The 113,151-nt window shown below is 74.8% G+C and carries 98 protein-coding genes and 1 pseudogene (2 of these 99 running past the window's edge); 48 read left to right on the top strand and 51 right to left on the bottom strand.

Annotation, left to right across the window (positions count from 1 at the left end; genetic code table 11):
• Together ACH4F6_RS02760 and ACH4F6_RS02755 are read left to right on the top strand one after the other, a co-directional pair.
• Positions 1 to 513: the 3' portion of a GlxA family transcriptional regulator gene (locus ACH4F6_RS02760; protein WP_397958028.1), read on the top strand. It extends 450 nt beyond the left edge of the window; 513 of the gene's 963 nt are visible here — the last part of the coding sequence; its start codon lies off the left edge, out of view; it ends in the stop codon at positions 511 to 513.
• 61 nt (positions 514 to 574) lie between these two features.
• On the top strand, positions 575 to 1,429 hold the full coding sequence (locus tag ACH4F6_RS02755) for a hypothetical protein (RefSeq protein WP_397958027.1): 855 nt from the start codon (positions 575 to 577) through the stop codon (positions 1,427 to 1,429).
• A gap of 4 nt (positions 1,430 to 1,433) precedes the next feature.
• Here ACH4F6_RS02755 and ACH4F6_RS02750 read toward each other — a convergent pair whose 3' ends face one another.
• Both ACH4F6_RS02750 and ACH4F6_RS02745 read right to left on the bottom strand, forming a co-directional pair.
• Positions 1,434 to 1,997, bottom strand: coding sequence for a TetR/AcrR family transcriptional regulator (locus tag ACH4F6_RS02750; protein ID WP_397958026.1), 564 nt, complete (start codon positions 1,995 to 1,997; stop codon positions 1,434 to 1,436).
• Positions 1,994 to 2,356, bottom strand: a complete 363-nt coding sequence (locus ACH4F6_RS02745) for a DUF1304 domain-containing protein (protein WP_397958025.1) — start codon at positions 2,354 to 2,356, stop codon at positions 1,994 to 1,996. The genes ACH4F6_RS02750 and ACH4F6_RS02745 overlap by 4 nt, the downstream gene beginning before the upstream one ends.
• A gap of 169 nt (positions 2,357 to 2,525) precedes the next feature.
• Between ACH4F6_RS02745 and ACH4F6_RS02740 the strand changes: the two genes are divergently transcribed.
• Both ACH4F6_RS02740 and ACH4F6_RS02735 read left to right on the top strand, forming a co-directional pair.
• The gene (locus ACH4F6_RS02740) at positions 2,526 to 2,990 is read left to right on the top strand and encodes a pyridoxamine 5'-phosphate oxidase family protein (protein ID WP_397958024.1); all 465 of its coding nucleotides are present in this window, start codon (positions 2,526 to 2,528) and stop codon (positions 2,988 to 2,990) included.
• Between the two features lie 70 nt (positions 2,991 to 3,060).
• Entirely contained in the window at positions 3,061 to 3,453 is a 393-nt protein-coding gene (locus ACH4F6_RS02735; protein ID WP_397958022.1) for a VOC family protein, read from the top strand.
• A 145-nt stretch (positions 3,454 to 3,598) separates the two neighbouring features.
• On the opposite strand, the gene ACH4F6_RS02730 is transcribed toward ACH4F6_RS02735, so the two are convergent.
• Complete coding sequence (locus ACH4F6_RS02730) at positions 3,599 to 3,895, bottom strand: DUF4235 domain-containing protein (RefSeq protein ID WP_397958021.1); 297 nt, start codon at positions 3,893 to 3,895, stop codon at positions 3,599 to 3,601.
• Positions 3,896 to 3,945: 50 nt separating this feature from the next.
• On the bottom strand, positions 3,946 to 4,965 hold the full coding sequence (locus ACH4F6_RS02725; RefSeq protein WP_397958020.1) for a glutathione S-transferase family protein: 1,020 nt from the start codon (positions 4,963 to 4,965) through the stop codon (positions 3,946 to 3,948).
• Positions 4,966 to 5,190: 225 nt separating this feature from the next.
• Between ACH4F6_RS02725 and ACH4F6_RS02720 the strand changes: the two genes are divergently transcribed.
• Positions 5,191 to 6,108 (top strand): cation diffusion facilitator family transporter, encoded by a 918-nt coding sequence (locus ACH4F6_RS02720; protein ID WP_397958211.1) that lies wholly within the window; start codon positions 5,191 to 5,193, stop codon positions 6,106 to 6,108.
• A gap of 98 nt (positions 6,109 to 6,206) precedes the next feature.
• Here ACH4F6_RS02720 and ACH4F6_RS02715 read toward each other — a convergent pair whose 3' ends face one another.
• On the bottom strand, positions 6,207 to 6,653 hold the full coding sequence (locus tag ACH4F6_RS02715) for a nitroreductase family deazaflavin-dependent oxidoreductase (RefSeq protein WP_397958019.1): 447 nt from the start codon (positions 6,651 to 6,653) through the stop codon (positions 6,207 to 6,209).
• A gap of 145 nt (positions 6,654 to 6,798) precedes the next feature.
• Entirely contained in the window at positions 6,799 to 7,422 is a 624-nt protein-coding gene (locus tag ACH4F6_RS02710) for a LysE family transporter (RefSeq protein WP_397958018.1), read from the bottom strand.
• Positions 7,423 to 7,825: 403 nt separating this feature from the next.
• On the opposite strand from ACH4F6_RS02710, the gene ACH4F6_RS02705 reads away from it, so the two are divergent.
• The 3 genes from ACH4F6_RS02705 to ACH4F6_RS02695 all read left to right on the top strand — a co-directional run bounded on the left by ACH4F6_RS02705 (position 7,826) and on the right by ACH4F6_RS02695 (position 9,915).
• A complete protein-coding gene (locus ACH4F6_RS02705; RefSeq protein WP_397958017.1) occupies positions 7,826 to 8,065 on the top strand; it encodes a ferredoxin in 240 nt (79 codons plus the stop codon).
• A gap of 269 nt (positions 8,066 to 8,334) precedes the next feature.
• Complete coding sequence (locus ACH4F6_RS02700; protein WP_397958016.1) at positions 8,335 to 8,850, top strand: flavoprotein; 516 nt, start codon at positions 8,335 to 8,337, stop codon at positions 8,848 to 8,850.
• Positions 8,851 to 8,946: 96 nt separating this feature from the next.
• Complete coding sequence (locus tag ACH4F6_RS02695; RefSeq protein WP_397958015.1) at positions 8,947 to 9,915, top strand: aldo/keto reductase; 969 nt, start codon at positions 8,947 to 8,949, stop codon at positions 9,913 to 9,915.
• Between the two features lie 55 nt (positions 9,916 to 9,970).
• Here ACH4F6_RS02695 and ACH4F6_RS02690 read toward each other — a convergent pair whose 3' ends face one another.
• Positions 9,971 to 10,792: a phytanoyl-CoA dioxygenase family protein gene (locus ACH4F6_RS02690; protein WP_397958014.1), complete on the bottom strand. Its 822-nt coding sequence runs from the start codon at positions 10,790 to 10,792 to the stop codon at positions 9,971 to 9,973.
• Positions 10,793 to 10,857: 65 nt separating this feature from the next.
• Between ACH4F6_RS02690 and ACH4F6_RS02685 the strand changes: the two genes are divergently transcribed.
• Together ACH4F6_RS02685 and ACH4F6_RS02680 are read left to right on the top strand one after the other, a co-directional pair.
• Positions 10,858 to 11,874, top strand: a complete 1,017-nt coding sequence (locus ACH4F6_RS02685) for a helix-turn-helix domain-containing protein (protein ID WP_397958013.1) — start codon at positions 10,858 to 10,860, stop codon at positions 11,872 to 11,874.
• 287 nt (positions 11,875 to 12,161) lie between these two features.
• Positions 12,162 to 14,147, top strand: coding sequence for an RICIN domain-containing protein (locus ACH4F6_RS02680; RefSeq protein ID WP_397958012.1), 1,986 nt, complete (start codon positions 12,162 to 12,164; stop codon positions 14,145 to 14,147).
• A 379-nt stretch (positions 14,148 to 14,526) separates the two neighbouring features.
• Here the strand turns inward: ACH4F6_RS02680 and ACH4F6_RS02675 are convergent, their stop codons facing one another.
• Positions 14,527 to 16,908, bottom strand: a complete 2,382-nt coding sequence (locus ACH4F6_RS02675) for a SpoIIE family protein phosphatase (RefSeq protein ID WP_397958011.1) — start codon at positions 16,906 to 16,908, stop codon at positions 14,527 to 14,529.
• Between the two features lie 334 nt (positions 16,909 to 17,242).
• Here ACH4F6_RS02675 and ACH4F6_RS02670 point away from each other — a divergent pair, with 334 nt between their 5' ends.
• The 4 genes and pseudogenes from ACH4F6_RS02670 (at position 17,243) to ACH4F6_RS02655 (ending at position 22,195) form a co-directional block, all read left to right on the top strand.
• On the top strand, positions 17,243 to 19,483 hold the full coding sequence (locus ACH4F6_RS02670; RefSeq protein WP_397958010.1) for a glycoside hydrolase family 9 protein: 2,241 nt from the start codon (positions 17,243 to 17,245) through the stop codon (positions 19,481 to 19,483).
• Positions 19,484 to 19,630: 147 nt separating this feature from the next.
• Complete coding sequence (locus ACH4F6_RS02665) at positions 19,631 to 19,876, top strand: hypothetical protein (protein ID WP_189940465.1); 246 nt, start codon at positions 19,631 to 19,633, stop codon at positions 19,874 to 19,876.
• 3 nt (positions 19,877 to 19,879) lie between these two features.
• Positions 19,880 to 20,257, top strand: a complete 378-nt coding sequence (locus tag ACH4F6_RS02660; protein ID WP_397958009.1) for a toxin Doc — start codon at positions 19,880 to 19,882, stop codon at positions 20,255 to 20,257.
• 377 nt (positions 20,258 to 20,634) lie between these two features.
• Positions 20,635 to 22,195, top strand: a pseudogene (locus tag ACH4F6_RS02655) (RICIN domain-containing protein).
• Between the two features lie 395 nt (positions 22,196 to 22,590).
• On the opposite strand, the gene ACH4F6_RS02650 reads toward ACH4F6_RS02655, so the two are convergent.
• From ACH4F6_RS02650 to ACH4F6_RS02640, 3 genes are all read right to left on the bottom strand, one after another.
• Complete coding sequence (locus ACH4F6_RS02650) at positions 22,591 to 23,760, bottom strand: lactate 2-monooxygenase (protein WP_397958210.1); 1,170 nt, start codon at positions 23,758 to 23,760, stop codon at positions 22,591 to 22,593.
• Positions 23,761 to 23,859: 99 nt separating this feature from the next.
• The gene (locus ACH4F6_RS02645) at positions 23,860 to 24,555 is read right to left on the bottom strand and encodes an alpha/beta fold hydrolase (RefSeq protein WP_397958008.1); all 696 of its coding nucleotides are present in this window, start codon (positions 24,553 to 24,555) and stop codon (positions 23,860 to 23,862) included.
• The gene (locus ACH4F6_RS02640) at positions 24,552 to 26,150 is read right to left on the bottom strand and encodes a purine-cytosine permease family protein (RefSeq protein WP_397958007.1); all 1,599 of its coding nucleotides are present in this window, start codon (positions 26,148 to 26,150) and stop codon (positions 24,552 to 24,554) included. The genes ACH4F6_RS02645 and ACH4F6_RS02640 overlap by 4 nt, the downstream gene beginning before the upstream one ends.
• A gap of 509 nt (positions 26,151 to 26,659) precedes the next feature.
• On the opposite strand from ACH4F6_RS02640, the gene ACH4F6_RS02635 reads away from it, so the two are divergent.
• Positions 26,660 to 27,091 (top strand): protease inhibitor, encoded by a 432-nt coding sequence (locus tag ACH4F6_RS02635; RefSeq protein ID WP_397958006.1) that lies wholly within the window; start codon positions 26,660 to 26,662, stop codon positions 27,089 to 27,091.
• Positions 27,092 to 27,249: 158 nt separating this feature from the next.
• Here ACH4F6_RS02635 and ACH4F6_RS02630 read toward each other — a convergent pair whose 3' ends face one another.
• The 10 genes from ACH4F6_RS02630 to ACH4F6_RS02585 all read right to left on the bottom strand — a co-directional run bounded on the left by ACH4F6_RS02630 (position 27,250) and on the right by ACH4F6_RS02585 (position 37,846).
• On the bottom strand, positions 27,250 to 27,447 hold the full coding sequence (locus ACH4F6_RS02630) for a CDGSH iron-sulfur domain-containing protein (protein WP_397958005.1): 198 nt from the start codon (positions 27,445 to 27,447) through the stop codon (positions 27,250 to 27,252).
• Positions 27,428 to 28,090: a HemK2/MTQ2 family protein methyltransferase gene (locus tag ACH4F6_RS02625; protein WP_397958004.1), complete on the bottom strand. Its 663-nt coding sequence runs from the start codon at positions 28,088 to 28,090 to the stop codon at positions 27,428 to 27,430. Before ACH4F6_RS02625 ends, ACH4F6_RS02630 begins: the two co-directional genes overlap by 20 nt.
• A 12-nt stretch (positions 28,091 to 28,102) precedes the next feature.
• Positions 28,103 to 29,110, bottom strand: a complete 1,008-nt coding sequence (locus ACH4F6_RS02620; protein ID WP_397958003.1) for an iron-containing redox enzyme family protein — start codon at positions 29,108 to 29,110, stop codon at positions 28,103 to 28,105.
• Positions 29,111 to 29,432: 322 nt separating this feature from the next.
• Complete coding sequence (locus ACH4F6_RS02615; RefSeq protein WP_397958002.1) at positions 29,433 to 29,618, bottom strand: hypothetical protein; 186 nt, start codon at positions 29,616 to 29,618, stop codon at positions 29,433 to 29,435.
• 47 nt (positions 29,619 to 29,665) lie between these two features.
• A complete protein-coding gene (locus ACH4F6_RS02610; protein ID WP_397958001.1) occupies positions 29,666 to 30,673 on the bottom strand; it encodes a Ppx/GppA family phosphatase in 1,008 nt (335 codons plus the stop codon).
• A 140-nt stretch (positions 30,674 to 30,813) separates the two neighbouring features.
• Positions 30,814 to 33,636 carry an NHLP bacteriocin export ABC transporter permease/ATPase subunit gene (locus ACH4F6_RS02605; protein WP_397958000.1) on the bottom strand — a complete coding sequence of 941 codons (2,823 nt, stop codon included), beginning with the start codon at positions 33,634 to 33,636 and terminating at the stop codon, positions 30,814 to 30,816.
• A 5-nt stretch (positions 33,637 to 33,641) separates the two neighbouring features.
• Entirely contained in the window at positions 33,642 to 35,864 is a 2,223-nt protein-coding gene (locus ACH4F6_RS02600) for an NHLP family bacteriocin export ABC transporter peptidase/permease/ATPase subunit (RefSeq protein WP_397957999.1), read from the bottom strand.
• Positions 35,861 to 36,667 (bottom strand): HlyD family efflux transporter periplasmic adaptor subunit, encoded by an 807-nt coding sequence (locus ACH4F6_RS02595; protein WP_397957998.1) that lies wholly within the window; start codon positions 36,665 to 36,667, stop codon positions 35,861 to 35,863. Before ACH4F6_RS02595 ends, ACH4F6_RS02600 begins: the two co-directional genes overlap by 4 nt.
• Before the next feature lie 96 nt (positions 36,668 to 36,763).
• A complete protein-coding gene (locus ACH4F6_RS02590) occupies positions 36,764 to 36,979 on the bottom strand; it encodes a type A2 lantipeptide (RefSeq protein WP_397957997.1) in 216 nt (71 codons plus the stop codon).
• 453 nt (positions 36,980 to 37,432) lie between these two features.
• Complete coding sequence (locus tag ACH4F6_RS02585; RefSeq protein WP_397957996.1) at positions 37,433 to 37,846, bottom strand: PaaI family thioesterase; 414 nt, start codon at positions 37,844 to 37,846, stop codon at positions 37,433 to 37,435.
• A gap of 189 nt (positions 37,847 to 38,035) precedes the next feature.
• Between ACH4F6_RS02585 and ACH4F6_RS02580 the strand changes: the two genes are divergently transcribed.
• Positions 38,036 to 39,454 (top strand): S1 family peptidase, encoded by a 1,419-nt coding sequence (locus tag ACH4F6_RS02580; protein ID WP_397957995.1) that lies wholly within the window; start codon positions 38,036 to 38,038, stop codon positions 39,452 to 39,454.
• A gap of 244 nt (positions 39,455 to 39,698) precedes the next feature.
• On the opposite strand, the gene ACH4F6_RS02575 is transcribed toward ACH4F6_RS02580, so the two are convergent.
• Complete coding sequence (locus ACH4F6_RS02575; protein ID WP_397958209.1) at positions 39,699 to 41,852, bottom strand: SpoIIE family protein phosphatase; 2,154 nt, start codon at positions 41,850 to 41,852, stop codon at positions 39,699 to 39,701.
• Between the two features lie 217 nt (positions 41,853 to 42,069).
• Here ACH4F6_RS02575 and ACH4F6_RS02570 point away from each other — a divergent pair, with 217 nt between their 5' ends.
• The 3 genes from ACH4F6_RS02570 to ACH4F6_RS02560 all read left to right on the top strand — a co-directional run bounded on the left by ACH4F6_RS02570 (position 42,070) and on the right by ACH4F6_RS02560 (position 45,843).
• A complete protein-coding gene (locus tag ACH4F6_RS02570) occupies positions 42,070 to 44,532 on the top strand; it encodes a SpoIIE family protein phosphatase (protein ID WP_397957994.1) in 2,463 nt (820 codons plus the stop codon).
• A 46-nt stretch (positions 44,533 to 44,578) separates the two neighbouring features.
• Positions 44,579 to 44,953, top strand: coding sequence for a DUF6479 family protein (locus tag ACH4F6_RS02565; protein WP_397957993.1), 375 nt, complete (start codon positions 44,579 to 44,581; stop codon positions 44,951 to 44,953).
• Between the two features lie 389 nt (positions 44,954 to 45,342).
• Positions 45,343 to 45,843 carry a metallophosphoesterase family protein gene (locus ACH4F6_RS02560; RefSeq protein ID WP_397957992.1) on the top strand — a complete coding sequence of 167 codons (501 nt, stop codon included), beginning with the start codon at positions 45,343 to 45,345 and terminating at the stop codon, positions 45,841 to 45,843.
• Between the two features lie 301 nt (positions 45,844 to 46,144).
• On the opposite strand, the gene ACH4F6_RS02555 is transcribed toward ACH4F6_RS02560, so the two are convergent.
• From ACH4F6_RS02555 to ACH4F6_RS02540, 4 genes are all read right to left on the bottom strand, one after another.
• Positions 46,145 to 46,555 (bottom strand): hypothetical protein, encoded by a 411-nt coding sequence (locus tag ACH4F6_RS02555; RefSeq protein WP_397957991.1) that lies wholly within the window; start codon positions 46,553 to 46,555, stop codon positions 46,145 to 46,147.
• Positions 46,556 to 46,631: 76 nt separating this feature from the next.
• The gene (locus tag ACH4F6_RS02550; protein WP_397957990.1) at positions 46,632 to 47,069 is read right to left on the bottom strand and encodes an SHOCT domain-containing protein; all 438 of its coding nucleotides are present in this window, start codon (positions 47,067 to 47,069) and stop codon (positions 46,632 to 46,634) included.
• A gap of 142 nt (positions 47,070 to 47,211) precedes the next feature.
• Entirely contained in the window at positions 47,212 to 48,558 is a 1,347-nt protein-coding gene (locus ACH4F6_RS02545) for a hypothetical protein (protein WP_397957989.1), read from the bottom strand.
• A gap of 98 nt (positions 48,559 to 48,656) precedes the next feature.
• On the bottom strand, positions 48,657 to 49,319 hold the full coding sequence (locus ACH4F6_RS02540) for an HdeD family acid-resistance protein (protein ID WP_397957988.1): 663 nt from the start codon (positions 49,317 to 49,319) through the stop codon (positions 48,657 to 48,659).
• A 200-nt stretch (positions 49,320 to 49,519) separates the two neighbouring features.
• Between ACH4F6_RS02540 and ACH4F6_RS02535 the strand changes: the two genes are divergently transcribed.
• Complete coding sequence (locus tag ACH4F6_RS02535) at positions 49,520 to 50,170, top strand: potassium channel family protein (protein ID WP_397957987.1); 651 nt, start codon at positions 49,520 to 49,522, stop codon at positions 50,168 to 50,170.
• Complete coding sequence (locus tag ACH4F6_RS02530) at positions 50,167 to 51,570, top strand: DUF2252 domain-containing protein (RefSeq protein WP_397957986.1); 1,404 nt, start codon at positions 50,167 to 50,169, stop codon at positions 51,568 to 51,570. The genes ACH4F6_RS02535 and ACH4F6_RS02530 overlap by 4 nt, the downstream gene beginning before the upstream one ends.
• A 932-nt stretch (positions 51,571 to 52,502) precedes the next feature.
• Here ACH4F6_RS02530 and ACH4F6_RS02525 read toward each other — a convergent pair.
• The 4 genes from ACH4F6_RS02525 to ACH4F6_RS02510 all read right to left on the bottom strand — a co-directional run bounded on the left by ACH4F6_RS02525 (position 52,503) and on the right by ACH4F6_RS02510 (position 57,960).
• Positions 52,503 to 52,700 (bottom strand): hypothetical protein, encoded by a 198-nt coding sequence (locus ACH4F6_RS02525; protein WP_397957985.1) that lies wholly within the window; start codon positions 52,698 to 52,700, stop codon positions 52,503 to 52,505.
• A gap of 220 nt (positions 52,701 to 52,920) precedes the next feature.
• Positions 52,921 to 53,430, bottom strand: coding sequence for a hypothetical protein (locus tag ACH4F6_RS02520; RefSeq protein ID WP_397957984.1), 510 nt, complete (start codon positions 53,428 to 53,430; stop codon positions 52,921 to 52,923).
• Positions 53,430 to 55,064: an MFS transporter gene (locus ACH4F6_RS02515; protein WP_397957983.1), complete on the bottom strand. Its 1,635-nt coding sequence runs from the start codon at positions 55,062 to 55,064 to the stop codon at positions 53,430 to 53,432. Before ACH4F6_RS02515 ends, ACH4F6_RS02520 begins: the two co-directional genes overlap by 1 nt.
• Positions 55,065 to 55,284: 220 nt before the next feature.
• On the bottom strand, positions 55,285 to 57,960 hold the full coding sequence (locus tag ACH4F6_RS02510) for a LuxR C-terminal-related transcriptional regulator (RefSeq protein WP_397957982.1): 2,676 nt from the start codon (positions 57,958 to 57,960) through the stop codon (positions 55,285 to 55,287).
• A gap of 281 nt (positions 57,961 to 58,241) precedes the next feature.
• Here ACH4F6_RS02510 and ACH4F6_RS02505 point away from each other — a divergent pair, with 281 nt between their 5' ends.
• From ACH4F6_RS02505 to ACH4F6_RS02495, 3 genes are all read left to right on the top strand, one after another.
• Entirely contained in the window at positions 58,242 to 60,101 is a 1,860-nt protein-coding gene (locus ACH4F6_RS02505) for an endoglycosylceramidase (RefSeq protein WP_397957981.1), read from the top strand.
• Between the two features lie 66 nt (positions 60,102 to 60,167).
• Positions 60,168 to 60,974 carry a MerR family transcriptional regulator gene (locus ACH4F6_RS02500; protein WP_397957980.1) on the top strand — a complete coding sequence of 269 codons (807 nt, stop codon included), beginning with the start codon at positions 60,168 to 60,170 and terminating at the stop codon, positions 60,972 to 60,974.
• Positions 60,971 to 62,176: a glycosyltransferase gene (locus ACH4F6_RS02495; protein WP_397957979.1), complete on the top strand. Its 1,206-nt coding sequence runs from the start codon at positions 60,971 to 60,973 to the stop codon at positions 62,174 to 62,176. Before ACH4F6_RS02500 ends, ACH4F6_RS02495 begins: the two co-directional genes overlap by 4 nt.
• A 1-nt stretch (position 62,177) precedes the next feature.
• Here the strand turns inward: ACH4F6_RS02495 and ACH4F6_RS02490 are convergent, their stop codons facing one another.
• Positions 62,178 to 63,431, bottom strand: coding sequence for a YncE family protein (locus ACH4F6_RS02490; protein WP_397957978.1), 1,254 nt, complete (start codon positions 63,429 to 63,431; stop codon positions 62,178 to 62,180).
• A gap of 172 nt (positions 63,432 to 63,603) precedes the next feature.
• Between ACH4F6_RS02490 and ACH4F6_RS02485 the strand changes: the two genes are divergently transcribed.
• A complete protein-coding gene (locus tag ACH4F6_RS02485; protein ID WP_397957977.1) occupies positions 63,604 to 64,266 on the top strand; it encodes a TetR/AcrR family transcriptional regulator in 663 nt (220 codons plus the stop codon).
• Positions 64,267 to 64,337: 71 nt separating this feature from the next.
• Here ACH4F6_RS02485 and ACH4F6_RS02480 read toward each other — a convergent pair whose 3' ends face one another.
• Entirely contained in the window at positions 64,338 to 64,703 is a 366-nt protein-coding gene (locus ACH4F6_RS02480; RefSeq protein ID WP_397957976.1) for a nuclear transport factor 2 family protein, read from the bottom strand.
• 173 nt (positions 64,704 to 64,876) lie between these two features.
• The gene (locus tag ACH4F6_RS02475; RefSeq protein WP_397957975.1) at positions 64,877 to 66,634 is read right to left on the bottom strand and encodes an ABC transporter ATP-binding protein; all 1,758 of its coding nucleotides are present in this window, start codon (positions 66,632 to 66,634) and stop codon (positions 64,877 to 64,879) included.
• A 172-nt stretch (positions 66,635 to 66,806) separates the two neighbouring features.
• On the opposite strand from ACH4F6_RS02475, the gene ACH4F6_RS02470 reads away from it, so the two are divergent.
• The 3 genes from ACH4F6_RS02470 to ACH4F6_RS02460 all read left to right on the top strand — a co-directional run bounded on the left by ACH4F6_RS02470 (position 66,807) and on the right by ACH4F6_RS02460 (position 69,558).
• Positions 66,807 to 67,892 (top strand): S-(hydroxymethyl)mycothiol dehydrogenase, encoded by a 1,086-nt coding sequence (locus ACH4F6_RS02470; RefSeq protein ID WP_397957974.1) that lies wholly within the window; start codon positions 66,807 to 66,809, stop codon positions 67,890 to 67,892.
• The gene (locus tag ACH4F6_RS02465) at positions 67,892 to 68,521 is read left to right on the top strand and encodes an MBL fold metallo-hydrolase (RefSeq protein ID WP_397957973.1); all 630 of its coding nucleotides are present in this window, start codon (positions 67,892 to 67,894) and stop codon (positions 68,519 to 68,521) included. Before ACH4F6_RS02470 ends, ACH4F6_RS02465 begins: the two co-directional genes overlap by 1 nt.
• 122 nt (positions 68,522 to 68,643) lie before the next feature.
• Entirely contained in the window at positions 68,644 to 69,558 is a 915-nt protein-coding gene (locus ACH4F6_RS02460; RefSeq protein ID WP_397957972.1) for an SDR family oxidoreductase, read from the top strand.
• A 60-nt stretch (positions 69,559 to 69,618) separates the two neighbouring features.
• Here ACH4F6_RS02460 and ACH4F6_RS02455 read toward each other — a convergent pair whose 3' ends face one another.
• Positions 69,619 to 70,155, bottom strand: coding sequence for a hypothetical protein (locus ACH4F6_RS02455; protein WP_397957971.1), 537 nt, complete (start codon positions 70,153 to 70,155; stop codon positions 69,619 to 69,621).
• Between the two features lie 148 nt (positions 70,156 to 70,303).
• On the opposite strand from ACH4F6_RS02455, the gene ACH4F6_RS02450 reads away from it, so the two are divergent.
• Entirely contained in the window at positions 70,304 to 70,999 is a 696-nt protein-coding gene (locus tag ACH4F6_RS02450; RefSeq protein ID WP_397957970.1) for a L,D-transpeptidase family protein, read from the top strand.
• A 137-nt stretch (positions 71,000 to 71,136) separates the two neighbouring features.
• The gene (locus tag ACH4F6_RS02445) at positions 71,137 to 71,310 is read left to right on the top strand and encodes a hypothetical protein (protein WP_397957969.1); all 174 of its coding nucleotides are present in this window, start codon (positions 71,137 to 71,139) and stop codon (positions 71,308 to 71,310) included.
• A 347-nt stretch (positions 71,311 to 71,657) separates the two neighbouring features.
• Here ACH4F6_RS02445 and ACH4F6_RS02440 read toward each other — a convergent pair whose 3' ends face one another.
• Positions 71,658 to 73,058: an alpha-lytic protease prodomain-containing protein gene (locus tag ACH4F6_RS02440; protein ID WP_397957968.1), complete on the bottom strand. Its 1,401-nt coding sequence runs from the start codon at positions 73,056 to 73,058 to the stop codon at positions 71,658 to 71,660.
• 118 nt (positions 73,059 to 73,176) lie between these two features.
• Complete coding sequence (locus ACH4F6_RS02435; RefSeq protein ID WP_397957967.1) at positions 73,177 to 74,007, bottom strand: SAM-dependent methyltransferase; 831 nt, start codon at positions 74,005 to 74,007, stop codon at positions 73,177 to 73,179.
• A gap of 206 nt (positions 74,008 to 74,213) precedes the next feature.
• Here ACH4F6_RS02435 and ACH4F6_RS02430 point away from each other — a divergent pair, with 206 nt between their 5' ends.
• Together ACH4F6_RS02430 and ACH4F6_RS02425 are read left to right on the top strand one after the other, a co-directional pair.
• Positions 74,214 to 75,392, top strand: a complete 1,179-nt coding sequence (locus ACH4F6_RS02430) for a MalY/PatB family protein (RefSeq protein WP_397957966.1) — start codon at positions 74,214 to 74,216, stop codon at positions 75,390 to 75,392.
• Positions 75,393 to 75,746: 354 nt separating this feature from the next.
• Complete coding sequence (locus tag ACH4F6_RS02425; protein WP_397957965.1) at positions 75,747 to 76,127, top strand: PPOX class F420-dependent oxidoreductase; 381 nt, start codon at positions 75,747 to 75,749, stop codon at positions 76,125 to 76,127.
• 74 nt (positions 76,128 to 76,201) lie between these two features.
• Here ACH4F6_RS02425 and ACH4F6_RS02420 read toward each other — a convergent pair whose 3' ends face one another.
• From ACH4F6_RS02420 to ACH4F6_RS02405, 4 genes are all read right to left on the bottom strand, one after another.
• On the bottom strand, positions 76,202 to 78,979 hold the full coding sequence (locus ACH4F6_RS02420) for an alpha/beta hydrolase family protein (RefSeq protein ID WP_397957964.1): 2,778 nt from the start codon (positions 78,977 to 78,979) through the stop codon (positions 76,202 to 76,204).
• 671 nt (positions 78,980 to 79,650) lie between these two features.
• Complete coding sequence (locus ACH4F6_RS02415; RefSeq protein WP_397957963.1) at positions 79,651 to 80,064, bottom strand: Zn-ribbon domain-containing OB-fold protein; 414 nt, start codon at positions 80,062 to 80,064, stop codon at positions 79,651 to 79,653.
• A 171-nt stretch (positions 80,065 to 80,235) separates the two neighbouring features.
• Positions 80,236 to 80,919: a TetR family transcriptional regulator gene (locus ACH4F6_RS02410; protein WP_397958208.1), complete on the bottom strand. Its 684-nt coding sequence runs from the start codon at positions 80,917 to 80,919 to the stop codon at positions 80,236 to 80,238.
• 220 nt (positions 80,920 to 81,139) lie between these two features.
• Entirely contained in the window at positions 81,140 to 81,988 is an 849-nt protein-coding gene (locus ACH4F6_RS02405) for a bifunctional methylenetetrahydrofolate dehydrogenase/methenyltetrahydrofolate cyclohydrolase (RefSeq protein WP_397957962.1), read from the bottom strand.
• 266 nt (positions 81,989 to 82,254) lie between these two features.
• Between ACH4F6_RS02405 and ACH4F6_RS02400 the strand changes: the two genes are divergently transcribed.
• Positions 82,255 to 83,082 carry a hypothetical protein gene (locus tag ACH4F6_RS02400; RefSeq protein ID WP_397957961.1) on the top strand — a complete coding sequence of 276 codons (828 nt, stop codon included), beginning with the start codon at positions 82,255 to 82,257 and terminating at the stop codon, positions 83,080 to 83,082.
• A 59-nt stretch (positions 83,083 to 83,141) separates the two neighbouring features.
• On the top strand, positions 83,142 to 83,855 hold the full coding sequence (locus ACH4F6_RS02395; RefSeq protein WP_397957960.1) for a peptidoglycan-binding protein: 714 nt from the start codon (positions 83,142 to 83,144) through the stop codon (positions 83,853 to 83,855).
• Positions 83,856 to 83,865: 10 nt separating this feature from the next.
• Here ACH4F6_RS02395 and ACH4F6_RS02390 read toward each other — a convergent pair whose 3' ends face one another.
• The 5 genes from ACH4F6_RS02390 to ACH4F6_RS02370 form a co-directional block, all read right to left on the bottom strand.
• Complete coding sequence (locus tag ACH4F6_RS02390; protein WP_397958207.1) at positions 83,866 to 86,202, bottom strand: SpoIIE family protein phosphatase; 2,337 nt, start codon at positions 86,200 to 86,202, stop codon at positions 83,866 to 83,868.
• A gap of 160 nt (positions 86,203 to 86,362) precedes the next feature.
• Entirely contained in the window at positions 86,363 to 86,743 is a 381-nt protein-coding gene (locus ACH4F6_RS02385) for a hypothetical protein (protein WP_397957959.1), read from the bottom strand.
• Positions 86,744 to 87,093: 350 nt separating this feature from the next.
• On the bottom strand, positions 87,094 to 88,041 hold the full coding sequence (locus ACH4F6_RS02380) for a MurR/RpiR family transcriptional regulator (protein WP_397957958.1): 948 nt from the start codon (positions 88,039 to 88,041) through the stop codon (positions 87,094 to 87,096).
• Positions 88,042 to 88,339: 298 nt separating this feature from the next.
• Positions 88,340 to 90,316 (bottom strand): phosphatase PAP2 family protein, encoded by a 1,977-nt coding sequence (locus ACH4F6_RS02375; protein ID WP_397957957.1) that lies wholly within the window; start codon positions 90,314 to 90,316, stop codon positions 88,340 to 88,342.
• Between the two features lie 620 nt (positions 90,317 to 90,936).
• Positions 90,937 to 91,614, bottom strand: a complete 678-nt coding sequence (locus tag ACH4F6_RS02370; protein WP_397957956.1) for an ATPase — start codon at positions 91,612 to 91,614, stop codon at positions 90,937 to 90,939.
• 262 nt (positions 91,615 to 91,876) lie between these two features.
• Between ACH4F6_RS02370 and ACH4F6_RS02365 the strand changes: the two genes are divergently transcribed.
• The 5 genes from ACH4F6_RS02365 (at position 91,877) to ACH4F6_RS02345 (ending at position 98,346) form a co-directional block, all read left to right on the top strand.
• A complete protein-coding gene (locus ACH4F6_RS02365) occupies positions 91,877 to 92,992 on the top strand; it encodes an ROK family transcriptional regulator (RefSeq protein ID WP_397957955.1) in 1,116 nt (371 codons plus the stop codon).
• A 275-nt stretch (positions 92,993 to 93,267) separates the two neighbouring features.
• Positions 93,268 to 94,599, top strand: a complete 1,332-nt coding sequence (locus tag ACH4F6_RS02360; RefSeq protein ID WP_397957954.1) for an ABC transporter substrate-binding protein — start codon at positions 93,268 to 93,270, stop codon at positions 94,597 to 94,599.
• Between the two features lie 44 nt (positions 94,600 to 94,643).
• Positions 94,644 to 95,621 carry a carbohydrate ABC transporter permease gene (locus ACH4F6_RS02355; protein WP_397957953.1) on the top strand — a complete coding sequence of 326 codons (978 nt, stop codon included), beginning with the start codon at positions 94,644 to 94,646 and terminating at the stop codon, positions 95,619 to 95,621.
• A gap of 14 nt (positions 95,622 to 95,635) precedes the next feature.
• Complete coding sequence (locus tag ACH4F6_RS02350; protein WP_397957952.1) at positions 95,636 to 96,514, top strand: carbohydrate ABC transporter permease; 879 nt, start codon at positions 95,636 to 95,638, stop codon at positions 96,512 to 96,514.
• A 5-nt stretch (positions 96,515 to 96,519) separates the two neighbouring features.
• Positions 96,520 to 98,346, top strand: a complete 1,827-nt coding sequence (locus ACH4F6_RS02345) for a hypothetical protein (RefSeq protein WP_397957951.1) — start codon at positions 96,520 to 96,522, stop codon at positions 98,344 to 98,346.
• Between the two features lie 435 nt (positions 98,347 to 98,781).
• Here ACH4F6_RS02345 and ACH4F6_RS02340 read toward each other — a convergent pair whose 3' ends face one another.
• Positions 98,782 to 99,378, bottom strand: coding sequence for a hypothetical protein (locus tag ACH4F6_RS02340; protein ID WP_397957950.1), 597 nt, complete (start codon positions 99,376 to 99,378; stop codon positions 98,782 to 98,784).
• Positions 99,314 to 100,024, bottom strand: a complete 711-nt coding sequence (locus ACH4F6_RS02335) for a nucleoside/nucleotide kinase family protein (RefSeq protein ID WP_397957949.1) — start codon at positions 100,022 to 100,024, stop codon at positions 99,314 to 99,316. Before ACH4F6_RS02335 ends, ACH4F6_RS02340 begins: the two co-directional genes overlap by 65 nt.
• 54 nt (positions 100,025 to 100,078) lie before the next feature.
• On the opposite strand from ACH4F6_RS02335, the gene ACH4F6_RS02330 reads away from it, so the two are divergent.
• From ACH4F6_RS02330 to ACH4F6_RS02300, 7 genes are all read left to right on the top strand, one after another.
• Entirely contained in the window at positions 100,079 to 100,474 is a 396-nt protein-coding gene (locus ACH4F6_RS02330) for a YybH family protein (protein ID WP_397957948.1), read from the top strand.
• An 80-nt stretch (positions 100,475 to 100,554) separates the two neighbouring features.
• Positions 100,555 to 101,298, top strand: a complete 744-nt coding sequence (locus tag ACH4F6_RS02325) for a beta-phosphoglucomutase family hydrolase (protein ID WP_397957947.1) — start codon at positions 100,555 to 100,557, stop codon at positions 101,296 to 101,298.
• Positions 101,295 to 103,637 (top strand): glycoside hydrolase family 65 protein, encoded by a 2,343-nt coding sequence (locus tag ACH4F6_RS02320; RefSeq protein WP_397957946.1) that lies wholly within the window; start codon positions 101,295 to 101,297, stop codon positions 103,635 to 103,637. The genes ACH4F6_RS02325 and ACH4F6_RS02320 overlap by 4 nt, the downstream gene beginning before the upstream one ends.
• Before the next feature lie 114 nt (positions 103,638 to 103,751).
• Positions 103,752 to 105,248, top strand: a complete 1,497-nt coding sequence (locus ACH4F6_RS02315) for a hypothetical protein (RefSeq protein ID WP_397957945.1) — start codon at positions 103,752 to 103,754, stop codon at positions 105,246 to 105,248.
• The gene (locus tag ACH4F6_RS02310) at positions 105,245 to 106,186 is read left to right on the top strand and encodes a lysylphosphatidylglycerol synthase domain-containing protein (protein ID WP_397957944.1); all 942 of its coding nucleotides are present in this window, start codon (positions 105,245 to 105,247) and stop codon (positions 106,184 to 106,186) included. The genes ACH4F6_RS02315 and ACH4F6_RS02310 overlap by 4 nt, the downstream gene beginning before the upstream one ends.
• A 75-nt stretch (positions 106,187 to 106,261) precedes the next feature.
• On the top strand, positions 106,262 to 107,116 hold the full coding sequence (prcB, locus tag ACH4F6_RS02305) for a proteasome subunit beta (RefSeq protein ID WP_397957943.1): 855 nt from the start codon (positions 106,262 to 106,264) through the stop codon (positions 107,114 to 107,116).
• A 354-nt stretch (positions 107,117 to 107,470) separates the two neighbouring features.
• On the top strand, positions 107,471 to 107,944 hold the full coding sequence (locus tag ACH4F6_RS02300; RefSeq protein ID WP_397957942.1) for a DUF5709 domain-containing protein: 474 nt from the start codon (positions 107,471 to 107,473) through the stop codon (positions 107,942 to 107,944).
• A gap of 310 nt (positions 107,945 to 108,254) precedes the next feature.
• Here the strand turns inward: ACH4F6_RS02300 and ACH4F6_RS02295 are convergent, their stop codons facing one another.
• On the bottom strand, positions 108,255 to 108,461 hold the full coding sequence (locus ACH4F6_RS02295) for a hypothetical protein (RefSeq protein WP_397957941.1): 207 nt from the start codon (positions 108,459 to 108,461) through the stop codon (positions 108,255 to 108,257).
• 581 nt (positions 108,462 to 109,042) lie between these two features.
• Between ACH4F6_RS02295 and ACH4F6_RS02290 the strand changes: the two genes are divergently transcribed.
• Together ACH4F6_RS02290 and ACH4F6_RS02285 are read left to right on the top strand one after the other, a co-directional pair.
• Positions 109,043 to 109,930, top strand: a complete 888-nt coding sequence (locus tag ACH4F6_RS02290) for a GNAT family N-acetyltransferase (protein ID WP_397957940.1) — start codon at positions 109,043 to 109,045, stop codon at positions 109,928 to 109,930.
• Positions 109,931 to 110,402: 472 nt separating this feature from the next.
• Positions 110,403 to 110,681, top strand: a complete 279-nt coding sequence (locus tag ACH4F6_RS02285) for a GlsB/YeaQ/YmgE family stress response membrane protein (protein ID WP_397958206.1) — start codon at positions 110,403 to 110,405, stop codon at positions 110,679 to 110,681.
• A gap of 21 nt (positions 110,682 to 110,702) precedes the next feature.
• Here the strand turns inward: ACH4F6_RS02285 and ACH4F6_RS02280 are convergent, their stop codons facing one another.
• From ACH4F6_RS02280 to ACH4F6_RS02270, 3 genes are all read right to left on the bottom strand, one after another.
• On the bottom strand, positions 110,703 to 111,587 hold the full coding sequence (locus tag ACH4F6_RS02280; RefSeq protein ID WP_397957939.1) for a Gfo/Idh/MocA family protein: 885 nt from the start codon (positions 111,585 to 111,587) through the stop codon (positions 110,703 to 110,705).
• Between the two features lie 266 nt (positions 111,588 to 111,853).
• Positions 111,854 to 112,078, bottom strand: coding sequence for a hypothetical protein (locus ACH4F6_RS02275; protein ID WP_397957938.1), 225 nt, complete (start codon positions 112,076 to 112,078; stop codon positions 111,854 to 111,856).
• Between the two features lie 58 nt (positions 112,079 to 112,136).
• Positions 112,137 to 113,151 carry the 3' portion of a diaminopimelate decarboxylase gene (locus ACH4F6_RS02270; RefSeq protein WP_397957937.1) on the bottom strand. It continues 509 nt past the right edge of the window, so 1,015 of the gene's 1,524 nt are visible here — the last part of the coding sequence; its start codon lies beyond the right edge, outside the window; its stop codon occupies positions 112,137 to 112,139.

The raw sequence follows: 113,151 nt of genomic DNA, 5'->3' as shown, positions 1-113,151 counted from the left end.
TTCGTCGACGACGGACGGGTGCTGACCTCGGCCGGAGCCGCGTCCGGCGTCGACGTCTGCCTGCACCTCGTGCGCGTGGACCACGGCAGCGACCTCGCCAACAAGGTGGCCCGCTGCTGCGTCGTCCCGCCGTTCCGGGACGGCGGCCAGGCCCAGTACATCGAACAGCCCGTGCCCGAGGCCGGCGCCGCGAGCACCGCGGCCACCCGAGCCTGGGCGCTGGAGCGCCTCGGCGAACCCCTCGCCCTGGCCGACCTCGCCGCGCACGCCCGGATGAGCCTGCGCACCTTCGCCCGCCGCTTCCACGACGAGGTGGGGATCAGCCCCGGCCGCTGGCTGATCCAGCAGCGCGTGGCGCACGCCCGGCGCCTGCTGGAGGCCAGCGACCTGACGGTGGACCAGATCGCCGGGCAGGTCGGCTTCGCCACGGGCGCCTCGCTGCGCCAGCACCTGCACGCGTCGATCGGGGTCTCGCCCCAGGCCTACCGCAAGACGTTCCAGACGGCCCGCTGAACGTTCCCGGCCGCTGCCGCGTCGCAGGAGCGCAAGGTCGGCCGGTGGAACAGGGACGGGAATGCGCAAGAGATTCGTGGTGGTGACGGTGCTGGCGGCCGTGACGGCGGTGGCGTGCGGCCGGGGGAGCGGACCGGACGCCGTGGTCGAGGGGACGCCGCCGGCGACCCCGTACGGCGGACGGCTGGACGTGCCCACCGAGTTCCGGGACGAGTCCACGCAGCAGGCGCTGCGCCTCGCGTCCGGCGCCGCGGGCCGGGCGCTGGAGTGCGACGGGGAGATCTACGAGGGCGCCGGGCCCGACGGGTGGAGCCGGCGCGACGGAGGGGACAGCCCCGAGGAGGGGCTGGAGCTCTACTTCGACCTGTCCGACCCGGAGGTCCCCCGGCACGGCTACCGCGTGGAGCGCAGGAGCGAGGGCCGCGTCCTGTACTCCTACGACGTCGGCGGCCGGACGAAGGTGGCGGTGGTCGTCGCCCACGACCAGGAGGACCGCCCCGGCTGGGGCCCGGAGACCACCGCGTCCTGCGACCCGGCCGAACTCCCGGCGCGGTTCACCGACTCCTCGCGGTACGAGATCTGGACGGACGGCGACGGCAGGCGGCAGCCGGTCGCACGGATCCACACGTCGGCCGGCGCGGAGCACTGCGGCTGGCAGTCGGCGAGCTTCCTGGCGCTGGGCGGGGGCGCGGACGGCAGGACGTACGTCCGCGACCCCGACGGCGTCCTCGACCCCGGCATGCTCGACGCCCCCTACGACGGCGACGTCCGGATGCCCGCCGGCGCGCACGACACCGGATACCGCTACCGCGACCGGCAGTTGTGGCTGACGGACGACCGCGCGACGGCGTACGTCCGCACTCCCGACGGCGTCGAGGCCTGGCCCTCGGTGAAGGACGGCGTGGGCTGCATGTGAGGGCTCACCGGCTGGCGTGCAGCGCGACCAGCAACTGCCAGACCTGGTCGGCGATCTCGGCGGGCGCGGCCTGGAGCAGGCCGTGCAGCCAGTCGGCCAGCACCCCGGCGAACGTCGCGGCGACGGCCGAGGCGACCAGCGGCGCGTCCGCGGCCCCCGCCCGCTCGCGCTCCCGCAGGCTGTACGCCCGCAGGTCCCGGTGCAGCACCCGGCCCAGCGGCCCGCCGCCGCCCGGGGCCAGCAGGGCGCGGTAGAGCGCCGCGTGCGGGGCGAGCGAGGCGAAGAACTCCGCCAGCGCCGCGGGGGCGCGCACCGGGTCGGGCCGTCCCCGCCAGGCGTGCAGCGCCTCCACGGCCTCACGGACGACGTCCGCGCAGGCGTCGACCGCGAGGGCCTCCAGGTCCGCGTAGTGGACGTAGAAGGTGGCCCGGGCCACGCCCGCCCGGCGCACCAGCGCCGCCACCCCGACCTCCGCCAGCGGCCGCCGCGCGCACTCCTCGAGGAGCGCCGCCCGCAGCCGCGCCCGGGTGCGGGCCGCCCTCGGGTCCTCGTCCCCGCCGCGCGTCACCGGGCGGCGAGGACGGCGGCGAGGGCGACGGCGCCGGGCAGGGCCTGCGCGACCAGGATGCGGCGGTTCGCGGTGACCGCGCCGTAGACGCCGGCGACGACCACGCAGCTCAGGAAGAAGACCTGCGCGCGGAAGCCGGTCGGGTCGGCGGCGGTCAGCCCCCACACCAGGCCCGCGGCGAGGAACCCGTTGTACAGCCCCTGGTTGGCGGCGAGCGGGGCGGTCGCCCGCGCCAGGTCCGGGTCGAAGCCGTGCAGCGACCGGCCCGGCTTCCTCTGCCACAGGAACATCTCCAGCACCAGGATGTAGACGTGCAGCGCGGCCACCAGCCCCACCAGGACGTCGGCCACCGTTTCCATGGCTCCCTCCCCCTTCTTGGACAGGTGTCCACTATAACTGGACAGGTGTCCAAGAATTCCGGGGGTCCCCACCGCCCGGCGGTCGCGAGGCCCGGGACCGTCATCCGTCGGCGACGCCAACCGGTCGTCCGTCCATGCGCCTTGGACCGGGTGCGCCGACACTGGAGACATGACCTCAGCACCCGCACGCTCCCCGCGGCAGCGCAAGCGCGACACCCTCCACCGGCTGGAACACGACGTCGACGCCTGGGTCGCCACGGCCGCCGCGGACGGCGGCGCCCCGCACCTGGTCCCGCTCTCCTTCGTCTGGGACGGCGCCACCTTCCTCGTCGCGACCCCCGCCACCAGCCGCACCGGCCGCAACCTCAGCACCACCGGCGTCACCCGCCTCGGGATCGGCCCGACCGACGACGTCGTGATGGTCGAGGGCACCGTGACGGCGGTGCCGCCCGCCGAGCTCCCGGAGGAGGACGCCGAGATCTTCGCGGGCAAGACCGGCTTCGACCCGCGTCTCCTGGCCGCGCCCTACCTGTACTTCCGTGTCCTTCCCCGCCGGATCCAGGCCTGGCGCAGCGCCGACGAGGCCGGGGGACGGGAGCTGATGCGGGACGGGGAGTGGCTGGTGGGCGACTGAAACCGGGGTATCCGCAAGGTTCGGGGGGCGGTGCCGGTCCGTCCCCGGCCGACCGATCCGCGGAGGAGACATGGCACTGGTGAATGCGGGCGTCGTGGTGCTCGACTGCGCCGAACCCGAGAAGCTCGCCGAGTTCTACAAGGGGCTGCTGGACGCCCGGGAGACCGACGTGTCCGCCAACCGGGTGGAGATCGAGGGCGCCGGCGGGACCCGGCTGGCCTTCCGCCGCGACGTCAACGCGACCCCGCCCAGCTGGCCCCGCCCCGAGAACTCCCTCCAGGCCCACCTGGACTTCCTCGTCGAGGACCTGGACGAGGCGGAGCGCAAGGTGGTGAGCCTCGGCGGCCGCCCCCTGGAGGCCAAGGGCGCCCCCGGGCCGTACGAGGAGCGCGGCTACGCCGACCCGGCCGGCCACTCCTTCACCCTGCGGCGGGTTCCGTCCACGGCGCCGAAGCAGGGATGAGGAACCGGGGCGGGGCCCGGAGCGAAGCGGGGACGAGGACCGGGGCAGGGTGAGGCGTGTCCGCGCACGGGCGGGGGCCGCCCGTGGGACGGCCCCCGCCCGGATCCCGGGCGGGGGCCGTGTCCGTCCCCGACGGCGCCGGTCCTCAGTCCCGGCCCCCCTTCTCCTTGGTCGGCCACACCCCCGTGGACCGTTCGATCGCCTTCGCCCCGGTGCGGTCGGCCGCGCTGCGCACCACCGCGAAGATCGCGCCCTGGATCGCCGCGGCCAGCAGGACCTCACCCCAGCCGCGGTCCCGGTCGAGCGCGTCGGGCGCGTCGTCCTCGTGCCGGACCGCCTTCCACACCTTGCGGAAGGCCATCCCGGCCAGCGCTCCGCTCGCCCAGCCGACCACGAATCCGACGGGCTGGTAGACGAGGGGGAGTTTCTGTTTCTTGCTCACGTGAGCCTCTTTCCGTGTAGGGACCGAAGGGCTGCGAAAGCCCGTGGGGGTCAGGGGCGGCCCGGTGACGGGACCTCCTCACCGGCGCGCACCGGGCCCGGCGGCGTCCCCTCGCCGAACGGGCGCCCGCCGAGCTCCTCCCGGTGATGCGGGGTCAGCCAGCCGGACAGGTCGGGCCCGAGGGGGACGATCCGGGTCGGGTTGATTCCGGTGTGCACCTGGTAGTAGTGCCGCTTGACGTGGTCGAAGTCGACCGTGTCACCGAAACCGGGCGTCTGGAAGAGGTCCCTGGCGTACGCCCACAGGACCCGGTTCTCCATGATCTTCCAGCGGTTGCACTTGAAGTGACCGTGATACACGGCGTCGAAACGCACCAGTGTGGTGAACAGCCGGATGTCCGCCTCGGTGATCGTGTCGCCGACGAGGTAGCGCTGTCCGGCCAGCCGGGACGCCAGCAGCTCCAGCCGCCGGAAGACGGCCGCGCAGGCCTCCTCGTACGCGCCCTGCTCATGGGCGAACCCCGCCCGGTACACGCCGTTGTTCAGGTCCTCGTACACCTCCGCCACGACCGCGTCGATCTCGTCGCGCCGCTCCCGCGGGTACAGGTCGGGCGCGCCGGGCCGGTGCAGGGCGGTCCACTCGGTGGCGAGGTCGAGGGTGATCCGCTGGTAGTCGTTGGTGACCAGCTTCCCGGTGGGCACGTCCACGACGGCCGGCACGCTGACCCCGCCCGGGTGTCCGGCCTCCCGCTCGGCGTAGGCCTCGGCGAGGTGGCGGATGCCGAGGACCGGGTCGCGGCCGCCGGGATCCAGGGTGAAGCGCCAGCTGCGGTCGTCCTGGATCGGGTCGGCGATCGCCAGGGACAGGGCGTCCTCCAGGCCGAGCAGCCGACGGGAGATCACCGCCCGGCTCGCCCAGGGGCAGGCACGGCTGACCACCAGCCGGTAACGGCCGGCCTCCACGGGCCAGCCGTCCCGGCCGTCCGCGGTGATCCGGTCGGTGAAGTGGCTCCTGGAGCGCTTGAACGCCGTGTGCCCGTAGGAGCTGTTGCCGTGGCTCCCGCCGCTCATCGGTTCCTCCCGCTGGTGGTGCGTGACCGCCGGTTCCCCGGCCGCTCTGCACAACGCGTTCCCCGTTTTCCGCCGACGGCACGGTGTGAGGGCGACCGGCCGGGGCAGTCGGCGGAAGTGACTGGGACATCGACGGAACGCACCACGCGACGGAACGCCGGAGGGACGGCGGAGGACACCGCGAAGCACCCCGAACGGGCGGCGGACCGCAGGACACGCGTCACCGTGCTGGTGGCGCTCGCGGCCAACCTGGTCATCGCCGTCGCCAAGGCGGTCGGCGGTCTGCTCGCGGGCTCCCCGGCCCTGTTGTCGGAGGCGGCGCACTCGGTCGCCGACAGCCTCAACGAGATCTTCCTCCTCGCCGCCCTGCGCCGCAGCCGCCGCCCCGCCGACCGGCGTCACCCCTTCGGCTACGGCAAGGAACGCTTCTTCTGGTCGCTCCTCGCGGCCGTCGGCATCTTCGTCATGGGCGGCTGCTTCTCCTTCTTCCAGGGCGTCGAGGCCCTCAGGACCGGCGGCGAGGAGGAGTTCGGCGGATACGCGGCCGGTCTGACGGTGCTCGGCGTCGCCCTCCTCGCCGAGGGCGCGTCACTGGTCCGGGCCCTGTACCAGGTGCGCCGGCAGGGCGGGGTCGCCCGGCTGCGCGACCCCGCCCTGCGCACGGTCGTCGCCGAGGACGGCACCGCGGTGCTCGGGGTCCTGCTGGCCGCGGCCGGCATGGTCCTGCACATGGTCACCGGCCAGGTGGTGTGGGAGGCGTGCGCCTCGCTCGCGATCGGCGCCCTGCTCGTCTACGTCGCCTACGGCCTCGGCCGCGAGGCCCGCGACCAGCTGATCGGCGAGGCCGCCGACGTCGAGACCGACCGCCGTATCCACGCCCTGCTGGCCGCCCAGCCGGAACTCGACAGCGTGGAGGCGCTGTTCACGATGAAGACGGGCATCGACTCCGTGCTCGTGGCGGCCCGCGTCGACCTCGTGCCGGGACTGGACAGCGAGCACGTGGAGAAGGTCGCCGTCCGCATCAAGCGGTCCATCGCCGAGGCCGTGGCCGAGGCGGACCAGATCTTCCTGGACGTGACCGACCGCCTCGCCCAGGAGGCAGGAGAAAGCCCCGCCGCGACGGGGGAGCGCGGCGGGGCCTGACCTCCGGGTGCCCGGCGGGGAACCGTCCATGCAGGCCGGGTGGATTTTTCCGCGAGGTTTTTCCCCGGACGGAGCGGCCGGTCACCCGGCCGCTCCGCTCAGTCGCCGACCCGCTCCAGGACGAAGACCGGAATCTCCCGATCCGTCTTCTCCTGGTACTCGGCGTACGGCGGATACGCGGCGACGGCGCGCTCCCACCAGGCGGCCTTCTCCGCACCGGTCACCTCACGGGCCGTCATGTCCTGCTTGACCGGCCCGTCCTGGAGCTCCGCCCGGGGATCGGCCTTGAGGTTGTGGTACCAGACCGGGTGCTTGGGCGCCCCGCCCTGGGAGGCGACCACGGCGTACCGCCCCTCGTGCTCGACCCGCATCAACGGCGTCTTGCGGATCTTGCCGCTCTTCGCGCCCCGGGTCGTCAGCACGATGACGGGCAGCCCGGTGTCCTGCAGCGTGGTTCCCTCCGTACCGCCGGAGCTCTCGTACAGCTCCACCTGCTCGCGCACCCACTGGGTGGGGCTGGGTTCGTACTCGCCCTCCAGAGGCATGGCATCCGTCCCTTCGTAGGGGTCTTCGTGTCGGGGCGTCGTCCGACCGGCATCCAGTCCAACACCTGTGCGCACCCGTTTCATCCGTGACGCGCCCGACCGGCGGAGTGCGCCACGATCCCCCGGGTGACCGCTTCCGTCGGTCCTAGGCCACCATCCGCACCGCCAGCACCGTCATCACCGCGCTCGACACGAGCGCGGTGACCAGCCGCCCGCGGTGGCCGGTCAGCGCGCGGCCCAGCAGCGCGCCGCCCCCGGCCAGCAGCACCTGCCAGCTCGCCGACGCGGCGAAGGCCGCCAGCACGAACAGGCCCTGCTCCAGCGGCCGCACGGCGCCGGCCGTCCCGGTGCCGAGCACCAGGGCGGCGAAGTAGACCACGGTGGCCGGGTTGAGGAGGGTGAGGCCCAGCAGGCTCAGAAAGGCCCGGGCCGGACCGGGCGGGGGCGGTGCGGACCTCGTGGCGAGCCGGCGGGCGCGGTACCGGCGTACCGCCGTCGCCGCGCCCCGCACCGCCAGCGCGAGCAGCACCAGGGCCGACGTCCGGCGCAGCGGTCCGAGCACCGGACGCAGCGCGGCGGCGACGGCGGAGCCCCCGGCGGTGGCCACCAGGGCGTAGAGCCCGTCGGCGGCGGCCACGCCGAGCGCGGCGCACACCCCCGTGCGCAGGGACGTGCGGGCGGTGAGGGAGACGAGGTAGGTCCCGACCGCGCCGACGGGCACGGCGATGCCGTAGCCCGCGACCAGGCCGGCGACCAGCGCGGCGGTCACCGGCGCGTGCTGTCGGGCCTCCGGGGGCGCCCGGGCCGCTGTCGGCGCCGCGCCGGGGGAGCGGCGGCGGACAACGGCGGCAGCGGGGTCGCGTGAGAGAACATGGCCGGATCCTGCGGCCGGGACCCGCCCGGCGGCAACCGCATTTCCCCGGCCCCGGCGCCCCGGCCTCCGCTTTCCGCCGCGGCCCGCTCCGGCGGTCGTCCCGCCCCCGCTCGGGAGCGGCCGGTTCCGGACACGGCGCCCGATGCGTCCGTCCGGCCGAACCGCACGCCGCCGTTCCGGTGCCCGGCACGTCCCACGGCGAACGGCGCGACGCCCCGCGCCGCCCTTCGGCCGCCCGGCCCGCCCGCGCCCGCCGGCCGCGTTCCGCCGCGAACCCGGCGGCGACACGATCCGGCGGATGCTGGAGCTCCCCGTGGCCCGGTACGAGGATCACGCCATGCACATCGACATCGACACGGACGTCTGCATCGGCGCCGGCCAGTGCGCCCTGGCCGCCCCCGGCGTCTTCGCCCAGGACGACGACGGCTTCAGCACCCTCCTGCCCGGCCGGGAGGACGGCGCCGGCGACCCGATGGTCCCGGAAGCCGCACGGGCCTGCCCGGTCGGCGCGATCAAGGTGTCGGACACGGCACGGTGACCGGGGACGTCCCGCGGGACGCGCGGCCCCCTCGGCACGGAGCGATACCCGCCTCCCCGGCGGCGCGTCGGCCGTCCGCGCCCCGGCCGCCCTCCGCGCCTCTCCGGCCGGACCGGCGGAGCCGGTGATCCCCGCCGTCACCACCGCGCCCTCGGCCGGCAGGAACAGCGGCCCGGTCGGGGCGGCGGGCGGTCCCGGGTCGGCCACCGGGCCGGCGAAGCACCCCCGGAACGCCCCGGGTGAGGCTCCCGCGTGAGTAGGGTTCCCGGGTGACCTCACAGGACGACAAGCCGCCCTTCCTCTACGTCGTCGTCTGCGCCGCCGGCGTCGCCGCGGACGTCGGCGAACTGATCACCGCCGCACAGCGGCGGGACTGGCACGTCGGAGTCATCGCCACGCCCCACGCCGTGAACGGCTTCTTCGACACCGCCGCCGTCGAGGCGCGGACCGGCCGCCCGGTCCGCTCCGCCTGGCGGCGCCCCGACGACCCGCGCCCCTTCCCGGACCCCGACGCCGTCGTCGTCGCCCCGGCCACCTTCAACACCGTCAACAAGTGGGCGGCCGGCATCACCGACACCCTCGCCCTCGGCACCCTGTGCGAGGTGTCCGGTCTCGGTATCCCCGTCGGCGTCCTGCCCTGCGTGTCCGACGCGCTCGCCGCCCACCCGGCCTACCGGGAGAGCCTGGTACGGCTGCGCGGCATGGGCGTGCGGTTCGGGGATCCGCACCGGGGCCGGGAGGACGGCGCGTTCGGGTGGGAGCGGGCGCTGGACCTGATCGGGTGAGCCGCCCGGTCACCCCCGTCGCGGTGCCGCGTCCGGGCGCCGCCCGCTCGGCATACGCTTCCCCGGTACCTCACATCGACGTCAGGAGCAGCGACGATGCAGTACGTGAAGCTGGGTTCGACGGGTCTGGACGTGTCGCGGATCTGTCTGGGCTGCATGACCTACGGCCTCCCCGACCGGGGCGCGCACGAGTGGACCCTCGACGAGGAGGCGTCGCGTCCGCTCATCCGCCAGGCGCTGGAGGCGGGCATCACCTTCTTCGACACCGCCAACGTCTACTCCGACGGCACCAGTGAGGAGATCGTCGGCCGGGCGCTGCGCGACTTCGCCCGCCGCGACGAGATCGTGCTCGCCACCAAGGTGCACGGCCGGATGCGCCCCGGACCCAACGGCGGCGGCCTGTCCCGCAAGGCGATCCTCGCCGAGATCGACCACAGCCTCGGCCGCCTCGGCACCGACTACGTCGACCTCTACCAGATCCACCGCTTCGATCCGCACACCCCGGTCGAGGAGACGATGGAGGCGCTGCACGACCTGGTGAAGGCGGGCAAGGTGCGCTACATCGGGGCGAGTTCGATGTACGCCTGGCAGTTCGCCAAGATGCAGCACACCGCCGAGCGGAACGGCTGGACCCGGTTCGTGTCCATGCAGAACCACTACAACCTCCTCTACCGCGAGGAGGAGCGCGAGATGATCCCGCTCTGCGCCGACCAGGGCGTCGGGGTCCTGCCCTGGAGCCCGCTGGCCCGCGGCCGCCTCACCCGCGACTGGGGCACCGTCACCGGACGCAGCGCCCAGGACGAGTTCGGCAGCCGCCTCTACCTGGAGAGCGACCACGCGATCGTCGAGACCGTCACCCGCATCGCCGGCGACCGGGGCGTCCCCCGCGCCCAGGTGGCGCTGGCCTGGCTGCTGCGCCAGGACACGGTGGTGGCCCCGATCGTCGGCGCGTCGAAGCCGAACCACCTCGAGGACGCGGTCGCGGCGGTCGAACTGGCCCTGACCGAGGAGGAGTCGGAGGAGCTCCGGCAACCCTACACCCCCCATCCGATCGCGGGCCACTGAGGCCGCCGCACCCGGCTGCGCCCGCCTCCCGGGCTCCGGGCACGCCCGGCGGGGCTCAGTGGGGTCCGTGCGGTGTGAACTCCGTGCCGCACGGACCGGCCCCCTCGCTCTCCGGCAGGGCCACCCGCTCCCCGCTCATCGCCACCGTGCGGTAGTACGCGCCGATGCGCGCCGAGGAACGGCCCACGTAGTGGCCGATGAACGACCGCCGGAACCGCTCGCCGCTGCGGTTCGGCCGCGACCCGTGCACCAGACTGCCGTTGAAGAACAGCACGTCCCCTGGCGCCATGTCGACCGGGACCGCCGCGAGACCCGCCGGGGGCGGCACGTACTCCCGCGCGAACGACAGTCGCTCGTCCGCCTCCTGCGGGCAGAACAGGTCCATCCGGTGCGTGCCGGGAACGACCTCCAGGCCGCCGTTCTCCCGGTCGATCACGTCACAGGCCAGCCAGGCCGCCACACAGGTGCCCGGCTCCACCCGCAGGTAGAAGTTGTCCTGGTGCAGCGCCTGTCCGCGGGCGCCCGGCGGCTTGAAGTAGAACATGCTCTGGGCGGCCAGCACCTCCTCCCCGAGGAGCGCCTCCAGCACCCCCCGCAGCCGCGCGTCCAGCAGCACCCGCCGGGCGAGCGCGTTGAACTCGTGCGGCTGCATCACCCTCGGGTACGCGGCCAGCGGGTCGGCGCCGGGCCGCGGCTCGAAGTGCCCGGGCACCGGCCCGGCCGTGCGCAGCGCCGTGAACTCGGCGCGCAGCCGGTCCACTTCGCCGGGCCCGAACAGGGCGCGGACGACGGTGAAACCGTCCTCGCGGTACTCCCGCAGCCCCGTCTCCGTCAGCAGGGGCGTCCCGGCAGCGCCGGTGTCGTCCGTGACCGTCATGTGCGACCTCCCCGGTTCGTGGTCCTCGGCCCGCCGTACGCTAGGCGGACGCGAGATCCGGGAGGATGCCCGTGCGTGCTGAGGACCTGCCCCGGGCTGCCGTGCCCGGCGACCCGTCCCCGCCGCCCGGCCTGGTGGTGGCGGGCCACTTCGACCAGGGCCCGGACTACGGCGCCCACCGCCCCCGGGGGTCGGACAGCTGGCTGTTCACCTGGACGGCGGCCGGACGGGGCCGCCTGCGTCAGGGCGCCACCGAGGTCCGGGCCGCCCCCGGCGACCTGGTGGTGCTCGCGCCGGGCGTCGCGCACCGCTACGCCACCGAACCCGCCGCCGGCCGGTGGCGGTTCTGGTGGGCCCACTGCCAGGCCCGCGCCGCCTGGACACCGTGGCTGCGGCCGTACGGCGCCGGCGACGGCGTGTACGCCGTCACGCCCGTCCCGGCGGGAGTGCACGGCCGCGTCGAGGCGGCCCTCCGCAGGATGCTCGCCGACGCCCGCCGGCCCGGCGCCGGACAGCCGGACGGTGCCGCGGATCCGGACGGCACCGCGCGTCCGGACGCGGGCCGGGACATCGCCGTGGCCCACGGCGCCGTCGCCCGTGAACTCGCCCTGTGCGCCCTGGAGGAGGCGGTGCTGCTCACCACCGCCTCCGCCCGCACGCCCGCGTCCCCGCCGGGCCTGGACGACCGGGTCCGCCGGGTCCAGGACCGGATCGCCGCCGACCCGGGCGCCCCGCACACCGTCCGCTCCCTCGCCGAAGAGGTCGCGCTGTCGCCCTCGCGCCTCGCCCACCTGTTCACCGAGCAGACGGGCCGGTCCCCGATGCGGGCCCTGCGCGAGGCGCGGCTGCGGCACGCGGCGCGCCTGCTGGAGGGCACCGGGCTGACCGTGGAACGCGTCGCCGCCGCCTCGGGCTTCGTGAGCCCTTTTCACTTCGCCCGGGTGTTCCGCGCCCGGTACGGGACGCCGCCCGGCGCGTACCGGGACGGAATGCGCGCCGCAATTACCTCCCGAAAGGGACAGCAATACCGGGACCTCCCCGAAGGAGATCCGCCGCCGATAGGCACCCGGAACCTGCATTGACGTTTCGTCAAACTCCGGCGCGGGCGGTGAAAGGCGTGAAACCGCGGGATCCCTTGTTCCGTCTGCTCCGCCTGTGCGAAGGTGGGCGGTGTCGGCGCACGGACGCTCTTTTCCCGCCGTGCGCGCGAGGCGTCTCCCGTCCGCACCCCCCACGCCCGAAAGGGCTGCCCTCCGTGGACGTTCGAAACGTCGAACACTGTGCGAAAGGATTCCGGCACTGCGAAGCCGGGATCCCATACTCATTGGTATGGACTTTTATGCCGCATGTCCCCGGGAGGAATGCAGCCGTGAAAGACGCAGGCCTGTCGAATTCCCCTTCGGCGCGCCGCTTCGAGGCGACGGACGAACAGCTCGGCGTCGAGCTGAAGAACTGGACGGGAGCGTCGCCCGCCCTGCATCCCGTCGGTGAGCTGCTGGACCGGCACTGGGAAGCGGCCTTCGCCTACGCGCGGCTGTGCGCCGACGGGGAGCGGGCGGCCGGCATGCTCACCACGGCGGCCTTCACCCGGCTCTTCGGCGAGGCCCTGCGGCAGAACGGGCCGACGGCCGCCTGGCGCCCCCATCTGCTGGTCACCGTGCGCCGGATCGCCGCGGAGTGGGACTCCGACGGCCGGCGCGACCTGCTCCACCCGGAGCTGCGCTCCGCCGAGGGCGACACCGATCGCCTGGCCGCCCGGCTGCTCCCGTCCCTGCACCGGCGTCTGCTGTCCCGCGCCTTCCAGCGGCTGCCCCAGAACGCCCGCTGCCTGCTGTGGCACAACGAGGTCGAGGCCGAGCCGCTCGCCGTCCCGGCCGCCCTGCTCGGCATGGAGGACGAGGGTGCCCGCGTCGAACTGCGCCGGGCCCGCGAACGGCTGCGCGAGGAGTGCCTCGGCCTGCACCGCGAACTCGCCGTCGACGACGACTGCCACCGCTACCACCGGCTCCTCGACGCCACCTGCCGCCGGGGCGGCGCCGACGTCGACCCCGACCTGCGCACCCACCTGGACCAGTGCCGGCACTGCGCCCACACCGCCGACCAGCTCCACCAGTTCGACGCCCACCTCGGCGCCGCCCTCGCCGTGGGCGTGCTGGGCTGGGCCGCCACGGAGTACATGGCGATCAGAGCCGCCGGCGGCCCACCCGCCGGCGCTCCCGCCCACGGGACCGAGGCCCCGCGCACGGCCTTCCCGGGGGAGGCGTTCACCGACCCGCACGGGAGGGACGCCCCCACCCCGGCCGAGCGCGGCCCCGCGGCGAAGACGCCCCCCGGCCCCGGGCCGGCCCCCGACGCGGCGCCGGCCCCCGGCCCCGGACCCGCGGCCGGCGGCGGGACGGACTCCGGGCGGACGGACTCCGGGCCGCACCGGGCCGCCGCCCGCGGCCGCGCCGCGGGCCCCCGCCCCGCCGCCGGGACCCGCCCCCCGTCGCGCCGCACCGCCCAGAAGGCCGCCCGCCGCGCCCGCCGCCGCAACCTCGCGGCAGCGGTCCTCACCGTCAGCGGCCTGATCGTCCTCCCGCTCGTGGCGTGGGCCGTCCTCGGCTCCGACGACGGGGCCGCCCCGGCCGCCGGCGAGGGGACCGGACGCACCCCGGGCCCGGCCAGGGACACCGCGACCGACGGCGCCTCCTGGATCGGCGCGGGCGACCAGGTCCAGGGCACCGTGCGCGGACGCCTGCACAACGTCTCGTCCGGACTGTGCGTCGCGACCGTCGGCGGCAAGGCCGTCGAGAACGCCGAGACCCGGCTCGCCGCCTGCTCACCCGCGGCCGGGCAGCAGTGGTCCTACGAGACCGACGGGCTGCTGCGCAACGTCGCCAACCCCGATCTGTGCCTGGACTCCCGGCTCGGCTACTCCGTGCGGCTCGCCCCCTGCGCGGCGGGCGACAAGAACATCCGCTACGACTTCACCCTCCAGGGCACGTTCGTCCCGCGCGCCGACCAGAACCTCGCCCTCGCCCCCGCGGCCACCGACGGGTCGGGCGCCGTCGTCCTGAAGAACCGCGACGGCAGCGGGGCCCAGCGCTGGGTGATCGACACCTCCCCGTCCGACCCCCAGCTCCAGTTCGTCAGCTGGGGCGCCGGCGCCACCCCGGATCCCGCTCCCGCTCCCGAGGCCGCGGAGAGCCCCGGCCCGAGGCCGTCCGCGACCCCGCGTCCTTCGGCGACGAGCCCCGCGCCCGGCGCCGGCGGCACCTCCTGCTCGGCCGACGACCCGTCCTCCTGCCCGGGGAACGGCCGGCCGGACCCGGACGGACCGGGCTACGGCGACGACTCCGGCGGGCACCGCTGACCCTCGGCCGCCCTCGGCCCGGGCGCCGGTCGCCCGTGGCGCCGCGCACGGCGCCGCGCCCCCCGGCACCGGCGCGGCCTGCCGGCACGCCCGGCAGGCCGCGCGGGGCGAACCCGCCGGGGCCTGGACGCGCTCGCCACAGCCGTGGACCACACGGCGCCCCGGCGTACGCCGGGTCCGGGCCGACGGGCACCCGGGAGCAGCGCCGCGAGCACCGCCCCGGTCCCCGCCGGGGCGGCGAAGGGGACCGGGAAGAGGACCGCGGGCAGGCCGTCGACGGGTGCGCCGGCACGGCGGCCGGCGCGGCCACGCCCGACAGCGCGAGCAGGCCCGGGCCGTCGGGCGGGACGCGCCTCCGGGCGGTGTCCGGGCGGCCCCCTCACTCCTCGCCGAGCACGCCCAGCTCCGCCCAGATCGTCTTCCCGTCGGCCGTGTGCCGGCTGCCCCACCGCTGGGTGAGCTGCGCGACCAGCAGCAGCCCCCGGCCCCCCTCGTCCCAGGTCTTCGCCCGGCGCAGGTGCGGGGCGCTGTGGCTGGTGTCGGAGACCTCGCAGATCAGCGTGGAGGCGTCGTGGATCAGCCGGAGCCGGATGGGGCGGGCGCCGTACCGGATGGCATTGGTGACCAGTTCGCTCACCACCAGCTCGGCCGTGAAGCAGACCTCGACCAGCCCCCAGCGCTCCAGCTGCTCCACGACCTGCTTGCGGATCGGCGCGACGAGCGCCGGGTCGGCCGGGACGTCCCAGGTCGCCACCTGCGAGGCGGGCAGCCCCCGGGTGCGGGCGAGCAGCAGGGCCACGTCGTCGGAGGCGCCGCCCCTGGGGAGCAGGGCGTGCAGGACGCGGTCGCAGGTCTCGTCGAGGGAGTCCACGTGCCCGGCCAGCGCCTCGCTCAGCATCCGGTGGCCGGCGTCCACGTCCCGGCGGCGGGACTCGATCAGGCCGTCGGTGTACAGGGCGAGCACGGAACCCTCGGCGAGCTCCAGCTCGGCGGACTCGAAGGGCAGCCCGCCCAGGCCCAGCGGCGGCCCGGCCGGCAGGTCGACCTGGCGCGGTGGACCGCCCGGCGGCAGCAGCAGGGGCGGGAGGTGCCCGGCCCGGGCGAGGGCGCAGCGCCGTGACACCGGGTCGTACACCGCGTACAGGCAGGTCGCCCCGACCTCGCCGGGGCTGCTGCCGTCGCCGCCCGCCTCCTCCGACAGCCGGACCACCAGGTCGTCGAGGTGGGTGAGGAGCTCGTCCGGGGCGAGGTCGATGTCGGCGAGGGTGCGCACGGCGGTGCGCAGCCGGCCCATGGTGGCCGAGGCCTGCACACCGTGCCCGACGACGTCCCCCACCACCATCGCGACCCGCATCCCGGACAGCGGGATCACGTCGAACCAGTCGCCGCCCACCCCGGCGCGGGCGGCCGGCAGGTACCGGGAGGCGGCGTCGACGGCGGCGGTCCGCGGCAGCGTGCGGGGGAGCAGGCTGCGCTGGAGGGCCAGGGCGGTCTCGCGCTCACGGGAGTAGCGGCGGGCGTTGTCGATGCACACCGCGGCGCGGGCGGTGACCTCCTCGGCCAGCAGCACGTCGTCGGGCGAGAAGGGCTCCGGACGCCGGTGGCGGGTGAAGACCACGACCCCGAGCGTGGTGCCGCGGGCCTGGAGCGGCACGGACATCGTGGAGTGGATCCCGAACTCCTTCACCCGCCGCGCGCGCCGTTCGTCCCAGGAACGCCAGTCGTCCAGGTCGCCGGTGGGAATCGCGGCCGCGACCGTGCGGCCCGCGATCAGGGAGGCGGCCTGCGGGGAGGCCGCGGGGTAGACGTCCAGCCGGCCCGGTTCGACCACGGCCTCCGGGGCGCCCGGGCTGACCGAGTGGTGGGCCACCCGCCGCAGGGCCACGGGCGGGGCCGGCGGGACGGTGGTCTCACCGCCGTGCTCCTGGGGGTCCAGCAGGTCGACGGTGACGAAGTCGGCCAGCGCCGGCACGCACACCTCGGCCAGTTCCTGGGCGGTCCGGGTGACGTCGAGGGTGCTGCCGATGCGCACGCTCGCCTCGTTGACCAGTTGGAGCCGCTCCCGGGCGAGCACGTACTCGGTGAAGTCGTGGACGGTCACGCAGACGCCCCGGACCCGTCCGGGGGGTCCGGTGAGCGGCGCCAGCCGGGCCAGCCAGGCGTGCGCCCGCTCCTCGCCCCTGGCCTTCATGAACGTCTGCATCTCCTGGTGCTCGCCGGTGGCGAGGACCAGGCGCAGGTACTCCTCGATCTCCCGGTTCTGCGGCCGGCTGCCGACGTCGCTCGCGCGCAGCCCGCGGATCCGCGCGGAGGGCAGCTGGAGCAGGTCGGCCATGGCGTCGTTGATCCCGCGCAGCCGCAGCCGGTCGTCGAAGATCATCGCGGCGCACGGCGACTGCGCGAGGGCCGCCCGCACCAGCTCGTCCTCCTCGGGCGCCGGGTATCCGGCGCGCAGCGGCGTCACGGCCAGCCAGGTCGCGCGCCCACCGTCGCCCGGCGCCCTGCGGTGGGCGAGCACCCAGACGGACACGGTGTGGCCGTCGCGGTGGCGCAGCGCCAGGGTGCCGGTCCAGCGGGTGTCGTGGGGCTCGGGGGGCCGGACGCCGCCGGCCAGCAGGGCGGCGGCCGGCCGGCCGACGACCTCGGCGGGCTCGTAGCCCAGCAGGTGGCGCGCCCCCTCGCTCCAGCGGGCCAGAGTGCCGTCCTCGTGGATGACCGCCCGTGCCGTCGAGGCGTCGTCGAACGGGTAGTCCGGGCTCATCGTCCCCACTCCATCGCGGCCACTCACAGTGAACAGGCTGGTCACGTGAGTTCCACCTTAGTGCGTACGGCTCGGGCGTGAAGGAGAACCCCCTGCGGCCCTCCCATCGGGCGACACGGAGGCGGCGCCGGACGAGCGCCACCGGGCCGGCACCCGAACAGCCGTCCACGGCGCGACCCCGGCCGGGCGGTGCCGGCGGGCATCGGCCGAACCGTCCTCGTCCTGACCGTTGACGGAGTGTCATGACTGCAACAAACATGTCCTGCGACCCGTCCCTGGGAGCGCTCCCACGCCTGTGGAGGCTCCCGCATCTCCCGGCGACAGGAGCCTGGACGTGAAACGACGCAGAACCGCCCTGACGGCCTTGGCGGCCCTGCTGGGCACGGCGCTCACCGCGCTGCCCGCGCAGCAGGCCGCGGCGGAGGAGGCCGAGCAGGTCAGGAACGGCACCTTCGACACGACCACCGACGGATGGTGGAGCAGCAACGCCGGCGCCGGCCCCGCCGAGGGCCGGCTGTGCGCGGACGTGCCGGGCGGCACCGCCAACCGCTGGGACTCCGCCGTCGGCCAGGACGGCATCACCCTGGTGAAGGGGGAGACGTACCGGTTCTCCTTCACGGCGTCCGGCGTGCCCGAGGGGCACGCGGTGCGGGCGATCGTGGGCCAGTCGGCCGCGCCGTACGAGACCTGGTACGAGGCGACTCCCGTACTGGCCGAGACGGCGGGCCCGTACTCCTACACCTTCACCTCGCCGGTCGACTCCGCCCAGGCCCAGGTCGCCTTCCAGGTCGGCGGCAGCGCGGACCCCTGGCGCTTCTGCCTCGACGACGTCTCCCTGCTGGGCGGCGTCCCGCCCGAGGTCTACGAGCCCGACACCGGGCCACGGGTCCGCGTCAACCAGGTCGGCTACCTGCCCGCCGGGCCGAAGAACGCCACCCTCGTCACCGAGGCCACCGGCAGGCTGCCCTGGGAGCTGAGGAACGCCGCGGGGACGACGGTGGCGCGGGGCTGGACCGTGCCGCGCGGAGTCGACGTCTCCTCCGGGCAGAACGTCCACTCCCTCGACTTCGGCGCGTACCGCACCCGCGGCACGGGCCTGACGCTGGTCGCCGACGGCGAGACCAGCCGCCCCTTCGACATCGGCACGGACGCCTACGAGCGACTGCGCCTCGACGCGGCCAAGTACTACTACACGCAGCGCAGCGGCACCGCGATACGCGACGACCTGCGTCCCGGCTACGGCAGGGCCGCCGGCCACGTCGGCGTCGCCCCCAACCAGGGCGACACCGCCGTCCCCTGCCAGCCGGGCGTCTGCGACCACACCCTCGACGTCAGCGGTGGCTGGTACGACGCCGGCGACCACGGCAAGTACGTCGTCAACGGCGGCATCACCACCTGGGAGCTGCTCAGCACCCACGAACGCGCGCTGCACGCCCGCACCGGCCGGCCGGCGAAGCTCGGCGACGGCGCCCTCGCCCTGCCCGAGAGCGGCAACAAGGTGCCGGACATCCTCGACGAGGCCCGCTGGGAGCTGGAGTTCCTGCTGCGGATGCAGGTGCCGGACGGCCGGCCGCTCGCGGGCATGGCGCACCACAAGGTCCACGACGAGCAGTGGACCGGCCTGCCCCTGCTGCCCGCCGACGACCCGCAGAAGCGCGAACTGCACCCGCCGACCACCGCCGCCACCCTGAACCTGGCCGCGACCGCCGCCCAGGCGGCCCGCCTGTACCGGCCCCACGACGAGGCCTTCGCCGCGCGGGCCCTCACGGCCGCCCGCAAGGCCTGGGCGGCGGCCCTAGCCCACCCGGGCGTGCTGGCCGACCCCGCCGACGCCACCGGCGGCGGCGCCTACAACGACGACGAGCTGAGCGACGAGTTCTACTGGGCGGCCGCCGAGCTGTACCTCACCACCGGTGAGCGGCAGTTCGCCGACCACGTCCTGAACTCCCCGGTCCACACGGCCGACATCTTCGGCGCCTACGGCTTCGACTGGTCCAGGACCGCCGCCGCGGGCCGGCTCGACCTCGCCACCGTCCCGAACAAGCTGCCCGGCCGCGACAAGGTGCGCCGCTCCGTGACCGCCGGCGCCGACAAGTACCTCGCCACCCTGCGGGCCCACCCGTACGGCATGCCCTACGCCCCCGACGGCAACCGCTACGACTGGGGCTCGGCCCACCAGGTCCTCAACAACGCCGTGGTCGTCGCCACCGCGTACGACATCACCGGCGCCTCGAAGTACCGCGACGGAGCCCTCCAGAGCATGGACTACGTCCTCGGCCGCAACGCGCTGAACATCTCCTACGTCACCGGCTACGGAGAGGTCAACGCCCACCGGCAGCACAGCCGCTGGTACGCCCGCCAGCTCGACCCGAAGCTGCCGGACCCGCCGGCCGGAACGCTCGCGGGCGGCCCCAACTCGAGCATCCAGGACCCCTACGCGCAGACCAAGCTCACCGGCTGCGTCGGACAGTTCTGCTACATCGACGACATCCAGTCCTGGTCGACGAACGAGACGGCGATCAACTGGAACGCCGCACTGGCCCGGATGGCGTCCTTCGTGGCGGACCAGGGGTAGCCGGTGTCCGAGGTGTGACCGGACGGGGTCCGCTTGTGCCCCGAATCGATCGGCGCATGCTCGCTCGGACGCCGTCCGGTACCACCTTGGCTCCGCTTCGACCTGCGGATATTTACGGGTAAGTACCCGAGCGGTACCGTGAGGGACATGCCAGCCCTCAATGTGGAATTCAGCGATCGCGAGCTGGAGGACCTGCGGCAGATCGCCAAGGAGCGCGGTACGTCCATGAAGGCGCTCGTGCGGGAGGCGGCCGCCGCCGACATAGCGCGCCACCGGGCGCTGCAGGAGGGGGCGGAGGCCTTCCGCCGGTTCTTCGCCTCGCACGCCGACGAGTTCGCGGCCGCCTTCCCCGACGACGAAGCGCCCCTGAAGGGCGAGGGGCGGGTCGCCTGACCGATGACACCCGTCATCCACATCGACGTGCCCTGGCTGCTCCAGCGCCACGAAGAGGTCCTGCCGGACCAGCCCACCGTCGACGACTTCTCCGCGCTGGTCGCCGCCGTCGCCCGGCACCGCGTCGACCCGCCCCGCCTGGGCGTCGACTCCGACCCGGCCTGGCGTGCCGCCGCGCTGCTGCACACCCTCGCGCTGCTCAAGCCGCTGCCGTCGGCCAACGCCCGCTTCGCCTGCGCGACGGCGGTGGCCTACATGTTCGTCAGCGGCGTCGGCATCGACCCGCCCTACGGGGCCCTCGTCGACCTGGCCCGGGACCTGATCGACGGCAAGACCGACGTGTACGGCGCCGCCGACCGGCTGCGGTCCTGGCAGATCTGAGCGGCGCCGGCCCCCGGGAGAACCGGTGTGCGGCACACGTACCGGAGGACCGCGGGAGGCGTCCGACGGGGCGTCACCGGAGGCGGAACGGGGCGGGGGACAGGGGCTCGGCTGTCGACATTTTTTCAACAGTGGCCGGGAACACCCGGCGGCTTGTTGTGCGCGACTCAGTTGTGCAAGGGTGAGCCACTCGAGCGGGGGCCGGGGCCGGGAACGCCCCGCGTTTTCGCCGGCGGAGGCGAACGCGTGCTCCCCGCCGCGCCGAACAGGTACGCACCAAAGGAAGCCGCTCAGTGCTCACCCCCCCTCCTCCTCGTCCTCCCTACCCACCGCCCGGCGGAGGCCCCGGAGAGTCCGACGAGTCCCTCGCCGCGGGGATGCGCGGCGGCACGGACAGCGAGGTCGGCCAGTCCACCGCGCTGCTGATCGCACGGCACTGGCAGCCGGTCCACGAGTACGCGGTCATCTGCCTCGCCTCCTCGGCCGGCGCCGCGTCCATGGTCACCACGGCCGCCTTCCACCAGGTCTTCGACCGGCTGAAGCTGGGCGAGCCGGGCACCGCGCTGCGTCCCCGGCTGCTGGTGACCGTGCGGGACACGATCCGGTCGTGGGCCGCCGACGAGGACCTGTCCGGAGTCCTGCCGGAGCTGCGCAAACCGGCCGGCGCCCGCGGCATGCGCACCGCCAAGTCCATGACCCCGGAGAACCGGGTCCTCACGGAACGCTCCTTCGGGAACCTGCCCCCGGTCGCCCGGTGCGTCCTGTGGCACGTCGAGGTCGAGGCCGAACCGGTCACCGCGGCCGCCGGTCTGCTCGGCATGGACACCGACATGGTCACGGCCGCGTACGAGCAGGCCCGGGAGAAGCTGCGCGAGGGCTGCGTCCGCGCCCACCGGGAACTCGCGCCCGGCAAGGACTGCCGCTTCTACAACCGGCTCCTCGACGTCCCCATGCGCCGCGGCGGGCAACTCCTGCCGGACGTCCGCCGGCACCTGGACGCCTGCCGCTACTGCCGGTCCGCCGCCGAGCAACTCGGCCAGTTCGAGAACGACCTGGGCATGCTGCTCGCCGAGGCGGTGCTGGGCTGGGGCGCCCGCCGCTACGTCGAGTCCCGTCCCGGCCGCGTCCGCCGGCAGACCGCGCGCCTGCGCGGCTCGTCCCGGCACCGCGGCCGACGGGCGCGCGGCACGCGCCGCAGCACCCTGCTCGACCGCATCCCGTCCCCGGGCCGCCGCGCACCCGGTGGCCCGCGGTCGCCGCGGGCGCTGATGACCGGGGTCGGCCTCGCCTCGGCCGGGCTGCTGACCGCCCTGCTCGCGGCCGGCGTGTGGTCGGACGACGGCGGCGCCCCGGCCGCCTCCGCCGGCGCCCCGGGCGGCGCCGCCGCCTCCGGCACCGGCTCCCGGTCCGGGCCCACCGCGGCCCCCTCCGCCTCCGCACGGCTGCCGGGCGAGACCCGGCTGCGCAACGCCGCCGCCGGCCTGTGCCTGGACGTCCGGGGCGCGGTGCGGGCGGGCGCCGCCGTCGAACTGGCCGACTGCTCGTCCGGGGCGAGCCAGCGGTGGTCGTACGAGGACGACGGGCAGCTGCGCAGCGTCGCCGCGCCCGGGCTGTGCGTGGACTCCCGCGCGGACGCCGGGGTGGTGGGGGGGGGGGGGGGGGGCCCCCCCCCCCCCCCCCCACGACACCGCCCGCGCCGCCGACACCCGCTACGACCTCACCGTGCAGGGGGAGCTGCTGCCCCGCTGGGACGACACGCTCGCCCTCTCCTGCGCCGGCGAGGACCCCGGCGCCGACGTGGTCGTCAAGGTGCGGGACCGCTCCACCGGGCAGCGGTGGCTGACCGACGCCGTCACGGCCGACCCCGGCGCGCTGAAGAGCACCGGCCAGGCGAAGCCGCCCGCACGGCCCGTCGACCTCTCCGACCGCACGGCCTGACGGGCCGTCCGCCGGGGCGGGCCGCTCCGGCGGACGCCGCGCTCACCGGCCCGCCGCGTTCGTCGCCCGCCAGGACGGGCGCTCCGGCGGCCCGCCGCGGTCACTGCTTCGGCGGCCCGCCACGGTCGGGTTTCCGCCGGCCCGCCCCGGCCGCCCGCCGTCCCGGCCGCCCGCCGTCCCGGCCGCCCGCCGTCCCGGCTGACCGCCGCCCGGCCAGGGGGGCGCTCCACCAGAGCGGGCGCTCCGGCGGGCCGCCGCGCCGCCCCGCCGTTCCGCCGCGCTCACCGCCCCGCCAGTGGGTTCGGGCGGTCCGCCCCGGCAGGCTGCCCCGGCGGGCCGCCGCGGCCGGTCGTGTTCCGGCGGTCTCCGGGGCCGGTCCCCGCCCCGGCGGACCGTCAGACCGGGGCCTCCGTCAGGTCGTCCGGGCCTATGGTGGCCGGGGTGGCGTGGCCGGACAGGGCCATCGTCAGGTCGAACTCGGCGAGCAGACAGCGGATCACGTGCTCCACGCCGGGCTGTCCGTCCAGGCCGAGACCGTAGACGTACGGCCGGCCGAGCAGCACCGCACGGGCGCCGAGCGCGAGGGCCTTGAAGACGTCGTCGCCGGTGCGGACCCCGCTGTCGAACAGCACCGTCAGCCGGTCGCCGGCCGCCGCCGCGATCCGGGGCAGCGCGTCGGCGGCGGCGACCGAGCCGGCCACCTGGCGGCCACCGTGGTTGGAGACGACCACGCCGTCCACCCCGGCGTCCGCGGCCGACAGGGCGTCGTCGGGGTGCAGGACGCCCTTCAGGACGATCGGCCCGTCCCAGTGCTCCCGCAGGAACGCCAGGTCCGGCCAGGTCTTCCCCGGGTCCGCGAACAGGCTGACGAAGTGCAGCACGGCCGCGTTCGGGTCCTCGTGCACCGGCTTGGCCAGACCCGCCCGGAAGGCCGGGTCGGTGAAGTAGTTGGCGGTGCCCACCCCGTGCAGGAACGGCAGGTACGCCTGGTCCAGGTCGCGGGGCCGCCACGCCAGCAGCGGGGTGTCCAGCGTGACCACCAGCACGCTGAACCCGGCCGTGCGGGCCCGGCCCAGGAAGCTGCGGGTCACCTCCCGGTCCTTCGACCAGTACAGCTGGAACCAGCGCTCCGCGTCCCCCATCGCCTCCGCCACCTGCTCGATCGGGGTGCTGGAGGCCGAGGACAGCACGAACGGCACCCCCTGCGCGGCCGCCGCGCGGGCCGCCGCGGTCTCGGCCTCCGGATGCATGATCGACAGCACGCCGACCGGGGCCAGGGCCAGCGGCGCCGGCAGCGGGCGGCCGAGCACCTCGACCGACAGGTCCCGCTCGTGCACGTCCCGCAGCATCCGCGGCACGATCCTGCGGCGCCCCAGGGCCGCCCGGTTGGCGCGGGCCGTGCTGCCGTCGCCGGCGCTGCCCGCGACATAGCCGACCGGCCCCGGCCCGAGCCGCCGTTCGGTCAGCTCCTCCAGCCGGGTCAGGTCGGTGGGCAGGCGCGGGACCGAGCCCGTCATGCCGTTCAGGTAGATCTCGTACTGGAAGTCCGCCCAGTGCTTGGCCATCCGTACGTGCCGCCTCTCGGTCGTCCCGTCGTCCCGCTGTCCCGTCGCCGCGCCGTCGCCCACGCGTCGCACGGCGACCATACCGGCCGGTAGGGCGGTTCAGCGGACGGCGGCCGCCTCCCGCAGGATGCGGGCCAGCGCGCGCGGCCGGGAGAACATCGGCCAGTGACCGGTGTCCGTCTCGACCAGTTCCCACCGGTCGCTCCCGAGCAGCTCGGCCACGGCCGGCATCGGCTCGTCGCCGTCCAGCAGGCACTTGACGTACGTCGCCGGCAGTTCGGCGGGCGAACGCCGCGGGGCCGCCGCGTCGGTGAGGGTGGCGCCCGGGTGCGGGGTCGCGCCGTCGACGATCCGGCGGACCTGCTCCTCCGTCAGGCCCTGTCCCGCGAAGTCGTCCGCGGCGAGCGGCGGCCAGAAGCCGTCGTGGGTCGCGATCGCCTCCCGCACGGGCTCGCTCGGCCAGCCGGACAGGAACGACTGCCCGGCCACGGGCACGTTGGCGTCGACGAACACCACCCGCCGCAGCCGGTCGCCGATCCGCTCCGCCGCCAGCCCGACCGGGATGCCGGAGTAGCTGTGCCCGACCAGCACCACGTCCCGCGGACCGAGCCGGCCGACCTCCTCGACGACGTCCCGGACGTGCGTCTCCAGCCCGGCCGGCACCCCGCGCTTCTCGGCGAGCCCGGACAGCGTCAGAGGATGGGCCTCGTCCCCGGCCGCGCGCAGTTCGGCCGCCACCTCCTCCCACGCCCACGCACCGAGCCACGCCCCCGCCACCAGCACGAAACGAGTCATGCCCGCACGTTAGCCGAGGGGTCCGACACCGCCTCCTCCCCGGCTCCCGCGCCCGGGCCGGTGATCGGCGGCACCGCCACGTCCGCGCTGCGGACCAGCCACGGGCCCTCGGGGCCGTACACCGCCCGGGGCTCCGGGAACAGCCACAGCAGGGCGAGGTGCAGCACGGCGGCGACCGCCAGCGACAGCGGCAGGCTGATGTCGACGCCGTTCGCCAGATCGCCGAGCGGACCGACGAACTGGCCCGGGATGTCGGTGAACAGCACGCCCACGACCGCCGACACCCACCACGCCGTCATGCCCCGCCAGTTCCAGCCGTGCGCGAACCAGTAACGGCCGCCGCGCTGACGGCGGTTGAAGACCTGCAGCGCCTCCGGGTCGTACCAGCCGCGCCGGGTGAGGAAGCCCAGCATCATCACGACCATCCAGGGCGTCGTGCAGGTGATGATCATCGTGGCGAACGTGGAGATCGACCGGACGAGGTCCAGGGCGAACCGGCCGGCGAAGATGAACCCGATCGACACCGCGCCGACCAGCAGCGTCGCCTGCACGCGCGACAGCCGCGGGAAGACCGAGGAGAAGTCCAGGCCGGTGCCGTACAGCGAGGTCGTGCCCGTCGACATGCCGCCGATCAGCGCCAGCAGGCACACCGGCAGGAAGAACCAGGACGGCGAGATCGCCAGCAGCCCGCCCACGAAGTCGGGGGCGGCCGGGTCGACGTACTCGGGGGCCTCGGCCGCGATGATGCTCGCGGTCGACAGGCCGAAGAGGAACGGCAGCAGGGTCGCGAGCTGCGACAGGAACGCGGCGCCGACCACCCGGCGGCGCGGTGTGGCGGCCGGGATGTAGCGCGACCAGTCGCCCAGGAACGCCCCGAAGGACACGGGGTTGGACAGCACGATGAGGGCCGCGCCGATGAACGAGGGCCAGAACAGGGACCGCGTCGCCGCGTCGGCGGAGTCGGTGAAGACACCCGCGTACGACGGGTCGAAGTCACCGGCGAAGGCCACGGCGCCGAGCAGGAACAGCACGGTGGCCGAGACGACCGCGATCTTGTTGACGAACAGCATGAACCGGAACCCGTACACGCACACCGCGAGCACCAGGCCGGCGAAGAGCGCGTAGGCGACGGCGTACGACAGATCGCCGCGGCTCAGGCCGAAGAGCCGGTGGGCGCCGCCGACCAGGGCGTCGCCGGAGCTCCACACCGACAGGGAGAAGAAGGCGACCGCGGTCAGCAGCGAGAGGAAGGAGCCGACCACGCGTCCGTGCACACCGAGGTGCGCGGACGAGGAGACCGCGTTGTTGGTGCCGTTGACCGGGCCGAACACCGCCATCGGGCACAGGATCAGCGCGCCCACGACCACGCCGAGGAGCGTGGCGGCGAGCCCCTGCCAGAAGGAGAGGCCGAACAGGACAGGGAAGGCGCCCAGGACGCAGGTCGAGAAGGTGTTCGCACCGCCGAAGGCGAGCCGGAACAGGTCGAACGGGGTCGCGGTGCGCTCCGCGTCCGGGATGCGGTCGACACCGTGGGTCTCGACCTCGGTGAGGGACGGGGACGGTGCGGCGGGGGAGGGGGTGGACGGCGAGGTCAACGAGGGCTCCGGCGGTCGGACGACGGGGAGCGCGGGGTGGCGCGGAGGGCTGGACGGCCGTCGTCGCCGCGGGGTGGGCGGCGCGCTCGGCGGGGGTCCGGAACGGGGTCTGCCGACCGTACGCGGTGCTGCCAGGGCCCGGCCAGGGGACGTTTCGTCCTCCTCCGCCGCTCCGGGTGGAGGAAACGGCCACCTCCCCGGGGCGGCCGTCAGGTGAACGCGAGGGGGCCGCGCGGGGGGTGCGGCGGCGGAAGCGGAATGTTTCCGGACGATTAACGAGCCGATGAAAACCGGTCACTTCGGCGCACGGAGCGATCATGAAGCGCTTGCTTACGGCCTTGGAACGTTCGAATCCCGTGACTTCGCGCCACTGATTCAATACGCAAGGTTACCGAAACGCGTGGGGTCGATGTGAGTTTCGGCTCCGGACTCGGCAGACTCGCGCTCGCCGCGTCCGGCACCGATCGCGCCGGACGGACACCCCCGAATCGAGCGGAAGGATGCACACAATGCGGAACACCGCGCGCTGGGCAGCGACCCTCGGCCTCACGGCCGCCGCCGTCTGCGGACCCCTCACCGGGCCCGCGCTCGCCGCCCCGGCCGCCCCGGCCTCCCTGTACGCCCCGTCGGCCCTGGTGCTGACGACAGGGCACGGAGAGAGCGCCGCCACCGCCGGCCCGGCCCGCGCCGTCACCCTGAGCTGTGCGCCGACAGCCTCCGGCACCCATCCGGCCGCCTCCCTGGCCTGTGCCGAACTGCGGGCCGCCGACGGCGACTTCGAGGTCCTCGCGGCCGCCGGCGGGGGAATGTGCACCAAGCAGTACGACCCGGTGGTCGTCACCGTCGACGGCGTGTGGCGGGGCCAGCGCGTCTCCTACGAGCGCCTCTTCTCCAACGAGTGCGTGAAGAACTCCTCCGGGAGCGTCCTCTTCGCGTTCTGAGACCGGGATCGCGTGGCTCCCGTGGACGCCGCGAACGGCTCGTGACGTGGGGAGTGCGAGCCACTGACACGGGACCACAGCGATCTCGCACCAGGGGCCGGCCGGGCGGAGTGGGGCCGCCCGCCCGGCCCCTGGATCCTCGTGGGGCGAAGCCTCGGTCAGACGCGGTCGCGGTGACTGGTGTCGCACCAGGGATAGCGGCGGCTGCGCCGGCAGGTGCACAGGGCGACCCGGAAACGGTCGGAGGCGACGGTGGAACCGTCCTCCAGCTCCACCTCCACGGGCCCCTCGACGAGCAGGGGCCCCTTGCGCTGCACGCTGATCCTGCGCGGCCGGTCAGCTGGGGAGTTCGGCACGGACGACCACCAGTTCCTCGTTGTTCTCGTCGGCGGACAGCAGCCCGCGCTCGCGCAGCCAGTGCTCGCGTGAGCGCAGGACCGGCCCGAAGGGGATGCGCGCACGGCGGGTCACCGCGGCCTTCAGGCCCGTGTCGCGCAGATGCGCGACGGTGCGGCCGGGATCGCTGAGCGCCGAGTGCACCATGAGCAGCACCCCGCCGGGCCGCAGCAGCGCGGGAGCCTCCCGGCAGATCCGGTCCAGGACCAGCCGGCCGTCCCCGCCCGCGTCCCAGGCCCGGGCCGGACCGCGCGGCTCGCGCCCGCCGTCCGGAGCCGGCACGTACGGCGGATTGGTCAGGATCAGGTCGAACGACTGTCCGCGCACCGGCTCGAAGAGGTTGCCCTGCCGCACGCGCACCGGCAGCCGCGCCCGCCACGCGTTCCACTGTGTCGCGCACACCGCCCGCCAGGACACGTCGACCGCGGTGACGCGGGTCCCGAGCCGTGCGGCCTCCAGCGCGAGGGCACCCGAGCCCGTCCCGACGTCGAGGACGTCGGCGCCCGGCTTGATCGGTTCTTCGGACAGCGCCCCGGCCAGCAGGTCGGTGTCCTCCTGAGGGGCGTACACGCCCGGCAGCACCAGTGGATTCACGCGCACCAAGTACCCCTTCGGTTACGAAACATGAGCCATTTCGGCGGGGAGGGGCGTGCGCAGGGAGGAGCGCCCCGCGCGCCAGGCCGTGAGCAGCCGGGCGGCGAGGCGGTCCTCCAGCAGGCCGGTGACGGCGATGCCGAAGGCGATGTCGGGGGCCAGGTGCGGCTCCTCCTCCAGCAGGCCGGCGATGACCTCGTGCCGGACGACCTGCTCGTGGACCGCGTCGGCCTCGACGTGCTCGTCGTAGAAGTGGACGGCGGCGGGACCGGCGTCCGCGCGGCGCATCGCCTCGGCCAGCCGGCGGGAACCGGGGGAGGAGGTGATCTCCACCGCGGCGAAGTGGCCCACGAGCGCGCCGCGCAGCGAGCGGTGCAGGCCGAGCAGGGACATCAGGTTGACCGTGGCCAGCGTCTCGGCGCAGGCGGCGTCGAGGTAGCGGCCGTAGGCGGTGTCCAGGTCCAGGTCCGTCATCAGGTCCGCGAACAGGCGGGCGTGGACGCGGTCGGGGCGGCCGCCGCCGTACTCGTCGAACTCCACGGCCGCCATGGCCGCCTTGGCCCGGCCCCACAGCCGGGGCAGCACCCACGCGTGCGGGTCGGCCTCCTTGAGGTGGTACAGGGAGCGCTGCGCGGCGTACTCGCGCAGCTGCCACAGCTCGCCCTCGTCGCACAGGAAGTGCGAGAGGCCGGTGTGCTCGACGGGCTCGACGAGGAGCTCCGCCAGCGCGTCGTCGACGGTGTCGTGGACGGGGGTGTCGGCGCGCAGGGCCGTCAGGAAGCGGTGCTCCAGCGCCGCCCGGACGCGCAGCAGGTCGGGGTCCCACTCCCGGTCGTGGCTCACCCCCGCGAAGCCGCGGTAGTGCAGTTCGTAGCAGAGGTAGAGGGCCAGCTGGAGATCGTCGCCGTACGCGGGCGCGTCGGCGACCGCCTCGACGGGCGGCAGCGGGCCCGAGCCCAGCAGATACTCCCGGACGGCCCCGGAGAGCCGGCCGCGGGCGGCCGGCAGACGTGGTCCTTCGTATGCCATGCGCGCCGGGTACCCCCAGGTCACCGGGCCATCCCTCACCGCACCACCCGGCTCCCGGGCGGCCCCCGGCCCCGACCTGCGGCCCCGCCCGTCCGTACCGGTCCGCGCTGCCGGCTCGGTTCCCGGTCCCGGGTGTCTGCGCCGGGGCCCTCCGACGCGCTCGGTGCGCTTCCCGGCCGTGGGGAAGGGCGGGCCGCCCGCTCGCGTGAGCGGCGGTGGTGCCGCAGGCGGCCGGACGGCCCGTGAGCGTCGTTCGTCCTGACCGGGCCGGTGCCCGGGCCGGGCGGCTCCGTGGGCGGGCCGCCCGGGGATGCGGGCCGGGTCAGTCGCCCCGGGACTCCTCCTGGGCCTGGGTGTTCGGGGTGACGGCGTCGCCGGCCTCGCCCCGGTGGCCGGTGCGGGGGGCGTCGGTGGGGCGCTCGGCCTCCTCGACCTCCCGCAGCACCTCGTCGAGCGCGGTCTCGGGGCGGTCGTCGTGGTGCCGGGAGTCGTGGGAGTCGTCGGACATGGGGGGTTCCTCTCCTTTCGGCCGTGCCCGTCGGCACGGCGCGTCGGTCAGTTCTTGGCGGCGGCGAGAGCCAGGGGCACCGGTTCCGGGGGCGCCGCCTCCTCGGCGAGCCGGGTGACCTCCGCCCACCAGGACGCGCCGTCCTCGATGTGGCGGAGCATGACGCCCTCCCGGATCGCCCACGGGCAGACGGTGACCGTTCTCAACCCGATCAGCTTCATCGCCGTGTGCCCGACCACCGCCCCGGCCAGGCTCTGCGCGGCCCGCGGAGCGGAGATGCCGGGCAGCCGGGCGCGTTCGGCGGCGGGCAGGGCGGCGAGCCGCTCGACCGCCCGGCCCAGGTCGCGGCTGCGCAGCGTGCGGGCGACGAACGGGCCGTGGCGTCCGGGCGGCGCCCCGCACATCCGCCCGAGCTGCTGGAACGTGCGGGAGGTGACCACCGCGGTGCGCGGCCCCTCCCAGCGGATCCGGGCGGCCACGTCCCGCAGCTGGTGGCGCACCTTGCGCCGCAGCGCGCGGACGAGCTCCTCGGGCGGCGGGTCCTGGTCCGCGAAGAACTCGTGGGTCAGCCGGCCGGCCCCGAGCGGCAGCGAGGCCACGAAGTCAGGCAGCCGGCCCCGCCCGAAGGCCACCTCGAACGAACCGCCCCCGATGTCCATCAGCGCGAGCGGTCCCGAACGCCAGCCCATCCAGCGCCGGGCGCCGAGGAAGGTGAGCTCGGCCTCCACCTCGCCCGGCAGGGTGGACAGCGGCACACCGGTCCGGACGCGGACCGTGCGCAGCACCTCCTGCCGGTTCGGGGCGTTGCGGACCATGGCGGTCGCGAACGCCAGCGGGCTCGCCGCCCCCCACCGCGTCGCGGTGCGGCCCGCGGCGGCGACCGCCTCGACGAGCTGCTCCACGCAGTCGTCGGGGATGGGCTCGCCCGGCTTCACCTGCGCGGACAGCCTCAACCGCCACTTCGCGGTGTGCACGGGCAGCGGTACGCCGTCCTCCGCGTCCGCCACCACCAGCCGCACGGTGTTGGATCCCACGTCCAGCACGCTGATTCTCATGGCCGGTGAGTACCCAGGCGGGGGCCTTCATGCCCCACCCCGGCGCGTATCCGGCCACGTCCCGGCACCCGGGACGTGGCCGGATACGCCCCGGGAGAGGGGCCGGCACCGGGCCGGAGGCCGCCGGGACGCGGCGGCGGTCAGGCCAGCTGCCGGCGCACCAGCTCGTGCAGCCGGCCGGAGGCGTCGGCGAGGAGCTGCGCGGGCGGTCCCTGCTCGGCGACCTTCCCGTTCTCCATGACGACGACCCGGTCGGCGTCCATCACGGTCGACAGCCGGTGGGCGATGACGACGCGGGTGGCGTTCAGCTTGCGGGTGCTCTCGATGACCGTGCGCTGCGTCTCGTTGTCCAGGGCGCTGGTCGCCTCGTCGAAGAAGAGGATGCGCGGCCGCCGGATCAGCGCCTGGGCGATCATCAGCCGCTGGCGCTGACCGCCGGAGACCGACCCGCTGCCCGAGACGATCGTGTGCAGTCCCATCGGCATCCGCCTGATGTCCTCCGCGAGCCCCGCCAGCTCGGCCGCCGCCATCGCCTCCTCCGGCGTGTACGACTCGGTGCCGCAGATGACGTCCAGGATCGACCCGGTGAACGGCTGCGCGTGCTGCAGGACGACCCCGCACTGCCGGCGCACGGCCGACCGGTCGAGCGCGGCCAGGTCCTGCCCGTCGTACAGCACGCTGCCGGACAGCGGGCGGTCGAAGCCGATGAGCAGCCTGAGCAGGGTGGACTTGCCGCAGCCGCTCGGGCCGACGATCGCGACGAACTCGCCCGGACGCACCTCGAAGGAGACGTCGTCCAGGACGAGGGGGCCGTCGTCGGAGTAGCGGAACGACAGCCGGCGGGCCTCGACCGCGCCGGACAGCGGACCCGGCCGGGTGCTGGCCGCGCGCACCTCCGGGGTCGCCTCCAGCACCGGACGGATCTCCTCGAACAGCGGCAGCGCGGCCACCGCCGACACGAACGCTCCGGTCAGCGAGGTGACCGAGGTGAGGAGCATGGTCATCGAGGTGTTGAAGGTGAGGAAGTCCGCCGCCGACAGCGCGCCGCGCGCCGGACCGGCCAGCAGCATGAACATCACCAGCGAGCACAGCGGCAGGTACACCGCGCCGAGCACCGCGTTGAGGTTCTTGATCCGGCCGAGCCGCTGCTGGAGCTCCCGGCTGCGGGCGAACTGCGCGGCCCAGGCCGCGTACGCGTAGTTCTCGGCGGCCGCCACCCGCAGCTTCGGCAGGCCCCGCAGCGTCTGGAACGCCTGGTTGTTCAGCTTGTTGGAGAGCGTCACCAGCCGCCGCTGCCAGCGCACCTGCCACAGCCCGAGCCCGAGGAACACGGCGGCGACGGCGACGAGCATGCCGATCGCGGCCAGCGCCAGCGGGACGCTGAACCACAGGAGCAGCCCCAGGTTCATCGCCCCGACCGTCACGGACTGCGCCACCGAGGGCCCCAGTCCCGCCAGGAGCCGGCGGATCGCGCTGACGCCCATGGCGGCACTGGCCAGTTCGCCCGTGGACCGCTCGGCGAAGAACGTCGTCGGCAGCCGCAGCAGCCGGTCCCACACCGCCGGCTGCAGCGTCGCCTCGATCCGGCCCTCCAGGCGCAGGACGGTGAGGTTCTGCAGCAGCATGAACGCCGCCGCGACCACGCTGCTGACCATCACGGCCAGACACACCTGCACGATCAGGTCCTGCTGGGCCTTCGGCACGTACTCGCCGAGCACCTTGCCCGTGGCGATCGGCACCAGCGCCCCGATCGCCACCGTCACCAGCCCGCTCAGCAGCAGGCTCGCCAGGTCGCCGCCGGTGCCCCGCATGCTGAACCGCAGCAGCCCGAGCGGACTGAGCCTCCGCTCGGGAAGCGGCCGGTAGAACATGACCGCCCGCGGTGCGAACTCCTGCGCGTTCGCCCTCTCCACCGGGGTCTCCCGCCCGGTCGCGGGATGGACGGCGACATAGCCGCCGCGCCGCCACAGCAGCGCGACCGGCGCCCCGGACAGCGCCCGGTGGCCGACCAGCGGACCGACGTCGTCCCGCCACCAGCGCCCGTCGAGCCGGACGGCCCGGGTGCGCACGCGGGAGGCGAGGGCCACCTGCTCGACCGGGTCCAGACGGTCGGTGCCGGTCCCCGTCTGCGCGGGCTCGACGAGGGAGATGCCGGCCGCCTCGGCGACCAGCCGGCACGCGGCGAAGGTGGCGTCCGCGTCGACGGACGTGGTGCGCTGCCCCGGCTTCCCGCCGATCGAGGCGAGCAGGGTCCGGTCGGCCCGGGCGCGCACCGCCTCGCCCGCCTTGACGCCGGCGGCGGCGCGCGTCTCGTGGGTGCGCTCCAGCTGCTCGATCCAGCGGTCCAGCGCGGTCAGCAGGCGGTACTGCTGGTCGACCATCGACTGCCACACCGCGGGGTCCATCAGCAGGTCGGCGGCCGCCTCCGCGCCGTACAGCGAGCCGTACTGGACGCTGCCCGGCGGGACCTGCATCCAGAAGACGTCGTCGTCCCCCACGGAGGCGGTCCCGCCCTCGGCGGGCTTCTCGCCCGCCATCGGCGCCTGGAAGAGGACGGACAGGCCGCGGCCGGCGCCCAGGGCGAGCGCGTACTCCAGGGGGCTCGACGCGGGCGGCACGTACTGGGGGTTGCCGTACTCGTCGTAGGACCAGGTCTGCGTGCTCGCGGGATGGTACAGCTCGCGCAGGCCGATGCGGTGGACGACGCAGTCGCGCAACGGGCGGGCGACGAGGGTGTGCTGGGGGCCCGCGACCGGGCCGAGCAGCAGCGAGCCCGCCTCCAGGCGGCCCAGGTGGTGCCAGTGCCCCTGCTGCTCGGCGTCCACCGCGAACAGGTCCAGCGCGCCGGACGCGACGAGCCACAGCACCTGGGGGCCCTCGAGGTCGAGGCGGCCGAACCCGGCGCAGTCGACGCGCGCGCCCGTCCCTCCCAGCGCGGCGAGGACGAGATCGTCTTCCTGCATGACCGTCACCGCTCCCTGACCAGCGCCGCGTACGCCCCGCCGCGCGCGACGAGGTCCTCGTGCCGTCCGCGCTCCACGACCGTGCCGTGCTGCAGGACGACGATCTCGTCGCTGTCGCGCACCGTGCTCAGCCGGTGGGCGATCACCACGCACGCACAGCCGCGCCGGCGCAGGTTGTCCATGACGACCAGCTCGGTCTCCGCGTCGAGCGCGCTGGTCACCTCGTCGAGGACGAGGACGCTGGGCCGGCGCACCAGCGCCCGGGCGATCTCCAGGCGCTGGCGCTGCCCGCCGGAGAAGTTGCGGCCGTCCTGCTCGACCCTGCTGTGGATGCCGCCGGGCCTGCGCATGACGACGTCGTACAGCGCCGCGTCCCGCAGCGCGTCGACGACCGCGTCGTCGGGGATCGACGGGTCCCACAGGGCCACGTTGTCGCGGACCGTGCCCTCGAAGAGGAACACCTCCTGGTCGACGAAGGAGACGGAGGAGGCGAGGGCCCCGCGCGGGATGTCCTCCAGGCGCTGTCCGTCGATGCGGATCACGCCCTCCCACGGCGTGTACAGGCCGGAGATCAGCCGGGACACCGTCGACTTGCCGCTGCCCGAGCCGCCGACCAGCGCCACCTGCTGCCCGGGGCCGACGGTGAGGTCGAAGCCGGTCAGCAGGGGCTTGTCCAACGGGCTGTAGCCGAAGGTGATGTTCTGCAGTTCGACGTGGCCGTGCAGCCGGCGGGTGGAGTCGGCGCCGGCGCGGCGGTCGTAGAGCGGGTCGGCGCGGAAGTTCTCCACGTCCTTCAGCCGGGCCACGTCCGCCGCGAAGTCCTGGATGCGGCCGGCGACGCCGTTGAGCCGGGTCAGGGGCGCGGTGAAGCGGGTGACCAGCGCCTGGAAGGCGACCAGCAGGCCCACCGAGAGGTGGCCCTCGATCGCCCGCACCCCGCCGATCCACAGGATGAGCGCGCTGTTCAGCGTGGCGAGCGTGGGCGCGACCACGCCCAGCCAGGCGCTGGGCACCCCGAGCCGCTGCTGTTCCTCCAGCGTGGTGGCGTGCTGCCCGGCCCACTTGCGGAAGTAGCCGTCCTCGCCGCCGGTCGCCTTCATCGTCTCGATCAGCTGCAGGCCGGTGTACGCCGTGTTGGTCAGCCGCGCGTTGTCCGCGCGCAGCTTCGCCGTGCGGGTCGCGCGCAGCCGGATCACGATCCGCATGGCGACGATGTTGAGCAGGGCCACGCCGATGCCGACGAAGGTCAGCTGCGGGTCGTAGGTGTAGAGGAGCACGGCGTACAGGACGACGACGATCGCGTCCACGCCCGCCGAGGCCAGGTCGCGGGCGAGGGTCTCGGCGACGGCGTCGTTGGACTGCAGGCGCTGCACCAGGTCCGCCGGGCTGCGCTGGGAGAAGAACGTCACCGGCAGCCGCAGCAGGTGGCGCAGGAAGCGGGCGCTGGAGAGGGTCGAGGAGATGATGCGGCCGTGGTGGAGGTTGGCCTGCTGCAGCCAGGTCAGCGCGACCGTGAGCAGCACGCACGCGCCCATGGACGCGAACAGCACCTCCAGCAGCGAGGTCTGGCCACCGATCAGGAACATGTCGATGTAGGTCCGGCTCAGCGCCGGGACGGCCGCGCCCACCAGGACCAGCAGCAGGCTCGCGAGGACGGCGGCCGGCAGGGTGCCCGCGGTGCCGCGCAGCCGGGCGGGCATCGCGCCCAGCACGCCCGGCCGGCGTCCGCCGCGCTCGAAGCCCTCGCCGGGCTCCAGCACCAGCACGACACCGGTGAAGCTGCCGTCGAAGTCCTCCGTCGGCACGAACCGGCGGCCCTTGCCGGGGTCGTTGACGAACACGCCCCGGCGGCCGAAGCGGCGGCCCGTGCCGTCGTAGACGACGTAGTGGTTGAACTCCCAGAAGAGGATCGCGGGCGCCTTCACGTCCGCGAGGGCGGCCAGGTCCATCTGCATGCCCTTGGCCGTGAGCCCGTAACTGCGGGCCGCCTTCAGGAGGTTGCTCGCCCGGGAGCCGTCGCGCGAGACGCCGCACGCGATGCGCAGCTCCTCCAGCGGGACGTGCCGGCCGTAGTGGCCGAGGACCATCGCGAGGGACGCGGCCCCGCACTCCACGGCCTCCATCTGGAGGACGGTGGGGGTGCGGACCGTTCTGCCCCGGCTCGTGGGGGCGGTCCGCCGGGGCGGCGCGGCACGGCGCCTGCTCCGGGTCTCCTGGGTGGCGGTCACGGCAGCAGCCAATCGACGGGACGCTGATCGGCCAGCCGGATGGAACCCGTGGCCATGGTCATGGAGGTGAGGGGGTACGGCGGCCCGTCCGCGGAGGACCAGCGGTAGCCGCTCCTCGTCGACCCGGAGGTGTCGAGGCGGACCAGGACGGCCACCGGGCGGCCCTTCTTCGTGAACTGCTCGCCCAGCTGGCCGTCGCCGAGGAACGCGGCGATCTGCTGCGCCGACTGCGCGGTGCGGTCCACCGACTTCACGTGGCCGCGCAGCACGCCGTACCGCTGGGACGGCACGGTCTGCACGGTCAGGTCGACGGCCGCGCCCGCCGGGACGGAGGCGGCGTTCTCCGCCGGCACGTACACCGTGGCGTACAGCGGGTCGTCGGCGTGGGCGACCTTCTCGACGGCGGCGACGTTCGCCCCGGTGGAGATGATCTGCCCGATGGTCGCGGCGAGCGCGGTGACGCGGCCCGCGGCGACCGTGCGCACCACGGTGTCCCCCTCGGCGGTACGCACCGTCAGCACGGGGGAGTTCGCGGGCAGCCGCTCGCCCTCCTTCACGAGGACCGCGGTGACCTGGCCCGCCACGGGGCTCTGCAGGATGTAGCTGCCCTCGCCGTGTGTGAGGACGGCGGGGGCGCTCACCGTGGAGGCCACCGAGCCGGTCACCGCCCACACGGACGCGGCGGCGAGCGCGACCACGGTCACGGACAGCACCAGCCAGCCCTGGGGGCGGGCGAAACGCACCGGCAGGTCGAGTTCCTCCGGCGACTGGAGCCTGGCGAGGGCCTGTTGGCGGAACTGCAAGGGACTTCCCTCACCGGTCGGAGCGGGGCGGAACGGCGTCCGGGAGTCCCGGAGCCGTCACCGGCTCCGGGACTCCCGGGAGTCACAAGGGCGCGATCAGAGACCGGCGACCAGGTTGGCGACCGGGGCGGTGTTCAGGCCGGTGACACCCTCGACCGTGCCGACGACCGTGTCGACCAGGCCGGTGACCGGGGCGACGCCGTCCACCAGGCCGGTGACGGTGCCGAGGGCGTTCACGGACAGGCCGCCGGAGACGTTGTCGAGGTCAGCGTCGGCGATCTCGACGGTCTCGACCTGGGGGGTGGAGTTCATGGGGGAACTTCCCTTCGTGTGGATATCTCATAAGGGGGGAGCGGCCCCCTCTGGGGACAGACGACGGCCGCGCCCGCGGGTGCCGGGCACACCTTTTCGGGAAAGCCCTCGCGGCCCCCGCGGTGCGATGGATCAAAGCAGGTCCGACGCCGGCCCATCCACTCGATCACGCTTCTCACCTGGGCACTTGCGTCACAGGAGCGGGAAACCGTGCAGGCGCGCCCACGCGTTGTCGCCGACTTCTTCACACCTCGGGCCGGGTTCGTCCGCGGGGGCGGCGGAGGCCGGCGCGGCGAATCCGACACTCCGCCCCAATGGCACGGCCGGCCCCCGGCAGTTGTGCAGAACCCCTGCTCGCCGTGGTTCGCTTGGGCGATCACTGTGCAGATTCTCTGAAGCAGGGATTCCGCTTCCCTAATCGGGCAATCCGTCAGCGCCCCGCTACGGTGCGTGTCAGCCCAGGAGGGCGTAGACGGTGCTCGCCCGCGCCGCGAGCTCGCCCGACTTCTCGGCCGTCATCGTGACGTCCGCGAACGCCATCCGGCGGCCCAGCTTGGTGAGGACCGCTTCGATCAGGACATCCGAACCGGTCACCGCCCGCTGGAACGACGTGGACTGCTGCACCGTCGTCATCGGCACGAAGGCTCCGCGGGCGGCCGACACCGCGATCACGGTGGCGGTGTCGGCGGCCGCCATGAGCGCCTGCCCCGACAGCCCCCCGCCCTCCCGTGCCAGCGCCTGCGACCAGGGCAGACGCAGCGTCGCCCGGTCGTCTCCCAGGCGTACCGCGGACAGCCCCAGGGCCAGCACCCAGGGGGCGAAGGCGTCGGAGAGGATCTTGTCGGCTTCGGCGATCGTCATCGTCATACGGGCGATTGTTCCCCGGAGTTCGGGGCCGGAGGCGGGGCATGGCCGATTCCGCGTGGCGCGAAGGAAGCCGGCGGACGCGATTGAACGCAGCACGCGCCCCCCGCGTACCCATGGCCAACCAGGCGCCGCTGTACGGAGCTGCCGACCGCCGGCAGCCAGACCCCGTCCCCCAGGAGGTCGAGTTTTTTGAGTCACAAGCGAGTTACGAAGCGCAAGGCCATCATCGCCGTCGGTGGCGTGGCGGCGCTCGGAGCGGCGGCCGTCCTGCTTCCCCAGGCCAACGCCTCCCAGGACGGCGGCTCCGACGGCGCCGCCTCGGTGAAGACCCTCAAGGCGGGCGACGCCTCGGATCTCGCCTCGCAGCTGCAGCAGTTGCTCGGTGACTCCTTCGCCGGTTCCTACTACGACTCCGGCCGGCAGCAGCTGGTCGTCAACGTCGTCGACGTCTCCGGCGACGACAACAAGGTGATCGTCCAGGCGAAGAAGGCCGGCGCCGAGGTCCGCGAGGTGCAGAACAGCACCGCCGAACTCGACGCGGCCGCGCGGACCCTGAAGACCGAGGCGACCATCCCGGGCACCGCGTGGGCGGTCGACCCGCGCACGAACAAGATCCTCGTCACCGCCGACTCCACCGTCACCGGCGGCAAGTGGGACAAGCTGGAGTCCACCGTCGAAGGCCTCGGCGCGGACACGGCGACCATCAAGAAGTCGGCCGGAACCTTCAAGACCTTCGCCTCCGGCGGCGACGCCATCTTCGGCGGCGGAGCGCGCTGCTCCCTCGGCTTCAACGTCACGGCGGGCGACGGCTCCCCGGCGTTCCTGACGGCGGGTCACTGCGGGGTCGCGGCCGAGCAGTGGTCCGACGCCCAGGACGGCGAGCCGATCGCCACCGTCGACCAGGCGGTCTTCCCCGGCGAGGGCGACTTCGCGCTCGTGAAGTACGACGACCCCGCCACGGTCGCCCCCAGCGAGGTCAACGTCGGCCGGCAGACCGTCCGGATCACCGAGGCCGCCGAGGCGACGGTCGGCGCCCAGGTCTTCCGGATGGGCAGCACCACCGGGCTCGCCGACGGCCAGGTCCTCGGGCTCGACGCCACCGTCAACTACCCCGAGGGCACCGTCACCGGTCTCATCCAGACGAACGTCTGCGCCGAACCCGGCGACAGCGGCGGCTCCCTCTTCACCCAGGACGGCCTCGCGATAGGCCTGACCTCGGGCGGCAGCGGCGACTGCACGGTCGGCGGCGAGACCTTCTTCCAGCCGGTGACCACCGCCCTGGCGGCGGTCGGCGCGACCCTCGGCGACGGCGGCGCCGGTGCGGGCGGCGAGGCCGGCGCCGGTGACGGGGACGCCGGTGCGGGCCAGGAGGCCGGAGCCGGCGGCGAGGACGCGGGCGCCGGAGCCGGTGACGAGGCCGGCGGCCAGGAGGCGGGCGGCGAGGAGACCGGCCAGGAGGCCGGCGGCCAGGACGTCGGCGGCGAGGACGCCGGTCAGGACGTCGGCGGCGAGGACGCCGGTCAGGACGTCGGCGGCGAGGACGCCGGTGCCGGGAAGCACGACGGCGCGGGCGCCCAGGACGAGTCCGGGCTGACCGAGACGCACTGATCCCGGCTGCCGACGCGGACCCGCCGATCGGCCCCACCAGTGGTTCCGGCCGGTCGGCGGCAGGTCCGGCCCTCCGGCGGGAGGGCCGGGCCGACTCGTTCCCCGCCGCGGGACGGTCTCCGGCCGCCCGGTCACGGACGGTCCCGGCCCGAGGGGCCGGACCGCCTCACGGCGCCGGACGGTCGGGGACCGCGGCCGGACCGCCCGGGCCGCCCTCCCCGGCGTCCGCCCGGGTGACGCCCCGTCAGTCCCGCGGCCGCGACCGCAGCAACAGCAGCGCCACGTCGTCGATCCGCTCCTCCGCGGTCGCGAAGTGCCCCACGAGCCGGTCGGCCAGCTCCCCCAGGGACCGGTCGCCGGCCTCCCCGAGCCGCCGGCCCAGCTCGGCGACCGCGTCCTCGATGTCCACCCCCGGCGACTCGATCAGCCCGTCCGTGTAGAGGGCGAGGACACAGCCGGGCGACAGGTCGACCTCCGTGGTCGCGTACGTCGCCTCGGCGTCGATGCCCAGCAGCGGTCCCCCCGCCAGGTCGAGGACGCGCACCCGCCCGTCCCGGCGCCGCAGCAGCGGCGGCGGATGCCCGGCCCGCGCCATGACCGCGCGCCCGCGTTCCCGGTCCAGCCGCAGGTACAGACAGCTGGCGAACAGCTCCGCCCCCAGGTCGATCAGCAGCCGGTTGGTGCTGCGCATGACCTCCGCCGGCTCCTGACCCACCGTCGTGTACGCGCGCACGGCGGTCCGGATCTGCCCCATCAGCCCCGCAGCCGTCACGTTGTGGCCCTGCACGTCCCCGATCACCGCCGCCGGCAGGGGCCGTGACGGCACCAGGTCGTAGAAGTCCCCGCCGATCTCCATGCCCCGGGTGGCGGGCAGATAGCGGGCGGTCGCCTCGATGCCGGGCAGCGGCGGCAGCGAGGGCGGCAGCAGCGCCGCCTGCAGCCCGTGGGCCAGCTGGTGCTTGACGTCGTAGAGCAGCGCCCGGTCCAGGGCCTGCGCGATCAGCCCGGCCATGCTGGTCAGCACCGCGCGCTCGTGCGTGGAGAACGCGCGGGGTTCGGCGTAGGCCAGGACGCAGGCGCCGACCGGGCGGCCGGAGGCGATCAGCGGCAGGAAGGCCCAGGCCGCGAAGCCGTCCGGGGTGGCGTGCCGCGCCGGATAGAGGTGTTCGAGCTGCCGGCGCGAGTCGAAGAACCCCGGCACCCCGTTCCGGACGGCGTGCGCGCCGGGGGTCGGGGCCGTCAGCGGCATCCCGTCGAACCGCTCCACCACCCGCGGATCGGGATAGCCGTGGTGCCCCAGCACCCGCAGCCGGCCGGCCCGCGCGCCGAGCAGTGCCAGCGCCCTGCTGCCCACGGCCGGGGCGATCTCGTCCGCCACCAGCCGCACCACGTCCTGCACGCTCACCGTCTCGGTGAGCGCCCCGGCCAGGCTCAGCGCCTGCGACATCGACACCAGCCGGCCGGGCGCGTCCTCCTGCCCGCGCCCGGCCGGACGGGGCTGCGACACCCCGCGCGCCCGGCTGATCCGCAGACTGAGCCCGTTCGTCGACGGATACAGCCGGAAGGACAGCCAGTCCGACGGCGGACGCAGCGCCACGAACGACGTGGCGACCTGGCTGAGGAGCGCCGCCCGGTACCGCTCCTCGTACACGGGGTCGTCGAGCCAGGGCACCGACGCCCGCAACTGCGTGCCCAGCAGGTCGTCCGCCGGGAGGCCCAGCATCTCGGCCCCGGCGGCGTTGACGAACCCCACCCGGCCGCTCAGGTCCAGCGAGCACAGTCCGTACGGCAGCCGGGCCACCATCCGCACCGCCTCCACGGGGCCGAGGGCGTCGGCGGCGCCGCCGAGCGCCCCCGTGTCCAGCGGATCGTTCTCGGGCGGCAGCCGGCGGTTCCGCTCGGCGGCCCGCTCCAGGCGCCGCGCCAGCCGCGCGCAGGCCGACTCCAGGGCGTGCCGCTCCTCGTCCGGCAGCTCCCGCGGGTGCGAGCCCGGCCAGGTCACGTAGACCGCGCCGTACACCCCCGTCCCGGTCGCCAGCGGCAGCGCGGCCAGCGCGAAGGGGTAGGGCAGGACGACGGCCACCCGCGGATAGCGGCGGGCCATGTCCTCCTCGCCGCCCACCCACACCAGCCGCCGCTCGCGCACCGCCTCGGCGACCGGGATCGGCGCGCTCAGCCCCACCCGCTCCCAGGGCGCCGCGAACGACCGGGGCAGCCCCGCCACCACCGCCATCTCCAGCACCGGCTCGCCGGCCACGCGCAGGTAGACCGCGCCCGAGTGCGCCCCGACGGCGTCCATCATCGCCGTCAGCGACACCGAGAGCAGGGGATGGCCGACCGGGGCCCCGACGGCCGTCGAGGGCCGGCCCGGCCGCTGCCCGTCGGACACGGCGACCACCTCCTCGCCCGGCCGCTCGGTCCCAGGAACCAAATCTGCCCCCTGACGGCCCGCCCCGCACGGCGAGCGGCGCCGCCCCGCACCCCGCCGGTCCGCACCCGTGCCCCTCGGCCGATGCGCGCGGCGGCGTCCGGGCGCCACCCGTGCGCCCCGGCCCGGGCTCCACCGCACCGTCACAGGGGCTGCGCGAACGTCCCATAAGCGCTGTAATACGGACGTGGTCAGTCAGGGTGCTGCGCAGCGCGGACAGCGGACGCTGCGCGCCGAACTCGCTCTCGAGACGATCACAGCCGATCCCGCCTCACCCGAACGGGTGCGACGCGTCCTCGAACAGGCGCTCGTCCTCGCGGGCGCGACCCTCGCCGCCGTGTACGTGTCCGCCGACGACGGCGACCTGCTCTGCCTGGCCGACTCGGCCGGCCTCCCGCGCACGTTCTACGGGCTGCGCGAGAGCTACCCCGCCGACGGGCACTCCCCGGCCGCCGACGTCCACCGCGGCGGGCGGCCCGTCTGGCTGGGCCCGCGGGAACTCGCCGACCGCGCCGACGCGTGGCGCGCACCCGCCCTGGACGCGCACCCCGTCCCGGACGTCCACCTCGCGGCCCTGCCGCTGCGCGACGGCGCCGGCGGCTGCCTGCTCGCGGTGAGCGAGAGCCCCGGCGGCTTCGGCGCCGACGACCGCGCGTGCCTGCACCTCGTCGCCGCCGCCGTCGTCCCGCCCGCCCCCGCGGCGCCGGCCGAGGGCGAGGCACTGTCCGCCGACGCCTTCAGCCTCGCCGTGGACACCGGCCGCGTCGACGTCGGCGACGACATCCTGGAGCTGTTCGGCCTCGCGCGGGAGGAGTTCGACGGCCGGGTGGAGACCTTCCTCGGCCGCACCGTCCCGGAGGACCTGCCCTCGCTGATGTCCGTGGTCGAGGCCGACCACCTGTCCCTCGGCGAACGCGAGCTGGAGTTCCGGGTGCTGCGGCCCGACGGCCCGCCCCGCTGGCTGCGGCTGCGCGGCCGCTTCCGGCCCGGCGGCGAGGGCCGGCCCGCGCGCCTCGTCGGCACCGTCGCCGACGCCTCCACCCTGCGCTCCGACGTCACCGACGTGGCCCGCGTCCAGCGCCTGGCCGCCGCGCTCGCCACCGCCGGCACCGTCCGCGACGTCAGCCAGGCCGTCGTCTCCTCCCTGCGCGTCCCCCTGCGGGCCGACCGGATCGCCCTCGCCGAGCTCGAGAACGAACGCCTCGTCGTCACCGTCCTCGACCCGCCCGAACCCGAGGCCTGGCCCGAACTGTGGCGGACGGAGTGGCGCACCGAATGGCCCGACGCGCCCGTGCGCGCCATGCCCACCCTCGCCGCCGCCCTGCGTGAGGGCCGCGCCCAGATCTGGCCCGCGGGCACCCCCCTGGAACCCGCCCTCGCCGACGTCGGCCCCGGCGGCCTCGCCGTGCTGCCGCTGCCCGCCGACGGCCGCATGGCCGGCGCCTGCCTCATCGGCTGGGACACCCCGCACGACTTCGGACCCGACGAACGCGCCCTGTTCACCGCCACCGCCGGCCTCGCTGGGCAGGCCCTGATGCGCGCCCGCGCCTTCGACGCCGAACACGAACTCGTCGGCATGCTCCAGCGCCAGCTCCTGCCGCGCCGCCTGCCGAAGCTCCCCGGCGCCGTCGCCGTCGCCCGCTACCTGCCCGCCACCGCCGGCCTCGAGGTGGGCGGCGACTGGTACGACGTCATCCCGCTGCCCGACCACCACGTCGCCCTCGTCATCGGCGACGTCCAGGGCCACAGCACCGCCGCCGCCACCCTCATGGGCCAGATGCGCACCGCGCTGCGCGCCTACGCCGCCGAGGGGCATCCGCCGGACGTGGTGGTCGCCCACGCCAACCGGCTGCTGATGGACATGGAGACCGACCTCTTCGCCACCTGCTGCTACGTCGACCTCGACATGGAGGCCGGCACCGCCTGGTGCGTCCGGGCCGGCCACCCGCCGCCCGTCCTGCGCCACCCGGACGGCTCCACCGGCACCGCCGAGTCGGACGGCGGACCCCCGCTCGGCGTGGTCACCCAGGCCGACTACCCGATGACGCCGCTGCGGCTGCTGCCCGGCACCGTCCTCGCCCTGACCACCGACGGCCTGCTGGAGTCCGCCGAGTCCGCCCTCGACGAGGGCCTGGACCGCCTCGCCCACGGGCTGTCCGTCTCCGACCCCGCCCACCTGGACCTGGTCGCCGACGCCCTCCTCGGCGACGCCCACCGCGGCGACGACGTCGCCCTGCTCCTGCTGCGCTACGACGGCATGGCGGTACGCCCCCTGCGGGAGGGCTGGACGGTGTGGCGGGTGCCCGAGGCGGCCCGGCACGCCCGGCGCTTCTCCCGGCGCACCCTGCGCTCCTGGGGCATCTCCGACGACGTCATGGACGCCGCCCTGCTCGTCGTCTCCGAACTCGTCACCAACGCCCTCGTGCACACCGACGGCCGGGTCCGCCTCGACCTCGCCCTGATCAACCACCGGCTGCGCGTCGCCGTCACCGACGCCTCGCCGCGCACCCCCGTCAAACCGACCGACCTCGGCTGGGAGGCCACCGGCGGCCGCGGCATCCTCCTCGTGGAGGCCGTGTCCGACGCGTGGGGAACACTGCCGGTCAGCGGCGGCAAACAGGTGTGGAGCGAACTGCCGTCGGCCGGCTGATCCGCCCGCGCGGCGTGTCCCCGGGCACGCGGGGTACCCGACGGCCATGGACAGCATTGCCGCCGCCTACCTGGCGGCCTCCGGAAGGTCCGCGGTGGCCTCCGCCGCGTTCGTCGTCGTCGGCGTCGTCCTGGTCGGCGCCCTGATCTGGGCCGTACGGCTCGGCATCCGGGTGCGCGGGCGCGAACCCGCGCCGCCGCGGCCGGACGAACAGCCGCGGATGCCCGCCGCGGGCCCGGTCCGCGAGAGCCACGAGACGCGCGAACCGAACGAGATGCCGCGATCGACGGACGGAACCCGCCTCACCCCGCACGAGCTGCGGCCCACGGGCGGGCGCGCCGCCGGCGACGAACCGGACCGCCCGCGCTGGGACTCCGGCTCCAGCGGCTCCTTCGGCAGCGGCGGCCCCGGCGCCCGATGACCGGCGCAGAAAGGTGATGGACCGCCGTGACCTCGCCCCTCGACGAGAGATCCGCCGCCCGCAGGCCCGAGACGGGCTGGGCCAGGGCCCGCCGCCTGCGCCCGGACGGCCCCGCGCCGCGCACGTGCGTACCGGCGGTGGAGGCCCCCGGCACGCGGTCCGGCCCGGAAGGGAACATCGTCAGGGGTGAGGACTGAGCACCCGAGGACCCGGTACCGATCGTGGGGGACGGGGGCGCGGATCCGAAGACGGAGCGTCCCGGCGGTGTGCGCCGGGACGCTCCGGCGCGCCGCGGGACCGGCGCCCACCGGCTCGTCCCGGCACCCGCGCCGCACCCGGCCGGGCCGGGGCGCCCGGGGAGGGCGCGCCCGCCGCCGTAGGCTGAGGGCGTGCGTCTGCTGATCACGTCCGACACCCACCTCCCCCGGCGCGCCAGGGAACTCCCCGCGCCGCTGCTCGACGAGCTCCCGCGCGCCGACGTCGTCCTCCACGCCGGCGACTGGGTCGACACGGCCACCCTCGACCTGCTGGAGGACCGCAGCCGCCGGCTGCTCGCCGTGTACGGCAACAACGACGGCCCCGAGCTGCGCGCCCGGCTCCCCGAAGTCGCGTACGCCGACCTCGGCGGAGTGCGCTTCGGCGTCGTCCACGAGACCGGGCCCGCCCAGGGCCGCGAGGCCCGCTGCGCCGCCCGCTTCCCCGACCTGGACGTCCTCGTCTTCGGCCACAGCCACATCCCCTGGGACACCACCGCCCCCGGCGGCCTGCGCCTGCTCAACCCCGGCTCCCCGACGGACCGCCGCCGCCAGCCGCACTGCACCTACCTGACGGCCACGGTGGCCGGCGGGAGCCTCACGGACGTCGTCCTGCACCGGCTCCCGCCCCGCTGAGCCCCGGCCCCGCGCACGGCGATCCGGTGGACGCGCGGGCCCCGCGCCCGCCGGCACGGACGGCGTGCCGACCGACACGGCACCCGGGGCGCCGGGAGGCGGACCGGCCCGCACGCCGGACACCCCGTGCCGTCGCCCGGGCACGCCGTCGCCCCCCGCCGCGGACCGGTGGCCGGCACCGGTGCCGCGGGGGAGGGCGGCGAGGGGTCTTCCGGGAGGAGCCCGCGCGAGGACGCGGAACGCGCGAGCGGGCGGGCGGGCCGGACGAGGGCTCGCACGCCGCTCGGGGCGCGCAGCGGACCTAGAAGTCCTCGCGCCGGACCACGCACAGGGCCCAGATGATGAATCCGGAGAGCGCGATCATGATGACGGACCACACCGGGTAGTACGGCAGCGAGAGGAAGTTGGCGATGATGAGGAGCCCGGCGATGGCCACGCCCGCGACCCGTGCCCACGTCGCCGCCCGGAACAGCCCCAGGCTCACCACGACGGCGGCCAGCCCCAGGAAGAGGTGGATCCAGCCCCAGCCGGTGAGGTCGAACCGGAAGACGTAGTTGCGGGTGGTGACGAAGACGTCGTCCTCGGCGATCGCCATGATGCCGCGGAAGATGTCGAGCACGCCCGCGAGCATGAGCATGACGGCGCCGAAGACCGTCAGGCCCGCGGCCCACTCGTACTTCGCGGTGCGCGTGCGTGAGGGTGTGGCGGCCATGATGTGCCTCGCTTTCCTGGCTTTGCTGTTCCTGTCCTGTGCTCACCGACGTCCGGTCGGACGCGGTGTCCCGCCCTCACCGGGCGGACGTGCCGTGGCCGCTCAGCACGAGCTCCTTGGCCCGGCGGAACTCCTCGTCCGTGATGTCGCCACGGGCACGGATCTCGGACAGCCTGGCGAGTTCGTCGACGCTGCCGGAACCGCGACCGCTGCCCGCGGTCTCACGGATGTAGCTGTCGAACGCCTTCTGCTGGGCCTGGGCGTGAGCGACCTCGCGGCGGCCCATGTCCTTGCCGCGGGCGATCAGGTAGACGAAGACGCCGAGGAAGGGCAGCACGATGACGAAGATCAGCCATCCGGTCTTGCCCCAGCCGCTGAGCGTGTCGTCGCGGAAGATGTCGCCGATGATCCGGAAGAGCAGGATGAACCACATGATCCACAGGAAGAACCACATCATGGTCCAGAACATGCTCAGCAGCGGATAGTCGTAGGCGAGCTGTGTCGATGCGCTCATCTCTCTCCTCCGAACCTGGCCCGGAGCGCCTGCCGTTCCGTGCTGTCCTCAGCGTGTGCGCCCCGGCGCCGGACGGCCTCACCCGGCAGGGGTGAGAAGCACGGGGGCGCCGCGGCCGCGCGCCGGACGTCCCGGGCGGCGCTCACGGCCCCGCCCGCAGGTGAGCGCCGTCGGCGGGGGCGGGGGCCGGGCCCCGCGCGGCCGCCAGCACCGCCAGGACGACCAGCACCAGCAGCACCAGGCCGAGCACCAGGGCCACGACCCCGACCGTGGGGTAGTTCCACAGCAGCAGGGTCAGGGCGCCGGCCGCGATCACGATGCCGGTGGTCCACGGCCGGTGGGCGTCCAGCCAGCGGCCGGTCAGGCCGGTGCGCAGCCCGGCGTGCTCCAGCGAGCGGCCGGCCGCCGTGGTGCCGCGCTCCGACAGGCGGCGCACACCGCGGGCCCCGCGCCCCGGCCCGTACAGGTAGGCGGCCAGCGCCGTGATCACGGCCACCACCAGCAGGGTGCGGGTGCTGTCGCGCAGGAAGCGGACGAAGGTGTCGTAGATCGCCGCGGCGGCGTCGGCGGGCAGCGTGGAGGGGGGCACGGCGTCCAGGTACACCCGGCGTGCCACGGCCAGCGCGACCAGCAGCACCACCATCATCACGCCGACCCCGACCGCCGTGATCAGCAGCATCAGGCGGTGCCGGGGCGCGGTCCACACGGTGAGCGCGGCGAGCACGACGGTCACCACCGGCAGCCAGGTGCCCAGGACGTCCAGCAGCCGCATGGCGTTCTGCGCCCTGGACAGCTCGTCGGCCTGGAACAGGGTGATCTGCCGGTCCACGGCGGGGATGGCGGAGGCCTTCTCGAAACCGGCGTCGACGAGGCGCTTCTTGACCTCGTCCACCACGGTGCCGAGGTCCAGTTCCACGGTGTCCCCCTCGGCGCGCACCGCTCCGGAGTCGCTGCCGGTGAGCACGTTCACCACCGCCGTGTGGGCACGCCGGTTGGCGGCCACCCACGCCTCGTCGAAGACGTCGCTGGTGACCACGCGGTCGACCACGCGGTGCACGACGTCGGTGACGGCGGACCGCAGCGGCCCGGCGAGGGCGCCGGTGCGGTCCACCACCGCCGGGGGCGCCCCGGCGTCCGCGAGCGCCTTGCCGAGGGCCGTCGTCACCGACTCGACGTCCACATTGGCCACGACGCGGGTGGTCAGCCGGTCGGTCACGGCGTCCTGCACGGCCGGTTCCGACGCCAGCGGCGCGACGGTCTGCACGTACCGGTCGGTGTCCGACACCTCCGAGTCCACCCACGCCGCGACCACGGCCAGGGGGGCCAGCAGCAGGGTGAGCAGGAGCAGGAGCGACGCGCCCACGTAGCGCGCCCTGCGGTGACGCACGGCGGCGGCCCGGCGGAGCCGGTCGTACTCGGCGTGTTCCTGCGCGGTCAGCACGTGCCGGGCGGCGCCGCCGCCCGTGTCCGATGATGCGGGGGTCTGCATCGGGGCCTCCTCGGTCGTCGACGGCCACCGGGAACCGGTGGGGCGCTCCGCGCTCGGGGAGGCCGGCCGCCGTGTCTCGTGCGCGTCCGGGGCCGGGCTCACCCGGCCGTCGGCACGGCGGGCGCACCCCGCCCGCGGGTCCTGCGCAGAGCGGCCCGCCAGGCGAGGGCGATCCCGGTCTCGGCCAGCCCGAGCACCAGCAGCCACAGCCCGAGCAGCCGGGTCAGCGCGAGGGCCGACTCGGCCGGCAGGACCAGGACCACGACGCCGCCGACGACGCCCAGCGCCGCGGCGCCGAACAGGAAGCCGCGGTGCGGCAGGCCCTTGGCGACGACGGCCGTGAACGCGGTCAGCAGGCCGGTGACGAGCCAGACGATCCCGACGATCAGCGAGAGCGCGGTGATCGTCTGCAGCGGGTGCCGCAGGCAGAGCACCCCGGCCAGGACGTACAGCACCGCCAGCAGCAGCCCCGACATCCGCTCGCCGTGCTCCCGGGAGAAGACGGCGACGAACCGGAACGCGCCGGTCACGAGGAAGTACAGCCCGATGAGGACCGCCAGGACGTGCAGGGTCGCCTCCGGCCAGGCCAGGAGCACGATCCCCGGCACCAGCGTGGCCACCGCGGACCCCAGCAGCCAGGTCCACGAGCCGCCGAGCCGGGACAGCAGTTCCTCGGGGTCGCTCCCCGGGCCGGCGGGATCCGTCCCGCCGGTGGAAGGATCCGGCGCGGCGTACGGCGCCGGGTCACGCGGCACGGTCATGGCTCCTCCTCGCGCGATGCCCTGCCGATCGCCGCCGGACCGCCGGTGGGACGGGTGCGGTGACCACGTCAGCCAGCGTTCCGCGCCCGGCCCGGCCGGGGATCACCCACGGCGGGTGATCCCCGCGCGGCGTCCCGGCGGTGAGGTGGTCCTCGACCGGGTTCACCGGTTCCCGGCGCAGTGGAGCGAAGAGACACACCATGAGCGATCCGGACGTTGCCCCGGCGAAGGGGGCGAGGTCCGCCCGGACGGCCCCGGGCCCGTACCCGCCGCCGGCCGCCCGCCGGCGGGCGGCGGCCCTGTGCTTCCTGCGCGCGGCCGTGGTCGCGGTGGGGTGCGTCACCGCCTACTACCTGCTCCCGCTGGACCGCCCCGCCACGGTCGGCACCACGCTGCTGCTGGTGGGCGGCTTCCTCGCGATCGCGCTGGTCTTCGCCTGGGAGGTGCGCACGATCACGCGCTCGGCCTATCCCCGGCTGAAGGCCGCGGAGGCGCTGGCCGCCACCCTGCCGCTGTTCCTCGTGCTCTTCGCCAGCGTCTACTACCTGCTGGACCGCTCCGCTCCGGAGACCTTCGACGAGCTGCTGACCAGGACGGACGCCCTGTACTTCACCCTCGCCACCTTCACCACCGTCGGCTACGGCGACATCACCGCCCACTCCCAGGCGGGCCGTGTGGTGACGATGCTGCAGATGGCCGGCGGTCTGCTGGTGGTGGGCGTCGCCGCCCGGGTGCTGGCGGGCGCGGTGGAGGCGGGGCTGCGACAGCGGGAGCGGCGGCCCGGGCCACGGCCGGAGGACGCCGGGGACGGGCCACGCCCGACGGACGACGGAAGAGAAGGCCGGCCATGACCGTACCCATCGCGTTCTCCGCCCCTCCGACCCTGGCCGAGCGGGCCGCCGACGGGAGGCGGGCGCGCACCCGTGTCCCGCGGTCCGGCCACGCGGCCCTCGAGACGGGGCCGCGCCGCCCCGATCCCGTCGACGTGCTGGAGCGCCAGTCCGCCACCCGGGTGCGGGAACTGGTGCCCGTGCGGTACGGCCGGATGCTCGAATCGCCGTTCCGCTTCTACCGCGGAGCCGCCGCGATCATGGCCATGGACCTCGGGGCGCAGCCCGACACCGGCCTCACCGTGCAGCTCTGCGGCGACGCCCACCTGCTGAACTTCCGGCTGCTGGCCTCTCCCGAACGGCACCTGGTCTTCGACATCAACGACTTCGACGAGACCCACCCGGGCCCCTTCGAGTGGGACGTCAAACGGCTGGCCTCCAGCTTCGTGATCGCCGGCCGGGCGAACGGGTTCTCCGCCAAGGAACAGAACCGGGCGGTGCGCGCCTGCGTGCGGTCCTACCGCGAGCGGATGCGGGAGTTCGCCGGCCTGCGCACGCTCGACGTCTGGTACGCCCAGGACGACGTCGACCACCTGCGCGAGCTGCTGGCCGCGTCGATGGACGCGGCGGCCCGGCGCCGCACCGACCGCGCCGCCGCGAAGGCCCGCACCCGCACGCACCTCCAGGCCTTCGCGCAGCTCACCCGGGCCACGGCTGAGGGCCGGCGGATCGCGCCCGACCCGCCGCTCATCACCCCGCTGAGCGATCTGGAGCCCGGCGGCGAGCCCCTGGCCGAGCGGCTCGGCCCGCTGCTGGAGGTCTACGCCGACAGCCTCTCCTCCGAGCGCCGGCACCTGCTGCGGCGGTACCGGGCGGTGGACGTGGCCCGCAAGGTGGTGGGGGTGGGCAGCGTCGGCACCCGCTGCTGGATCCTGCTCATGCTCGGCCGCGACGACGACGACCCCCTGCTGCTCCAGGCCAAGGAGGCCCAGAAGTCGGTGCTCGCCCCGTACACGGACGGCGACGCGTACGACAACCAGGGCCGCCGGGTCGTCTCCGGGCAACGCCTCATCCAGACGTCCAGCGACATCTTCCTGGGCTGGACGCACGGGGTGGGGCTCGACGGGCACCTGCGGGACTTCTACGTCCGCCAGCTGCGCGACTGGAAGGGCATCGCGCGCCCCGAGACCATGGACCCCGGGCTGCTCGCCCTCTTCGGCCGGCTGTGCGGGGCGTCCCTGGCCCGCGCGCACGCCCGCTCCGGTGACCCCGTCGCCATCGCCGCCTACCTGGGTGGCGGCGACCGCTTCGACCGCGCCCTCGCCGACTTCGCCCAGTCCTACGCCGACCGCAACGAACGGGACTTCACGGCGCTGCGGACCGCCGTCCGATCCGGCCGCGTCACCGCGGAGGGCCTCTGACCGCACAGGACCACCGAGAGCCACACGCCGCCCTCGACGGCCGCCGCGCACCGTCCCGGGGAGAACCGGGACCGTTCCCGGGGCCGGTCGGGGGTGGTTCCGGGGGTGAGGCGGGCTCGTGTCCTGGGTCGGCCTGGGGCGGTTCCGGGGAAGAGCCGGGCTGGTGTCCTGGGGGTCCGGGGCGTTTGCCTGAGGGCCGGCCGGGTCTGTTCCCCGGAGTGAGCCGGGGGCGTTTCCCAGGGTCGGTCGGGGGTGGGGCGGGGGCGTTTCCCTGGGGGAGGGTCGGGCTGGTGTCCTGGGAGGGCCGGGGCGTTTGCCTGAGGGCCGGCCGGGGCCGTTCCCCGGAGTGAGGCGGGGGCGGTTCCCGGGGCCGGTCGGGGACGTTTCCGGGGGTGAGGCGGGGGTGGTTCCCAGGGCCGGTTCGGGGCGTTTGCCTGGGGTGAGGCGGGCTCGTGTCCTGGGTCGGCCTGGGGCGGTTCCGGGGAAGAGCCGGGCTGGTGTCCTGGGGGTCCGGGGCGTTTGCCTGAGGGCCGGCCGGGTCTGTTCCCCGGAGTGAGTCGGGGGGCCCGGGGCCGGGCGGGGGCGGTCGGGGACGGTTCCGGGAGTGAGCCGGGTGTGGTTCCCGGGGGCGGTCTGGGTGTTCCTGGGGGCGGCCGGGTGCGGTTCCCGGGTAGGCCCGGGGCGTTCGTCCGGGGAGGGAGGGCACGGGGTCGTTTCGGGGCGTCCAAGGCGTTCCCGGGGACGGCCACGGTCGTTTCCGGGGCCCGGGCCGGACCGTTTTCCGGGGGACCGTCAGGGCCGTTTCCCTGGGGGACCGGTCCGCTTCCGGGTGCGCCGCGCTCGTGTCCGGGGGCCCCACCGCCGTTCCCCGAGGCGGGCTGCCGTCGTTTCCGGGGTCGCCACGGGCGTCGCGGGGCCCGCGGCCCTCCGGGTCACTCCGGCAGCTCGCGCATCTCCACCACGTGCACCCCGATGGCCTGGAAGCGGGCCAGCAGTCCGTACAGGTGCGCCTCGTCCAGGATCGGGCCGTACAGGACCGTCTGGCCGGACAACACGACGTGCTCCAGCTCAGGGAAGGCCTTGACCAGCGTCTCCGACATCTGCCCGTCGACGCGGAACTCGTAGCGCATGAGCTGCTCTCTTCCGCGGGCGACTTCCGACCGGGCGTGCTGCGCCCACCCTCCGAGCGTCCACCCGTCCGCCCCCGGCGGCCTCACCCCGTACAGGTGACCCGGCGCCGCGCGGTCCGGCCGCGGCGCCCGTGCGACGCCTGTGCCGACGCCGCCGCGGTGCGCCAGTGCGCCGATGCGTCAGTGCGCCCATGGGCCGATAGGCGAATAAGTCAACGCGTCAGTGCTTCAGCACGAGCTTGAACACGACGATCAGCAGGCCGATCGCCAGATTGACGCAGCCCGCGCCGACCGCCAGCCGCGCCGACGCCCCCGCCCGGCGGGCCGCCGCCACCGACCAGCCCACCTGCCCGGCCACGGCGACCGCGAGCGCCAGCCACACGGACCCCTGGGTGTCCAGCCCCAGCAGAGGGCTGACCGCCACCGCGGCGGCGGGCGGGAAGGCCGCCTTGACGATCGGCCACTCGTCGCGGCACGCGTGCCGGACGGCCCCGCGGTCCAGGGGCCGCTGTGCGAGCCGCGCCCCGAACAACTGGGCGTGCACGTGCGCCAGCCAGAACACCACTCCCGTCAGCAGCAGGAGCACCACCAGCTCCACCCGGGGGAACGCGCCCAGCGTGCCCGCGCCGACCACCACGGAGGCGGCGAGCATCGATCCGTACACACCGCCGGTGTAGTCGGTGTGCGCCCGGCGCTCGGCGACGCGCGCGGCGTGATCCGGTCGGGGCATCAGAGGCTCCCTTCCCCCGGCGCCCGGCCGCGGACGTCGCCGCGCGGCGGCACCGGCCCGCCCCGCCCCGGCCTCCCCGGCAGGGCCCCCGTGAACAGGAAACTCGCCAGGGTGACGCCCCCGGCCGTGAGGATGCCGGCCTTGAGGCCGGTCAGCTGCGCCGACGCGTACGAGTCGGTGAGGGCGTCGACCTCCGCCGGGGGCAGACCGGCCCGCTCGGCCGCGGAGCGCACCTGCTCGGTGGGGACGAAGCCGACGCCCGCCTCCAGGGCGACGCTCGTCTCCTGCCGCGCCTCGTCCGACAGCCGCGGGTCGTCCTCGACCCGGGTGATGAAGGCGTGGGCCAGGGCCCCGATGAGGAGGGAGCCGATGAGCGCCGTGCCGAGGGCCGATCCCAGGTTCTGCGCGGTGAACTGCAGGCCCCCGACCTCACTGCGCTCCTCCTCGCCGGCGCTGGACTGCACGACGTTGCCGAGCTGCGAGGCGAGCAGGCCCATGCCGATGCCCAGGACGGCCATGGCGCCGAAGAACTGGGCGTCGTCGATGACCGGGTCGATGCCGGCCAGCAGCCACACGATCGCCACCAGCAGGGTCCCGAGGGCCAGCCGGACGACGAGCCGGGGCCCCGCCCGGCGTCCCAGCCGGACGGCCCCCAGGGACGTCACGAGCATCGTGACGGAGACCGGCAGCAGCCGCAGTCCCGTCTCGAAGGCGTCGAAGCCCTGCACGACCTGGAGGTAGAGCGGGATGGCGAAGAACAGGCCGAGCAGGATGAGGTTCTGGCTCAGCAGCGCCATCAGCCCCGAACGCAGGGGCGGCCTGCCGAGCAGGGCCGTATGGACCAGGGGGTCCTCGCCCCACGTGTCCCGGCGCCGTTCCCAGCTCCTGAACAGGGCCAGGACCGTCGCCCCGGCCGCGATGACGAAGAGCGTGGGGGCGAAGCCCAGCACGGTGAACGGGGGATTCCTCGGCTCCACCCACCCCCAGGTGCCGCTCTGCAGCACGCCGAGGACGCCGAGCCCGAGCCCGGCGGCCGACAGCAGCGCGCCGACGACGTCCATCCGGGGCCGTCGCCCGCCCGGCGCCGTCGGCGGGATCGCCCGCCGGAACAACAGCACGGCCAGGACGACCACGACCTCGCCGGCGAACACCAGGCGCCAGGTGAGGTACGTCGTCACCCAGCCGCCGAGCAGCGGGCCCACCGCGATGCCCGCGCCGGCCAGGCCGCCGATGACGCCGTAGGCGACGGAACGGTCCTTCCCCCGGTAGGACTCGGCGACGAGCGCGGCCATGGAGGGCAGCACCAGGGCCGCGCCGATCCCTTCCACGACCGACCAGCCGAGGGTCAGCACCGCGAGGGTGGGGGACACGGCGGTGAGCGCCGACCCCGCGCCGTAGACGGCCATCCCCAGGAGGAAGACGCGCCGGCGGCCCAGGACGTCGCCGACGCGGCCGCCGATGAGCATGAAGGCGGCCATGACGAGGGCGTACAGCGTGATGACGGCCTGGATGGCCGTGACGTCGGTGTCGAAGTCGTCGACCAGCCGGCTGATCGAGACGTTCATCACCGAGGTGTCCAGCACCATCAGGAACTGGGCCGTCCCCAGGACGATGAGGGCGCGCCAGTGGGCCATGGGGTTCACCTCACTGGGTCGGCCCGGCAGGGAGTGGGGCGCGGGCGGGCCGGAGCGGACGCGCCGCCGGGTCCAGAACAGCAGGCACGACGGGGCACCGCCTCACCCGCCGCGGGCGAGTCCGGCGCGGGGCGGAGCCGCCGGCGCGACCGGGCGTCACGGCGGCCGCGGGCCGTGGGCCCGGGGGACCGCGGCGGTCGCCGGTCGCACGCCCCGGCGCTCACAGCAGCCGCAGGTCGCGGGCCCGGCGCACCGCGTCGTTGCGCCGGTTCACCGCGAGCTTGCGGTAGACGCTCTTGAGGTGGGTCTTCACCGTGTTCACCGACAGGTACAGGTCCGCGGCGATCTCCTCGGTCGACATCATCTGCGCCAGCCGTCGCAGCACGTCGAGTTCGCGTGCGCTCAGTTCCTCGACGACGAGCGGCGCGGAGGGGGCCGCCGGGGCCGCCGGGCCCCGGGGAGCCCGGCCGTGCGGCGCCGGTCCGGACACCAGCCAGCCCTGGGCGGATCCCCGCAGCGGTTCCGAGTCCAGCAGCGGGCGGATCCAGGATCCGGCCTCCCGGAACGGCCGGCGCAGCCGGTCGTGCCGGGCCTCGAGGAGCGCCCGGGCGACGAGGCGGCGGGCGGTGCCCGGGTCGCCCGCCTGGTGGGCGGCCTGGGCCCGGACCAGACAGGCCCGCACGGTCACCGCCGGTCCCGGCCGGTCCGTGTCCGGCAGGTGGTCGATCAGGTCCAGGGCCTCGGCGGGCCGCCCCTCGGCGAGCCGGGCCCGTGCGGCCTCGATCGTGCACGGGGCGCGGTGGTCCATGACGGGCTCGAGGACCTTCCGGGCCGCCTCCGGCCGGCCCTGCGCCAGGTGGGCGGCGGAGGCGACGAGCGCGGTGTGCTCCTCGGCCCAGGGGGAGGGGACGGCGGCCGGGATCCTGGGGGCCGTCGTCTCCAGCGCGGCCCGCGCGTCGCCCCTGGCCAGGAACAGCCGCCCGCGGACGACGGCCCACCCGGTCTCCATGACCGGGTCCCAGGGCGCGTCCCGGCAGTCGTTCACCTCGTCGAGGAGGAGCTGCGCCCGGTCGAGTTCGTCGCGGTCGACGGCGACGGCGGCCAGGACCAGCCGTCCGATGCCCGACCCGGAGTGCGGGGGCAGCCCGTGGCGTTCCGCCTCGGCCGCCGCGGCCAGGGCCCTGCGCTCCGCCCGGCCGGGCCGGCCGGAGAGGTGGTCGATCAGGGCGAGCTGCCCCAGGGCCTCCAGCCGGGGGAGGGCCGTCGACGCCCCGCCCGGGCAGTCGGCGACGGCGGACAGCGCCGCGCTCGCCGCCTCGAACCGTCCGGCCCACAGCCGGGCGGCGCCCAGGTGCGTCAGCAGCAGGGCGGTGACCTCGGGGTGCGCGTCCAGCAGGTGCGCGGGGACCTCCCGTCTGAGCGCCTGCGCCGCCCGGGCCGCCTCCTCGGCCAGGTCGGGCGAACCGGTCAGGCGCGCGGCCAGGGCCTGGAGCAGGGCGCAGCTGAGCCGGGCCGGGGCCGTGCCGGTCCCGTCCGTGGTCCGCAGCGCCTCCTCGGCGCCGCGCAGGTGGGCCAGGCCGTGTTCCAGGTCGTGGTGGGCGAGTTCCCGGGCCGCGCGGACCAGGTTCGCGGCCGGGCCCGTCGTCTCGGGGCTCATCCGCCCGAAGACGTCGGACAGGTCCTGGGAGTGCAGGCCGGTGAAGATCTGCCCGATCGCCAGGTCGTCGACGAGGGCGTGGGCGGCGAACTCCCAGTCGTCGGCCGCGGCGCCCTGGGCGAGCGCCTCGGCCAGGGTTCCGGACCGCCGCAGCCAGTGCGCGGCCCGGCGGCGGAGCTGCGGCTCCAGCCCGGGTGAGCGTTCCCGGAGGTGGACCTGGAGGATCTCCGCGAACAGGGGGTGCAGGCGGTACCAGGAGTGGCCCAGGTCCTGGAGGAAGGCGTTCTCCCGGTGCAGTCCGGCCAGCGTCGCCTCCGCGTCGGACCGCAGGGTGAGGGCGTTCACCAGGCCGGGGGAGAACCTGTCCAGGACGCTCACGCGCAGCAGCACGTCCTGCCGCTCGGGCCGCTGCCGTTCGAGCACCTCGGCGAGCAGGAAGTCGGCCACCGTGCTGTGCCCCGCCTCGAACTCCTTCAGATAGGTCTCGGGATCGTCGCTCTGCTGGGCGGCCAGGGCGCACAGCCGCAGCCCCGCGGCCCAGCCCTGGGTGCGCCGCACCAGCGCCCGTACCGAGTCGGCGGGCAGGGACAGGCCGTGCAGCGTCAGGAGGTCCGAGGCCTCCTCGGGGGTGAAGGCGAGGTCCGCGTCGCGGACCTCCGTCATCTCGCCGGCCGCCCGGTAGCGGTGCAGCGGCAGCAGCGGGTCGACGCGGGTGACGAGGACCAGCCGCAGTCCGGGGCCGGCGTGGTCCAGTACGAAGCGCAGCTGCTCCGCCACCTCGGGGGTGGTGACCTGGTCGTACTCGTCGAGCACGAGGACCACGGGCCGGTCCCGGTCGGCGAGGCCCGCGGCGAGCCGGGCCAGCAGGTTGTGGTCCACCCGGCTCGCCTCCGCCGGGCAGCCGATCCCGGACGTCACCGGCACGCCGGTCGCGCGCAGTGCCTCCAGCACGTACGCCCAGAAGATGCCGGGGGCCCGGTCGGTCGCGTCGCAGGTCAGCCAGGCGACCGGTGCGTCGAGGGTGGCGACCCGGTCGGCGACCAGGAGGGTCTTGCCCGCGCCGGCGGACCCGCTGACCACGGTCAGCGGGGTCGTCGGGACGGGGTCCAGGCGCTCGGCCAGCCGCTCCCGGTGCAGGAAGGTGGCGGGTCTGGTGGGCAGGGAGAACCGGGTGCGCAGGAACGGGACCCCCGCGGGGTCCACCCCCTCCTGCTCGGCCCCCGGATCAGACTCGTTCATCGCAGTCACATCGCTCACCACCGTCGTGACCGTCGTGCGCCCGGGTGGCCAGGGGCGGCGTCGTCCCGCCTTCATGATTCCAGCCTTCGGGCGCGACCGCTTGTCCACCGGCGCGCGCGGGCCCTGCCGGTGGGCCGTCCGGTCCTCGCCGGTCCGCCGGGCCGGGAGGCGTTCCCGGGGAAAACGGCAGGCCGAGCACCCCGCCGAGCTGACCTGCAGTCAACTTACTCATGGGTCAGAAGGTATTGACGGTGCCCGGAAAGGGTCGGACTGTAGTGGACATGCCGACTATTCGGGCACGTCTGCTCGCGGTCCTGGTCGTCCTCTGCGGATTCCTGACGGTGACGGGTACCCCGACCGCCACCGCCGCCACCGTTCCCGGCTCCCTCCCCTTCGACGGCACCCCCCTCACCGTCTCCGGCGGCCGCTTCGTCGACGCCGCCGGCCGCGAGGTCGTGCTGCGCGGCTACAACGTCTCCGGCGAGACCAAGCTCGCCGAGAACAAGGGCCTGCCCTTCGCCTCGGTCGCCGACGCCAGGAAGTCCGCGACCGCCCTGCGGGCCCTCGGCGGCGGCAACTCCGTGCGCTTCCTGCTCTCCTGGGCCTACGCCGAGCCGGTGCGCGGCCAGGTCGACACCGCCTACCTGGCCGCCGCCACCGACCAGATGCGCGTCTTCCTCGACGCCGGCATCCGCGTCCATCCCGACTTCCACCAGGACCTCCACTCCCGGTACCTCTTCGACCCCGACAGCTGGTACACCGGCGACGGCGCCCCCCGGTGGGCGGTGGACCTGGGCGGTTACCCCGACGAGTCCTGCGGCATCTGCTTCTTCTGGGGCCAGAACATCACCCAGAACGGCGCGGTGAAGGCCGCCCAGCACGACTTCTGGCACAACGCGCACGGCCTCCAGGACTCCTTCCTCGCCACGGCCCAGCAGACCATGGCCTACGTCAGGCAGCACCTGACCGCCGAGCAGTTCGCGGGCGTCCTCGGCTTCGACCCCTACAACGAGCCCTACGCCGGCGCCTACGACTCCGGCCAGACCAGCCGCACCTGGGAGCGCGACCTGCTGTGGCCGTTCTACGTGAGGTTCCGGGCCCGGATGGACGCGGCCGGCTGGCAGGACAAGCCCGCCCTCGTCGAGCCGAACCTCTTCTGGAACGCCAACATCGGCTCCCAGAAGCAGGAGGGCGGTCTGCTCGACGCGGGCACGCTCGGCTCCCGCTACGTCCTCAACACCCACTTCTACGACCAGAAGGCGATCTCCGCCGTCCTGATGTGGGGCAAGGCGGCCGACGGCCAGTACGCCGGCGACTTCGGCGCGGTCCGCGACCGGGCCGCGGCGGCGGGCACGGCGGCCGTCGTCAGCGAGTTCGGCCACCCGCTGTCCGGCACGGTCTCCGACAAGGCGCCCACCGTCCTCAAGGCGATGTACCAGGCCCTCGACTCCCGGGTGAAGGGCGCCGGCTGGTGGAACGCCCCGGCGGGCTCCGGCCCGGTCCTCTCCGGCAACCAGTGGCAGTGGGACATCTACCACGGCCGTCACCACGAGCCGATGAACGGCAACCCCGACAAGGTGCTCACCGCCGGCGACGCCTGGAACGACGAGGACCTGTCCGCCGTACGCCTCGACGACAGCGGCACGGTGACGCTGCGCCAGGACGCCCGGCTGCTCGACCGCGTCTACCCGAGCGCCACCGCCGGCACCACCCTCGCCTTCACCTACGAGGACCGCTCCCGCGACGGCTCCACCACCCTGACCTGGAACCCGGTGCCGAGCACCCTGCCGCACGTGGCGCAACTGGTCGGCTCCGGCCAGTACGGCGTGCTGGTGTGGCGCTCGGGCGGCACGGCGGCGCCCACCGAGCTGCACCTGCCCGCGTCCTTCCCGACCGCGTCCACCACCGTCGTCTCCGACCTCGGCACGGTGCACGGACCGCCCGCGTACACCGCCACCACCGCGATCGCCGCGGCCGCGGAACCGGGCGGCACGGGCAGCCGCCGGCTGCTGCTCACCGCGCCCGGCCCGGGCACCGTGCACCACGCGCTGGTGACCAACGGGGCCACCTCGCCGTCCGCGTCCCTGCTGGCCGCGGCCCGCGCGGAACTGTCGGCGTGGGCGGCGCAGAAACTGGGCTGACCGACCCCCGCTTGACCCTCCCCTTGCGTCAGGGCCGACGCTGTACCCCGACGAAAGGGCAGGTGGATGAGGTACTCCGTACGGCAGGTCGCGGACTTCGCCGGCGTGACGGTGCGCACGCTGCACCACTACGACCGGACGGGCCTGCTCGCCCCCGGCGGCCGCAGCCGGGCCGGATACCGGCTCTACGACGACGCCGATCTGGCCCGGCTCCAGCAGATCCTCTTCTACCGCGAACTCGGCTTCTCCCTCGAAGAGATCGCCGCCATCCTCGAGGACCCGCAGGCAGGCGCCCTCGACCGGCTGCGGGAGCGGCAACGGCGGCTGGCCGAGGAGATCGCCCGGCTGCAACGGCTGGCGGAGGTCACCGAGCGGGCCATCGAGGTCCAGCAGACCGGTGTGCCGATGACCCCCGAGGAGCGCTTCGAGGTCTTCGGCGACATCGCCTTCGACCTCAGCTACGCCACCGAGGCGCAGCTGAAGTGGGCCGATTCGGCCGGACGGCGCGAGGCGATGGCGCGCGCGGCCGCCCACACCAAGGAGGACTGGCGGCGGCTGATGGCCGAGGCCGCCGACTGGCGCGCCGACCTGCTCGACGCCCACGACGCCGGCGAGCCCGCCGACGGCGAGCGGGCCATGGACCTCGCCGAGCGGCACCGGGCACATGTCACCCGCTGGTTCACCGACTGCCCGCCCGCGATGCACCGGCGCATCGCCGACGACTTCGCCGCCGACCCGCGCGCCTTCGCCCTCGTCGTGCCCGCGCCGCAGCAGCGCCCGGGACTCGCCGCCTACCTGTGCGAGGCCGTGCACGCCAACGCCGCCCGCCGGCCGTCCGGGGCCCCCACCCCTTCCGAGGAGGAGCAGCCGTGAGGATCCTGATCGCCGCCGCCGGTTCACGGGGCGACGTCGCCCCGTACACGGGCCTGGGGGCCGAACTGCGGCGCGTCGGGCACGACGTGGTCCTCGCGGCGCACGAGACCTTCGCGTCCTCGGCGCGGGCGGCCGGGCTGGGGTTCCGCGGCCTTCCCGGCCGTGCGGAGGGCGACGTGTCCGGCCGGCGGGAACTGATGCGCACCGCCACCGCGTTCGTCACCGAACTCGGGCAGGGCTTCGTCGACGTGGTGACCCCGGACACGGACCTGCTCCTGCTGTCCACCACCACCGCCCCGCTCGGCCGGCACCTCACCGAGGCCACCGGCATCCCGAACCTCGACGTCCACCTCCAGCCCACCGCCCCCACCGGCGACTTCCCGCCCCCCGTCACCGGCGCGCGCTCCCTGGGCCGCCTCGGCAACCGCCTCGCGGGCCGCCTCGCCCTGCGCATGGCCGACCGCGTCCACACCCAGGCCGTCACCGAGCTGCGCCGTCGCCTGGACCTGCCCGCGCGCACGCCGGCCGCCGAGCGCCGCCGCCAGGAACGGGCGCACCGTCCCGTGCTGCACGGCTTCAGCACGGCTCTGGTGCCCCGCCCCTCCGACTGGCGCCCCGGCCTGGAGATCGTGGGCACCTGGTGGCCGTACCTCGATCCGGCCGAGCGTCTGCCCGCCGAGGTCGAGGACTTCCTCGCGGCCGGCCCGCCGCCCGTTCTCGTCGGCTTCGGCAGCATGGGGGCCGGCCACGGCGAACGGCTGAGCTCCCTCGCCGTACGGGCTCTGCGCGCCGCCGGGCTGCGCGGCATCCTGCAGAGCGGCAGCGCCGGCCTCGCGGCCGACGGCGACGACGTGCTCACCGTGGGGGACGTGCCCCACGCCCTGCTCTTCCCCCGCGTGGCCGCGGTGGTCCATCACGCCGGAGCGGGCACCACGGCGGCCGGTCTGCGCGCCGGGGTGCCCGCGGTACCGGTACCGGTGGCGGCGGACCAGCCGTTCTGGGCGGCACGGCTGGCCCGGCTGGGCGCCGCCACCGCGCCCCTGCCGTTCGGGTCGCTCACGGCCGAGGCGCTGACCGACGCGCTCGACCGCGCCGTACGGCACCCCGGGTACGCCCGGTCCGCCGAGGCCGCCGCGCGGCACCTGGCCGCGGAGGACGGGGCGGGACGCACCGTCGCGTACCTGGCGGAGCGGTTCGGCTGAGTCAGCTCGCGGGGCTCGTCCAGTCGGCGGCGACATGGCCGAGCCGGACGCGCTGCGGGTGGTCGCCCACCGGCACCGACACGACCTTCCTGCCGGTGGCGAAGTCGATCGCGGTGACCTGGTCGGTGCCGCTCTCGGAGACGACGCAGCTCTTGCCGTCGCCGCTGACCGTGGCCCAGTAGGGCTTGGAGGCGGTGACGAGCGGGCCCTCCTGGAGGGTGGCGCGGTCGACGACGGTCGCGTAGTCGTCCATCGTGCCCGCGACGCACAGCTTGCCGCCGTCGGGACTCATCGACAGACCGTGGTGGCGCGAGTCGTTGACGAAGGTGGTGCGGTCGTCACTGGTGGCCGGGTTCTTCGGCAGCGTCTTGGTCCGGGTGATCCTGTCCGTGGCGATGTCGTACTCGAAGAAGCCGTTGAAGAAGGACACCTGGAAGTACAGCTTGGACTCGTCGGGCGAGAACACGGCCGGGCGCACGGCGTCCGAGTAGCCGGTGAGGCCGATCGCGTCCAGGCGCTGCCGCATGTCGATCACCTTGACCTGCTGGAAGGTGGTCGCGTCGACGACGGTGATGCGCCGGTCGCCCTTCGTCCAGTCCAGCCACGTCGCGTCGAGCGCGGTGTTCACGTCGCCGATCGACATGGTCCAGATGTACTTGCCGTCCTTGGTGAAGATGTTCTCGTGCGGCTTGTCGCCCGTGGAGTACGAACCGAGCTGCTTGCCCGTGGTGATGTCCAGCACGTGCACGGTGTTCGACGTCGAGGCGGAGACCGCGACACGGGTGCCGTCGGGGGAGACGGCCATGTGGTCCGAGCGGAAACCCGACACCGGGAAGCGCCAGTTGACGGCGCCCGTCGTGAGGTTGATCGAGACGACGTCCGCGAAGCTGGGCCGGGAGACGACCACCGAGGTGCCGTCCGGCGTGGAGTACATGTCGTCGACGAACTGGTCGTGGCCCTCGCCGACGCTGTTGCGGACGGTCATGAAGGCGATCCACCGGATCGGGTCGGCGTTGATCTCCGCCATCCGCTCGTCCTTGTCGGGGACGACGTCGATCCGGCCGATCTTCGCGAAGTCGCCGCCGGACTTGATGACGTCGGCGGTGCCGTCCCAGTTGTTCCCGACGAACATCACCTCGCGCAGCGCGGCGGCGTCGGGTCCGGTGGCGGCCGTGGCGACGGCCGCGGGGGCGGTGACGGTCAGGACGAGGGCGGCGGCCACGGAGCAAAGGTGCCTGGTTCTGCTGGCAGGCATGACTGCTCTCTCCTCTGGGTGGGGGGCGGGTGCGCGGGCAGGGGCGAGCGAGGTCGGAATCTGAACACGGCTGCGTTCAGAGTGGACTTACTGGAAAGTAAGGAAGGGGTGGCCGTGACCACAAGACCGCGTGCACGACAAAATCGACCGGAGGAGCGACGAAGGAGGCCCAGTGGCGGGCAGGCTCAGGGCGCCGACCGGCCGGTACGCCGGCAAGTCCGCCGAGGAGCGGCAGGCCGAGCGGCGCCGCAGATTCCTGGACGCGGCACTGCAGTTGTTCGGTGACACCCCCGGGTACCGGGGCACCACGGTCGCGGCGCTCAGCGAGGCGGCCGGCCTGTCGACGCGCCAGTTCTACGAGGAGTTCCGCACCCTGGAGGACGTCCTGGCGGCGCTGCACCTGAAGGTCAACGACTGGGCCGAGGAGGCGGTGGTGGACGCCGTCGCCGCCGCCCGCGACCTCCCGCTGGCCGACCGTGTCACGGCGATCTTCCGCGCCTACGCCGGCAGCGTCACCGCCGACCCGCGCCGCATCCGCATCACCTTCGTCGAGATCGTCGGCGTCAGCCCGCGGCTGGAGGAGCAGCGCCTGGCCCGCCGGGCCCGCTGGGTGGAGCTGATCTGCGCCGAGGCGACCGCGGCCGCCGACCGCGGCGAGGCGGCCCGCCGTGACTACCGCCTCGCGGCGACCGCCTTCATCGGCAGCGTCAACGGCCTCCTCCACGACTGGAGCGCCGGATGGGTGGACGCGACCCTGGACGAGGCCGTGGACGAACTGGTCCGGCAACTGCTGGGCATCCTGCGGCCACGGGAGTGGACGCCGGGCGGCCCCTGACCGGCGCACCGGCCTCCGGGCCCCGCCGGCGGGCCGCGAGCGGTGCGCCCCGGGCTCCGTGCACCTCCTCGCTACTCGTCCCAGGCCTGGATGATCGTCTGCTCGACGATCTTGCCGTCGCGCAGCTTGATCATCGAGTCGGAGAGGACGCGCACCCCGTCCGCGTACTCGCAGGACTCGCTGAAGGCGGCGCGGTCGCCCTGCACGACGCACTCCTCCAGCGTGTGCGTCATGTCCCGGCTGTAGACGTCGTCGAGCATCTCGGCGATCTCGTCACGGCCGTGCAGCACCTTGGGATGGCTGGGCTGGGTGTGGTGGTCGACGACGCGCAGTTCGGCGTCGTCCGCGTAGAGCGACAGCAGGGTCTGCGGGGTCTGCCCTTCTATGCCCCGGCGCAGGGTGTCGGTGTCGAAGACGGAACGTGCCGCGGTGCCCATGGTGACCTCCTCGGAGGGCCCCGGCCGAGGGGGAGCGGGCCGCCGGGCCCTCACCTTCGAGACTCCTCCGGGCCACCGGCCCCGGCAAGCGCGGACGCCGCACCGGCTCGCCCACGCCGCCGCCCGCCGCCGACGCCTGACACGTCGACCGTCTCCCGTGCGGGCCGGCCGGTTCACCCGGCGCTCGCCAGGAACTGGGTCGCCGCCAGCTCCGCGTACAGCGGGTCGGCCGCCACCAGCTCACGGTGCGTGCCCACCGCCCGGACCCGGCCCGCGTCCATCACGACGATCCGGTCGGCGGAGGTCACCGTCGACAGCCGGTGGGCGACGACGAGGACGGTGGTCGTGCGGGCCACGTCGGCGACGGTGTCGCGCAGGGCCGCCTCGTTCACCGCGTCCAGCTGCGACGTCGCCTCGTCGAGCAGCAGCAGGCGCGGCCCGCGCAGCAGGGCCCGGGCGATGGCCACCCGCTGGCGCTCCCCGCCGGACAGTTTGGTCCCGCGGTGCCCGACCCGCGTGTCCAGGCCCTGCGGCAGCCGGGCGACCAGGTCGTCGAGCCGGGTCGTCTTCAGCACCCGCCGCACGGCGTCCTCTCCGGCCGCGGGATTCCCCAGCAGCAGGTTGTCGCGCAGCGTGCCGGACAGCACGGGGGCGTCCTGCTCGACATAGCCGATGGCGGACCTCAGACGGGGCAGCTCCCAGTCGGTGAGGGCGCGCCCGTCGAGGGTGATCGCGCCGGACTGCGGGTCGTAGAACCGCTCGACGAGCGAGAACACCGTCGTCTTGCCGGCGCCGGACGGCCCGACGAACGCGGTCATGCCCCGGGCCGGCACCTCGAACGTCACCCCGTGGTGGACGTACGGCAGGTCGTCGGCGTAGCGGAAACGGACGTCGTGGAAGGCGAGCGCGGCCGGCCCGTCGCCGGACGACGGCAGCGGCTCGGCCCCGGCCGCCGCCGGCTCGGCGGGCAGCCGCAGCGCCTCCTGGATGCGGCCGAGGGCCGCCGAGCCCGTCTGGTACTGCGTGATCGCGCCCACGACCTGCTGGATCGGCGACATCAGATAGAAGACGTACAGCAGGAACGCCACCAGCGTCGCGATGTCGATCGCACCCGTCGCGACCCGCGCCCCGCCCACCGCCAGCACCGTGATGAAGGCGGTCTGCATCGCCAGCCCGGCCGTGTTGCCCGCGGCCGCCGACCACTTGGCGGCCCGTACGCTCTGCCGCCACGACTCCTCGGCCGCCGCGTGCAGCGCCCGCTCCTCGCGGGCCTCGGCACCCGACGCCTTCACCGTGCGCAGCGCGCCGAGCACCCGCTCCAGCGAGGCCCCCATCACGCCGACCGCGTCCTGAGCGCGCCGGCTGGCCCGGTTGATGCGGGGCACGATCACCCCGAGGACCGTGCCTGCGCCCAGGATCACCGCCAGCGTGACCCCGAGCAGCACCGGGTCCACCACCCCCATCAGCACCACCGTCGCCACGAGCGTCAGCCCGCCGGTGCCGAGGCCGACCAGCGAGTCGGTGGTGACCTCCCGCAGCAGCGTCGTGTCCGAGGTGACGCGCGCCATCAGATCACCGGGCTCGCTGCGGTCCACGGCCGTGATCCGCAGCCGCAGCAGATACGACGACAGCGCGCGCCGCGCCCCGAGCACCACCGACTCGGCCGTGCGCCGCAGCACGTACGAACCCAGCGCCCCCACCGCCGCGTTGGCGACGACCAGCGCCGACAGCGCGAGCAGCGCGCCCGTGATCGGGCGGTCCGCGGCGAGGTCGTCGATCAGCCCGCGCGCCACCAGCGGCAGCAGCAGCCCGGTGGCCCCGGTGACCAGGGAGAGCAGCGCCCCCGCCAGCAGGGCCCGGCGGTGCGGTCGTACATAACCGAGCAACAGTCGCCACGGGGGTGGCGCGGCGGCCGTTTCTGCGTCGCTCACGGGGCTCCTCACAGGCGGGTGCGGACGGCGTCGCCCAGGCTACGCGGGCGGCTCCGGCGGGCGGCCGGAAGGTCGCCTCACGGGCGATGACCTGCCGGGTTGTGTGCCGTTACCGATCAGTCGAGCGTAGGGTCGGGAAGGGACAGAAGGCCGCCGACGAAAGGGCAGCACCATGGCGCAGGAAGTGCGCGGAGTGATCGCGCCGGGCAAGGACGAACCGGTGCGGGTGGAGACCGTCGTGGTGCCGGATCCGGGGCCCGGGGAGGCCGTGGTGAAGATCCAGGCCTGCGGCGTGTGCCACACGGACCTGCACTACAAGCAGGGCGGCATCAACGACGACTTCCCCTTCCTGCTGGGCCATGAGGCCGCCGGAGTGGTGGAGTCGGTGGGCGAGGGCGTCACCGACGTGGCGCCGGGCGACTTCGTCGTCCTGAACTGGCGCGCGGTGTGCGGCCAGTGCCGGGCCTGTCTGCGCGGACGGCCGTGGTACTGCTTCGACACCCACAACGCGCGGCAGAAGATGACCCTGACCGACGGCACCGAACTGTCGCCGGCGCTGGGCATCGGCGCGTTCGCGGAGAAGACGCTGGTCGCGGCCGGCCAGTGCACCAAGGTCGATCCGTCGGTGTCGGCGCAGGTCGCCGGCCTGCTGGGGTGCGGCGTGATGGCCGGCATCGGCGCGGCGATCAACACCGGCGAGGTCGGGCGCGGCGACACCGTCGCCGTCATCGGCTGCGGCGGCGTGGGGGACGCGGCGATCGCCGGGTCGCGCCTGGCGGGCGCGGCGAAGATCATCGCCGTCGACATCGACGACCGCAAGCTGACCACCGCCCGCACGATGGGCGCCACCCACACGGTCAACTCCCGGGAGACCGACCCGGTCGAGGCGATCCGCGAGCTGACCGGCGGGTTCGGCGCCGACGTGGTGATCGAGGCGGTCGGCCGTCCGGAGACGTACCGGCAGGCCTTCTACGCCCGTGACCTGGCCGGCACGGTCGTCCTGGTCGGCGTGCCCACCCCGGAGATGAAGCTGGAGCTGCCCCTCCTCGACGTCTTCGGGCGCGGCGGTGCGCTGAAGTCCTCCTGGTACGGCGACTGCCTGCCCTCCCGTGACTTCCCCATGCTGATCGACCTGCACCTCCAGGGCCGCCTGGACCTGGGGGCGTTCGTGACCGAGACCATCGCCCTCGACGAGGTGGAGAAGGCGTTCGAGCGGATGCACCACGGCGACGTGCTGCGCTCGGTGGTGGTGCTGTGATGACCGCGCGCATCGAACGCCTCGTCACCTCGGGGACCTTCTCGCTGGACGGCGGCACCTGGGAGGTCGACAACAACGTCTGGATCGTCGGCGACGACCACGAGGCGATCGTGATCGACGCCGCCCACGACGCCGAGGCCATCGCCGCCGCCGTCGGCGACCGCCGGCTGACGGCCATCGTGTGCACCCACGCCCACAACGACCACATCGGCGCCGCGCCCGCCCTCGCGGACCTGACGGGTGCCACCGTCTGGCTGCACCCCGACGACCTGGCGCTGTGGAAGATGACCCACCCCGACCGCGAGCCGGACGCCCACCTCGTCGACGGCCAGGTCATCGAGGCCGCCGGCACCGACCTCACCGTCCTGCACACCCCCGGGCACGCGCCCGGCGCGGTCTGCCTGCACGACCCCGGACTGGGCGTCCTCTTCACTGGCGACACCCTCTTCCAGGGAGGACCCGGCGCCACCGGCCGCTCCTACTCCCACTTCCCGACGATCATCACCTCGATCCGCGAGCGGCTGCTGACCCTGCCGCCCGAGACGAAGGTCCTCACCGGCCACGGCGACGCCACCACCATCGGCGACGAGGCCCCGCACCTCGAGGAGTGGATCGCCCGCGGCCACTGAGGCCCTCCGGTTCACGCCCCCACGACCCGGAAGGCGACCCGCCGGAAAAGGCGACGGAAGATGTCCGGCTTTCCCGCGATCCTCGATGACGTCGTCGACGGAACACGCACGGGAGGTCGGACATGGCCGGTCCACTGGAAGGCAAGGTCGCGCTGGTCGCCGGGGCGACCCGGGGCGCGGGACGGGGGATCGCCGTGGAACTCGGGGCGGCCGGCGCCACCGTCTACGTGACGGGCCGCACCACACGCCGGCGGCGCTCGGAGTACGACCGGCCCGAGACCGTCGAGGACACCGCCGACCTGGTCACCGCGGCCGGCGGCCGCGGCATCGCCGTCCCCGCGGACCATCTCGACCCCGCACAGGTTCGGGCGCTGGTGGACCGGGTCGCGCGGGAACGGGGCCGGCTCGACGTCCTGGTCAACGACATCTGGGGCGGGGAGAAGCTCTTCGCCTGGGACACCCCGGTCTGGGAGCACGACCTGGACGACGGTCTGCGGCTGCTGCGGCTCGCCGTCGAGACGCACGCGATCACCAGCCACCACGCGCTGCCCCTGCTGCTGCGCCGGCCCGGCGGCCTCGTCGTCGAGATGACCGACGGCACCGCCGAGTACAACCGGGACACCTACCGCAACTCCTTCTTCTACGACCTCGCCAAGGCCGCCGTCCTGCGCATGGCCTTCTCCCTCGGTCACGAACTCGGCCCGCGCGGCGCCACCGCCGTGGCCCTCACCCCCGGCTGGATGCGCTCCGAGATGATGCTCGACGCCTTCGGCGTCCGCGAGGACACCTGGCGGGACGCCCTGGACCGGGTCCCGCACTTCGCCATCTCCGAGACCCCGCGCTACGTCGGCCGCGCGGTCGCCGCCCTCGCCGCCGACCCGGACGTCGCCCGCTTCAACGGCGCGTCCCTCTCCAGCGGCGGGCTCGCCCGGGAGTACGGCTTCACCGACCTCGACGGCAGCCGCCCCGACGCCTGGCGCTACCTCGTCGAGGTCCAGGACGCGGGCAGGCCGGCGGACACGACGGGCTACCGGTGAGCGCCGGGCGCCGGTTGAGGGGGGAGCCGGTTGAGGGGGGAGCCGGACCGGACGGGCCCCTCAGTCGTCCGGCCCCGTCGGCAGCCGCCACCGCGCCGAGTGCCCCGGCGGCAGTCCGAGGTCGTCGCGCACGGCGGCGTAGTAGCCCTCGCGGCCCGCGCGCTGCCCTTCCAGCAGCGCCTGCCAGGCCCGCGGGTCGCGCGTGCCCGAGCGCAGGAAGCGTTCCATCTCCAGCACCGCCGTCACCCACGTCCGGGCCCGCTCCACCACCTCCCGGCTGCCCAGCATGAGCAGCGCCTCCCCCGAGGGGTCGCGGGCCTCCGCCGCCTGCGCCAGCAGCGGTTCGGCCTCCTCCAGGGAGAGCGGATGCGGGTGCGGGTCGTTGCCCAGGTGCGCGGCCACGCGGTACGTCAGCGTCACCGACTTCTTCAACGTCCGCGCGTACTCGGCGTACACGGCGAGCCGCCGCTCCTCCCACCGCTCGCCCCGCTCGCGCCGGAACCGCTCCCGGTCGCTGCGGGCGAGCGCCAGGTAGGACCCCAGGGCGCCGATCACGACACCGAGGAGCGTGGGGAGTTGCTGGACGAACGAGGACATGGACGCACGGTATCCGCCCGGCGGGCGTCGTGCGCCGGGAGACGAAGTTCACCGTTTCGTCACAGCTCCGCCCGCGCTACAACCGTCGCCCGGGTCCGCCTGTCTAGGGGAGCGAGAACGTCGTCACCACGCCAGGGAGAGGGCAGACATGGGGGACATACGCAGACGAGGGACCGTCCTGCTCGGGGTCACGGGGCTGGTCGCCCCGCTGACGCTCGCGCTGGGCGCGGGGCCGGCACAGGCCGCGAGCTGCACCACGCAGACGGGGCCGTACCAGAAGCAGGTGGAGAAGTTCCTCGGGCGGCCCGTCGACGGCAAGCAGTCGTCCGCCGACTGCAAGGCGATCAAGGCCTTCCAGACCAAGCACGGCATCACGCCGAACATCGGTTACGCGGGGCCCGTCACCTGGGGCGTGATGGACCTCATGAACAAGCAGAAGGCCGTGGGCACCCAGCCCAACAAGGCCGGCAAGTGCCCGACCAACAAGGGCCGCATCGCCTGCGTCAACCTCACCCTCCAGATCAGCTGGATCCAGGACGGCAGCCGGCTCGTCTACGGCCCCGTCCCGGTCCGTACCGGCCGCAACGGCTACGAGACCCGCACCGGCCTGAAGAAGATCTACTGGCGCAACATCGACCACGTGTCGACGATCTACAACGTGCCGATGCCCTACAGTCAGTTCTTCGACGGAGGGCAGGCCTTCCACTCGGTCGGCGTCAGCATGTGGAACCCGCCGGGCTCGCACGGCTGCGTCAACATGACGAAGACGGCCGCCAAGAAGTACTGGTCGCTGCTGAAGACCGGCGACGACGTCTTCGTCTACGGCCGCAAGCCGGGCACCTGACGGGCGGAGCCGACGCCCGGGCCGCCGGAGACACCGGCGGCCGACGGGCGGACGTGACCAGCAACACGTCGGTTTTGTCCGATTAGTTCAGGATTTACTCACGCGGTCTTCACCTGGGGCCCCGTAAGATTCACACCATGTCCACCACTGTTGAACCCCTTTCCGAGCGATCGGCCGAAGAGGTCAACGAGGAGATCCGGGCCCTGTGGCTCCGGTCGGGCGGGACACTGAGCGTCGAGCAGCGCGAGGAGTACCAGCGGCTCGTCATGGAGTGGGCCGCCGCGGCTCCGCAACCGGCCGGGGCGGCCTGACCGCCGCCCGGCCGCGGGGCCTTCGCACCGGCCCCCGTCCCGGGGCACCCTGACGCACGGGTGCCCTCCTCGCACTGACCTCGGCCGTCCTCCACGGCCTCGTCGGCTTCCGCGGCGGGACCCCGTCCCGCCGCGTCCCTTTCGCCACCGTCACCCTCCTCGGGCCGCGCCGGGGGCCCCCCCCCGGGGGGGGGCCGCCCGGCCGGCGCCCGGCGGGGGGCCCGCGCCCCCCCCGCCCGCCGCGCCGCAGCCCCCCCCCCCCCCCCCCGCGCCCCCCCGCGCGGCCGGGCGGGGGGGCCCCCCCGGGCGCCCCCGACGGCAGGCTGAGCCCCGGAGGAGCCCGGGGCTCACCCCCAGGTCGCCGAGTAGTACCGCTGGTACGCCTTGCGGTCCTGCTCCGCCCGGATGTACCGCGTCGCCACGAGCGCGACCAGACTGCCCGCGATCACCAGCAGCCCGGGGCCGATGTTGCGGGGGTCGGTGAGCCGGGAGACCAGCGTCGAACCGTCGAAGCCGCCGGTCACCGGGGTCGTCGAACCCGGCGAGGCCCCACCCGGGGCGACCGCGGCCTGGGTCGGCGAGGACGACGGCTGCGCGCCGCCGTCGGACGGCGCGGAGGAGGCGCCGTCGCCCGCGGCGCCGGACGGCGCGGCCACGATCAGCTGCACACCGAGCTGGGCCAGCGCCTTCGTCACTGGCTGGAAGAACGTCGTGCCGCCCGTCGTGCAGTCACCGCTGCCCCCGGAGGTGATGCCGAGGGCGATGCCCTCGGAGAACAACGGTCCGCCGCTGTCACCGGACTCGGCGCACACGTCGGTCTCGATGAGCCCGGACACGGTGCCCTCCGGGTAGTTGACCGTGGCGTCGAGACCGGTGACCTCGCCGTCGCGCAGTCCGGTCGTGCTGCCGCTGCGGAACACCCGCTGTCCGACGGCCGCGTCGCCCACGCCCGTGATCCGCACCCCGTTGCCGTCCCCGATGGCCACGACGTCGGCTCCCTCGCCGGCGTCCCCGCTCGCGTACTGCACCAGGGAGAAGTCACCGCCGGGGAACGTGGAGGCGACCGTGCGGCCCACCTCCCGGTCGCCCTGGGCGTCCGCGAACCAGGCGGCGCCCGTGGGCCCGCAGTGGCCGGCGGTGAGGATGAAGTCGTTCGACCCGTTGGTCACGTTGAACCCGGCCGAACAGCGCCCGCCCGTCGACAGGATGGGCCGGGCGCCGTTGAGGCGGGTGGTGAAGGCGCCCGAGGTGCGCTCCATGCGGACGAAGCTGCCGATGCCCGACGCGACCTTCGTCAGCTCCGCCCAGTCGGAGGACGACACGGTGCGGTCGGCCCGCACGACGACCTGGTTGGACTTGTAGTCCATCATCCACGCGGTCCCGGCGACCCGGGGCGCCGAACGCAACGTCGCCGTGGCCTTCTTCAGCTCGTTCATGCTGTGCCCGACGACCTTCGCCTCGGCGCCCGCCTCGCGGACGGCCGCCGCCGTCGTCTCGTCCGTGACGGCGACGACCGGGCGCCCCCGGGAGTCGACCCAGGTGCCCGCCGTCCGGGCGGTGCCGAGCTCCTCGACCAGGTCCGCCCCGGTGCCCGCGACGGACCGCGCCGCGTCGCCCGCCACGGCCGACGTGGTGGGCGTCTCGCTCGCCATGGCCGCCTGCGTGACCATGCCTCCTCCCAGGAGGAGTCCGCCGACGGCCGCCAGCCGTGTCGCTCGCCGGACGATCCGTCGTCGTACGTGCCTCATGCATGGCTCCCGAAACCCCGAACGCGCGGTACCGACACCGCGGGGCCCTCCGGTCGTCGAGCGCCCTCATCCCCATACGTGCCGGCGCCCCGCCGCGTTCACCCCGGGAGCGATCGCCTCACGCCTTGCGGGCGACCCCGCCGAACATGGCGACCTCCTCCGGCTCCGCTCCGCCGGTCTCCTCCGGGCGCCAGCGCGAGCAGGACACCACGCCCGGCTCCAGCAGGTCCAGGCCGTCGAAGAAGCGGGTCACCGCCTCGGGCGTGCGCTGGGTCAGCTTCGGCGTGCCGTGCTCGTTCCAGAACCTCACCGCCTCGTCCACGTCCGGCATCGCCGGGGAGGTGACGGTGTGCGACAGCACCAGGTGGCTGCCCGACGGCAGCCTGTCGACCAGACGGCGCACCAGCGCGTACGGGTCCTCGTCGTCGCCGATGAAGATGACCACGCCGAGCAGGATCAGCGCGACCGGCCGGCTGAAGTCCAGGGTCTTCGCCGCGTGTTCGAGGATCGCGTCGATGTTGCGCAGGTCCTCGTCGAGGTAGTCGGTACGGCCCTCGGGCGTGCTGGTCAGCAGGGCGCGGGCGTGCGCCAGCACCAGTGGGTCGTTGTCGACGTAGACGATCCGCGACTCCGGGGCGAGGCGCTGGGCGACCTCGTGCGTGTTGTCGGCGGTGGGCAGGCCGGTGCCGATGTCGAGGAACTGGCGTAACCCGGCCTCGGTCACCAGGTGGCGCACGGCGCGGCCCAGGAAGAGACGGTCGGCGCGGGCGTACTCGCCGATGCCCGGGTGCAGTTGCCGGATCCGGTCGCCGGCCGCGCGGTCGACCTCGTAGTTGTCCTTGCCGCCCAGCCAGTAGTTCCAGATGCGGGCGGTGTGCGGCTGAGCGGTGTTGATGCGGTCGCGCAGCGACTGCGCGGCCCCGTCCACGGCCGGCGGGTTCTCGGTCACGGATCAGCTCCTGTGCGTACCTGGTGAAGGCGTGTCACGGTCAAGGAGCAATCTAGACCGCGGAGTTGACCCGTGCGCACCGTCCTCCGCCGCCGGCCTCGGCCGTCCAGCTCGTCGCAGGCGGTCTCCGTGACCGCGGACGCGCCCGCCGGGGAGGACCCGTTCGCACGATCCCGGATCGCACCACCGCCCCCTATCTTGAGCCCATGACCAGGATCCCGCACGAGACGTCCGGTGAACCGAACCCCCTGCGCTCCCTCGGCCTCGACCGTCTGCGCCGCCGTACGAGCATGAAGTGGCGCACGTATCCGCAGGACGTCCTGCCGCTGTGGGTCGCCGAGATGGACGTGCCCCTCGCCGGGCCCGTCGTGCGGGCCGTCACCGACGCCCTCGAACGCGGCGACACCGGCTACCCCGCGGGCACCGCCTACGCGCAGGCGCTGTCGGCGTTCGCCGCCGAGCGGTGGGGCTGGCACGGGCTCGCGGCCGAGCGGACCGCGATCGTCCCCGACGTGATGCTGGGCGCCGTCGAGATGCTCAAGCTGGTGACCGGGCCCGGCGACCCGGTCGTCGTCAACCCGCCCGTCTACCCGCCGTTCTTCCCGTTCGTCACGCACATGGACCGCCGGATCGCCGAGGCGCCGCTCGGCGCGGACGGACGGCTCGACCTGGACGTCCTCGAGGACGCCTACCGGCGGGCCACCGCCGGCGGCGGGCGGGCCGCGCACCTGCTGTGCAGCCCGCACAACCCGACGGGGACCGTGCACACCGCCGGGGAGCTCGCCGCCGTGGCGGCCCTCGCCGACCGCTACGGGGTGCGCGTGGTCGCCGACGAGATCCACGCGCCGCTCACGGCCGGGGGCGTCGAGTTCGTGCCCTACCTCAGCGTCCCCGGCGCGGAGAGCGGCCTGTCGCTGATGTCGGCGTCGAAGGCGTGGAACCTGGCCGGCCTCAAGGCGGCCCTCGCCGTGGCGGGCCCCGCGGCCGCCGCCGACCTGGCGCTGCTGCCGGAGGAGGTCGGTCACGGCCCGAGTCACGTCGGCGTCCTCGCCCACACCGCCGCCCTGCGGGACGGCACGGCCTGGCTGGACGCCCTGCTGACCGGCCTCGACGACAACCGCCGCCTCCTCACCGAGCTGCTGTCCGAGCACCTGCCCGCGGTCGTCCACCGGCCGGGCGAGGCCACCTACCTGGCCTGGCTCGACTGCCGTGCGCTGGGCCTCGGCGACGATCCGGCCGGGGTCTTCCTGGAACGCGGCCGGGTCGCCCTCAGCGCCGGACGGGACTTCGGCACGGGCGGGAACGGCCACGTGCGGCTGAACCTGGCGACCTCGCCGGAGATCCTGACGGAGGGGGTGCGGCGGATGCGGGCCGCCCTGCGCTGAACCCTGCGCGGTCCCCGGGGAGCCGGACGGGCCGGACGCGGGGGAGGACGGAGGACCGTGGGGGACGGCGTCCGCGGCGCCGGACGCGGCCAACGCCGGACGGGCGCGGCGGGCGCCGTGGTCGGTGGGCGCCGGACCGGCCTCGGCGGCGGGGGCCGGTACGGGGCGGACCGGCCTCGGCGGCGGGGGCCGGTACGGGGCGGACCGGCCTCGGCGGCGGGGGCCGGTACGGACCGGACGCCGGACGCACCGTCACACCCGCCGCACGCGCGGACCCCGGCCGCGACCGGGCCGCGCCGCCCCGGTGGTGCACGGCGACCGCTCCCGCACGGCGACCGCTCCTACACTTTCGGCATGGACACAACGGCGCTGGACACGCTGGCGGCGGGCAAGTACCTGCTGATCACCAGCTACCGGAAGAACGGAAGCCCGGTCGCCACCCCGGTGTGGGTGGTGCGCGACGGGGACGCGCTCGGGGTCTGGACGGCCGCCGACTCCTGGAAGGTGAAGCGGATCCGAGCACGCGGCGACGTCCTGATCGGCCCCTGCGACCTGCGCGGCAGGCCCACCGGCAAGCCGGTCCCGGCCACCGCCGAGATCTGCGACGCCGCGACCACCGCCCGCTACCGCAAGTTGATCGCCCGCAAGTACGGCGTCGTCGGCCGGCTCACCCTCCTCGGCAGCAGGCTGCGCCGGGGCACGGACGGGACGGTCGGCATCCGCGTGACCCTCTGAAGCAGGACGGGGGCACGGACCGAAGCAGGACGGGGCACGGACCGCCCGGCCCGTGCCCCGTCCTCAGGACCGGGTCACGACGCGTCCAGCACCGTGCCCGTCAGCACGGGCGTTCCGGGCCGCGGCGCGCCCTCCCAGTCGGTCAGTTCCAGCCGCACCGACTCGGCCGGCTCGGCCACCCGGTCGGTCACCGTCGGCACGGTCAGGTCCGTCCCGGTGCCGCCGGCCGGGACGCTCGCCGACAGCCAGATGTCGAGCGACGACAGCGCCCGCTCCGGGTCGGGGTCCGCTCCGGCGAACTCGGCCAGCCAGTCCGGGTCGACGTCCTTGGTGGACAGCTCCGCGCCCCCGGTGACGGGCCGCACCACCAGGGGGAACCACAGCTCCACCCCGGCCGCCTCGGACAGCGACAGGCGCCAGGTCAGCGGCTGTCCCTCGGTCACCCGGTCCGCGACCGGCGTCACGGTGACCGTGGGTTCGGGGTCGTCGTTCCGCGCGGTGACGCCGCCCCGGTGCGCGCCGACGACCGCGCCGCGCACCGCCTTGACGGCGATGTCGTGGCTCACGTCGTAGCCGAAGCGGGTGTCGCCCGTCACCCGGACCGGCACGTCGATGGCGTCGCTGCCCGGACGCACGGTCACCAGCCGGTCCGTGGCCCGGCCGGTGGCCTCGTCCAGGACGTACACCCGGACCTGGCCGGTGCCCCGCCCGGAGACGCTGACCGGGACCCGGTAGGTGCGGGTGCCGGAGTCGCCCTCCTCGACGGTGGTGCGGCCCACGTCGACACGCGGCAGCGCGGCCGCCCGCACCGCCGGGGTGCCGGGCGCCCAGCCCCAGGCGTCCATCAGCCAGGCCTGCCCGGACGGCGAAAGCGGCGTCAGCTCCAGGGACTCGACGTGCCGGAGGTCGACACCGGACCGGGTGGCGGCGGTGAGCGGCACCCGGACCTCGCGCGCCCAGTGGGAGGCGGTGCGCTCGGTGCCCGGCAGGCCGTCGACCCGGACCCCGCCGAGCACGGCGCGGCGTCCGGCGGTGTCGGTGACGGCGACGTCGAGCCGGGTGCCGGAGGTGTTCGGCGGAACGATCACCCGCAGCGCCACCTGCTCGGCGCCGGTGAGGGAGAGGGGCGCGGCGGGGGTCACCCGGGCCGTCGTACCGGGCGCCGACCACTTCAGCGCGACCGCGCGGCGGCCGCTCTCGCGTTCCGTCTCCCACCAGGCGAAGTGCGGCGAGGTCCCGCCGGTCCCGGGGTCCAGGCAGGCCGCGGCCGGGTCCGGGTCCACCGCCGAGCACAGCCGCGCGCCGGTCACCTCCACCCGGCCGTCCGGCAGCAGCCCACCGGTGCGGTGCGCGCCCACGGCGTGGGTCAGGACCCGGGCGGGGCCGGCGGACGGGGCGCGCCGGCCGGAGCCGTCCAGCAGCGGACGCACCCGGTCGTCCCCGCCGACGAACAGCCGGGCCGCGGCGGCGATGTGGACGGCGCCCGCCTGGTGCTGCCGGTCGGCGGTGAGACGGGTCGCGGTGCCGGGCGAGCACACCGGGTCGCGCTGCTCCCCGTCCTCCCAGAAGTCGTCCGAGGCGGGGGCCTCGGCCTGGCCCGGCGTCCACTCGCTGTTGAAGTAGTTGTGGTTGGCGCCGACCATGTAGACGGCGCTGTGCAGGGCGGCGCCCCGGCTCACGCCGCGCGTCCCGTCGACGTACACCTCTCCCTGGAGGTCGGAGACGTCGCCGTCGCAGCCGGGCAGGATCGTCGTCGACGGCACGTCGGCGACGGGATTCTGTCCGAAGATCGTCGGTCCGATGAGGACGGTGCCGCGCACCTTCCAGCGCACCGGGCCCCGGTAGCCGTCCTGGGCGGCCGGCGGCGGGTACAGGCTGTCCATGGCGGCGCGGTTGACGCCCTCGCCGCCGCGCGAGTGGCCGACCAGCAGGACGCGCGAGAGGTCCGCCCGGGGCGCCTTCCGCACCACGGCGGGCGCGGTCGCCGGCCGGGAGGACCAGTCCGCCCAGCGCGCGAGGTGCTGACGGACCAGGGAGGAGCGGGCCTGCGCCCCGCCGTCCTCGGCCGCGAAGTCCTGGGCGTTGACGCCGTTCGCGGAGACCGACACCGTCACATAGCCCTGCGAGGCGAGCAGTTGCTGGTCGCGCAGGTAGCCCCGGTGACTGGGGATCGGCTCGGTGCCGGCCGGGCAGGGCCACTCGCCGGTGACGTCCTCCTCGGTGCCGCCCGGCCGGTAGCAGGTCGCGTGGCGGCCGTGCAGGAACAGCGCGAGGGGCCGCTTGCCGCCGGCCCCGGCCGGGGCCACCACGACGGCCCTCATCTCGACCGGGGCGGCGAACCCGGGCAGCTTCACCGGGGCGAGGTCGTACTCGCCGGTGACCGTGCGGTACGCGCCGGGCCTGCCGGGGTCGACCGCGTTGACCGGTGCCGGTGCCGACGGCTGCGGGGCGGTCGAACGGCGGCGGCCGGCGCCGGAGTCGCCGGCGGGTGCGTCCAGGCGGCGTCCGCCCGCGAGGACCCGCAGGTCGTCCAGGGGTGCGGCGCCGACGTCCTCGAGGGGGAGCCGGAACGTGCGGCCGTCCTCGGCGGCGCCGGGCACCCCGAGCAGACGGTTCCCCGCGTGGAACTCCACGCGTGCGTCGCCCATGGGCACGGGCCTGTCGGACCGCCAGACCAGTTCGCGGGCGCCGTCCGGTCCGGTGACGCGCCAGCCGGGTGGCAGCGCGTCGCCGGGGGACGCGGTCGACGCCCTTGTCTCGGAGGGTTGGTGGGCTTGTGCCAGTCCCGGTGTTCCCGCCAGGGCCGCGAGTGCGGCCACGGCGGTGACACCTATGCGCCGGGCACGGATCAAGGGTTCACTCCTCACGGATCGGAGCGCGGGAGCCCCGTCCGTACCGGCGGCCCCTCGCGTCACGGAGGAAGGGAAACCCACCCTGTGGGTTGCCTGTGCCGGAAGGTCCGGTCCGCCCACCGCACGGATCCGGTCACCCGGGACCGGCCGCCGCCGACGGCCCGTTCGCACGGGAACCGGCGGCCGGCCCGACGCCGAGCGTCCCGGACCGCGACGCCGAGCGGGACGACGGCCGCCCCCTCACCGCGTACGTGGTGAGGGGGCGGCCGGGTGAGGGCGAACGGCAGCGCCGGGCGGCTGGGGGCGGAGGCCGAGGAGAGCCGCCGGCCGGGGCCCCGCACCCGGACGACCTCGACGTGCGGCGCGCCGCACGGGGACACGGCGGCCGAGCACGCGGCGGCGTCCGGCTGACGCTCCGCCCGCTGCGGCGGCCTCCGGTGCGGGTGGCCGTCGTGGACGGGGCGCACGGCAGGGGCGGCACTCGGATGCCGGACGCCCTGCTCGGCGGCACGGGGACGGGGGCGGCCGGTCACCCCGCCGCCGCCGAACGCGACGGCGCGCTCGTCCCGGCCGTCGGGCCGGCCGCCCTCCGGTGCTTCGGGACCGGGAAACCGGTGCGGATCAGTGACGCCGTCCCGGGCGTGGACGCCCGGGACGGCCGGTGCGAGGAGTCAGCGCCAGGCCCGGTACGGCTCGTCGACGAGCTGGAAGACCGGCTCGCCCCGGACCGGGTCCTGGGCCGTGGACAGCCGGACGCGGTCGCCGCTGTGGATGCCGATGGGCGGGCCCATGACCCGGCCGCGCACCACGAAGCCCTCGGCCATCTCGATCAGGGACACGTTGCGCGCGGAGGGCGTGTTGCGGTGCACCACCGTGGAGTGGCGGACGGTGCCGGTGCCCTCGCTGCGTTCCGTGCGCAGGTCGCTGCCCTGGCAGACCGGACACAGGAGCCGGTGGTACATGGCGGTGCCGCACCAGGTGCAGCGCTGGAAGTGGATCGCCTCGCCGCCCGCGCCCCGGTGGTCGAGGACGCCCGCCGAGGACCCCGTCGTCGGCTGCACGGCGCTCGCTGAGTGGTGGTACACGCTGGTCAACTCCCTGCCCTCGGCCGGAATGCCGCGTGCGCGGCCACCCGCGCACGCCCGTGCGCGGTCGCCGTGCCACCGTGCACGCCCACAGGGTATGGCACTCAGTGCCACGCGTAAAGGCACTGCGTACCCCGAAAATGCGGGGAAGCGGTGGACGTCTCGCGGGGGTCAGGCCCGGCCGAGGGTCGTCTCGAGCTCCTGCACCACCCGCCACAGGGGCGCCCCCCGGCGGGACACCACCACGACCACGTCCTCGGGCGTCTCCCCGGCCGGGGCCGGGGCCGGGGAGGCGGCCGGCGGCGCGCCGAACGCCGACTGCACGTACCCCAGGGCGTGGTCCACCGTCGCGCTCGCGTCGTCCCGCCCCTCCGACCGCAGCCAGGAGCGCAGGGCGTTGTTGTGCGCGGCGACCACGGCGGCCGCGACCACGTCGGCCCGCAGGTTCCCGTCGGGCCGGCCGGCGAAGCGGCCGCGCAGGTACTCCGCGAGCGCGCGCTCGTAGCGCCACACCACCGACAGCTCGTAGGCGCGCAGCCCCGGCACCTGCTTGGTGAGGCGGTAGCGCTGGACGGAGAAGGAGGGGTTCTCGGCGTACATGAGCAGGACGAGCCGGGCGGCGTCGCACACCCGGCGCACCGGCTCGTCCTCCTCCCCGCTCGCGGCGAGGAAGGCGGTCATGTCGGTCAGGCAGCGCTCGTGGTCGGGGAAGACCACGTCCTCCTTGGAGGGGAAGTAGCGGAAGAAGGACCGCCGTCCGACGCCCGCGAGGGCCACGATGTCGTCGACGGTGGTCTGCTCGTAGCCCCGCTCCAGGAACAGCTGGAAGGCCGCCGCCACCAGGGCGTCCCGCATGGGCGGTTTCGCGGGGGAGGGCGCGGCGCTGTCACGGGGGCTCATGGCACGGAACGTAACACCTGAGCGACCCGGATGGCACTCGGTTCCCTCCCGTGGGGGAACCGAGTGCCCACCGCGTGCCGGGTTCAGGACAGGGAGCCTCCCGGCCGGCTGCTCGTCGGCGCCGTCGACGAGGTACGGGCGCAGCCCGGCGCCTGCCCGGCCGGGCACACCGGCGTCAGAGCCGCTCGGCGGCCTCGACCACGTTGGTCAGCAGCATGGCCCGGGTCATCGGCCCCACCCCGCCGATCGGCGGCGCGAACGACCCGGCGACGTCGCCGACGTCCGGGTGCACGTCGCCGAGGACGCCCTCGACCGTGCGCGTCAGGCCCACGGAGAGGACGGTCGCGCCCGGCTTGATCCAGTCGGGCCGGACCAGGTGCGCCACGCCGGCGGCGGCCACCACCACGTCCGCCTCCCGGGCGTGCGCGGCCGTGTCCTGCGTGGCCTCGTGGCACAGGGTCACCGTGGCGTGCTCGGTGCTGCGGGTCAGCATCAGCCCCAGCGGCCGGCCCACCGTGACACCGCAGCCGATGACGCAGAACTGCTGCCCGGTGATCGGCACGTGGTTGCGCCGCAGCAGGTCGATGATGCCGCGCGGGGTGCACGGCAGCGGGCCCGGTATGCCCAGCACCAGCCGGCCCAGGTTCGTCGGGTGGAGCCCGTCGGCGTCCTTCAGCGGGTCGATCAGCTCCAGCACGGCGTGGGTGTCGATGTGGGCGGGCAGCGGGAGCTGCACGATGAACCCCGTGCACGCCGGGTCGTCGTTCAGCCGCAGCACCGCGGCCTCCACGTCGGCCTGGGAGGCGTCGGCGGGCAGCTCCACCCGGATCGAGGCGATGCCGACCTGCGCGCAGTCGCGGTGCTTGCCGCCCACGTAGGAACGGCTGCCCGGGTCGTCGCCGACGAGGATCGTGCCCAGACCGGGGGTGACACCGCGCTCCTTCAGCGCCTGGACACGGAGAGCGAGTTCGTTCTTGATGTCGGCCGCTGCGGCCTTGCCGTCGAGGAGAGTGGCGGTGGTCACGGGAGTGCGGGAGCCCTTCGGGAGAAGAGGGACACGGTCCTGCCATCGTACGGCCCCGGCCGGGACGCGTGGTTCCACGCCCACGGCCGCCGCCGCGGGCCCGGGCCGCACGGGACCCGGTTCTCCGCGTACCGGCGCACCGTGGAGGCGGAACCCGCCGCGGGGCCCGCCCGCACGCCCGCGTACGCTGCCCGCACCGCCCGCACCGCACCGCACCGCACCGCACCGCCCGCACCGCCCGCACCGCCCGCACCGAGGAGCCCCGCATGCCCGCCGCCCGCCCCCGCCTCCTCTACGTCACCGACCTGGCGTACCAGGCCCGCGGCCGCCGCTACTGCGACGAGGACATCCTGCTCGGTTCCCGGCTGCGCGCCGACTTCGACCTCGCCCTGTGCCACCCCCGGGACGCGGCGGCGCTGATGGACGCCTTCGACGCCGTCGTCGTCCGCAACAGCGGCCCCGTCCTCGGCTACCAGGCGGAGTACGACGCCTTCCGCGAGCGGGCGCTGAGCGCCGGGACCCGCGTCTACAACCCGCTCACGGGCCGCGCCGACATGGCCGGCAAGCAGTACCTCCTCGACCTGAGCGCGGCCGGCTTCCCGGTCATCCCCACCGTGGACCGCCCCGAGGACCTGCACCGCCTGCCCCGGGCCGACCGGTACGTGGTCAAGCCGAAGCGGGGCGCCGACTCCGTGGGCCTGCGGATCGTGACGCCCGACGCCGTGCCGGCCCTGGCCGACGGAGCCACCCTGATCCAGCCCTGCGTCGACTTCGCCCACGAGATCTCCTTCTACTTCGTCGACCACGACTTCCAGTACGCCCTGTACGCCCCGCACCCCGACCGCCGCTGGCAGCTGGAGCCGTACGACGCCACCCCGCGCGACCTGGAGTTCGCCCGCCGCTTCATCGACTGGAACGGCCTCGCGCACGGCATCCAGCGCGTCGACGCCTGCCGCGCCCCCGGCGGGGAGCTGCTGCTGGTGGAGCTGGAGGACCTCAACCCCTACCTGTCCCTGGACGCCCTCGACGACGCCGGACGGGACGCCTTCGTCGCCGCGACGACCCGTTCCCTGCACCGCTTCCTCGCCGGCTGAACGCCGCCGCGCCCGCGCACGTACCCCTCCCCGGGAACACGGGACGGAGGGAGACCAGCGTGCCGACACCGGCCGAACCCGGAGAACCGCACGAGCGCCCGGTCCTGGAACCCGTCCGGGTGCTCAGGCCGCGCAACACCGACGCGCTCGCGGAGCTGTTCCGCGACACGGCGCAGGACGGCGGCCCCTACGAAGCCGTCCGCCTGCCGGACGCGACACCCGGCACCGGGGCCGGCGCGCCCGGTGCCGGCGCCGACACGCCCGGCGCCGAGGCGGACACCCGGGAACTCCCGCCGGTGGGCGCGCGGACGCCGCCGGGGCGACCGCGCAGGCCGCCCCGCGAGCACGGCGCCGGACCCCACCGCGCCGCCGTCGCCGCGGTCGCCGTCCTCACCGCGGCCCTGGCCGGCTTCGCCTGTGCCCTGCTGCTGCCGGGCCGTGACACCGGGGCGGCCGCCCGCACCCCGCCCGCCGCCGCCCCCGCACCGGCGACCACCGGGCCCGCCGCCACCACCGACCCCGACGGCGCCACCACCGACCCCGACGGCGCCGGAACCCTCCGCGAGGGCGACAGCGGGCCCGAGGTCGCCGATCTCCAGCAACGCCTGCGCCGCATCCCGGACGTCTACGACGACGGCCCCACCGACGGCCGCTACGGCACCGTCCTCACCGAGGCCGTGGCCCGCTTCCAGCTCTGGTACGGCATCCGCGGCGACGAGACCGGCGTCTACGGCGACGACACCCGGCGTGACCTGGAATCCCGCACCGGCTGACGCCGTGCGCCTACTCCGCCGCCCCGTCCCCGGGGACCCGGATGTCGAGCACGCACACGTCGTCCCGCCGCTCCGGCTCCAGCATCGCGTCGAGCAGCCGCTCCAGCGGCGCCGGCCCGGCCGCGGTGGCGGCGCGGGCGAGCCGTTCCAGACCGCGGTCGATGCTCTCCGGGGGCCGCTCGACCAGACCGTCGGTGTACAGCAGCAGCCGGTCGCCGGACCGGAGGCGGAACTCCGACTCCTCGTAGTGCGGGGCCTCGTGCGCGCCGAGGAGCATCCCGTGGGGCCGGGTGAGGTAGCGGGCCTCGCCGTCGCGCAGCAGCAGCGGCGGCGGGTGGCCCGCCTGGGCCCAGACCAGCCGCCGTTCGCGCGGGTCGTAGCGGGCCAGGACCATGGTGGCGCTGCCGTGCGAATCGCGGGAGTGCAGCAGCAGGGCGTTGAGCCGGGCCAGCGCCCCGGTGAGCGACGAACCCGTGATGATCATGCCCTTGGCGGTGAAGCGCAGCAGGGCCATCGCGGCGACGGCGTCCATGCCGTGCCCGGCGACGTCGCCCAGCACGAACAGGGCGTCGCCGTCGGGCAGTTCGATGGCGCTGAACCAGTCGCCGCCGACGTTGAGCCCCGACTGCGCGGGCACGTAGGCGATGTCGACGCGCAGTCCGGCCAGCCGGACCGGCTGCTTCGGCAGCGGCAGCAGCGCGTCCTGGAGACGGGCCGCCACCGTGCGTTCGGCCTGCAGCACGCCGTGCTGGGTGAGGATGGCCCGCTCGCTGGCGACGAGGGCGAGTTCGGCGCTGCGCTGCGCGGTCAGGTCCTGGACGAAGCCGTGCACCTCGACGGGGCTGCCCCGGTCGTCGGCGACGGCCTCGGCGACCGCCCGCAGGTGCCGGACGCCCCCGTGGGCCACGATCCGGAACGGCACGTCGCACGGCCGTCCGTCCCGGATCAGCTCCCCGACGGCGCGGGTCAGCACCGGCCTGTCCTCCGGCAGCGCCAGGCCGGGCAGCCGGGCGAGGGACACGGCGCCCAGTGCGGGGTCGCGGTCGAAGATGCTGAAGACCTGCGTGGACCAGCTCGCCTCACCGGTGACCAGGTTCCAGTTCGCCCAGCCCAGGTTGCCCAGGCGCTGCACGTCCGCGAGCCGCTGCTGCTGCCGGTCCGAGGGGTCGTGCCGGATCCAGCTGACGACCAGTCCGTCACCGAGCCGCGCGGCCCGGGCCGAGTAGGTGGACAGCTCGCTCACCCCGGCCACCACCTGCTGCCGGGCGAACGGCTCGCTCTCGTACGGCTGTCCGGAGGCGAGCGCGTTCAGGCAGCCCTGCCAGAGGGACTCCCCGGTCAGGTCGGGCCAGCACTCCGAGAAGCGCAGGCCCACCAGGTGACGGCCGCTGCGGCCGGCCGCGTCGTGGGTCGCGCCGGTCGCGGCGTCGACGCGGAAGTCCTCGACCGGGCCGGAGTCGGCGCGCAGCGGGGTGAGCAGGACGGCGGCGACCGGCAGCCGGTCGAACACCGTCTGCACGGCCTCCGACTCCGTCCCGACGAGGGGCTCCTGACGGAGGTCCAGCATGCGCAGCGGTCCGGCGCACAACCGGGCGGCGGCCAGCAGGTGGTGGCGCACCTCGGTGCCGAACGGGTCCGCGCGGCGGCGGAACACGCCGACGACGACACCGGTCCGCTCCCCGGCCGGCGCCGGCACCGGCAGCCACGCCCGGCTCGGCCACCGCCCGGGCGGGTTCCCGATCAGCAGGTACCGCTTCCGGTCCGCCTCGAGGTCCTCCAGCCAGCGCGCCTGCCCGGCGTCCAGGGCGTCCAGCGCGGCGATCCCGCTCAGCGGCGGCACCCGGCTCCACTGGCCGGCGAGCGTCTCGTCGATGCCGGCGTGGCCGACGAGCTCCAGGCCGCCGGCGGGCAGCCGCGCGAAGAGCAGCACGGCGTCGGCGCCGGTGTCCGGGGCCAGGTGGTCCAGCAGGCACCGGGCCAGGTCCTGCGGACCGCCGACCCGGGCGAGCGCCCGCCCCAGCCGGCCGAGGGCGGCCGCACCGGCCTCCGGCAGGGCCGGGAGCTCCTGCGCGACGGCGCCGGCGACCGAGCCCTCCGGGGGCGGCTCGAGGCCCGCGCCGGCGGGCGGACCCAGGCTGCCCAGGGTGATCCAGCACTCCTCCAGCAGCGTCCGCCGCGCCTGTTTCGACCGCCGCTGCAGCTCCTCCTGGGCGGCGTCCGGGGAGCATCCGGTCTGCGCCATCACGGCGCCCTTGGCGCGTTCCAGCACGGCCGAGGTGGCCGCCAGGTCCTGCAGCCGGTCCATCTCGGCGCGCTGGCGCGCCACGACCCGGGTCAGCGCGGCCATGTCGGGTACGACGCCGGACTCGGCGGGGCGGGCGGGTTCGCTCGTCACGCCACGAGCATGGCACACGGACGCGGGTCCGAGCGTGGTCTTGCGGGGACGCCGGTGGCCGGCGCGACGCCCGGCGCGACGCCCGGAGCGGGCACGGAACGGAGGACGGGGTTCAGCGACCGGTGGCGTTGTCCGCGAGGGCCTCGGTCACCGCGCGGACGCTGCGGGCGATGTGCTGGAGCTGCAGCACCTCGGCCGCGTACAGCTTGATCGTGTGCTCGATGACCGACTCGGGCATCCCGAGGCGGGGCAGGTCGGCGCGCGCGGTCTGCAGGGCGGTGCGGGCCACCCGGATCTCGTGCTGGACCTGGATCTGCGCGTGGCGGGCGAGCAGCACGGGATGACGCAGCAGCGCCGGGTAGCTCGCGTAGCGTGCGGGGACCAGTTCGCGCAGCCACTTGGCCGCGGAACGCTCCCAGTCGTAGGTGCCGGGAGTCTTGACCTGGCACGGCCAGTCCGGGCTGATGCGCGTCGTCGTCAGGGGCATGATCATCGCTTCCGGGTGTGCGGCGTCGTGACGGGTGGTCCGACGTTTCCCGGCGGCCCCGGCCCAGGGGATGACCGGGGCCGCCGTGGGCCCTCGCGCCGGCGAGGCCCCGGACGCCCGGGGCGCCGACGTGGGTAGGGGACGGCGGCTCCGGGTGTCCGTACTCGAGCCCTTGGCGGGCGGGTGCGGCCGTGAGCAGTATTTATATATACCGACTCCTTTGCAAGGCGTATGAAAACATTCATGCGCGAAATGCCGACAATGATCCGTCTGTGCTTTTTCGCTCGGGGGGTGGGTGGTGCGGCTGTGCGGTGGGGCAGGTGGGGGCAGTGGGCGGGGGTCGGGGATCGGCGGCGTCACTCCCGCAGGAAGAAGTGGTGCTGCTCGGCTATCTGCTCGTACTCCTCCAGACGCGCCTGGGTGCGCTCGGGGCCCGCGTCCGTCATGGCCTGCAGCAGCGCGGCGGCCATCACCCCGGGGGCGGCGTACGAGTCGAAGACCAGCCGGGAACCGGTGCCGGTGGCGAAGGTGACGTCGGCCTCGTCGGCCATCGGCCCCAGCGCCAGATCCGTCACCAGCGCCACCTTCAGGCCGGCGCTGCGCGCGACCCGGACGGCGGTGAGCGTCTCCTGCGCGTGCCGGGGCATCGAGAACGCCAGCACCCAGGTGCCGCCCGCCTCCCGGGACTGCAGCAGCGCGTCGTAGGCGACGCTGCCGCCCCGCGTCACCAGCCGTACGTCCGGATGGATCCGGCGGGCGGCGTAGGCGAAGTACTCGGCCAGCGAGGCCGAGATGCGCAGGCCCACGATGGTCAGCGGCGTCGACGCCGACAGCTGCCGGCCGACGTCGATGACCTGGTCCGGGTCGGCGAAGTCGCGCCGCAGGTTCTCCAGGTTCTCGATCTCCGCGTCGACCGCCGCCTGGAGCTCGTTGCTCCGGTCCACCTCGGCCGCCGCCGGCCCGCCGGTCCGGGTGCCGAGCGCGATCGACTGGAGCTTCTCGCGCAGCGCCGGGTAACCGCTGAAGCCCACGGCGGCCGCGAACCGGGTCACCGAGGGCTGGCTGACGCCGACGCGGTCGGCCAGGTCGGTGATCGACAGGAACGCCGCCTCCGTGAGGTGCTCGATCAGGTACTGGGCGATGCGCCGCTGCCCCGGGGACAGATGGGGCCCGTCGAAGAGGGCCCGCAGCCGGGAGGTCGCGGACACCTCCGCCTCCGGAGCGGTCTTGCCCGAGGTGATCGTGGTCGCCTGTGCGCGTGCCTGCTGAGGCGATGGCACCGGTCCTCCTCCTTTGTCTCCCACGAAGCTCAACATAGCTCACGGTCCGTTCACGGCCGGGGGCGTGAGGACGGATGGGGGGTGGGCTCCGGTGGGGTGGTGCGGGAGGCTCCGGTGGGGTGGTGCGGGTGGCTTCGGTGGTGGGTCGGTGCGGGTGGTTCCGGTGGTGGGGTGTGGTTCCGGCGGGTGGGGCGTGGTTCCGGCGGGTGGCGTGTGCGGCATTGTCAGGTGGTCGTGCGGGGCTTCGACAGGGGACGGGCGAGCCGGTGCGGGGCGGGCTCCTGGGCCCGCCGCGCACCGGCTTCCGCGTCCCGCCGCGGTGCTAGCGCTTCAGGAGCCGCACCGACAGGCCGTCCGCCGTGTACACCGGTACGGCCCGCAGCGTGTCCGAGCGCAGCTCGACACGGGCGAACCTGCCGCGCAGCGCCGGGGCGCCGATCACCCGGACGGTGCTCCCCGCCGCCGGCGGCCTCTCCTCGTCCAGGCGCAGCGACAGCACACTGCCCTCGCCCAGCACGACCCGTCGCGTCACCGTGAGGACCTCCTGGCGCCGGCCCCCGCGCAGCGTCGCCTCCAAGGCGCCGGCCTCCTGCGCGAACAGGCCGTGCACCTGGACCGGCTCCTCGATCCGGACGGCGCCGCCCAGCACGCGTACGTCACCGTGTCCCAGGGCGTGCGCGGAGGCGGAGACCAGCGTCCCGTCCTCCACGACCGTCCCGCCCGTGTACCGGTTGTGGCCGGTCAGCGTGAGCGTGCCCGTGCCCTTCTTGGTCAGCCCGCCCCGGCCGTCGATGTCGTTGCGCCACACGTCCGCCGCGTGGAAGCCGCCCGCCGACGCGTCCAGAACCACCGTCACGTCCGAGTCGAAGGAGCCGTAACCGTCCGCCGCCGCGAACAGGTTGAGGCGGCCCCACTGCTCGAAGCCGTCCAGCAGGACGTACCCGGCCGGCAGCGCGGTCGTGCGCAGCACCTCGCGGCGCTGGGCCGCGTCCAGGTACGGCAGCCGCGTCTCCAGCAGCACCTCCGCGCCCTTCGGCACGGTCAGCGGCCTGTCACGGCCCTCCCGCGTGAGCACGTAGGTGAGACGCGGCTCGACCGCGCGGGCGTTGGCGCGCCGGTCGGCGTACCGGTCCCGCGCGTCGGAGTGGGCGTACGCGAACAAGCCGTCGGGCGTCGTGCCCGTCCGGTCCGTGAAGTACGCCAGGGCCTGCGCTCGCGCCGCCCCCTTCAGCTCGGCGTTGGCGGGGTCGGCCAGCGCCGCCGCCGCGAGGGCGGTGGCCATGACGCGGCCGCCCACGACGTCCACGGTGGAGTGCATGCCGGAGACGATCCGGGTGTGGCTCAGCTCGAACGCCCGGGTCACCAGCTCCTGGAACCGCTCCGGCACCGCGTACGCGAACGCCAGGGCCGCCAGGTGGAAGGCGTTCGTGTGCCCGCTGGGGAAGCCGCCGTCGTCCGCCGGGGAGGTGCTGCGCTGGCGCAGCAGTTGCGTGACGACGACCACCTCCGAGTCGTACACCGGGTAGCCGAGCGCGTCGGTCCTCCCGGTGTCGACGACCTCGCTGTCCTCGTTCATCCGCCACGGACGCGGATACTGGAAGGCGTACTTGCCGGGGTTGCCGGAGGCGAACGGGCCGCGCACGGTGTCGACCAGCTCGGCGACCCGCCCGAGGTCCGAGGCGTACGAGCCCGCGCCGACCGCGGAGCCGGCCGGGGCGCCGGCGGGCACGGCATCGCTGATCGTGGTCGGGGGCGTCGTGTCGGGGGCGGAGGTGATCGACGTGACCGCCTTGGCGCCCGCCTTGTAGAGGTCGGCGAGCGGGCCCAGGGCGGCGATCATCGCGTAGCTCTGGTGCTGGCGGTCGTGGACGAACGCCTCCCTGGCCTGCGCCTCGGTGCGGGCGGAGGTGACGCGGGCGCAGTAGCGCATGTTGGCGCGCAGCACCTCGGGGCGCAGCGGGGTGCCGGTGTCCCAGGCGGAGCCGGTCTTCCAGACCTCGGCCATGCCGCCGAGGACGCGCACCACGGCGTTGGTCTCGGGCGTGAGGTTCGTCAGGACGTTCGTCCGGTAGTCGTCGACGAACGCGGCGGCGGTCGTCGCGGTCGTCGCGGTCGTCGTGGTCGTCGTGGTCGTCGCTGCCTTGGCGTCGGTTGCGCCCAGCCAGGAGACGAGGGTCGGGGCGGCCACCAGTGCGGCGGAGCCGCCCAGGGAGGTCCTGAGGAAGCCCCTTCTGTTCACGCTCGCGTTCGCGTTCGCTTTCGCGGCCGAGGGGGTGGGGTGGCCGGCGGGTGACGGCATGGGTGTGCCTCTCTTGAGTTCTTCTGGGTCTTCGGCCGTGTGGCCGGGAGTGGGGGAGGGGAGAGGGGAGGGGGAGAGGGGAGGGGAGGGGGAGAGGGGAGGGGGACGAGCGAAGATCTACGGGCGGGTGGTGTCCCGTTGGGCAGGGGGCGGCGACCTTGGGGTGTCCTGCGGGTGAACGGGGTGTCGCGGCTGTGGTCGGGGGGCCGTCACGCTTGCGGGTGGGTGCCTGCGGGTGGGGGGTGGGTCGGGGTCGGGGGGGGGGGGGGGGGGCCCCCCCCCGGGGGGGGGGCGTGGCGGTGCGGCGAGCCCGTCGCGCGTTGGGCGTACTGCTGCTTGCTGCCACGGTCGGCGGTGGCTGTGACGAGCTGAGCGACGGGCTCCAGCCGCACCGCCACGACCCGCTCCCGCCGTCTCGCGGGTGCGGCGGCGTGGTGGTTGCGCCGTGTCGGCCGGTCCGCTCCCGTCGTCCCGCGGGTGCGGGTGCGGGTGCGGGTGCGTGGTGCGTGGTGGCTGCGCCGTGTCGGCCGGTCCGCTTCTGTTGTCTTGCGGGTGCGGCGGCGTTTTGGCTGCGGCGCGTCGTCCGGGCTGCTCCCGCCGTCTCTTGGGTGCGGGGGGCTTCACCGCAGGGTCCTGGCCAGGGTGACCGCGCCTGTGACCGGTGGGATCCGGAGGGGGTGGGGGCGGGAACCGGGGGCCGTGTCGGTCAGGGCGGTGGTGAAGGCCTCGTACGGGGTGGATTGGGCGAGGAGCGTGCCGCCCGCCACCACCACGTCGTCGACCTCGGCCCCGCGGGCGGCCAGTCGGGTGATGAGCGCGGCCGGTGCCCGGCCGGCCCGGGTGATCACGGTCCGGGCGAGCGGGGAGCCCTCGGCGGCGGTGAAGACGACGGGGGCGTGCCGGCCCCCCTCCGCGGAGAGGTCCGAGACCCGCTCCAGGGCCGCGCCGATGGCCGGCACCTCGACGACGCCCAGCGCAGCGACGAGTCCGCGGGCGAGGACGTCGGGGGCGTCGCCGCGGTCGTGCGCCGCCCACACCGCTCTCGCCGCCTCCCGGACCAGGCCGGCGGCGGGCAGGAGGAGTTCGGCGTCGCCCACGACCCGCGCGGGCGCGTCGAAGTGCAGTCGGAGCGCGGTGCTGATCTGCGCGCACTGGCGCGGGGTCTCGCAGCCGTGGCCGCCGACGGCCACGGCGGACGGGCGCGCGCCCGCCGGAAGCGCCTCGGCGACGACGACGCCCCCCGCGAGCGCGCGGAGGTGCGTCTTCGTGCCGACCACGAGAGAGCAAGGGTCCTGCACGGAGCCTCTTTCGTCGGTGCACTGGGCTGCGACGGCGGGCGAACCGTGCCTGGGGGAACGGGAGTCGGAGGTCAGGGAAGCCCCGGGACGGGCTTCTGGCGGAGCACGGCAGGCGAGTACCGTGAGGTTCGTTAGGAAGTTAACTAACGAAGTACAGTGCGTCAAGAGTTCACGCGCCCGGGCTGGGACGCGTGACCGTGCATCCCGCCGCCGCGATCCGCGAGCGGCCCGTGACCTGAGTGGGGCAAGCGTGGAACACGATGTGGCAAGAGCCCCCCGCCTGACCGAGAGCGCGAGCGCGGTGTTCGCCGTGCTGGCCGGGGCGGGCAGCGCGACCCGGCCGCAGCTCGCGAGCCTGGCGGGCCTGTCCAAACCGACGGTGTCCTCCGCCGTCGCGGAACTGGAGGGCGCCGGGCTCGCCGCCCACTCCGGCACCGCCTCCAGCGGCACGGGACGCAACGCCGCCGTCTACCGGCTCGGGCCGGCCGCCGGAGCGGTCGTCGCCGTCGACCTCGGCCCCGCCCTCACCCGGGTCCGCGGCTGCGCCCTGGACGGCACCCTGCTCGCCGAGACCACCGGGTCCCGGAAGGGCGCCGCCGACGCCGTGCGCGAGGCGCTGCGCGCGCTGCCCGGCGGTGTCCCGCTGCGCTCCATCGTGGTCGCCGTCGGTGACGTGGCGGCCCGCGTGCGGCCCGCGACCGCCAAGGCGGGGCCCGTCTTCGACGCCATGGCCGTCGCCCTGCCGGCCGGGGTGCCGGTCCACCTCGAGAACAACGTCAACTGCGCCGCGCTCGCGGAGCTGCACGAGGGGGCCGCCCGGGGGCGCCACAGCTTCGGCTACCTGCGGATCGGCGTCGGCATCGGCCTCGGGATCGTCGTCGGCGGCCAGGTGCTGCGGGGGGCGAACGGCGCCGCCGGGGAGCTGGCCCGGCTGCCCTACCCCTGGGACGACGGCCGTGAGCCGCGCCGGGAGGCCCTGGAGGAGTACATCGGCGCCCGTTCGCTCCTGCGCCGGGCCAGGGAGGCCTGGGGAGCGGCGGACGGCCCCTGCCCCCGCACCACCGAGCGGCTCTTCGCCCTCTCCGGCCAGGGCCGGGCCGCGGCCCGCGCCGTCGTCGGCCGGCACGCCGTGGACGTGGGCCGCCTCGCCGCCGCCGTGGCCGCCGTGCTGGACCCGGGCCTGATCGTGCTGGGCGGCAGCACCGGCGCGGACCCCCAGCTCCTGCCGGGCGTGCGGGCGGAGCTGGCCCGGCTGAGCTGGCCCACCGAGGTGGTCAGCAGCACGGTCGGCGACACCGGCACCGTCGCCGGCGCCGCGCGGCTCGCGGTCGCCCGGGGAGTCCAAACCGTGACCGAGGCCGCGCGGTCCGAGGATTGACGGCCTCCGACTCGGTCTGCCAATGTCCGGACAAGCGCTTTCTAAGCCGGTCGGGACACCGGCTCGGGGTGAGCGTCCCGCCTGTGCGCCACGACGCACGGCAGCCGCGCGAGGGCGTGCTCGCGCGGCGACGGCCCAGGGGGCCGGGGAACGCACCCGCGGCAGCGGCGCGGCCGGGCGAGGCCGTGCCGGGCGGAGAGCGCCCTTCCCCGCACCATGCACCCGTGCCGCGGCGACCGGCCCGGAAATCCGTCACGCACCTCAGGGAGGACCCGGTGGGTCACCGGATCTCACGCAGAACCCTCTTCCGCACGGCCGGCGGACTCGCCGCCGCCGGCGCGCTCGGCAGTGCGCTCACCGCGTGCTCCGGCGGTACCGGCGCCGGCAGCACCAACAGCAAGCTGACCATGATCTGGTGGGGCAGCGACGAGCGCCACGCGGCTTACAAGAAAGCGCTCGCCACCTTCCGGAAGGACCACCCCGAGGTCGAGATCCAGCAGACCTACCAGGGGTACGACGGGTACTTCGACAAGTTCAACACCAACGTCGCCGGCGGCAGCGCCCCCGACCTGATGCAGATGGACACCGCGCTGGTCGCCCAGTACGCCCGCAAGAGCGTCCTCGCCCCGCTCGACTCCTACGTCGGCAAGGGCCTCGACCTCACCGGCTTCTCCAAGACGCTCCTGGCGAACGGCACGGTCGACGGCAAGCTCTACGGCGTTCCCTCCGGCATCGGCGTCAACCAGCTCACCGTCAACCGCAGCGGCCTGGAGGACCTGGGCCTGAAGCTGCCGGACCGCGAGTGGACCTGGACCGACCTGAAGAAGATCGCCCAGGACGTGTACAAGAAGAGCGGCGGCAAGATCCACGGCGTCGACGACGGCGGCGGCTCCACCCTCCAGTGCTTCGAGATCTTCGCCCGCGAGAAGGGGCAGAGCTTCTTCTCCGAGGACGGCAAGAAGCTCGGCTTCACCTCCGACACCCTCCAGGAGTGGTGGGAGTACTGGGCCGAGATGCGCAAGACCAACGCCTCCGGCCCGCCGGCGGTCACCTCGGCCGCGCACAACGACCTCACCAAGAACGCGGTCGTCATCGGCAAGGCCCTGTTCACCTTCGACTCCGGCGTCTACGGCGCGGGCGGCTCGATCACCGACGCGCAGCTGGACTTCCTGCCGACCCCGCAGGGCGACTGGTCCGGCGCCCGCGAGGGCAACTTCGTCAACGGCGGCGTGCTGCTGAGCGCCACGAAGAAGAGCAAGCGGGTCGCCGACTCGGTAAAGATCATGTCGTTCTTCGCGCAGAACGAGACCGCGATCAGGGACATGCAGCTGCTGCGCGGCATCCCGCCGACGGAGAAGGCCCGCACCCTGATCGCCTCCGGCCTGTCCGAGACGGACAAGCTCAACATGGCGAACGCCGACTACATCTCCCAGCGCGTCGCGAAGGCCACCGACGCGCTGCCCAACCCGGTGCCCCCGCCGCAGGGCGCCGACCAGATCTGGGACCTGCTGTTCCAGTCGAACCTCGCCGTCGCCTTCGGCAAGAAGTCCATCAAGGCGCAGCTCGGCGAGTTCTTCGACCAGGCGGCAGGGATTCTGTCCGCGTAGCGGCGGCGTAGGCACGAGCACCGGGGAGAGCCAGGGAGATGAGCATGACCACCGCGAAGACCGGCGAGGCCGCGAAGGAGCAGCCGGCTCCGGCGACCCCGCCCGACCGGCGGGAGCGCGACCGCATGCGCCGCCGCCTCGCCCGGCGGCGGGGCGGGGGATGGTGGCCGTACCTCTTCCTGGCCCCCTGGTTCGCCGGCCTGTTCGGGCTGACGATCTACCCGATGCTCGACTCGCTGTACCTGTCGTTCACGGACTTCGACCTGCTCACCCCGGCGCAGTGGGTCGGCACCGAGAACTACGAGCGGATGTTCGACGACGACCCGGTCTTCTGGGACACGGTGCACGCCACGCTCCTGTACGTCGTCGTCTCCGTCCCGCTGAAGCTCGCCCTCGCCCTCGGCGTGGCGATGCTCCTCAACCGGGACCTCAAGGGCATCGGCCTGTACCGGGCCGCCTTCTACCTGCCCTCGCTGCTCGGCGGGGCCGTGGCCGTCGCCATCGTCTGGCGCCGGCTCTTCGGCGGCGACGGCCTGTTCAACGACTTCCTCGGCTGGTTCGGCATCGAGGGCCAGGACTGGATCTCCAGCCCCGACACCGCGCTGTACACCCTGATCCTGCTGGCCGTGTGGCAGTTCGGCACCCCGATGGTGATCTTCCTGGCCGGCCTGAAGCAACTGCCGAAGGACGTCTACGAGGCGGCCGCGATCGACGGCGCCACCCCCGTCACCCGCTTCTTCAGGATCACCCTGCCGCTGCTGACCCCGATCGTCTTCTTCAACGTCGTCCTGCAGATCATCGACGCGTTCAAGACGTTCACCCCCGCCTACGTGATCAGCAACGGATCCGGCGGACCGCTCAACTCGACGATGCTCTACTCCCTGTACCTGTACAAGAAGGGCTTCACCGACCTTCAGATGGGGTACGCCTCGGCGCTGGCCTGGGTGCTGTTCCTGGTCATCGCGGGCTTCACGGCGGTCAACTTCGTCGCCGGCCGCTACTGGGTCCACTACGACGACTGATCGAGGGAACTTCGATGTCCGCCACCACCCCGAACGCGTCGCCGCTGCGCAGGCTCCGCTCGGCGACCGGCACCCGCCGGATCTTCCTCCACACCGTCCTCATCGGCGTGGCGATCGTCATGCTGTACCCGCTGCTGTGGATGCTCAGCAGCTCCCTGAAGCCCGACACCGAGATCTTCACCCACCCCGGACTGATCCCGGACGAGCTGAACCCGCGGAACTACGCGGACGGCTGGAGCGGCTCGGGCAACTCCTTCTCGCTCTACCTCACCAACTCGCTGATCGTCACGATCGGCGCGGTGATCGGCAACGTGATCTCCTGCTCGCTGGCCGCCTACGCCTTCGCGCGCCTCGAGTTCCGCGGCAAGAAGATCTGGTTCGGCCTGATGCTCGGCACGCTGATGCTGCCCACCCAGGCGGTGCTGATCCCGCAGTACACGATCTTCTACAACCTGACCTGGATCAACACCTACCTGCCGCTGATCGTGCCGAAGTTCCTCGCGGTGGACGCCTTCTTCATCTTCCTGATGGTCCAGTTCATCCGCTCCATCCCGCGCGAACTGGACCAGGCGGCCATGATGGACGGCGCCAACCCCTGGCAGATCTACTGGAAGATCATCCTGCCGCTGATGAAGCCGGCCCTGATCACCACCACGATCTTCACCTTCATCTGGACCTACGACGACTTCCTCCACCAGCTCGTCTACCTCCAGCAGAACGACAAGTTCACCGTCCCCCTCGGCCTGACCCTGTTCATGGACCAGACCAGCGGCTCCTCCTACGGCGCGATGTTCGCCATGTCGACGATCGCCCTCGCGCCCACCCTGATCTGCTTCCTGATCTTCCAGAAGCGCCTGGTCGAGGGCATGGCGACCTCCGGCATGAAGGGCTGACCCGGGTGCACCTCCTCCACCAGCGCGGCCCGCTGCACGACCTGCCGGACACCCCGGAGGCCTACGACGCCGTCCTCGCCGACGTCACCGGGCAGGCCCTGGCCCGCCTCACGCCGGACGGCAGCCTCGAACACCCCGACTGCACCGACGACATCGGCGACACCTCCCTGGGCGTCACCTCGCTGCTGGCCCTGGCCTGGCAGCGCACCGGCGACCCGCGCCTGCCGGCGGCCGTCCGCCGCAGCCTCGCCTTCCACCTGCGCGAACGCGTCTACCGGGAGGACAACCCCGGCTACCCCAACCTCAGGGTGCGCGACTCGGGCCTGCCGTACGCCCGTTACGTCCTGGAGGCCGGCGCGCACCCCATCGGCGACTGGCCGAGCACGGTGTGGGCGCTGCTGCAGGCCGTCGACCTCCTCGACACGGCCGACGGCCTGGTCGACGAGGAGCAGCGCGCGGAACTGCTGGAGGTGGCGCGCGGCTACTGGCGCTGGCTCACCGAGGCCACCTTCTTCAACCCGCAGGAGGCCGGCAACCAGGCCCTCGGCTGTGTGGTGGGCGGTCTGATGCTGGCCCGCCACCTTCCGCCGCGGGACGCGGAACCGGTCCGCGCCCGGGCGCTGGCCCTCTACACCGAGGAGATCCGCGCCCGCCGCGTCCGCGACCGCGGAGCCCTCCTGCCCCCCGAGCACGGCGGCGCCTACGACAACAACTACGGCCCGATCTCCCTGTCGTTCCTCGCCCAGGCCCACCGGGTCAGCGGCGAGGAGGTCTTCGCGCAGGACGGCGACGCCCTCGCCCGGTACATCGACGCCCGGCTGACGGGCGGCGGCTTCGACAACGGCGGGCCCCGCTACAGCGAACAGCACTCCGGCTTCGAATCGGTCCTGGGACTGCGCTACTTCAGCCGGCGCATCGGCTCCGACCTCGGCCGCTACCGCGGCGACACCCGGTGGGGCCGGTACGCCGTCAAGGCCGACGGCGGGGTCGACGGCCACTTCGCGTGGATGCTGGTGTGGCAGATCCAGGACACCACCCGCTGGCAGCGCACGCCCTCCCCGTCCTTCCGGCGCCACCAACTGCGCGCGGGCGCCGTGTCGGTGGCCTTCGACGACCGGATGACCCCGGCGCTGGTCGAGGCGGGCGGCACCTACTACCTGCCGGCCGCCGTCGGCCGCCAGCACGGCTTCGGACCGGTCGCCGACGGCTTCCTGCTGTGCCGGCCCATGGGCGCGGTCCGGGTCCGCGACGTCCGCGCCGACGGCCTGACCGCCAAGCTGGTCACCAAGCCGGTCGTCGGACGCGACCACGTCCTGCGGCACGTGCGCTCCCTGTACGTCACCGACGGCACGAGCCTGTGGACGACGGTGGCCGTCGAGCGCCTCGACGGCACGCCGTACCTGCTGGCCGGCCTGCCGTACGCCGAGGACGACGGCGACCGGGTGCGGCGCACCGCCCGGGGAGCGGTCGTCTCCGCCGGAACCCTGCGGCTGACCCACCCCGACGCGCAGGGACCGGACCACTTCGACGCCCGCGCCGAGGTCACCCAGGAACAGGCCGCCTTCGTCCTCGCCGCCGACCCGCGCGGCTACGGCGACCCCGACGAGGGCTGGAAGCACCTGGTCAGCTCCACGGCCCTGGAGGCCGGCCCGGTCCCGGACGCCCCGGACGACCTGCACGTGTTCGCGGTGCGGTACGGCTCGCGGGAGCCGCTCACGGTGTCCGTCGGGCACGGCGAGGAGGGGCTGACCGTACGGACGGCCGCCTTCACCGCCGTGCTCGGTGACGACGACGCGCACGGCGAGCCGCGGCTGACGCTGCGCGGGGCCTGACCCCGGCCGGCCCGCCGTCGGGGGCCGGCCGTCGAGGGGCATCCGCGGGGTGCCGCGCACCGCGTGCGCGGGCAGCCGGGCCCCGTCCAGGACGGCGGGGGAGAGGGACAGCCCGGACCGCCGCTCGACGACTCCGAGACCGCGACGGCGACCGGTCCGGAAGTCCTCGTCCTCCGGCGGGAGGTACGTCTTCCCGTCGGGGGCGGACCGGTACTCCGTGACCCCGAGCCGCCGCACCTCGGCGTCCGTGACCGGTCCCGCCGCCCCGTCCGGGGCGCCTCCCCTGCGTACGGCCGGCTCCCGCGGCGAGACGCCGCGCGCGAACACGACGCTGGACATCCAGCCCTCGAGGCCGGCCGGCCACACGATTCCGTCCGTCATGGCGAGGACGCCGACCGAGCCCGCCGGCAACGGGGTCGCGCGGGTGGGCCGGGCTCAGACGGGCAGCCCGAGCAGGCCCCAGCCGCGCCGTGCCGCCCCGTCGACGACCACGGCCCATTCGCGCAGCAGCACCGCGAAGGCGTCGAAGTCCGCGATCCAGCCACCGGGGCGCGCCGCGTGCCGGTCGTACTCCTCGTGGAGGCCCTCGAGCAGGGGCGCGGCGCGGGCCCAGTGGGCGGCGACGCCGGGCACGAGGGAGGGCGGACAGGCGAGCAGCAGGTTCGGCGTCCAGGGCGTGGCGTCCGACGGGAACAGCCCCGCCTCCGGAGGGTCGCTTCCTTCGCCGAGCAGGTGGAGGAGGAAGCCGTCCAGGGACTCCCGCAGCGCGGGTTCGGCGAACTCCCGTGCGGTGTCCCAGCCTTCCGCCGCCCAGAAGTGCGGTTTGTAGGAGCCGGTGGTGCTGTGGAACGCGTAGCGGCCGCTCCACGGCACCTTCGGCGAGGCGGGGAGCACCCAGCCCGTACCGGGTTCCGCGTACGGGTCGGCGTCCTCCGGGCAGGCCGCCTCGTACAGCAGGTCCTGCCGCTCAGCCGCCGGAGTCCGTTCCAACTCCGCCCAGTCCAAGCCCAGTACGGTGATGTCCAGCCCCATGCGGCCACCCTACGACCTCCCGGACCACCAGGTCGGCGCGCTCGCGCGTCGTCGCGACCAGGTCGGCGTTGCGCTGGTCCGTGCCCAGCACCCAGGCCACCGCCTCCTCGTGCCCCTTGCCGAACTCCTCGTGCCGGGAGACCAGCCGGCGGATCCGCTCGGCCTCGTCGGTCTCGCAGAACCAGACCTCGTCCAGCGCGGCCCGCACCCGCGCCCACGCGCCCGTGCCGAGGAGCAGGTAGTTGCCCTCCGTGACGACCAGCCGGGCCGTCGGCGGCACGGGGACGGCGCCCGCGAGCGGCTGCTCCAGGACCCGTTCGAAGCCGGGCGCGTACACGATGTCCTCGCCGTCCGTCCCCTCCCGCAGCCGGCGCAGCAGGGCCGCGTACCCGGCCGCGTCGAAGGTGTCGGGCGCGCCCTTGCGGTCGCGGCGGCCGAGCCGGTCGAGCTCGGCGTCGGCGAGGTGGAAGCCGTCCATCGGGACGTGCGCCGCCCAGGGGTCGTCGGCGCCGTTCAGTTCCCGCACGAGGTGCTCGGCGAGGGTCGTCTTGCCGGAACCGGGGCCGCCGGCGATGCCGAGGAGCGCGCGCCGGCCGTCCGCGACGAGGGAACGCGCACGCCGGAGCAGGTCGTCGAAGGTGAGCACACGGCAGATTGTCGCAGGCCGGAGGGGAACCCGGGAGGCGGGAAGGAGGAGACGGTGTCCGAGGACGAGACGCGCATCCGCGCCCTGATCACGCGCTGGGCCCACGCCGTGCACCGCGGCGACCTGGAGGCGGTCCTCGCCGACCACGCCGAGGACCTCCTCCTGTACCACGTCACACCGCCGCACGACGGCCTGCGCGGCCTGGCCGCCTACCGGGCGATCTGGCCGCCGTTCTTCGCGTGGCAGGCGCAGGGCGCCCTGTTCGAGATCGACACCCTCGACGTCGCCGCCGGACCCGAGGTGGCCTACGCCCACGCCCTGCTGCGCTGCGGCACACCCGAGGAGCTGGCCGAGCGGCCCGCCCTGCGGCTGCGGCTGACGTTCGGCCTGCGCAAGCGGCGCGGCCGGTGGGTGATCGCCCACGAGCACCACTCGTTCCCGCACGACTGACCGTCCCGGGCCACCGCCGGTCGTGCCGATGTGGCGCGCGCCACTCCATGGGCACGCCCGCTCGGGGGAACGGAAGGGGTATGACGACGACGCTCGGTCTCCCGGACACCATCCAGGCCTGCCTCTTCGACCTCGACGGGGTCGTCACCCGGACGGCCGTGGTGCACGCGGCGGCCTGGAAGGAGACGTTCGACGCGTTCCTGCGCGAGCGCGACGGCGAGGGCTTCCGGCCGTTCGACAGCGCCGGCGACTACGACGAGTACGTCGACGGACGCCCCCGCGCCGACGGGGTGCGCACCTTCCTCGCCTCCCGGGGCATCCACCTGCCCGAGGGGGATCCGGGCGACCCACCGGACGCGCGGACCGTGCACGGCCTCGGCAACCGCAAGAACGAGCTGCTCCTGGCGAAGATCCGCACCGACGGCGTCGAACCCTACGAGGGCACCCTGCGCTACCTCGGGGCCGTCCGCGCGCGCGGGCTGCGCACGGCGATCGTCTCCTCCAGCGCCAACACCCGTGACGTGCTGCGTTCCATCGACGCCGAGGACCTCTTCGAGGTGCGGATCGACGGCGTGGTCGCCGCCGAGCGCGGGCTGCCGGGCAAGCCGCGCCCCGACACCTTCCTCGCCGCCGCCCGCGACCTCGGCGTCGAGCCGTCCCGGGCCGCCGTCTTCGAGGACGCCCTGGCCGGCATGGACGCGGGCCGCGCCGGGCACTTCGGATACGTCGTGGGCGTCGACCGGGTGGGGCAGACCGACGCCCTGTACGCGCACGGCGCGGACGTCGTCGTGAAGGACCTGGCCGAACTGGGGGAACGCGCTTGATCACCGACCGGTCCTACACCGTCGAACCGTGGTGCGTGCGCGAGACGCACCTCGACCTCGACGTCCTCGCCCAGAGCGAGTCGGTGTTCGCCCTGTCCAACGGGCACGTCGGCTGGCGCGGCAACCTCGACGAGGGCGAACCCCACGGCCTGCCCGGCTCGTACCTCAACGGCGTCCACGAACTGCACCCGCTGCCGTACGCCGAGGCGGGCTACGGCTACCCGGAGTCCGGACAGACCGTCATCAACGTCACCAACGGCAAGGTCCTGCGGCTGCTGGTCGACGACGAGCCGTTCGACCTGCGCTACGGGCGCCTGCGCTCCCACGAACGCGTCCTGGACCTGCGCCGGGGCGTGCTGGAGCGGACCTGCGAGTGGACCTCTCCGGCCGGCACGACGGTCCGGGTCCGCTCGACCCGGCTGGTCTCCCTCACCCAGCGGGCCATCGCCGCCGTCGCCTACGAGGTGGAGGCCGTCGGCAGCCGTTCGCGCGTCGTCATCCAGTCGGAGCTCGTCGCCAACGAGAGCCTGCCCGACCCGGACGGCGACCCGCGCGCGGCCCGCGTGCTGAAGTCGCCGCTGGAGCCGGAGGAGGACACCGCCGTCGGCCGGCGCCTGCGCTTGGTGCACCGCACGAAGCGCAGCGGCCTGCGCGTCGCCGTCGCCGCCGACCACGAGGTCAGCGGCCCCGAACGCACCACCGTCAGCAGCGAGAGCAACGTGGACGTGTCCCGGCTGACCATCACCTCCGTGCTGGAGCCGGGCGAGACCCTGCGCGTGGAGAAGCTCGTCGCGCACGGCTGGTCCGGCAACCGTTCCCGGCCCGCGATGAGCGACCAGGTGGAGGCGGCCCTCGCGGCCGCCGGCCACAGCGGCTGGCAGGGCCTCCTCGACGAGCAGCGGGCCTACCTCGACGACTTCTGGGCGCGCGCCGACGTCGAGGTCGACGGCGACGAGGAGATCCAGCAGGCCGTCCGGTTCGCCCTCTTCCACGTCCTGCAGGCCGGCGCCCGCGCCGAGCAGCGCGCCATCCCCGCCAAGGGGCTGACCGGCTCCGGCTACGACGGCCACGCCTTCTGGGACACCGAGACCTTCGTGCTGCCCCTGCTCACCTACACGGCGCCCGAGGCCGTCTCCGAGGCGCTGCGCTGGCGGCAGGACACCCTGCCCGCCGCCCGCGAACGCGCCGCCCAACTCGGCCTGCGCGGGGCCGCGTTCCCCTGGCGCACCATCGAGGGCTCGGAGGGCTCGGCCTACTGGCCGGCCGGCACCGCCGCCTTCCACGTCAACGCCGACATAGCCGACGCCGTCGTCCGGTACGTGGCGGCCACCGGCGACATCGCCTTCGAGCGGGACACGGGCGTGGAGCTGCTGGTGGAGACGGCCCGCCTGTGGCGCTCGCTCGGCCACCACGACGCGCACGGCGCCTTCCACATCGACGGTGTCACCGGGCCCGACGAGTACAGCGCGGTCTCCGACGACAACACGTACACCAACCTCATGGCCCGGGCGAACCTGCTCGCCGCCGCCGACGTCGTCGAACGCCACCCGGAGGAGGCCGCCGCGCTCGGCGTCGACGCGGAGGAGAGCGCGGCCTGGCGGGACGCGGCCCACGCCGTGTACATCCCCTACAACGACGACCTGGGCGTCCACGAACAGCACGCGGGCTTCACCCGCTACCAGCGCTGGGACTTCGCCGGCACCCGCCCCGACCAGTACCCGCTGATGCTGCACTTCCCCTACTTCGACCTGTACCGCAAGCAGGTCGTCAAGCAGGCCGACCTGGTGCTGGCGATGTACACCTGCGACGGCTTCTTCGACGAGGAGCAGATCGCCCGCAACTTCGCCTACTACGAGCCGCTGACCGTCCGCGACTCCTCCCTGTCGGCGTGCTGCCAGGCCGTCGTCGCCGCCCGGGCCGGCCATCTGGACCTGGCCTACGACTACACGGCCGAGGCCGCCCTGATGGACCTGGCGGACCTGGAGCACAACACCCGCGACGGACTGCACATCGCCTCCCTCGCCGGCGCCTGGACGGCCCTGGTCGCCGGGTTCGGCGGACTGCGCCGCGACGGCGACGGCCTGAGCTTCGCCCCCCGCCTGCCGGAGAAGTTCAGCCGTCTCGCCTTCTCCGTCCAGTTCCTCGGCCGCCGGCTGCACGTGGAGATCGGACCCGACAAGGCCACGTACACCCTGCTGTCCGGTCCGGCCCTGACGATCCGCCACCACGGCACGCCGCTGACGCTCAACGGCGACGGCCCGGCCGTGCGCACCGTGCCGCCGGCGCCCGACCGCCCGACCCCCGGGCAGCCCCCGCACCGCCGCCCGGGCGTCCGCTGATCGCGTCACCCCGCTCCGGCACCCGGCCGAACCCCACCCTGCACAGCCGCCCGTCACGGGTTACTTTGACCGTGTTTCAGCGGTTCGTCCATTTTCCGGGGTGAGGGGTGGAGCATGGCCCACGGCACCGACGCCACGCTCGCCGGCGCGCGGCGAGGCAGCCCGGTGGCCGCGCCCGGCGCCTCCTGGGGCCCGCGCGGCGAGCGGCTGCTCGCCGCCGTGGCCGTCGCCTTCACGGTGGCCCAACTGCTCCTGGTCCGCCCCACCCTGGGCCTCGGCTGGGACGAGACCGTGTACGTCAGCCAGGTCAGCGCCCAGGCGCCGCCGGCCTTCTTCAGCGCGCCGCGCGCCCGGGGCGTCACCCTGCTGGTCGCACCGGTCACCTCGTGGTCCACCTCCACCGGACTGCTCCGCGTCCACCTCGCGGTCCTGTCCGGCCTCGGCCTGTACCTGGCGCTGCGGGTCTGGCGCGGGCTGTTCCCGGCCCGCGTCCTGGCCGCCGCCGGCGCCCTCTACGCCTCCCTGTGGGTGACGCTGTTCTACGGCCCGGCGGCCATGCCCAACCACTGGGTCGCGCTCGGCGCCCTCGCCTGCGCCGGCTGCTGCCTGCGGGCGCGCGCGGACCCCCGGGACCGGGCCGCGCTGTGGGGCGCGGCGGCGGCCGCCGCGCTCATGGCCTGGATGCGGCCCACCGACGCCGTGTGGATCGGCCTGCCGCTGCTCGCCCTGGCGGCGGCGGGCCGGCGGGTGCGCCTGGCGCTCGCCCTGACGGCGGGCCTCGCGACCGGCCTCGGCCAGTGGGTGATCGAGGCCGTCCTCTCCCACGGCGGCCTGGCGCGGCGGCTCTCCGAGGGGTCCCGCATCCAGGGCGGACTGGGCTGGAACATCGCCGTCGACGACCAGTTGCGCAGCCTCGGCGGCCGGGCGCTGTGCCGGCCGTGCACCGGCTCCCTGCCCGAGGCGCCCGTCATCGCCTGGTGGTTCGTCCTCCCGCTGCTGGCCGCCGTCGGCCTGGCGGTCGCGGTCCGGGCCCGCCGCACCGCGCCCACCCTGCTCCTGCTCGCCTGCGCCACGACCGCGGCCCTGCCGTACCTGTTCCTGATCGGCTACGCGGCGCCCCGCTTCCTGCTCCCCGCGTACCTGCTGCTCGCGATCCCGGTGGCGGCCGCCCTGTTCCACCTGGTCACCCGGCCCGGCGGCGCGCCTCGCCCGGTCGCCGTCGCCCTGCTCGCGGTGGCTCTGGCCGGGCATCTGGCGGTGCAGTACGTCGTCCTGGACCGCACCGTCGACCGCACCGCCGCCGCCCGGCGCGACTGGAGCCGCACGGTCGCCGACCTGCACCGGCTGGGCGTCCGCCCGCCCTGCCTGCTCACCGGCGCCGACGCCATCCCCGTCGCCTTCTACGCCGGCTGTTCCTCGGCCAACCCGCGCGGCCACAACGTCAACATCACCGAGGCGGGCATCCTGGACGCCGCCCGCCGGATCCCGGCCGCCGCCCTGTCCCGGCCGGGCGGCCCGCCGCCCCGGTACGCCCGCGGCTGGGAACGCCACCCGTCGGCCGGTCTCGACGTGCACCTGGCGCCCCCGCCCCGCGTGAGCGGCCCCGCATGACGTCCGAGCGGGTGTCCACCACGGCGATCCGGCGGGGCGCCTACTGGCAGGCCGCCCTGACGCTCGCCGTCCTGTCGGCCACGGTGTGGCTGGCGCACCGTCACTGGCCCGCGCTGGAGACCGGTGCCGTGCGGCTCGCGCTCGCCGACCAGGGCTGGCTGCTGGCCGGCGCGGCGGCCGCCTGCGGGACCTGGCTGTGCGCGGCCCTCGCCCTGCAGGGCGCCGTGGTCCGGCGGCTGCCCGCGGGGCGGCTCGTGGCCGCGCAGTTCGCCGCGTCCGCCGCCAACCAGGTGCTGCCCGCCGGCCTCGGCGCGGGCGCCGTCAACCTGCGCTTCCTCATGCGCCGCGGGCTGCCGGCCGGCCGCGCGGCGACCGCCGTGGGCGTCAGGGCCACGGCGGGCGGGCTGGCGCGCGGCGTGCTGATCGCCGTCCTCGCCGCCGTCTGTCCCGGGCTCGTGCGGGTCCCCCACGACGGGGCCGGCCGGGTGGTGGTCGCCGTCGCGGCCGTCGCGGTGTGCGCCGTGCCGGCCGTCCGCCTGTGGCCGCGCTGCCGGCGGGTCCTGGCCGGGGTGGCGGCGGACATCGCGGCGGTCCACGCGCGGCCGCGGCGGGCGGCGGCCCTGTGGGGCGGGTCGGTGGCCTCCACGACCCTGCACGCGTGCGTGCTGATCGCCGTCACCCGGGCCGTCGCCCTGCCGCTGCCCCCGGTCCGGGTGGCGCTGCTCTACCTCGCCGCGAGCAGCGCGGCCGCGCTGCTGCCCACCCCGGGCGGTCTCGGTTCCCTCGACGCGGCGCTGGCCTTCGCGCTGGCCGCCGGCGGGGCGCCGGGCGACGCGGCCGCCTCCGCCGTGCTCGGCTACCGGCTGCTGACCGTGTGGCTGCCGCTGCTGCCCGGCCTGCTGGTCCTCGGTGTCCTCGTCCGCCGCCGGGCGCTGTGACCCGCACCCGCGTTTCCCGCCCGCCGGTCCCTGGTAGGACTCCGGTGGTCGGTTCCGGCGGCGAGGGGGAGGACCATGACGGGGAACGACGGCGGCGGGCGGCTCGGTGCGGAGTTCTTCACCCCCGGGACCTCCTCCTTCACCGACTTCCTGGCGGCCCACCGCCCGGAGCTCCTCGTCACGCGCCGGGTGCTGCCGGACGACGTGCGGGCCGCGCCGGACGGCGTGCCGCACGGCACCACCGTGCTGGCCCTCGCCTGCCGCGACGGCGTGCTGATCGCCGGCGACCGCCGGGCCACCATGGGCAACCTCATCGCCCAGCGCGACCTGGAGAAGGTGCACCCCGCCGACGACCACACGGCCGTCGCCTTCGCGGGCACCGTCGGCCTCGCCCTGGACATGGTGAAGCTCTACCAGGTCGAGCTGGCGCACTTCGAGAAGATCGAGGGCACCGCGATGACCCTCGACGCGAAGGCGCGCCGCCTGGCCGGCATGATCCGGCAGAACCTCGGCCAGGCCATGCAGGGCCTCGCCGTCGTCCCCCTCCTCGCCGGCTACGACGCCGCCGCCCCCGAGGGCGAGCGCGGCCGCATCTTCAGCTTCGACGTGGCGGGCGGCCTGTACGAGAAGCGGGACTTCCACGCCGAGGGCTCCGGATCGCCCTACGCCCGGGGCGCGTTGAAGAAACTGTTCCGCAAGGGCATGGACCGGCGCGAGGCCGCCCTCGCCGCCCTCCAGGCGCTGTGGGACGCGGCCGACGACGACTCGGCGACCGGCGGACCGGACGTCGGCCGACGGATCTTCCCCATCGTCTCGGTCATCACCGAGGACGGCTTCGAGCGGTTGCCGGAGACGGAGACGGAGGCGCTGAGCCGCGAGATGCTCGAACAGCGCCGCAGCCGCCCGGACGGACCGAACGCCGCGCCCTGACCCGGCCGGCACCCCCGCACTCCCCACGCGTCAGGCCCGCGGCCCCCGTCGGCGGCGGGCCGTCCGGCGTGACCGCACCGGGGGCGGGCGGCCCGGTGGAGCCACACCTGCGGCGTCCCGCGCGGGGGGCCCGCGGGGTCGTCGCGCCCGGGCATGCCCCGGCCGCGGCGTCGACGCGCCGCGGCCCGCCGCGACCGCCTTCCGCCGGGCCCGCTCCCGGGCGGGCGAAAGGGGACGATCTCCCCGGCGGTCCGTGCCCCTGGCATGTGCCGGGGTTGGGGCGGGCACGGCGGGGATACCCGAACGAGCGAACGCAGGACGGCACAGCGAGAACGACAGCTCAGGGAGGCATCCATGGGTACGGAGCCCGAGAACATGGGCGACGACGCCTACCAGCCCACCGGCACCAACGAGGAGCAGGAGGACGCCGCGCCCCTCGACCTCCAGGACGCCCTCGACGAACGCACCTACGACGAGATGCTGGACGAGGGCTACTCCCCGCCGGAGAAGCCCCTGGGCGTCACCAAGTACGGCACCACCGCGGCCGAGCAGCACGAGGGCGAGAGCCTCGACCAGCGCCTGGCGCAGGAGGTCCCGGACGTGTCAGGGCCCACCGGGGACGGGATCGGCGACCTCTCCGGGGGCGAGGGCGAGCCGGTCGACCCCGAGGCGGGCGAGGAGCGCGCCGGCCGTCTGGTCGCCCCCGACGAGGGCGCCCACACGGACACCACCAAGGAGGAGGTCGCCGAGGACGTCGGCATCGACGCGGGGGCGGCCGGCGCGGAGGAGGCCGCCGTCCACGTCGTCGACGAGAACGACCTGCCGTAGCGCCCGCGCCCGTCGGTCCCCTACGCGGTCCGGCCGCCGCAGCCGGTCGGCGGCCGCGACCCGGGGACTCGGCGGGCGCCGGACGGCCGGACACGGCGCCGACGAGGTGGCCGACGGCGCCGAGCGGGCCGGCGCGATCGATGAGGGCCGCCCGGACCGGATCCCCGGACCGGATCCGAGGACGCGCACGTGGAAGCCGGGCCCGAAGGCGGGCACCCTCCGGGGGGCGAGAGCCCGGAGGGTGCCTTCGAAAGAGCGGGCCGACGACGGTCCGCGACAGGGCCGTCGTCATCCGCGCGCACTGATCGGATCAGGGCAGCATCTTCTCGATCGCGTCGGGCCCCTCCTCGTCGAGCTTGCGGCGCGCCCACTCCAGGTTGCGCGGGGTGATGTCCTTGCCCGAGGCCAGGACCATGTCCTCCGGCGACACATCGGTGCCGGTGCGGGTGTGCAGCAGTTTGTCCGGGGTGGCGCGTTCGGGGGACGGCTGGGAGGCGCCGGGCTGTGAGGTCGACATGGTCTCTGCTCCTCGATCCGGGAGGCTGCTTCGGACCCGGTGCGGTCAACGGGTCCACTAACACCATTCAACGCGGAGGCGCACCCTGCATCCGGAGGAGCGCGCTCCTTCGCCGCGGGAGTACCGCCGGGGGCCCGAACGTAACCTCCTGCGCCCCGGTTCCCGGCGTCCGGCACCGAGGCGCCCCCGCGGGCGCGGCGAGGCACTCCGCTCCCGTCCGGCGGCGGAGGCCTCGGCGTCCCGGCGTCCGGCCGGGCCTCATGGACCCGGGAGAAGCCGTCGCGACCGCGACCGGTGTCCCGGGGACCCCTCGTCGCCGTCGCCGCCGCCCGTCGACACGCACGGCGCCGCCCGTCGACACGCACGGCGACGCCCTCGCGTCGGACGCCGGAAAAAACCGGTGGACGGCCCGGAAACCGCCGTCCTACGGTGTGACCGCACGCCCGAAGACCCACGGAAGGAGGCGAGCGCCATGCAGTTCCCACCCACCTCGCGCTCCCTCACCGTGATCCCGGCGTGCCGGGTCTGACCTGCGTCCGACCCCCGGGAGCGCACCACGTTTCCGCATCCCGGAGGAATCCGTGACCGATCTGGTCATCCGCGCGCTCGACGAGAGCGACGCCCACCTGTTCGACTCCCTGCCCGACCCGCTGCGCGCGGCCGAGGCCTTCCGCAACGCCACCCACCGCCCCGACTGGAAGCGCGTCGCCCTGCGCGACGGCCGGGTCGTCGCCCGCGCCGCCTGGTGGGGCGGACCCGACGACACCGAACCCCTCCTCGTCGAGTGGTTCGACTTCGCCGACGGCGAGGAGGAGGCGGGCGCCGAACTCCTGCGCACCGCTCCGTGGCGGGTCGGCCTGGACCTGACCATGCCGGGAGGCTGGCGCGACGACCCCGCCGTGCGGGCCGCCGTCGAGGCGCGCCGGCGCGCCGCACGCGCCGCGGGCCACACCCCGCTGGTGGAACGCTTCGTCTACCGCTGGACCCCGGAGTGCGGCCTGCCGGACCGCCCCGGACGCCTGGAGTTCGCTCCCGAACCCGACGACGCGGTGTTCTTCGACGCGCTGCGCCGCATCCACTCCGTCACCCTCGACGCGCACGCCCGCGAGGCCGTCGAGAAGGGCGGCCTCGACCTGGCCGCCCAGGAGGAGATGGACTTCTTCCGCTGGTGCCCGTCACCGCGCGAGTGGTGGCAGGTCGCCCGGACCCCCGGCGGGGACCTCGCCGGCATCCACGTCCCGGCCCACAACCCCTCGGGGCCGTGCGTCGGCTTCATCGGCGTCCTGCCCGAGCACCGGGGCCACGGCTACGCCTACGACCTGCTCGCCGAGTGCACCCACTACCTTGTCGAACGCGGCGCCGAGTTCATCGCCGGCGCCACGGACCGGGGCAACTTCCCCATGGCCGCCCACTTCGCGAAGGCCGGCTACCCGGTCGTGCGGGAGCGGGTGAACTTCCGCGCGGACTGACAGGCCGTCCCGCAGCGTGACCGGCCACGAGGGAACACGGAGGCGTGACGGGGTCCGGCGGCGGAGTCCGGCACCTGCGCCGCGGCGAGGAGCCGGCGGGGGAGATCGTCATCGACGACGGGGACTTCCCCTGGTGGTCGGGACGCTTCCGCCCCGGCCCGGCGCCGTCGAACCCTTCTTCGTCCGTGAACTCGCCCTGCCGAACGGCGACCTGGAGGCACACCCGGAGGCCCACCCGGAGGAGTGGGAGGCCGTGCACGACGAGATCCGGAGCCGGGTCCCGCTCGCCTCGCCCGACGGCCCGGTCCCCGAGTTCCTGCTGCACACCGGGGGGAACAGGGCCTGGTTCCGGTGGAGCGACGAGCCGTTCGAAGAAGGCCGAGAACGACTGAAGGGCCGTCGGCAGGTTTGCGGACGCCGTGTCCGCGCATTCGGGAGACGTACACGTAATCCGACGGAGACGGGAGGAACCGTGGGCATCATCGCCTGGATTCTGATAGGACTGCTCGCCGGTGCCATCGCCAAGTGGCTGCTGCCCGGGAAGGACCCGGGGGGCGTCATCGTCACCATGCTCATCGGCATCGTCGGCGGTCTGCTGGGCGGATGGCTGGGCAAGGTGATCTTCGGCGTGGACTCGATCGACGGCTTCTTCGACCTGTCCACCTGGATCGCCGCGATCGTCGGCTCGCTCATCCTGCTGGTCCTCTACCGGGCCGTCACCGGCAACCGGCACTCGCACCGGCACGCCTGACCGGCCGCGACCACCGCGTACTCATCCGGTGCCGTCGGCCAACCGGCCCTCCGCCTCGGCGAGTATCTCGGTGACCCGCAGGCCGAACGCCGCGTCGCACGCGTGCGGACGGCCGTTCCGGGCCGCGGCGCCCAGCGCGTCCGCGGCCCGGCCGAGGGCGGTGGCGGCGTCGGAGGCGCTCTCCGGCAGCCGTACCACCCCGGCCTCGCCCCGGATCTCGACGGCGGCGCCCGCCGCCGACGGCGGGGCCGTCAGACTGAGCGTCAGCGTGCTGGAGGCGCCGCCCACGTGGTCCAGGACCACGTGCACCGTGTCCCCGGGGCCCCGTCCGGCGGCCGACACCCGGCGCACGTCCCCCAGGACCGGAAGCAGCACGGACAACGCGTGCGGCCCCACGTCCCACAGGGCGCCCTTCTCCCGGCGCCACGGCGTGGCGAACGGGCTGTCCCCCGTGAACACCGCGCCCAGCCACTGCGCGTGTCCCGTGAACCACCCTCCCGCGGAGGCCTGGTCGGCTATCCACGCCGCCGGCTCCGGCTGGAAGCGGGTGGTGAAGAAGACCACCGAGGCGACCCCGGCCTCCTCCACGGCCCGCGCCACCGCCCGAGCCCCCGCCGCCGTCGCGGCGAGGGGCTTGTCGAGCAGAAGGTGGCAGCCGGCCCCGGCGGCCCGCACCGCGAGGTCCGCCTGCACGTCCGGGGGCACCGCCACCGCGACCGCGTCCACCTCCGCGAGGAGGGTGTCGACGTCGTCGTAGGCCCGGGTGCGGTGACGGTCGGCCAGCTCCTTCGCGGCGGCGGGGCGGCGGCCCCACACACCGACGAGGTCGAGGCCCTCGTGGGCGCTCAGGACGGGGGCGTGCACCATCCGCGCCCAGGGGCCGGTGCCGAGCAGACCGATGCGCATGTCGCTGACTCTCCCTGCTGCCGGTGAGGTGTCGGCCGGCGCCGCGAGCGGCACCGGCCCGGACCGAGCCTCGCACACGACCGGCGCCGGGCGGGAACCCGGGGCCCGGCCGGGCCCGAGCGGGAGCCGGAGGACACACCGAACCACCGGGAATCACCGAACCGCCGGGGAGGGCTGAACCGCCGGAGGAAGACCGACCGCCGGGGGAAGGCCGACCGGCGGGGGAAGGCCGACCGCTGGGGGAAGGCCGACCGGCCCCGGGACGGTCAGGCCGCCCGGGGCCGGGACCGGCCGTCGTCCAGGGCCGGATCGCCGTTCCCGCCCGTGCCGCGGACCAGCCGCAGATGCCGCTTGCGGGCGGCGTGCCGTGGCCCGCCCGGGGCGGGGGTGAACAGCCGGTCCTCCACGCGGTCCAGGACCGCGAGCAGGACGGACAGCAGCGGCAGCAGCAAGGCGACCCACAGCACGGAGTTCTCCTCGTCGGCGGACACGGTCCGGGTGCTCCGAAACCCGCCGCTGATGCCTTCGGACGCCGCCGGGCGGGTGGCCTCAGGGCGCCGGGGGAGCCGCGAACCCGGTCAGCAGCGCGTCCGCCTGGGCCAGTCCGCTCTCCGCGGAGACCTCCCGCACCGTCTGCGCGGGACGGACCAGGGCGAACGCGATCCGGTCGGCGTCCCGCGCCAGCCAGCCGTACACACCGGGCCGGGGCAGGCTGTTGTACGCCCAGTGCGCCGAGAAGTAGTAGGCGCCGGTGTCGTGCAGCACGACGAGGTCGCCCTCGGCGAGTTCGGGCAGGGGACGTTCGTGGGCCACGACGTCCCCGGCGAAGCAGAGGGGTCCGGCGACGTCGTGCCGCCGCAGGGGCGCTCGCTTCGGCGAGCCGTCCGGGCCGTGGGCCGACACCCGTACCGGCCAGGCGCCCGGCATGAGGGCGGTGCGGGTGGCGACCTGCGCGCCGGCGTGGGTGAGGGCGATGCGGCGGCCGCCCGCGTCCTTGACGTACTCCACGCGCGCCGCGAGGAAGCCGTTCTTGGCGAGCAGGGAACGGCCGAACTCGGTGACGAGCCGGTAGCGGCCGTCGAGCAGGGCCGGTTCGGCGGCCGAGAGCGCGGCGACGTAGTCGGCGTACGTGGGGGTGACGGTGTCGTCGGCGAAGTTCACCGGGAGGCCGCCGCCCAGGTCGAGGCTGGTGACCTGCCGGCGGCCGACGCGGGCGTCGATCTCCTCGGCGAGGAGGTGGAGGGCGCCGAGGCCCTCGGCGATCAGGGGCAGGGGGCAGCCCTGCGAGCCGACGTGCGCGTGCAGCCGGGTCAGCCACGGCCGCCGCGCGAACGCCTCCACGACCTGGGCGCGGGCGCCGGGATCGCGCAGCGCCACGCCGAACTTCGAGTACCGCGTCGCGGTGCTCATCGCCCCGATCGTCCCGCTCCCGACCTGCGGGTTGACCCGCAGCCCGACGACGGACGCGCTGTCCGCCGGGCGCAGCGCGTCGACGCGTTCCAGCTCGGCGAGGTTGTCGGCGTTGAGGGCGATGCCGAGCGCGAGGGCCTCGCGGATCTCCCGC

This window comes from Streptomyces sp. NPDC017936, from assembly GCF_044328485.1.
GTDB lineage: Bacteria > Actinomycetota > Actinomycetes > Streptomycetales > Streptomycetaceae > Streptomyces.
This window is presented reverse-complemented; position numbering and strand designations above follow the sequence as displayed.

Bases quoted from the DNA above. Each gene is read 5' to 3' on its own strand.
- ACH4F6_RS02755 (WP_397958027.1), top strand. From the start codon at position 575: ATGCGCAAGAGATTCGTGGTGGTGACGGTGCTGGCGGCCGTGACGGCG.
- ACH4F6_RS02745 (WP_397958025.1), bottom strand. From the start codon at position 2,356: ATGGAAACGGTGGCCGACGTCCTGGTGGGGCTGGTGGCCGCGCTGCAC.
- ACH4F6_RS02740 (WP_397958024.1), top strand. From the start codon at position 2,526: ATGACCTCAGCACCCGCACGCTCCCCGCGGCAGCGCAAGCGCGACACC.
- ACH4F6_RS02735 (WP_397958022.1), top strand. From the start codon at position 3,061: ATGGCACTGGTGAATGCGGGCGTCGTGGTGCTCGACTGCGCCGAACCC.
- ACH4F6_RS02725 (WP_397958020.1), bottom strand. From the start codon at position 4,965: ATGAGCGGCGGGAGCCACGGCAACAGCTCCTACGGGCACACGGCGTTC.
- ACH4F6_RS02715 (WP_397958019.1), bottom strand. From the start codon at position 6,653: ATGCCTCTGGAGGGCGAGTACGAACCCAGCCCCACCCAGTGGGTGCGC.
- ACH4F6_RS02705 (WP_397958017.1), top strand. From the start codon at position 7,826: ATGCTGGAGCTCCCCGTGGCCCGGTACGAGGATCACGCCATGCACATC.
- ACH4F6_RS02695 (WP_397958015.1), top strand. From the start codon at position 8,947: ATGCAGTACGTGAAGCTGGGTTCGACGGGTCTGGACGTGTCGCGGATC.
- ACH4F6_RS02690 (WP_397958014.1), bottom strand. From the start codon at position 10,792: ATGACGGTCACGGACGACACCGGCGCTGCCGGGACGCCCCTGCTGACG.
- ACH4F6_RS02685 (WP_397958013.1), top strand. From the start codon at position 10,858: ATGCCCGTGCGTGCTGAGGACCTGCCCCGGGCTGCCGTGCCCGGCGAC.
- ACH4F6_RS02675 (WP_397958011.1), bottom strand. From the start codon at position 16,908: ATGAGCCCGGACTACCCGTTCGACGACGCCTCGACGGCACGGGCGGTC.
- ACH4F6_RS02665 (WP_189940465.1), top strand. From the start codon at position 19,631: ATGCCAGCCCTCAATGTGGAATTCAGCGATCGCGAGCTGGAGGACCTG.
- ACH4F6_RS02660 (WP_397958009.1), top strand. From the start codon at position 19,880: ATGACACCCGTCATCCACATCGACGTGCCCTGGCTGCTCCAGCGCCAC.
- ACH4F6_RS02650 (WP_397958210.1), bottom strand. From the start codon at position 23,760: ATGGCCAAGCACTGGGCGGACTTCCAGTACGAGATCTACCTGAACGGC.
- ACH4F6_RS02645 (WP_397958008.1), bottom strand. From the start codon at position 24,555: ATGACTCGTTTCGTGCTGGTGGCGGGGGCGTGGCTCGGTGCGTGGGCG.
- ACH4F6_RS02635 (WP_397958006.1), top strand. From the start codon at position 26,660: ATGCGGAACACCGCGCGCTGGGCAGCGACCCTCGGCCTCACGGCCGCC.
- ACH4F6_RS02620 (WP_397958003.1), bottom strand. From the start codon at position 29,110: ATGGCATACGAAGGACCACGTCTGCCGGCCGCCCGCGGCCGGCTCTCC.
- ACH4F6_RS02615 (WP_397958002.1), bottom strand. From the start codon at position 29,618: ATGTCCGACGACTCCCACGACTCCCGGCACCACGACGACCGCCCCGAG.
- ACH4F6_RS02610 (WP_397958001.1), bottom strand. From the start codon at position 30,673: ATGAGAATCAGCGTGCTGGACGTGGGATCCAACACCGTGCGGCTGGTG.
- ACH4F6_RS02605 (WP_397958000.1), bottom strand. From the start codon at position 33,636: ATGCAGGAAGACGATCTCGTCCTCGCCGCGCTGGGAGGGACGGGCGCG.
- ACH4F6_RS02590 (WP_397957997.1), bottom strand. From the start codon at position 36,979: ATGAACTCCACCCCCCAGGTCGAGACCGTCGAGATCGCCGACGCTGAC.
- ACH4F6_RS02585 (WP_397957996.1), bottom strand. From the start codon at position 37,846: ATGACGATGACGATCGCCGAAGCCGACAAGATCCTCTCCGACGCCTTC.
- ACH4F6_RS02565 (WP_397957993.1), top strand. From the start codon at position 44,579: ATGGACAGCATTGCCGCCGCCTACCTGGCGGCCTCCGGAAGGTCCGCG.
- ACH4F6_RS02555 (WP_397957991.1), bottom strand. From the start codon at position 46,555: ATGGCCGCCACACCCTCACGCACGCGCACCGCGAAGTACGAGTGGGCC.
- ACH4F6_RS02550 (WP_397957990.1), bottom strand. From the start codon at position 47,069: ATGAGCGCATCGACACAGCTCGCCTACGACTATCCGCTGCTGAGCATG.
- ACH4F6_RS02545 (WP_397957989.1), bottom strand. From the start codon at position 48,558: ATGCAGACCCCCGCATCATCGGACACGGGCGGCGGCGCCGCCCGGCAC.
- ACH4F6_RS02540 (WP_397957988.1), bottom strand. From the start codon at position 49,319: ATGACCGTGCCGCGTGACCCGGCGCCGTACGCCGCGCCGGATCCTTCC.
- ACH4F6_RS02535 (WP_397957987.1), top strand. From the start codon at position 49,520: ATGAGCGATCCGGACGTTGCCCCGGCGAAGGGGGCGAGGTCCGCCCGG.
- ACH4F6_RS02530 (WP_397957986.1), top strand. From the start codon at position 50,167: ATGACCGTACCCATCGCGTTCTCCGCCCCTCCGACCCTGGCCGAGCGG.
- ACH4F6_RS02525 (WP_397957985.1), bottom strand. From the start codon at position 52,700: ATGCGCTACGAGTTCCGCGTCGACGGGCAGATGTCGGAGACGCTGGTC.
- ACH4F6_RS02520 (WP_397957984.1), bottom strand. From the start codon at position 53,430: ATGCCCCGACCGGATCACGCCGCGCGCGTCGCCGAGCGCCGGGCGCAC.
- ACH4F6_RS02515 (WP_397957983.1), bottom strand. From the start codon at position 55,064: ATGGCCCACTGGCGCGCCCTCATCGTCCTGGGGACGGCCCAGTTCCTG.
- ACH4F6_RS02510 (WP_397957982.1), bottom strand. From the start codon at position 57,960: ATGAACGAGTCTGATCCGGGGGCCGAGCAGGAGGGGGTGGACCCCGCG.
- ACH4F6_RS02505 (WP_397957981.1), top strand. From the start codon at position 58,242: ATGCCGACTATTCGGGCACGTCTGCTCGCGGTCCTGGTCGTCCTCTGC.
- ACH4F6_RS02500 (WP_397957980.1), top strand. From the start codon at position 60,168: ATGAGGTACTCCGTACGGCAGGTCGCGGACTTCGCCGGCGTGACGGTG.
- ACH4F6_RS02490 (WP_397957978.1), bottom strand. From the start codon at position 63,431: ATGCCTGCCAGCAGAACCAGGCACCTTTGCTCCGTGGCCGCCGCCCTC.
- ACH4F6_RS02480 (WP_397957976.1), bottom strand. From the start codon at position 64,703: ATGGGCACCGCGGCACGTTCCGTCTTCGACACCGACACCCTGCGCCGG.
- ACH4F6_RS02470 (WP_397957974.1), top strand. From the start codon at position 66,807: ATGGCGCAGGAAGTGCGCGGAGTGATCGCGCCGGGCAAGGACGAACCG.
- ACH4F6_RS02465 (WP_397957973.1), top strand. From the start codon at position 67,892: ATGACCGCGCGCATCGAACGCCTCGTCACCTCGGGGACCTTCTCGCTG.
- ACH4F6_RS02460 (WP_397957972.1), top strand. From the start codon at position 68,644: ATGGCCGGTCCACTGGAAGGCAAGGTCGCGCTGGTCGCCGGGGCGACC.
- ACH4F6_RS02455 (WP_397957971.1), bottom strand. From the start codon at position 70,155: ATGTCCTCGTTCGTCCAGCAACTCCCCACGCTCCTCGGTGTCGTGATC.
- ACH4F6_RS02450 (WP_397957970.1), top strand. From the start codon at position 70,304: ATGGGGGACATACGCAGACGAGGGACCGTCCTGCTCGGGGTCACGGGG.
- ACH4F6_RS02445 (WP_397957969.1), top strand. From the start codon at position 71,137: ATGTCCACCACTGTTGAACCCCTTTCCGAGCGATCGGCCGAAGAGGTC.
- ACH4F6_RS02440 (WP_397957968.1), bottom strand. From the start codon at position 73,058: ATGAGGCACGTACGACGACGGATCGTCCGGCGAGCGACACGGCTGGCG.
- ACH4F6_RS02430 (WP_397957966.1), top strand. From the start codon at position 74,214: ATGACCAGGATCCCGCACGAGACGTCCGGTGAACCGAACCCCCTGCGC.
- ACH4F6_RS02425 (WP_397957965.1), top strand. From the start codon at position 75,747: ATGGACACAACGGCGCTGGACACGCTGGCGGCGGGCAAGTACCTGCTG.
- ACH4F6_RS02410 (WP_397958208.1), bottom strand. From the start codon at position 80,919: ATGCGGGACGCCCTGGTGGCGGCGGCCTTCCAGCTGTTCCTGGAGCGG.
- ACH4F6_RS02400 (WP_397957961.1), top strand. From the start codon at position 82,255: ATGCCCGCCGCCCGCCCCCGCCTCCTCTACGTCACCGACCTGGCGTAC.
- ACH4F6_RS02390 (WP_397958207.1), bottom strand. From the start codon at position 86,202: ATGGCCGCGCTGACCCGGGTCGTGGCGCGCCAGCGCGCCGAGATGGAC.
- ACH4F6_RS02385 (WP_397957959.1), bottom strand. From the start codon at position 86,743: ATGATCATGCCCCTGACGACGACGCGCATCAGCCCGGACTGGCCGTGC.
- ACH4F6_RS02375 (WP_397957957.1), bottom strand. From the start codon at position 90,316: ATGCCGTCACCCGCCGGCCACCCCACCCCCTCGGCCGCGAAAGCGAAC.
- ACH4F6_RS02355 (WP_397957953.1), top strand. From the start codon at position 94,644: ATGACCACCGCGAAGACCGGCGAGGCCGCGAAGGAGCAGCCGGCTCCG.
- ACH4F6_RS02350 (WP_397957952.1), top strand. From the start codon at position 95,636: ATGTCCGCCACCACCCCGAACGCGTCGCCGCTGCGCAGGCTCCGCTCG.
- ACH4F6_RS02340 (WP_397957950.1), bottom strand. From the start codon at position 99,378: ATGGGGCTGGACATCACCGTACTGGGCTTGGACTGGGCGGAGTTGGAA.
- ACH4F6_RS02325 (WP_397957947.1), top strand. From the start codon at position 100,555: ATGACGACGACGCTCGGTCTCCCGGACACCATCCAGGCCTGCCTCTTC.
- ACH4F6_RS02315 (WP_397957945.1), top strand. From the start codon at position 103,752: ATGGCCCACGGCACCGACGCCACGCTCGCCGGCGCGCGGCGAGGCAGC.
- ACH4F6_RS02310 (WP_397957944.1), top strand. From the start codon at position 105,245: ATGACGTCCGAGCGGGTGTCCACCACGGCGATCCGGCGGGGCGCCTAC.
- prcB (WP_397957943.1), top strand. From the start codon at position 106,262: ATGACGGGGAACGACGGCGGCGGGCGGCTCGGTGCGGAGTTCTTCACC.
- ACH4F6_RS02300 (WP_397957942.1), top strand. From the start codon at position 107,471: ATGGGTACGGAGCCCGAGAACATGGGCGACGACGCCTACCAGCCCACC.
- ACH4F6_RS02295 (WP_397957941.1), bottom strand. From the start codon at position 108,461: ATGTCGACCTCACAGCCCGGCGCCTCCCAGCCGTCCCCCGAACGCGCC.
- ACH4F6_RS02280 (WP_397957939.1), bottom strand. From the start codon at position 111,587: ATGCGCATCGGTCTGCTCGGCACCGGCCCCTGGGCGCGGATGGTGCAC.